Source organism: Streptomyces lateritius, from assembly GCF_014649715.1.
In the GTDB taxonomy this organism is placed as follows: Bacteria; Actinomycetota; Actinomycetes; order Streptomycetales; family Streptomycetaceae; genus Streptomyces; species Streptomyces lateritius.
Genome location: NZ_BMTO01000003.1, coordinates 93,396 through 207,992 on the forward strand (window position 1 = coordinate 93,396; position 114,597 = coordinate 207,992).

The 114,597-nt window shown below is 71.6% G+C and carries 104 protein-coding genes and 5 pseudogenes (1 of these 109 cut by a window edge); 57 read left to right on the forward strand and 52 right to left on the reverse strand.

Translation table 11 applies throughout. The annotated features are described in order from the left end of the window. The 4 genes and pseudogenes from IE136_RS06840 to IE136_RS06855 all read right to left on the reverse strand — a co-directional run. Positions 1-796 (reverse strand): annotated as a pseudogene (locus tag IE136_RS06840) (NHLP bacteriocin export ABC transporter permease/ATPase subunit); the annotation flags it as partial. 100 nt (positions 797-896) lie between these two features. Next, a complete protein-coding gene (locus IE136_RS06845; protein ID WP_373309017.1) occupies positions 897-3,233 on the reverse strand; it encodes an NHLP family bacteriocin export ABC transporter peptidase/permease/ATPase subunit in 2,337 nt (778 codons plus the stop codon). Beyond that, positions 3,230-4,033 (reverse strand): biotin/lipoyl-containing protein, encoded by an 804-nt coding sequence (locus tag IE136_RS06850; RefSeq protein ID WP_158992391.1) that lies wholly within the window; start codon positions 4,031-4,033, stop codon positions 3,230-3,232. Before IE136_RS06850 ends, IE136_RS06845 begins: the two co-directional genes overlap by 4 nt. A 149-nt stretch (positions 4,034-4,182) precedes the next feature. Next, entirely contained in the window at positions 4,183-4,434 is a 252-nt protein-coding gene (locus IE136_RS06855) for a hypothetical protein (protein WP_158992393.1), read from the reverse strand. A 609-nt stretch (positions 4,435-5,043) separates the two neighbouring features. On the opposite strand from IE136_RS06855, the gene IE136_RS06860 reads away from it, so the two are divergent. Beyond that, the gene (locus tag IE136_RS06860) at positions 5,044-6,168 is read left to right on the forward strand and encodes a baeRF2 domain-containing protein (RefSeq protein WP_189599814.1); all 1,125 of its coding nucleotides are present in this window, start codon (positions 5,044-5,046) and stop codon (positions 6,166-6,168) included. Between the two features lie 82 nt (positions 6,169-6,250). Here IE136_RS06860 and IE136_RS06865 read toward each other — a convergent pair whose 3' ends face one another. After that, positions 6,251-6,667: a CBS domain-containing protein gene (locus IE136_RS06865; RefSeq protein ID WP_158992395.1), complete on the reverse strand. Its 417-nt coding sequence runs from the start codon at positions 6,665-6,667 to the stop codon at positions 6,251-6,253. A gap of 195 nt (positions 6,668-6,862) precedes the next feature. Here IE136_RS06865 and IE136_RS06870 point away from each other — a divergent pair, with 195 nt between their 5' ends. Beyond that, entirely contained in the window at positions 6,863-7,435 is a 573-nt protein-coding gene (locus tag IE136_RS06870; RefSeq protein ID WP_158992396.1) for an antibiotic biosynthesis monooxygenase, read from the forward strand. Positions 7,436-7,946: 511 nt separating this feature from the next. On the opposite strand, the gene IE136_RS06875 is transcribed toward IE136_RS06870, so the two are convergent. Both IE136_RS06875 and IE136_RS06880 read right to left on the reverse strand, forming a co-directional pair. Then, positions 7,947-8,894: a ketopantoate reductase family protein gene (locus IE136_RS06875; protein WP_189599815.1), complete on the reverse strand. Its 948-nt coding sequence runs from the start codon at positions 8,892-8,894 to the stop codon at positions 7,947-7,949. Beyond that, positions 8,891-9,454 carry a winged helix-turn-helix transcriptional regulator gene (locus IE136_RS06880; protein WP_158992398.1) on the reverse strand — a complete coding sequence of 188 codons (564 nt, stop codon included), beginning with the start codon at positions 9,452-9,454 and terminating at the stop codon, positions 8,891-8,893. The genes IE136_RS06875 and IE136_RS06880 overlap by 4 nt, the downstream gene beginning before the upstream one ends. A gap of 76 nt (positions 9,455-9,530) precedes the next feature. Here IE136_RS06880 and IE136_RS06885 point away from each other — a divergent pair, with 76 nt between their 5' ends. Beyond that, positions 9,531-10,793: an ROK family transcriptional regulator gene (locus IE136_RS06885; RefSeq protein ID WP_189599816.1), complete on the forward strand. Its 1,263-nt coding sequence runs from the start codon at positions 9,531-9,533 to the stop codon at positions 10,791-10,793. Between the two features lie 364 nt (positions 10,794-11,157). Further along, on the forward strand, positions 11,158-11,880 hold the full coding sequence (locus IE136_RS06890; RefSeq protein WP_158992399.1) for a CDP-alcohol phosphatidyltransferase family protein: 723 nt from the start codon (positions 11,158-11,160) through the stop codon (positions 11,878-11,880). On the opposite strand, the gene IE136_RS06895 is transcribed toward IE136_RS06890, so the two are convergent. Further along, a complete protein-coding gene (locus IE136_RS06895; protein ID WP_189599817.1) occupies positions 11,861-12,340 on the reverse strand; it encodes an FAD synthase family protein in 480 nt (159 codons plus the stop codon). The two genes, IE136_RS06890 and IE136_RS06895, sit on opposite strands and share 20 nt — an antisense overlap. Positions 12,341-12,538: 198 nt before the next feature. On the opposite strand from IE136_RS06895, the gene IE136_RS06900 reads away from it, so the two are divergent. Genes IE136_RS06900 through IE136_RS06910 form a run of 3 tightly spaced genes read left to right on the forward strand, consistent with a single transcriptional unit; the run spans position 12,539 to position 16,727 of the window. Continuing rightward, positions 12,539-13,744 (forward strand): glycosyltransferase family 4 protein, encoded by a 1,206-nt coding sequence (locus tag IE136_RS06900; RefSeq protein ID WP_189599818.1) that lies wholly within the window; start codon positions 12,539-12,541, stop codon positions 13,742-13,744. After that, a complete protein-coding gene (locus tag IE136_RS06905; protein ID WP_189599819.1) occupies positions 13,741-15,486 on the forward strand; it encodes a lipopolysaccharide biosynthesis protein in 1,746 nt (581 codons plus the stop codon). Before IE136_RS06900 ends, IE136_RS06905 begins: the two co-directional genes overlap by 4 nt. Beyond that, positions 15,483-16,727 carry an MATE family efflux transporter gene (locus IE136_RS06910; RefSeq protein ID WP_189599820.1) on the forward strand — a complete coding sequence of 415 codons (1,245 nt, stop codon included), beginning with the start codon at positions 15,483-15,485 and terminating at the stop codon, positions 16,725-16,727. Before IE136_RS06905 ends, IE136_RS06910 begins: the two co-directional genes overlap by 4 nt. On the opposite strand, the gene IE136_RS06915 is transcribed toward IE136_RS06910, so the two are convergent. Then, complete coding sequence (locus IE136_RS06915; protein ID WP_229818680.1) at positions 16,700-18,211, reverse strand: hypothetical protein; 1,512 nt, start codon at positions 18,209-18,211, stop codon at positions 16,700-16,702. The genes IE136_RS06910 and IE136_RS06915 overlap by 28 nt on opposite strands. Before the next feature lie 161 nt (positions 18,212-18,372). Here IE136_RS06915 and IE136_RS06920 point away from each other — a divergent pair, with 161 nt between their 5' ends. Together IE136_RS06920 and IE136_RS06925 are read left to right on the forward strand one after the other, a co-directional pair. Next, positions 18,373-18,909 (forward strand): WcaF family extracellular polysaccharide biosynthesis acetyltransferase, encoded by a 537-nt coding sequence (locus IE136_RS06920; protein WP_158992404.1) that lies wholly within the window; start codon positions 18,373-18,375, stop codon positions 18,907-18,909. 5 nt (positions 18,910-18,914) lie between these two features. Then, positions 18,915-20,051, forward strand: coding sequence for a glycosyltransferase (locus IE136_RS06925; protein ID WP_189600010.1), 1,137 nt, complete (start codon positions 18,915-18,917; stop codon positions 20,049-20,051). On the opposite strand, the gene IE136_RS06930 is transcribed toward IE136_RS06925, so the two are convergent. The 3 genes from IE136_RS06930 to gmd form a co-directional block, all read right to left on the reverse strand. Then, positions 20,030-20,740, reverse strand: coding sequence for a hypothetical protein (locus tag IE136_RS06930; RefSeq protein ID WP_229818681.1), 711 nt, complete (start codon positions 20,738-20,740; stop codon positions 20,030-20,032). The two genes, IE136_RS06925 and IE136_RS06930, sit on opposite strands and share 22 nt — an antisense overlap. A gap of 81 nt (positions 20,741-20,821) precedes the next feature. Then, positions 20,822-23,545, reverse strand: coding sequence for a CBM96 family carbohydrate-binding protein (locus IE136_RS06935; RefSeq protein WP_189599821.1), 2,724 nt, complete (start codon positions 23,543-23,545; stop codon positions 20,822-20,824). Positions 23,546-23,679: 134 nt separating this feature from the next. Continuing rightward, complete coding sequence (gene gmd / locus IE136_RS06940) at positions 23,680-24,693, reverse strand: GDP-mannose 4,6-dehydratase (protein WP_158992405.1); 1,014 nt, start codon at positions 24,691-24,693, stop codon at positions 23,680-23,682. Between the two features lie 146 nt (positions 24,694-24,839). Here gmd and IE136_RS06945 point away from each other — a divergent pair, with 146 nt between their 5' ends. Beyond that, the gene (locus tag IE136_RS06945; protein WP_229818682.1) at positions 24,840-25,805 is read left to right on the forward strand and encodes a GDP-L-fucose synthase family protein; all 966 of its coding nucleotides are present in this window, start codon (positions 24,840-24,842) and stop codon (positions 25,803-25,805) included. Positions 25,806-25,822: 17 nt separating this feature from the next. On the opposite strand, the gene IE136_RS06950 is transcribed toward IE136_RS06945, so the two are convergent. Beyond that, positions 25,823-27,298, reverse strand: coding sequence for a sugar transferase (locus IE136_RS06950; protein ID WP_189599822.1), 1,476 nt, complete (start codon positions 27,296-27,298; stop codon positions 25,823-25,825). Positions 27,299-27,754: 456 nt separating this feature from the next. Here IE136_RS06950 and IE136_RS06955 point away from each other — a divergent pair, with 456 nt between their 5' ends. From IE136_RS06955 to IE136_RS06965, 3 genes are read left to right on the forward strand one after another with little or no spacing between them, the layout of a single operon-like run. Beyond that, positions 27,755-29,317: a glycoside hydrolase family 71 protein gene (locus IE136_RS06955; protein ID WP_189599823.1), complete on the forward strand. Its 1,563-nt coding sequence runs from the start codon at positions 27,755-27,757 to the stop codon at positions 29,315-29,317. A gap of 43 nt (positions 29,318-29,360) precedes the next feature. Beyond that, a complete protein-coding gene (locus IE136_RS06960) occupies positions 29,361-30,797 on the forward strand; it encodes a WGR domain-containing protein (protein WP_189599824.1) in 1,437 nt (478 codons plus the stop codon). Next, positions 30,794-31,258, forward strand: a complete 465-nt coding sequence (locus tag IE136_RS06965) for a hypothetical protein (RefSeq protein WP_189599825.1) — start codon at positions 30,794-30,796, stop codon at positions 31,256-31,258. Before IE136_RS06960 ends, IE136_RS06965 begins: the two co-directional genes overlap by 4 nt. A gap of 36 nt (positions 31,259-31,294) precedes the next feature. Here the strand turns inward: IE136_RS06965 and IE136_RS06970 are convergent, their stop codons facing one another. Continuing rightward, on the reverse strand, positions 31,295-31,717 hold the full coding sequence (locus IE136_RS06970) for a DUF350 domain-containing protein (RefSeq protein ID WP_158992415.1): 423 nt from the start codon (positions 31,715-31,717) through the stop codon (positions 31,295-31,297). A 589-nt stretch (positions 31,718-32,306) separates the two neighbouring features. Between IE136_RS06970 and IE136_RS06975 the strand changes: the two genes are divergently transcribed. Beyond that, positions 32,307-32,879, forward strand: coding sequence for a DoxX family membrane protein (locus IE136_RS06975; RefSeq protein WP_158992419.1), 573 nt, complete (start codon positions 32,307-32,309; stop codon positions 32,877-32,879). A 102-nt stretch (positions 32,880-32,981) separates the two neighbouring features. On the opposite strand, the gene IE136_RS06980 is transcribed toward IE136_RS06975, so the two are convergent. Next, positions 32,982-33,767 (reverse strand): class I SAM-dependent methyltransferase, encoded by a 786-nt coding sequence (locus tag IE136_RS06980; protein WP_189599826.1) that lies wholly within the window; start codon positions 33,765-33,767, stop codon positions 32,982-32,984. Positions 33,768-33,773: 6 nt separating this feature from the next. After that, entirely contained in the window at positions 33,774-35,000 is a 1,227-nt protein-coding gene (locus IE136_RS06985; RefSeq protein ID WP_158992423.1) for a cytochrome P450 family protein, read from the reverse strand. 202 nt (positions 35,001-35,202) lie between these two features. Between IE136_RS06985 and IE136_RS06990 the strand changes: the two genes are divergently transcribed. The 3 genes from IE136_RS06990 (at position 35,203) to IE136_RS07000 (ending at position 39,307) form a co-directional block, all read left to right on the forward strand. Then, positions 35,203-36,390 carry a cytochrome P450 gene (locus tag IE136_RS06990; RefSeq protein WP_189599827.1) on the forward strand — a complete coding sequence of 396 codons (1,188 nt, stop codon included), beginning with the start codon at positions 35,203-35,205 and terminating at the stop codon, positions 36,388-36,390. A gap of 193 nt (positions 36,391-36,583) precedes the next feature. Continuing rightward, positions 36,584-38,074: a hypothetical protein gene (locus IE136_RS06995; protein WP_189599828.1), complete on the forward strand. Its 1,491-nt coding sequence runs from the start codon at positions 36,584-36,586 to the stop codon at positions 38,072-38,074. A 99-nt stretch (positions 38,075-38,173) separates the two neighbouring features. After that, the gene (locus tag IE136_RS07000) at positions 38,174-39,307 is read left to right on the forward strand and encodes an AI-2E family transporter (RefSeq protein WP_189599829.1); all 1,134 of its coding nucleotides are present in this window, start codon (positions 38,174-38,176) and stop codon (positions 39,305-39,307) included. Between the two features lie 53 nt (positions 39,308-39,360). Here IE136_RS07000 and IE136_RS07005 read toward each other — a convergent pair whose 3' ends face one another. Both IE136_RS07005 and IE136_RS07010 read right to left on the reverse strand, forming a co-directional pair. Beyond that, entirely contained in the window at positions 39,361-39,933 is a 573-nt protein-coding gene (locus IE136_RS07005) for a GNAT family N-acetyltransferase (RefSeq protein WP_158992431.1), read from the reverse strand. Between the two features lie 151 nt (positions 39,934-40,084). Beyond that, the gene (locus IE136_RS07010) at positions 40,085-41,359 is read right to left on the reverse strand and encodes a glycosyltransferase (protein WP_229818731.1); all 1,275 of its coding nucleotides are present in this window, start codon (positions 41,357-41,359) and stop codon (positions 40,085-40,087) included. A gap of 179 nt (positions 41,360-41,538) precedes the next feature. On the opposite strand from IE136_RS07010, the gene IE136_RS07015 reads away from it, so the two are divergent. The 9 genes from IE136_RS07015 (at position 41,539) to IE136_RS07055 (ending at position 48,001) form a co-directional block, all read left to right on the forward strand. Further along, positions 41,539-41,958: a hypothetical protein gene (locus tag IE136_RS07015; protein WP_189599831.1), complete on the forward strand. Its 420-nt coding sequence runs from the start codon at positions 41,539-41,541 to the stop codon at positions 41,956-41,958. Between the two features lie 224 nt (positions 41,959-42,182). Beyond that, a complete protein-coding gene (locus IE136_RS07020) occupies positions 42,183-43,055 on the forward strand; it encodes a Rieske (2Fe-2S) protein (protein WP_229818684.1) in 873 nt (290 codons plus the stop codon). Between the two features lie 51 nt (positions 43,056-43,106). Then, the gene (locus IE136_RS07025) at positions 43,107-43,355 is read left to right on the forward strand and encodes a hypothetical protein (RefSeq protein ID WP_189599833.1); all 249 of its coding nucleotides are present in this window, start codon (positions 43,107-43,109) and stop codon (positions 43,353-43,355) included. 154 nt (positions 43,356-43,509) lie between these two features. Beyond that, positions 43,510-45,249, forward strand: a complete 1,740-nt coding sequence (gene ctaD, locus IE136_RS07030; protein ID WP_158992441.1) for an aa3-type cytochrome oxidase subunit I — start codon at positions 43,510-43,512, stop codon at positions 45,247-45,249. Positions 45,250-45,262: 13 nt separating this feature from the next. After that, complete coding sequence (locus IE136_RS07035; RefSeq protein ID WP_158992443.1) at positions 45,263-45,598, forward strand: hypothetical protein; 336 nt, start codon at positions 45,263-45,265, stop codon at positions 45,596-45,598. A gap of 64 nt (positions 45,599-45,662) precedes the next feature. Then, positions 45,663-46,121 (forward strand): SPW repeat domain-containing protein, encoded by a 459-nt coding sequence (locus IE136_RS07040; RefSeq protein WP_189599834.1) that lies wholly within the window; start codon positions 45,663-45,665, stop codon positions 46,119-46,121. Between the two features lie 47 nt (positions 46,122-46,168). After that, positions 46,169-46,546 (forward strand): hypothetical protein, encoded by a 378-nt coding sequence (locus IE136_RS07045; protein ID WP_158992446.1) that lies wholly within the window; start codon positions 46,169-46,171, stop codon positions 46,544-46,546. Continuing rightward, on the forward strand, positions 46,547-46,753 hold the full coding sequence (locus tag IE136_RS36685; RefSeq protein ID WP_158994905.1) for a ClpB D2-like domain containing protein: 207 nt from the start codon (positions 46,547-46,549) through the stop codon (positions 46,751-46,753). Positions 46,754-46,777: 24 nt separating this feature from the next. After that, positions 46,778-48,001, forward strand: coding sequence for a PP2C family protein-serine/threonine phosphatase (locus IE136_RS07055; protein ID WP_229818685.1), 1,224 nt, complete (start codon positions 46,778-46,780; stop codon positions 47,999-48,001). 136 nt (positions 48,002-48,137) lie between these two features. Here IE136_RS07055 and IE136_RS07060 read toward each other — a convergent pair whose 3' ends face one another. The 10 genes and pseudogenes from IE136_RS07060 to IE136_RS07105 form a co-directional block, all read right to left on the reverse strand. Continuing rightward, positions 48,138-48,695 (reverse strand): hemerythrin domain-containing protein, encoded by a 558-nt coding sequence (locus tag IE136_RS07060; RefSeq protein ID WP_189599835.1) that lies wholly within the window; start codon positions 48,693-48,695, stop codon positions 48,138-48,140. 679 nt (positions 48,696-49,374) lie between these two features. Further along, on the reverse strand, positions 49,375-49,908 hold the full coding sequence (locus tag IE136_RS07065) for an SMI1/KNR4 family protein (RefSeq protein ID WP_189599836.1): 534 nt from the start codon (positions 49,906-49,908) through the stop codon (positions 49,375-49,377). Between the two features lie 29 nt (positions 49,909-49,937). Beyond that, a pseudogene (locus IE136_RS07070) lies at positions 49,938-50,641 on the reverse strand (transposase). Between the two features lie 44 nt (positions 50,642-50,685). Continuing rightward, positions 50,686-51,256, reverse strand: a pseudogene (locus IE136_RS07075) (DinB family protein). A 158-nt stretch (positions 51,257-51,414) separates the two neighbouring features. After that, on the reverse strand, positions 51,415-52,857 hold the full coding sequence (locus tag IE136_RS07080) for an NF041680 family putative transposase (protein ID WP_308432400.1): 1,443 nt from the start codon (positions 52,855-52,857) through the stop codon (positions 51,415-51,417). 1,149 nt (positions 52,858-54,006) lie between these two features. Continuing rightward, on the reverse strand, positions 54,007-54,597 hold the full coding sequence (locus tag IE136_RS07085; RefSeq protein ID WP_189599838.1) for a class I SAM-dependent DNA methyltransferase: 591 nt from the start codon (positions 54,595-54,597) through the stop codon (positions 54,007-54,009). Then, on the reverse strand, positions 54,594-55,910 hold the full coding sequence (locus IE136_RS07090) for an MFS transporter (protein WP_189599839.1): 1,317 nt from the start codon (positions 55,908-55,910) through the stop codon (positions 54,594-54,596). Before IE136_RS07090 ends, IE136_RS07085 begins: the two co-directional genes overlap by 4 nt. A gap of 244 nt (positions 55,911-56,154) precedes the next feature. Further along, positions 56,155-57,045, reverse strand: coding sequence for an NUDIX hydrolase (locus IE136_RS07095; protein WP_189599840.1), 891 nt, complete (start codon positions 57,043-57,045; stop codon positions 56,155-56,157). Between the two features lie 33 nt (positions 57,046-57,078). After that, a complete protein-coding gene (locus IE136_RS07100; protein ID WP_373309031.1) occupies positions 57,079-58,803 on the reverse strand; it encodes an ATP-binding cassette domain-containing protein in 1,725 nt (574 codons plus the stop codon). Between the two features lie 431 nt (positions 58,804-59,234). Beyond that, the gene (locus IE136_RS07105) at positions 59,235-59,858 is read right to left on the reverse strand and encodes a cytidylyltransferase domain-containing protein (protein ID WP_229818686.1); all 624 of its coding nucleotides are present in this window, start codon (positions 59,856-59,858) and stop codon (positions 59,235-59,237) included. A 70-nt stretch (positions 59,859-59,928) separates the two neighbouring features. On the opposite strand from IE136_RS07105, the gene IE136_RS07110 reads away from it, so the two are divergent. Further along, the gene (locus IE136_RS07110) at positions 59,929-60,210 is read left to right on the forward strand and encodes a PaaX family transcriptional regulator C-terminal domain-containing protein (RefSeq protein WP_189599842.1); all 282 of its coding nucleotides are present in this window, start codon (positions 59,929-59,931) and stop codon (positions 60,208-60,210) included. A gap of 125 nt (positions 60,211-60,335) precedes the next feature. Here the strand turns inward: IE136_RS07110 and IE136_RS07115 are convergent, their stop codons facing one another. After that, the gene (locus IE136_RS07115; protein ID WP_189599843.1) at positions 60,336-61,034 is read right to left on the reverse strand and encodes a hypothetical protein; all 699 of its coding nucleotides are present in this window, start codon (positions 61,032-61,034) and stop codon (positions 60,336-60,338) included. Between the two features lie 113 nt (positions 61,035-61,147). Here IE136_RS07115 and IE136_RS07120 point away from each other — a divergent pair, with 113 nt between their 5' ends. The 5 genes from IE136_RS07120 (at position 61,148) to IE136_RS07140 (ending at position 64,939) form a co-directional block, all read left to right on the forward strand. Continuing rightward, a complete protein-coding gene (locus IE136_RS07120; protein WP_162467815.1) occupies positions 61,148-61,372 on the forward strand; it encodes a hypothetical protein in 225 nt (74 codons plus the stop codon). A 13-nt stretch (positions 61,373-61,385) separates the two neighbouring features. Next, entirely contained in the window at positions 61,386-61,799 is a 414-nt protein-coding gene (locus IE136_RS07125; protein WP_189599844.1) for a hypothetical protein, read from the forward strand. A gap of 331 nt (positions 61,800-62,130) precedes the next feature. Continuing rightward, positions 62,131-63,378, forward strand: a complete 1,248-nt coding sequence (locus IE136_RS07130; RefSeq protein ID WP_158992460.1) for a hypothetical protein — start codon at positions 62,131-62,133, stop codon at positions 63,376-63,378. Positions 63,379-63,411: 33 nt separating this feature from the next. Further along, positions 63,412-64,638 (forward strand): neprosin family prolyl endopeptidase, encoded by a 1,227-nt coding sequence (locus IE136_RS07135; protein WP_158992462.1) that lies wholly within the window; start codon positions 63,412-63,414, stop codon positions 64,636-64,638. After that, positions 64,625-64,939: a hypothetical protein gene (locus IE136_RS07140; RefSeq protein WP_158992464.1), complete on the forward strand. Its 315-nt coding sequence runs from the start codon at positions 64,625-64,627 to the stop codon at positions 64,937-64,939. The genes IE136_RS07135 and IE136_RS07140 overlap by 14 nt, the downstream gene beginning before the upstream one ends. Here IE136_RS07140 and IE136_RS07145 read toward each other — a convergent pair. The 4 genes and pseudogenes from IE136_RS07145 to IE136_RS07160 all read right to left on the reverse strand — a co-directional run bounded on the left by IE136_RS07145 (position 64,906) and on the right by IE136_RS07160 (position 69,196). Next, positions 64,906-65,520, reverse strand: coding sequence for an Ig-like domain repeat protein (locus tag IE136_RS07145; protein WP_189600039.1), 615 nt, complete (start codon positions 65,518-65,520; stop codon positions 64,906-64,908). The genes IE136_RS07140 and IE136_RS07145 overlap by 34 nt on opposite strands. Before the next feature lie 336 nt (positions 65,521-65,856). Beyond that, positions 65,857-66,917: pseudogene (locus IE136_RS36560) on the reverse strand (DUF6603 domain-containing protein); the annotation flags it as partial. A 414-nt stretch (positions 66,918-67,331) separates the two neighbouring features. Next, a complete protein-coding gene (locus IE136_RS07155; RefSeq protein ID WP_158992468.1) occupies positions 67,332-68,399 on the reverse strand; it encodes a ferritin-like domain-containing protein in 1,068 nt (355 codons plus the stop codon). Positions 68,400-68,473: 74 nt separating this feature from the next. Next, positions 68,474-69,196, reverse strand: coding sequence for an AfsR/SARP family transcriptional regulator (locus tag IE136_RS07160; RefSeq protein ID WP_189599845.1), 723 nt, complete (start codon positions 69,194-69,196; stop codon positions 68,474-68,476). 311 nt (positions 69,197-69,507) lie between these two features. On the opposite strand from IE136_RS07160, the gene IE136_RS35400 reads away from it, so the two are divergent. Both IE136_RS35400 and IE136_RS07170 read left to right on the forward strand, forming a co-directional pair. Beyond that, complete coding sequence (locus IE136_RS35400) at positions 69,508-72,405, forward strand: hypothetical protein (RefSeq protein WP_229818689.1); 2,898 nt, start codon at positions 69,508-69,510, stop codon at positions 72,403-72,405. Beyond that, positions 72,402-76,388: a hypothetical protein gene (locus tag IE136_RS07170; protein WP_189599846.1), complete on the forward strand. Its 3,987-nt coding sequence runs from the start codon at positions 72,402-72,404 to the stop codon at positions 76,386-76,388. Before IE136_RS35400 ends, IE136_RS07170 begins: the two co-directional genes overlap by 4 nt. 1 nt (position 76,389) lies before the next feature. Here IE136_RS07170 and IE136_RS07175 read toward each other — a convergent pair whose 3' ends face one another. The 3 genes from IE136_RS07175 to IE136_RS07185 form a co-directional block, all read right to left on the reverse strand. After that, positions 76,390-76,716, reverse strand: a complete 327-nt coding sequence (locus IE136_RS07175; protein ID WP_189599847.1) for a hypothetical protein — start codon at positions 76,714-76,716, stop codon at positions 76,390-76,392. 28 nt (positions 76,717-76,744) lie between these two features. Continuing rightward, positions 76,745-77,626, reverse strand: a complete 882-nt coding sequence (locus IE136_RS07180; RefSeq protein ID WP_158992473.1) for a cyanobactin maturation protease PatG family protein — start codon at positions 77,624-77,626, stop codon at positions 76,745-76,747. Positions 77,627-77,816: 190 nt separating this feature from the next. After that, entirely contained in the window at positions 77,817-78,707 is an 891-nt protein-coding gene (locus IE136_RS07185; RefSeq protein ID WP_158992475.1) for a hypothetical protein, read from the reverse strand. Between the two features lie 222 nt (positions 78,708-78,929). On the opposite strand from IE136_RS07185, the gene IE136_RS07190 reads away from it, so the two are divergent. Further along, entirely contained in the window at positions 78,930-79,664 is a 735-nt protein-coding gene (locus IE136_RS07190) for an AfsR/SARP family transcriptional regulator (protein ID WP_308432392.1), read from the forward strand. Here IE136_RS07190 and IE136_RS07195 read toward each other — a convergent pair. Then, positions 79,618-79,758: a hypothetical protein gene (locus tag IE136_RS07195; RefSeq protein WP_158992477.1), complete on the reverse strand. Its 141-nt coding sequence runs from the start codon at positions 79,756-79,758 to the stop codon at positions 79,618-79,620. The two genes, IE136_RS07190 and IE136_RS07195, sit on opposite strands and share 47 nt — an antisense overlap. Positions 79,759-80,110: 352 nt before the next feature. Between IE136_RS07195 and IE136_RS35405 the strand changes: the two are divergent. Beyond that, positions 80,111-80,546: pseudogene (locus IE136_RS35405) on the forward strand (MFS transporter); the annotation flags it as partial. Here the strand turns inward: IE136_RS35405 and IE136_RS07200 are convergent. Then, the gene (locus tag IE136_RS07200) at positions 80,539-80,964 is read right to left on the reverse strand and encodes a hypothetical protein (protein ID WP_189599848.1); all 426 of its coding nucleotides are present in this window, start codon (positions 80,962-80,964) and stop codon (positions 80,539-80,541) included. The pseudogene IE136_RS35405 and the gene IE136_RS07200 sit on opposite strands and share 8 nt — an antisense overlap. Positions 80,965-81,043: 79 nt before the next feature. After that, positions 81,044-81,226: a hypothetical protein gene (locus tag IE136_RS07205; protein WP_189599849.1), complete on the reverse strand. Its 183-nt coding sequence runs from the start codon at positions 81,224-81,226 to the stop codon at positions 81,044-81,046. A gap of 589 nt (positions 81,227-81,815) precedes the next feature. On the opposite strand from IE136_RS07205, the gene panD reads away from it, so the two are divergent. The 3 genes from panD to IE136_RS07220 all read left to right on the forward strand — a co-directional run bounded on the left by panD (position 81,816) and on the right by IE136_RS07220 (position 84,367). Further along, positions 81,816-82,241, forward strand: a complete 426-nt coding sequence (panD, locus tag IE136_RS07210) for an aspartate 1-decarboxylase (protein ID WP_158992481.1) — start codon at positions 81,816-81,818, stop codon at positions 82,239-82,241. Between the two features lie 25 nt (positions 82,242-82,266). Continuing rightward, entirely contained in the window at positions 82,267-82,626 is a 360-nt protein-coding gene (locus tag IE136_RS07215; protein WP_189599850.1) for a GNAT family N-acetyltransferase, read from the forward strand. Positions 82,627-83,059: 433 nt separating this feature from the next. Then, a complete protein-coding gene (locus IE136_RS07220; RefSeq protein ID WP_158992483.1) occupies positions 83,060-84,367 on the forward strand; it encodes a transglycosylase family protein in 1,308 nt (435 codons plus the stop codon). On the opposite strand, the gene IE136_RS07225 is transcribed toward IE136_RS07220, so the two are convergent. Further along, complete coding sequence (locus IE136_RS07225; RefSeq protein ID WP_189599851.1) at positions 84,248-85,219, reverse strand: DMT family transporter; 972 nt, start codon at positions 85,217-85,219, stop codon at positions 84,248-84,250. The genes IE136_RS07220 and IE136_RS07225 overlap by 120 nt on opposite strands. Positions 85,220-85,336: 117 nt before the next feature. Beyond that, entirely contained in the window at positions 85,337-85,987 is a 651-nt protein-coding gene (locus IE136_RS07230; protein WP_229818690.1) for a carbonic anhydrase, read from the reverse strand. A 243-nt stretch (positions 85,988-86,230) separates the two neighbouring features. Here IE136_RS07230 and IE136_RS07235 point away from each other — a divergent pair, with 243 nt between their 5' ends. From IE136_RS07235 to IE136_RS07245, 3 genes are all read left to right on the forward strand, one after another. Then, positions 86,231-86,944, forward strand: coding sequence for a (2Fe-2S)-binding protein (locus IE136_RS07235; protein WP_189600014.1), 714 nt, complete (start codon positions 86,231-86,233; stop codon positions 86,942-86,944). Positions 86,945-87,004: 60 nt separating this feature from the next. Further along, entirely contained in the window at positions 87,005-88,480 is a 1,476-nt protein-coding gene (locus IE136_RS07240) for an SDR family NAD(P)-dependent oxidoreductase (RefSeq protein WP_158992490.1), read from the forward strand. Between the two features lie 235 nt (positions 88,481-88,715). Then, entirely contained in the window at positions 88,716-88,886 is a 171-nt protein-coding gene (locus tag IE136_RS07245; protein ID WP_189599853.1) for a hypothetical protein, read from the forward strand. Positions 88,887-88,967: 81 nt separating this feature from the next. Here the strand turns inward: IE136_RS07245 and IE136_RS07250 are convergent, their stop codons facing one another. The 4 genes from IE136_RS07250 to IE136_RS07265 all read right to left on the reverse strand — a co-directional run bounded on the left by IE136_RS07250 (position 88,968) and on the right by IE136_RS07265 (position 92,141). Continuing rightward, positions 88,968-90,395, reverse strand: a complete 1,428-nt coding sequence (locus IE136_RS07250; RefSeq protein WP_158992492.1) for a lipase maturation factor family protein — start codon at positions 90,393-90,395, stop codon at positions 88,968-88,970. Between the two features lie 42 nt (positions 90,396-90,437). Further along, positions 90,438-90,602, reverse strand: a complete 165-nt coding sequence (locus tag IE136_RS07255) for a hypothetical protein (protein ID WP_189599854.1) — start codon at positions 90,600-90,602, stop codon at positions 90,438-90,440. A gap of 61 nt (positions 90,603-90,663) precedes the next feature. Further along, positions 90,664-91,227, reverse strand: a complete 564-nt coding sequence (locus IE136_RS07260; RefSeq protein WP_158992494.1) for a DUF1990 domain-containing protein — start codon at positions 91,225-91,227, stop codon at positions 90,664-90,666. Then, positions 91,224-92,141, reverse strand: coding sequence for a YndJ family protein (locus IE136_RS07265; RefSeq protein ID WP_158992496.1), 918 nt, complete (start codon positions 92,139-92,141; stop codon positions 91,224-91,226). The genes IE136_RS07260 and IE136_RS07265 overlap by 4 nt, the downstream gene beginning before the upstream one ends. Positions 92,142-92,334: 193 nt before the next feature. On the opposite strand from IE136_RS07265, the gene IE136_RS07270 reads away from it, so the two are divergent. The 9 genes from IE136_RS07270 to IE136_RS07310 all read left to right on the forward strand — a co-directional run bounded on the left by IE136_RS07270 (position 92,335) and on the right by IE136_RS07310 (position 104,187). Then, entirely contained in the window at positions 92,335-93,468 is a 1,134-nt protein-coding gene (locus tag IE136_RS07270) for a DUF6777 domain-containing protein (RefSeq protein WP_189599855.1), read from the forward strand. Positions 93,469-93,532: 64 nt separating this feature from the next. Then, positions 93,533-95,635 carry a SpoIIE family protein phosphatase gene (locus IE136_RS07275; protein ID WP_189599856.1) on the forward strand — a complete coding sequence of 701 codons (2,103 nt, stop codon included), beginning with the start codon at positions 93,533-93,535 and terminating at the stop codon, positions 95,633-95,635. A 75-nt stretch (positions 95,636-95,710) separates the two neighbouring features. After that, on the forward strand, positions 95,711-97,102 hold the full coding sequence (locus tag IE136_RS07280; RefSeq protein ID WP_189599857.1) for a wax ester/triacylglycerol synthase family O-acyltransferase: 1,392 nt from the start codon (positions 95,711-95,713) through the stop codon (positions 97,100-97,102). Positions 97,103-97,153: 51 nt separating this feature from the next. Continuing rightward, on the forward strand, positions 97,154-98,029 hold the full coding sequence (locus IE136_RS07285; RefSeq protein WP_189599858.1) for an Fpg/Nei family DNA glycosylase: 876 nt from the start codon (positions 97,154-97,156) through the stop codon (positions 98,027-98,029). Positions 98,030-98,138: 109 nt separating this feature from the next. After that, a complete protein-coding gene (locus IE136_RS07290; protein ID WP_158992507.1) occupies positions 98,139-98,894 on the forward strand; it encodes a LytR/AlgR family response regulator transcription factor in 756 nt (251 codons plus the stop codon). Positions 98,895-98,998: 104 nt separating this feature from the next. After that, entirely contained in the window at positions 98,999-99,424 is a 426-nt protein-coding gene (locus tag IE136_RS07295) for a hypothetical protein (RefSeq protein WP_229818691.1), read from the forward strand. Between the two features lie 15 nt (positions 99,425-99,439). Next, positions 99,440-101,179, forward strand: coding sequence for a sodium/solute symporter (locus IE136_RS07300; protein WP_158992509.1), 1,740 nt, complete (start codon positions 99,440-99,442; stop codon positions 101,177-101,179). Next, the gene (locus IE136_RS07305) at positions 101,176-102,384 is read left to right on the forward strand and encodes a sensor histidine kinase (RefSeq protein WP_189599859.1); all 1,209 of its coding nucleotides are present in this window, start codon (positions 101,176-101,178) and stop codon (positions 102,382-102,384) included. Before IE136_RS07300 ends, IE136_RS07305 begins: the two co-directional genes overlap by 4 nt. A 168-nt stretch (positions 102,385-102,552) precedes the next feature. Next, entirely contained in the window at positions 102,553-104,187 is a 1,635-nt protein-coding gene (locus IE136_RS07310) for an FAD-dependent monooxygenase (RefSeq protein ID WP_189599860.1), read from the forward strand. Between the two features lie 3 nt (positions 104,188-104,190). On the opposite strand, the gene IE136_RS07315 is transcribed toward IE136_RS07310, so the two are convergent. From IE136_RS07315 to IE136_RS07325, 3 genes are all read right to left on the reverse strand, one after another. Then, on the reverse strand, positions 104,191-104,685 hold the full coding sequence (locus IE136_RS07315) for a hypothetical protein (RefSeq protein WP_158992515.1): 495 nt from the start codon (positions 104,683-104,685) through the stop codon (positions 104,191-104,193). A 193-nt stretch (positions 104,686-104,878) separates the two neighbouring features. Then, positions 104,879-105,292: a PaaI family thioesterase gene (locus IE136_RS07320; protein WP_158992517.1), complete on the reverse strand. Its 414-nt coding sequence runs from the start codon at positions 105,290-105,292 to the stop codon at positions 104,879-104,881. Between the two features lie 4 nt (positions 105,293-105,296). Further along, the gene (locus tag IE136_RS07325) at positions 105,297-105,863 is read right to left on the reverse strand and encodes a sigma-70 family RNA polymerase sigma factor (protein WP_158992519.1); all 567 of its coding nucleotides are present in this window, start codon (positions 105,861-105,863) and stop codon (positions 105,297-105,299) included. A gap of 268 nt (positions 105,864-106,131) precedes the next feature. Here IE136_RS07325 and IE136_RS07330 point away from each other — a divergent pair, with 268 nt between their 5' ends. After that, entirely contained in the window at positions 106,132-107,328 is a 1,197-nt protein-coding gene (locus IE136_RS07330; protein WP_158992521.1) for a CapA family protein, read from the forward strand. Positions 107,329-107,436: 108 nt separating this feature from the next. Beyond that, a complete protein-coding gene (locus tag IE136_RS07335) occupies positions 107,437-108,291 on the forward strand; it encodes a polysaccharide deacetylase family protein (protein ID WP_189599861.1) in 855 nt (284 codons plus the stop codon). Between the two features lie 66 nt (positions 108,292-108,357). Here IE136_RS07335 and IE136_RS07340 read toward each other — a convergent pair whose 3' ends face one another. Next, complete coding sequence (locus IE136_RS07340; RefSeq protein WP_158992525.1) at positions 108,358-109,014, reverse strand: class F sortase; 657 nt, start codon at positions 109,012-109,014, stop codon at positions 108,358-108,360. A gap of 379 nt (positions 109,015-109,393) precedes the next feature. Between IE136_RS07340 and IE136_RS07345 the strand changes: the two genes are divergently transcribed. Continuing rightward, complete coding sequence (locus tag IE136_RS07345) at positions 109,394-109,927, forward strand: hypothetical protein (protein WP_158992527.1); 534 nt, start codon at positions 109,394-109,396, stop codon at positions 109,925-109,927. Positions 109,928-110,108: 181 nt separating this feature from the next. Here the strand turns inward: IE136_RS07345 and IE136_RS07350 are convergent, their stop codons facing one another. The 3 genes from IE136_RS07350 to IE136_RS07360 form a co-directional block, all read right to left on the reverse strand. Then, positions 110,109-110,687, reverse strand: a complete 579-nt coding sequence (locus tag IE136_RS07350; protein WP_158992529.1) for a hypothetical protein — start codon at positions 110,685-110,687, stop codon at positions 110,109-110,111. Positions 110,688-110,887: 200 nt separating this feature from the next. After that, positions 110,888-111,652 (reverse strand): bestrophin-like domain, encoded by a 765-nt coding sequence (locus IE136_RS07355; protein WP_189599862.1) that lies wholly within the window; start codon positions 111,650-111,652, stop codon positions 110,888-110,890. 19 nt (positions 111,653-111,671) lie between these two features. Next, a complete protein-coding gene (locus tag IE136_RS07360; RefSeq protein ID WP_189600040.1) occupies positions 111,672-112,241 on the reverse strand; it encodes a hypothetical protein in 570 nt (189 codons plus the stop codon). Between the two features lie 205 nt (positions 112,242-112,446). Between IE136_RS07360 and IE136_RS07365 the strand changes: the two genes are divergently transcribed. From IE136_RS07365 to IE136_RS07375, 3 genes are all read left to right on the forward strand, one after another. Beyond that, positions 112,447-113,466, forward strand: a complete 1,020-nt coding sequence (locus IE136_RS07365; RefSeq protein ID WP_189599863.1) for an SCO0930 family lipoprotein — start codon at positions 112,447-112,449, stop codon at positions 113,464-113,466. A gap of 267 nt (positions 113,467-113,733) precedes the next feature. Then, the gene (locus tag IE136_RS07370) at positions 113,734-114,546 is read left to right on the forward strand and encodes an SAM-dependent methyltransferase (RefSeq protein ID WP_189599864.1); all 813 of its coding nucleotides are present in this window, start codon (positions 113,734-113,736) and stop codon (positions 114,544-114,546) included. Then, positions 114,543-114,597, forward strand: partial view of a putative bifunctional diguanylate cyclase/phosphodiesterase gene (locus tag IE136_RS07375; protein ID WP_158992539.1) — the 5' end (the start) only. Its footprint extends 2,111 nt past the window's final position; the window shows 55 of its 2,166 coding nt (coding positions 1-55); its start codon is at positions 114,543-114,545; its stop codon lies off the right edge, out of view. The genes IE136_RS07370 and IE136_RS07375 overlap by 4 nt, the downstream gene beginning before the upstream one ends.

Consider the following 114,597-nt stretch of genomic DNA (forward strand, 5'->3'; position numbering starts at 1 on the left):
CCGCGCCGGTGCGGCCGATGGAGGCCAGCAGGGCCTGGTCCGCTTCGGTACGAGCGGTCCGGCCGGCCTCGGCACCGGCCGCCGCGCGGTCCTCGTGAGCGCGTTCGCGTTGCTCGACCCAGCGGCCCAGGGCGTCCAGCAGCCGGTACTGCTGCTCCACCATGGTCTGCCACATCGCCGGGTCCACGAGCAGGGTCCCGGCCGCCTCCGTCGCGTAGGCGGCGCCGTAGCGCACGCTGCCGGGGGCGACCTGGAGCCAGACGATGTCCTCGTCGGACCCGGCCTGCCCCGCGCCGGCGGCGCCGTGGCCTCCGTCGCCTCCGTCGAGGGGGGCCTCGTACAGCACGCGCAGGCCGCGGCCGATGCCGCGCGCGAAGGCGGCCTCCAAGGGGCTCACGTTCCCCTGGGCGGCACCGTACGTGCCCTCGTCGGCGTACCACTGGCCCTCGTACCACCGGCCGTCGTACCACTGCCCCTCGTGCCACTGTCCGGCGGAGCCCTGACCGTCGTACCACTGGCCGTGCTGTCCCTGAGGGACCAGTTCCCGCAGTTCGATGCGGCGCAGCAGGCAGCCCCGCGCCGGACGGCCGACGAGGGTGTGCCCGGCGCCCTCGACGGGGCCGAGGAGCAGGGCGCCCGCCTCCAGCCGGCCCAGGAAGTGCCAGTTCCCGAGCTGTGCGGCGTCGACGGCGAACAGGTCCAGCTCGCCGTGCACGACGAGCCACAGCACGGACGGGCCCTCCAGAGAGAGGCTGGACAGGCCCGTGCAGTCCACCGGCGATCCCAGTCCGCCCAAGGCCGCGACGACCGAGTCCGCGACGGCCGGGTCCTGGGGCGCGACGGCGGGGCCGGTGGCCGCGTGGACCGGGTACGAGGGCGTCGTCTCGGCGCTCACCTCAGTGCTCCTTGACCAGTTGGGCGTACGGGCCCCCCGCGGCCACCAGATACTCGTGCCGCCCGCGTTCGACGACCGCGCCCCTGTCGAGGACGAGGATCTCGTCGCTGTCCCGCACGGTGCTGAGCCGGTGGGCGATGACCACGCAGGCGCAGCCGCGACGTCGCAGGTTGTCGATGACGACCCGCTCGGTCACCGCGTCCAGGGCGCTGGTCACCTCGTCGAGCACCATGACGCTGGGGTCCCGCACGAGGGCCCGGGCGATCTCCAGACGCTGGCGCTGCCCGCCGGAGAAGTTCCGGCCGTCCTGCTCGACGCGGCTGTGGATGCCGCCGGGGCGGCGGGAGACCACATCGAGCACGGCCGCGTCCTCGAGCGCGGCGACGACGGCCTCGTCCGTGATGGACGGGTCCCACAGCGCCACGTTGTCGCGGACGGTGCCCTCGAAGAGGAAGACGTCCTGGTCGACGAAGGAGACGGAGGCGGCCAGCGCGCTGCGGGGGATGTCGTCGAGACGCATCCCGTCGATGCGGATGGTGCCCTCCCACGGGGCGTAGAGCCCGGCGATGAGCCGGGACACGGTGGACTTGCCGCTCCCGGAGCCACCCACGAGCGCGACCTGCTGCCCGGGGCCGACCGACAGCGAGAAGTCCTTGAGCAGCGGGGCGTCCAGCGGGCTGTAGCCGAAGGTGATGTGGTCCAGCTCCACATGGCCGGAGAGCCTGCGGGTGCCGGCGGCGGGCTCGCGGCGCGCATGGACCGGGTCGACGGGGAAGTTCTCCACGTCCTTGAGCCGTGCGACGTCGGCCGCGAAGTCCTGGATCCGTCCGGCGACGCCGTTGAGCCGGGTGATCGGCGCGGTGAAACTGGTCACCAGGGCCTGGAACGCGACGAGCAGACCGACGGTGAGATGCCCCTCCACGGCCCGCAGGCCGCCGATCATCAGGATCAGCGCGCTGTTGAGCGCGGCGAGGGTGGGGGCGACGATCGCCAGCCACGCGCTGGGCACGCCGAGCCGCTGCTGTACGTCGAGGGTGACCGCGTGCTGCCCGGCCCAGCGCCGGAAGAAGCCGTTCTCGCCACCGGTGGCCTTCATCGTCTCGATGAGCTGGAGACCGCTGTACGAGGTGTTCGTCAGCCGAGCGCTCTCCGCCCGCAGTTTCCGGGTGTCGGTGGCCCTCACCTGGATCACGATCCGCATCGCCACCACGTTGAGCAGTGCGACCAGTACGCCGAGGACGGCGAGCTGCGGGTCGTACGTCCATAGCAGCACGGCGTAGAGCACGACCACGACGGCGTCCACACCGGCGGCGGACAGGTCGCGGGCGAGGGTCTCGGCGACCGCGTCGTTGGACCGCAGCCGCTGGACCAGATCGGCCGGATTGCGCTGGGCGTAGAAGGTGACGGGAAGTCTGAGGAGGTGCCGGAGGAACCGGGCGCTGCCCAGGGTGGAGGAGATGACGCGCCCGCGCAGCAGATTGGTCTGCTGCAACGCCGTGAGCGTGGCGGTGAGCACCAGTGTCGTCGCCATGGCGGTGAAGAGCACGCCGAGCAGGGACGTCTGCCCGCCGATGAGGAACATGTCGATGTACGTGCGGCTCAGCGCCGGCACCGTCGCGCCGACGGCCACCAGGAGGAGGCTGGAGATCACGGCGGCGGCCATGGTGCCCGAAGTGCCGCGCAGGCGGGCGGGCATGGCGCCCAGGACGCTGGGTTTACGGCCGCTGCGCCGGAAGTCCGCGCCGGGCTCGAAGGTGAGCACGATGCCGGTGAAGCTGGTGTCGAACTCGTCCATGGGGACGAACCGGCGGCCCTTGCCCGGGTCGTTGACGTACACGCCCCGGCGGCCGAACCGGCGCCCCATGCCGTCGTAGACGACGTAGTGGTTGAACTCCCAGAACAGGATGGCCGGGGCGCTGACCTCGGCGAGCGCCGCCAGGTCCATCTGCATGCCCTTGGCCTGGAGGCCGTAACCACGGGCCGCCTTCAGGAGGTTGCTGGCCCTGGAGCCGTCGCGGGAGACGCCGCAGGCGATGCGCAGTTCTTCCAGGGGGACGAAGCGGCCGTAGTGGCCGAGCACCATGGCGAGCGCGGCGGCGCCGCACTCCACCGCCTCCATCTGGAGCACGGTGGGGGTGCGGACGGTACGGGGCCTGCGGCCTGGTGGAACGGGGCGGCGGGCCCGGGGCGCGGGGCGGCGGCGCCGGCTGCCGGCGGGCGGGACGCGGCGGGCCGCCGCCCGGGAGGGGGCGGGGGCGTCGGGCTGGGCGGGCTCCGCGGAAGGGGCAGGGGCCGGGAGGGGGGCGTGGGTCCGGGCGGGTTCGTGGGGGGCGGTCACGGGAGCAGCCAGTCGACGGGGCGTTGTGCGGAGAGGTGGACGGCGCCGGTGACCGGCGTACCGGAGTCGACGGCGTGCGGGGGTCCGTCCGCGGAGGACCACGCGTAGCCGGACTTCGTGGTGGAGCGCTCCAGGGTCACGAGCACCGCGACCGGATTGCCCTGCCGGGAGAACTGTGCGGCGAGCCCGCTGTCGCCGAGGAAGCCGGCGATCTGTGCCTCCGTCTGGTACGCGCGGCCCACGGCCTTCACCCGGCCGCGCAGCACACCGAACCGGTTCCGGGGCACGGACTGGACGGTCAGGTCGACCGCGGCGCCGACCGGTACGGTCGACGCGCTGCCGCCCGGCACGTACAACACGGCCATCAGGGGGGCGTCGGGGCGCGTCACGCGCTCGACGGTGGCCACGTCCGCGCCGGTTCTGACGACCGCGCCCATCCTGGCGAACAGGGTGGTCACCCGGCCGCCCGCCACCGCGCGCACGGGCCGGTCGCCCTGCTCGGTGCGGACCGTGAGGAGAGGCGCACCGGCGGCCACGTGCCGGCCCTCCTCGACGAGGACGTCGGTCACCTGTCCGGCGACCGGGCTCTGCAACAGATAGCTTCCTTCGGCGTGGGTCAGGACGCCGGGGGTGCTCAGCTTGGAGGACACCGTGCCGGTGAAGCCCCAGTAACTCGCCGCGACCATGACGACGATCGTGACGGCCAGCACGAGACGGCCCTGCGGGCGCGCGAAGCGCACGGGCACGTCGAGTTCTTCGGGAGACTGCAGCTTGGAAAGTGCCTTTTGGCGGAACTGCACGGACTATTCCTTCTGCTGCGTCAGCTGCGTGAGCCGCGTGAGCTGATCAACTGCATGAGCCGCATGAGTCGCATTCACTGAGTTCGGGCACGGGCGTGACCATGAACCCCGGAGCTGGGAATGCTCCGGGGTTCATGGTCGTATTCCACTCAGAGACCGGCGATACCGGCGACGGCGGAGGTGTTCACCGAAACGCCGGTGATGCCCGAGGCCAGGCCGGGGACGCCGGCGGCGAGGCCCTCGACGCCCTGGACGGTCTGGAGGGAGCCGACGGCGCCCAGGACGGTGGTGACATCGCTGGTCGCGGCGCCGGCGAGACCGCCGGAGACGCTGACGAGACCGCCGGAAACGGCGTCCAGCTCGGCGTCGGCGATCTCACGGGTCTCGAGGTTGTCACGCATGATGCGCACCCTTCATGTGTTTGGGGGGAGGGGGAATCCATTCCTGCGACGGTCCGGCGGCCGTCGGGCCCGAAATCGGCCGCTGTTCTCTCGACCGTCGCAGTGCGCAAGATCAAAGCATGCGAACGGGTGACCCGGCTAATTCGGTTGACGCGTCTTCGCGGGCGAATGTGTGCCTCGGATGACCGGTCGACGGTTAATTTCACCGGATGGTGACAGCTTCTCCTCAAGACCGAGTAACACTTACGACGAGTCGGTCGCGTGCGGGGTGGATAACCGGACGTACCGGTACGGGAGGGGCGGGGTCGACGGCCGGAGTCGAGGAAAGGCGGAGGAGGGCGGTCCGCGTTGCCCGCACAATGTGCAGGTTTTCGGCAGATGCGGTGCCGTGACGGGGAGTGGTCGTGGGGGCGCGGGGTGCGCGGTGGGCTGCCGTGTCAGGGGAGGGGCGCACGGGTAGCCGCCCTCTGCGAGGGCCGGCTCACGCATGGGCACCCCGCCCTACGGTCCCCGCCCACGAGCCCCACCCCGGGCACCTGGGACGGGGCCGGCCCCGCGAAACCGGCACCCGGCGCGCACGGGCGGACACTCCTTCTCCTGGAGGAAGCCGTGAAGCTGCAGTTCCTCGCCCCGCTCTACGAGCACCCGGGACCCGTCGCCTCCGTCTACCTCGACACCTCCCAGGATCCGGGTGACCCGGCCAGGGCCATCGACCTGCGTCGGCACCGGCTGCGGCGCGGTCTGCTCGCGCACGACGCCGACGAGCCGACCGTCGAGGCCGTCGACGAGGCGATGGACATGGACAGCGAGGTCGCCGGACGCCACGGCCGGGCGATCTTCGCCGCCGAAGGGCGCGTCCTGCTGTCCGAGCGCCTGCCCGAACCGCCCGCCCGGGACAGCGCTCGGTACGGAATGCTGCCCGACGCGCTGCCCCTCGCCCTTCAGCACGCACCGGACATCCCGTACGTGGCCGTCGTCCTCCGCCGGACGCACGGGCATCGGGAACACGTCCCCGGCGGGGAGTCGGGCGGGACCGAGGATGAACTGGAACTGACGTACGAGCCCGGCAGGTGGCCGGCGAGTCGCGTCGTCTCCGGGCACCGGTCACACCGCCGTATGCCGGTGCACGAGTGGCCGAAGGAGGCGGGCCGGCTCCTCACCCGGCTGACGGACGGTGTGAGCGCCGAGCGCCCCGAGACGATCGTGCTCTGCGGTGACCCCTGGGCGGTCAACACCCTGATGGCGTATGCCCCGCACCACCCGTTCGTTCACTTCGTCAAGCTCAGGGACGGTCACGGGCGGCGTCATCCGGAGCCCGGCCGCGCGCTGCTGGAGGAGGAGCTCGGCGTCCTGTTCGCCGACCGGCTGTCCGAGCACGACAGGACGCAGGTCGAGGCCTATCTCGGCCGCCGCGCTCGTGACGTCGACGATGCCGAAGGGCTCGCGGCCACGGTCTCCGCCCTCCAGCGTGGACAGGCCCGCACGCTGATCCTCAACGCGCCGGTGGACCTCTCCCACCCGCTGTGGGTCGGCACCGCGCCCACCCATCTCGCGCTCTCCGGCGCGGACCTGAACGCGTTCGGACTGGCCGACTACTGGGAGGAACGGGCCGCCGGCGCCGCCTTGATCCGTGCGGCCGTGGGCACGCACGCCGAATTGATCGTCGTACGCCGGGACCAGCTGGAACTGGAGGACGGCCTGGCGGTCCTGGTGCGGTACACGGCCACGGCGTAGCTCCCCGGCATACGGCGTCGGGCCCGCGGCGCTCCTCGCCGCAGGCCCGACCAGAGATCGGCCCTCGCTCGCCGGCGCCCGGTCAGTCGGAGGACAGCGACTCGAGCAGATCGCCGACCTGGGGATCGGGCACAGCCCGTGCCACGTCGGCCTGGGCGACGATCCCGACCAGGGTGTGGCCGTCGATGACGGGCAGCCGGCGGACCTTGTGCTCGCTCATGGTGCGCAGGACCTCGGTGACGTCGTCGTCCGCGCCGATCGTGACGACCTCGCCCTGGGCGAGATCGCCGACCTGACAGTCGGCAGGGTCCTTGCCCTCGCCGAGAACCTTCACGACGATGTCGCGGTCGGTCAGCATGCCCTTGAGCTTCTCGTCCGGGCCGCAGATCGGCAGCGCTCCGACGCCCAGCTCGGTCATCTTCTTCGCGGCGTCGAGGACGGTCTCGTTCCAGCGGACGCACGTGGCGTCCGGCGTCATGATGTCGCGTGCGGTGGTCATGAGATCTCCCTGCTCCTTCTCGGCATGGCTCGTTCTCGGCATGTGGGGGTCGCCCTGACGGGCGCGTGCCCGGTCTTGCGCCGGACAATCCACCGCGAACGGAGCATGTCCGAGACGGGGGCGCAGAAGGCGCGGCGCGGAGGCGGCCGCGTACAGTGGGCTGCGGCGCGGCGTGATCATGAGGAGAACGAGTTCGTGACTGCGGTGAGCCTTGAGCATGCCACCGTCCCCGCCGATTCCGGTGAGGTGACGCTGCTGATCGCCCGTCGGGTGGAGCCAGGCCATGAAGCCGCCTTCGAGCGGTGGGCGAAGGGCATCCTCGACAGCGCGGCGAGATTCCCGGGCCATCTCGGCTACGGGCTCTTCCGCTCCTCCGGCGGTGACGCCCCCTGGTTCCTCGTCCATCGCTTCCGCGACGCGGCGGCCTGCCGGGCCTGGCAGGAGTCGCCGGAGCGGGCCGCGTGGTTCGCCGACTGCGAGGGGCATCACCACACCGAGATCGCGCGGCGTGAACTGACCGGAATGGAGACCTGGTTCGCCGAGCCGGGCTCGACACGACCGGCGCCCCCGCGCTGGAAGATGGCGATCAGCGCGACCCTGGCGATCTATCCCATCTCGCTCCTCGGCGGCTACGTCCTGGTGCCGCGGCTGACCGCGCTGCCGCTGGTGCTCAGCAGCGCGGTCATGGCGTGCGTCTTCAACGTCCTGATGACGTACGTGGCGATGCCGGCTGTCAGCAGGGTGCTGAGGGGATGGCTCCGCGGCTGACCAAGACGCCATCTCATGTGGCTGGTCTGCGGGTGCGGGCGATGCTGGTGCAGGCGAGGAAGTGGTCGGCCCTGCGTTCGTAGCGGCTCAGATGTCCAACGACGTCGCCTATCCCGTCTTCCGTACCCCCGACCCCGTACTCGCCCTGCGCACCGCGCGCCGTCTCATGGAGTTCGGCCGCTGCGAGTATTCCGCCGTCTCGGCTTTCGCAGAGCTTTCCTCCGTCGCCGAGGTCCGGCGGGCAACACCCATACCCGCGAGCTCGACGAGCCCGCCGACGACCACACCGTCCTCGTCCACGTCCGCAGCGTCAACATCGACGCCCGCCAGAGAAGAGAGCCGTACGCCCACTGGCTCGCCGCACAGGTGGGACTCACGGTCATCGGACCCGCACAACGGTGCTGAAGGCCGCCCGCCGGCCCTCGGCCGCACAGCCGACGGCGCAGCCGCTGGAACGACGACGTCGTCCGCTGGAGGCCGGACCTCCCAACGGCTGGGACGACGCCGACGTCTAAGGGCGCCCGGACGGGGCGGCGGACGCGACCCTGATCCGCTCCTCGTGGACACGCAGGTGCAGGGTGGCCAGGTCCAGGAGGGGTGTGGCCACCGACAGGGCCCGCGCACGGTTCACCAGGTCTCCGAAGAGGTGCTCGACCTCGGTGGGCCGCCCGGCCACGAGGTCGCGGTAGAGGGAGGGGACCATCGAGGAGCCGGCCGCGGTCACGATGCCGAGCGTCGCGGCCCGTTCGGACTCCGGTAGGGGACGGCCCGCCGCGGCGGCGACCGCCGCCGCCTCCGCCAGGACCGCGGGGCCCAGCTCTGTACCGCCCGGAACGGCGTTGACCTCGCCCACCGTTCCGCGCATCAGGCTGGTCACCGCGCCGAAGGTCGTGATGAAGACCCACTTGTGCCACATCGCGGTGATCACGTCGGCGGGGACCAGGACGTCGATCCCAGCCCCGGCCAGGACGTCCCGGATCTTCTCCACCCGGGGGGAGGAGGATCCGTCCTGTTCGCCGATCGTGAGATGGGCGAGCGGCGCGAGGCGGACGATGTCGCCCTCGTCGCTGAGGGTGGTGACCACCTTGGCGACCCCGCCGAGGACCCGGGCGGCGCCGAAGCGGGCGTTGAGGGCGTCCATGTGGGCGAGGCCGTTGAGCAGCGGCACGATCGCCGTGTCGGGACCGACGGCCGGGGCGATGTCCTCGATCGCCTGCTCCAGCGCGGTGGACTTCACCGAGAGGAGGACGAGGTCGTACGGCGTGGTCAGCGCGTCGGCCGTGACCAGCCCGGGCTCCAGGGACCACTCCTCTCCCCGGCCGGTGAGGCGCAGGCCGCGTTCCCGCAGCACGGCGGCGCGGTGCGGACGGACCAGGAAGGTGACGTCCTGTCCGGAGCGGGCGAGCAGAGCACCGAAGTAGCCTCCGGTGGCTCCGGCGCCGACGACCAGGATCTTCATGGGTGCGAACCTCTCTCGGAGCGTGGGGTGCGGGACGGGTCGAGCAGGGGCTGGAGCAGGCGGTGCGGGCGGGCGAGCGCCCGCGTCACCGGGTCGTCGTCCTCGGCCGCCGCGGCGAGCCCGGGGCCGGGGGTGACCAGGATGTCGCCGACGACGACCGGTGCTCCGCAGCCGGTACACCGGCCGTCGTCGGCGAGCGGGGCGTCGTCGGTGGCGTGGCGGAAGACCCGGCGCGGGCCGCTCCCCACGCCGTAGAACGCGTCGCCCCAGGCGGTGAGCGCGCGGACGGCCGGCCAGAGCGCGATCCCCTTCGGCGTCAGGACGTAGACGTCACGGCGCCCGGTGTCCGGTTTGCGCTCCAGGACTCCGGCCTCGGTCAGGGTGGTGAGCCGGTCGGTGAGGACGGCCCGCGGGAGGCGGAGATGCGCGGCGAACTCGCCGAAGCGCCGCACCCCGCAGAAGGCGTCCCGCACGATCAGCAGCGTCCAGCGCTCGCCGATGATCTCCATCGAGCGGGCGAGGGCACAGGTCTGGCCGCTGTAGTCGCGCGGAAGTGGCATGGCCCAGACAATAGCCCAGAGAGTTCGGTGATTGAACTGTCGGCTGGGGAGGCAGGGGGATTAGGCTCGGCGCACGATGAAGAAGACTCCGCGGACCGGGGGAGCGCACCCCGTGGAACCCAAGGCCGACAAGGCGAGCGTGCGGCAGCACAACCTCAGCCTCGTCCTGCGGACGGTCCACGAGGCCGGTGAGACGACACGGGCGTCGGTCGCGGCGCGCGTCGGGCTGACCCGGGCCGCCGTCTCCTCGCTCGTCGAACAGCTCCTGGAGCGCGGCCTCCTGGTCGAGTCGGGCAAGACCTTCAGCGGGCAGGCGGGCCGGCCGGGAACGGTGCTCAAGGCGGCCGACACGGGTCCGGCCGGCCTCGGGGTCGAGATCAACGTCGACTACGTCTCCGTGTGCGTCGTCGATCTGGCGGGCGCCGACCGCGTCCGCGTCACCGAGCCGCTCGACAACCGCACGGCCGGGGCGGCGAAGGTCCTGGAACGGGCCGCCCGGGTCGCGGCGCGCGTCCTCGGGAGCGCGGCCGCCCGTGATCTGCACCCCGCGGGCGTACGGCTCGCCCTGCCCGGCCTGGTCTCCGCCGGGACCGTCCACCAGGCCCCCAACCTCGGCTGGAACCGGGTCGAGGCCGACCGGCTGTTCGCCGCGGCGCTCGGGGGGTTGTGGCCGGGGCGGCCGGGGACGCCGGAGCTGCCGGTCGCCTCGGACAACGAGGCGAACGTGGCGGCGCTCGCGGAGCTGTGGTTCGGCGGGCTGGGGGAGGTGCGGAGCTTCCTCCACCTCACGGGCGAGATCGGCGTCGGCGGCGCGATCGTCGTGAACGGACAACTCCTGCGCGGCGCCCACGGGTTCGCTGGAGAGATCGGTCACCTGGCCGTCGACGGGAACGGGCCCCTGTGCCGCTGCGGCTCGCACGGCTGCCTGGAGCAGTACGCGGGACAGTCGGCGCTCCTTCGGGCGGCGGGGCTCGAGGACGGCGCGGGGGCGACCACCGGGGCGTCCGGGGTCGAGGAGCTGGCGCGCCGCGCGGACGCGGGGGAGGCGCGGGCGGTGGCGGCGGTGGAGGAGGCCGGGCGCAGACTCGGGCTCGCGCTCTCGGGAGCGGTGAACCTGCTCGATCCGGAGGTCGTCGTCCTGGGCGGCATCTACCCTCGCCTGATGCCCCGTCTGGGCCCGGCGGTGGACATGGAACTGGCCCGCCGCGTCGTCTCCGGCCTCTGGACCCCCGCTGCCGGCCGCCTCCGCTCCGCCTCCGCCTCCGCGGACGCGGCCCGCGGCGCGGCAGCCGTCGTCATCCGCGAGGTCCTCGCGGACCCCCTCGCGTACACCGGCTGACGGACCCGCCCGGCGCCGCCCGCGCCCGGCCCGCCCCCCTCCACTCTCATCCCACCCCTCCACTCTCGCTCTCGCTCTCACGGGGGCCTTGTCCGGCCATCACCGCCCGCGCCTTGCTTTGCGCCCAGGTTCCTCACCTACCTCCGGCGCGAGCTGCGCCTTCGCAGAAAGACGGCGCCCGTCGTCGCCTCGGGGCTCACGCTCGGGATCGCGTCGGTCATCGTCATCAACTCCGCCCGGTCGACGCCGTCGAGGCGTAGACCGCCCATCGCGCCCCTGGTGCTGGAATGATGTCCGCCATCACGTACGGCGGTACGGCGACGTGACGACCGGATGGCGTACGCATCATGACCCGGGGGGGTTCGTGGAAACGATCGGGACCGCGCTGAACGAGCTGAGATCCGCACAGAAGTCCGCGAAGGGAGTCTCGCTCTACACGCGCCACGTCAACCGACCGGTGGGCAGGTACCTCGCTGCCGGATCGTTCACACTGGGCCTGACACCCAATCAAGTCACACTCACCAGCGCCGTTTTCAGCTTCGCCGGAGTCGCCGCCATGGCGCTCGGGACCCCGTCCTGGACGCTGGGACTCCTCGTCTGGCTCGGCCTCGCGGTCGGTTACGCCTTCGACTCCGCAGACGGGCAGCTCGCCCGTCTGCGGGGCGGCGGCAGCCCGGCCGGAGAGTGGCTCGACCATGTCGTGGACTGCGCCAAGATCACCGCCCTCCACCTCGCCGTGCTGATCGCCTTCTACCGGCACCCGGAACACTTCGGCACCGCCACGGACACCTGGCTGCTCGTCCCCCTCGGCTTCCAAATCGCCGCCGTCGTCACCTTCTTCGGCGGACTGCTGACCGAGAAGCTCAAGCCCCGCCCGGCCCCCGGCATGCCTGCCCCCGCGCCCTCCGCCCTGCGCGCGGTGGCCCTGCTCCCCGTCGACCACGGGGGCTTCTGCCTGGTGTTCCTGCTGCTGGGCGGCGGCGCCGTCTTCCGCTGGGCCTACACGGTGCTCGGCGCCGTCGCCGTCGTCTTCCTCGTCGCCTTTCTCGCCAAATGGTTCCGTGAACTCAAGCCGGCCCGTCGCTGAGGCCGCCCACACCGGCCGCCGGGGCGTCCTGCGACAGAATGTCGAGGACGCGCCCGAGCTGCGTGCTGGATGTGCGAACGGTGTACGGGAAGTAGACGATCTCCACACCCACCTCGGAGAGATCCCGCTCCAGCTTGTCCCCCTTGGGCGTACCACGCCAGTCGTCGCCCTTGAACAGCACGTCGAAACGGACCTGCCTCCAGGTCTCCACCCGGTCCGGGATGGTCTCCACGAACGCCGCGTCGACGTACTTCACGTTGCGCACGATCTCCAGACGCTCGACCAGCGGGAACACCGGCCGGCGTCCCGTGGCGAGCTCTGCCGTCTCGTCCGACACCACACCCGCCACGAGGCAGTCGCACTGACTGCGCGCGTGCCGAAGGATGTTGAGGTGCCCTATGTGGAACAGGTCGTAGGTCCCCGGTGCGTAGCCGACGCGGTACGGCCTTCCTGCGGTCATGTGCCAAACCCCCCAGGTGCGTTCGCGCTCCCCAGCGCGAAGGAGTTTCGACGATAGCGTGCACGTTCCGTCGAGAGAGGGTGAACGACTAGGGTGAAGGACGGTTCACGTACGGGGGAGAGGGGCGCTCGCGTGGGGGAAGTGGCGGCAGGCGGGGAAAGCGGCGAAGACACGCCGGTCACACGGCGGCGCTTACTGATGGTGTCCACCAACTACGCGCCGGAACACGCCGGAATCGGCCCGTACGCCACCCAGATCGCGGAACACTGGGCGAGCCGGGGACACGAGACCCATGTCCTCGCCGGCATGCCCCACTACCCCTCCTGGTCCCTCGACCCCGCCTACGCGGGAGTCTGGCGCCGCACCGAGGAGCGCAACGGTGTCGTCGTCCACCGCAGACGCCACACCGTCCCGCCCCGCCAAACCGCCCTGAGACGAGCCACGTTCGAGGCGAGTGTGCTCGCCCACGGGCTGCTCGCCCCGCCCGCCATGGCCCGGCCGCACGCCGTCCTCGCCCAGATGCCCAGCCTGGCCGGCGGCATCATCGGCGCCCGGCTCGCCGCCCGTTGGCGCGTCCCGTACGTGCCCGTCGTCCAGGACCTGATGGGCGCCGCCGCCGCGCAGAGCGGTATCCGCGGCGGCGACCGGGCCGCGGCGCTCGCCGCCCGGGCCGAGTCCCACGCCCTGCGCGGGGCCACACTCGTCGGCGTCATCCACGAGACCTTCGTCGACAAGGTCGCCGCCCTGGGCGTCGACCCCGGCCGCATACGCCTCGTCCCCAACTGGTCGCACGTCTCCGGCCCTTCGGCCTCTCGGGCCGCCACCCGCGAGCGGCTCGGCTGGGGCGAGGACGAGACCGTCGTCCTCCACTCCGGCAACATGGGCCTCAAGCAGGGGCTCGAGGTCCTGGTCGAGGCCGCCCGACGGGACCCGAAGACCCGGATCGTGCTCCTCGGCGACGGCAACCAGCGCGCCCACCTCGCCGAACTCGGCGCGGGCATCGCCAACCTGCACTTCATGGAGCCGGTCGGCGACGACGAGTTCCCGGACGTCCTCGCCGCGGCGGACGTCCTCGCCGTCACCCAGCGCGCCTCGGTCCTCGACATGAGCGTCCCGTCCAAACTGACCTCGTACTTCGCCGCCGGACGGCCCGTGGTCGCCTCCGTGGCCGCCGAGGGAGGGACCGCCCTCGAAGTGCTCCGCTCCGGCGCCGGCGTCCTCGTTCCGCCGGAAGACCCCGACGCCCTGCTCGCCCAGGTCCGTAGACTCGGAGACGATCCGGGCGCCGCCGCCGCGCTCGGCGCCCAGGGGCCCCGGCACGTCGAGGCCCACCTGACCCGGGCGGCCGGACTCGCCCGGATCGACGCACTGATCGACGAGGCTCTGGGGGGTCCGGGCACGTGACGCACACGCACGTCAACGCGGTGGAGGACGACGAACCGGAGCTCCTGCGGGACCAGTTCCGTCAGCTCCTGCGCTACCGCACGATCATCGGCGCCGGCATCGGGATCGGCCTGCTCGGCGGTGTCTGGTTCGGGGTGTCCAACGCCGACACGTACGTCGCCACCAGCCAGGTCGTGCTCCGTGCCCCCGTCAACGACCCCTTCAACCCGAGCATTTCGCAGGACAAGACCCTCAACATGGGGTCCGAACGGCAGACCGCGCTCAGCAGCAGCGTCGCCGAGCGGGCCGCGCAGAAGCTCGGCTGGACCGGCACCCTCGGCAAGCTGCAGAAGGACCTGCAGGTCACCAACCCGCCCCAGAGCCAGGTCCTCCAGTTCACCTACACCGCCGACACGCCCCAGGCGGCCGCCGACCGGGCCAACGCGGTCACGCGGGCCTACCTCGACCTGCGCCAGAAGCAGTGGACCGACCTGCGCGCCACCATGCTCGCGGGACAGCAGAAGCAGCTCGACGAGGTCGCCAAGAAGCACGACGAGAAGACCAAGGAACTCGACCGGATGCCCGACGGGGCGGCCCGCGACGCCGAGTACGGCGTCAAGACCAACCTGCTCAACCGGATCAACGAACTCGACGCCCGGATCAGCCAGCTCAAGGCGCTCGACATGTCACCGGGCACGATCATCCGCACCGCGAGCGCCCCCGGCTACTCCGACGGCCCCGGTCTGCCCATGAGCCTCGGCCTCGGGGCGCTCGTCGGCGTGGCGCTCGGCCTGCTCGCCGCCTGGGTCCGGCTCGTGTTCGACCCCGCGCCGCGCTCCGCGGGCGACGTCGCCCGCGCGGTGCGCGCCCCTGTCCTCGGCACCCTGCCGCGCGGAGCCACCGACGTGCTGCTCGCGGACGAGCACACGGACGCCCGGATCGCCGAGGAGTACCGCTCCGTCGCCTTCCGGCTCGCCTACGACCAGCGGTTCGCCGACCGCCGACGGCTCCTCGTCGTCGCCCCGCGCGGCTCCAACGACGCCGCCGTCGCCGTCGCCTCCCACCTCGCCGCCTCCTTCGCCGAGACCGGCAAGGACGTGCTGCTCGTCGAGGCCGACCTGCGGGACCCCACGCTCGCCGGCCGGCTGCGCGCCCACGCCGCCGCCGCGCCCCGGTGGAGCAGTCCGGCGGAGACGGAGGAGGGCGGCTGGCCCACCCGGCGCCGGCTCACCGTCGACGCGGGCGAATCCGGCTCCTTCGGCCTGGTGCCGGGCGAGCGGGTACGGAACGTGGCGCGCGCCCTGACCGCCCCCAGGGTCACCCGGATGATCGCGGAGGCCGACTCGCCCAACTCCACCGTCGTCGTCCTCGCCCCGCCGGTCCTCAACTACGCGGACGCCCTCGCGCTCGTCGACCGGGTCGACGGCGTGCTGATCGTCTGCGACCCGCGCGGTGTCCACCGCACCGACCTCCAACGCATCCGGGAACTCATCGCGGGCGCCGGCGGCACGGTCCTCGGCGCCGTCGTGCACACCCCGGGCGGGCGCCGCGCCGCCAAGCGGTCCGCCGCCACACGCTCCATCGGCCGGCGCGGATCGGGTGACGGCCGAAGCCGCCTGCCCGCCCAAGCGGACGCCGACTCCGAGGAGTTCGCCGCCGAGCCGGAGCAGATCATCCTGGGCGACGGCTCCGACACCGTCGCACTGCGCTCGCTGCGCGCCGAAAACCTCCGCACCGGTGACATCCGCGCGGGCGATCGGTGAGACGTGCCGTCACGGTCGCCGCCTCGGTCCTCGACCAGGCGGCGGCCAGCCTCACCAACATCGCCGTCCTGGTGATCGCGGCGAGGACGTCCAGCGCGGAAGGCTTCGCCGCCTTCTCGATGGTGTACATCACCTTCACCGTGCTCCTCGGCCTCAACATGGCCTTCGTCGGGCAGGCCGTCGTCCTGGAGAGGGGCGAGGACGACCGGGTCGGGGCCGCAGCCCGATCCGCCGTCACGTTCACCGCCGCGGCCTCGGCGCTCGCCGCGCTCCCCCTGCTCGTGGCGGGCGCCCTCGTCGATGGCGCCGGCGGCCCCGCCTTCCTCGCCCTCGGCGCGGTCCTGCCGGTCGTCCTCGTCCAGGACGGACTGCGCTACAGCTTCTCCGCGCTGCGGCAGCCGCACCGGGCCCTGGCCGCCGACACGCTCCGCCTCGTCTGCGCCGTACCCGCCCTCCTGCTCCAGCCGTACGGCACCTCACCGGCCCGCCTCGTCCTCGTCTGGGGCCTGTCCGCGCTGCCCGCAGTCCTCCTCGGGCTCGCCCTGCTGCGGCCCTTCGTCAGAAACCGGCCCGGCGAGCCCCGCCGCCACCTGCGCAAGGGCCATCTGGGCCGCCGCTTCGTCGTCGAGTATGCCGTCGGCAGCGCCTCCAGCCAGCTCGCCGTCCTCGGGATCGGACTCTTCGCCAGCCCGCTCGCCGTCGGCGCGCTGCGCGGGGCCTCCACCCTCTTCGGGCCGCTGGGCGTCCTGCTCACCTCCGTCAACGCCTTCGCCCCACCGCTGTTCGGCCGGTCCGGCTCCCGCCGCGCGACCGTACGCGCCGCCGCCGCGCTCGGCGCCGTCCTCGCCCTCCTGGCACTCGCCTGGGGCACCCTGCTCTTCGCTCTTCCCGAGCGCGTCGGCCGCCAACTCCTCGGCGACACCTGGCAGTCCGCCGCCGACCTGCTGCCGGCCACCGGCAGCCAGTACGCGGTGATGGCGCTCGGCACCTGCGCTCTGGTCACGCTGCGGGTCCTCAGCCCCCGCGCCACCCTCTCCGTGCAGGTCGTCTTCTCCCTGCTCGCGGTCGCCCTGATGATCGGCGGATACCTCCTCGCAGGCACCGCCGGCGCGGCCTGGGGCCTCGCGGCCGGTTCGGCGCTGAAGGCCGTCGCGGCCTGGACACGCGTCGCGCGGACCCGCCCGGAGCCCGCCGCCGGGCAGGAGGACGGCCGTCAGCGCAGTGCCGCGCCCTTGTCCTGACGCCAGGTGGTGACGAGCGCGACGCAGATCAGCGCGATCGCCACCCGGCCCGACGCCTGCAGCAGCGGGCCGCGCAGCAGGATGAAGGAGTAGCCCGCCACCAGCGGCACCACCAGCGAGATGAGACTGCCCGGCGGCGCCCTGCGGGTGCCCCGCCGGGCGAACCTCCGGTCCACGCGCGCGGCGGCGTACCCCATGCCCGTCATCCCGGCGGCCATCCCCACCGCGCCGAAGTCGATCCACAGCTCGGCCCAGATCGGCGAGGACAGATTGGTGTTGACCGTCCCCATCCACTGGCCGACCATCACCCCCGTGTCACGCGGCTTGCCCGGCCACACCGAACGGGGCACCGCGAAGAGCACGGACCCGGCCAGCTGTCGGCCGTACCGGTGGCGGCTGCCCGAGTCCACGAGCGTGATCGTGTTCGCGAACATGCCGACCTGGTCGTAGTCCTTGAGCGCCAGCGGCTCCAGCACCGACGTCGTCTCGACCGGGCGGTAGTTCTTCTCGTCGTACCGGAAGCGGTCGGAGAACGGGAAGACGATCAGCGCCATCACCACCCCCAGGCTCAACGCCGACCGGTACATCGCGGCGCTCACCGGGAAGACGGTGAACAGCAGCGAGAACATCACCGTCAGGAACCAGTACCGCGGGTTCGAGATCGGGTTGTTGACCACGCAGTTGAGCAGCACCAGACCCAGGAACACCGCGATCACCATCGGGCGGCGCCGGGCGCGCCGCGAGGTGACCAGCCAGCGGCAGTACACGAGCAGCGCGAAGAGCGCGGGGACCGTGCCGAAGCCGCGCAGGAACGCCTGCCCGGCCTGCGAGTCGGCCTTCGAGAGGCCCGCCTCCTCGATCCCGGCGATGATCTCCTGACGGCTGGAGAAGAAGACCGCGGGCCCGCCCAGCTTGACGACGAACAGACCGCTGCACGCGAAGGCGAGCAGGACCAGTAGATAGAGTCTGCGCCGGTGGACCAGCGCCGGGCGTTCCTCGGCACGGTCAGAGCCGCCCGGCCGGCCCCGGGCCAGCAGCGACCCCAGGTCGAACGCGGCGCAGCCCACGAGGACCAGTGCCACCGCCGCCGTCAGATCGGAACGTGGCCCCACCACCGGCGTCGGCACCCGCCCCAGGACGGCCTGGGCGAGCGGCGCCACACCCATCGCCATGTAGCAGAACAGCCAGAACGAGCCCTGGAGCAGCTTGCGGCGGCTGGTGAGGATCATCGCCGAGAGCCGGGCTCCGGCGTACATGGTGAGCGCGATCTGGAGGTAGTACGCGGCGTCCCGCACGCCCGCGCCCGGCTGGGCCGCGACCACGAGCGGCAGGAACACGGTGAAGCCCAGGACCAGCGGGATCGACAGGGCGCGTGAGAGCAGGGTGCGCGGGGATACGGGAGGCGCGAGCAGCAGGGGCGCGGGAGCGGCGGGACCCGGTCGCGGCTCCGGCCGCGTCGCCGTACCGCGTACATCGGTCGTCATCGCGCCCCCTGGAATCCGCGGAGTCCCGGCCCCCTGGAGGTCACGGCCCCCGCCCCCGGAACGTCACTTCGCGGCAGTCTACCGACGCCCTCCTGTCGCTTCGCGTCAACCGCTAGTCTGAACGCCTCGGCGCCAGGGGAGGCGCCGATGGGGGTGAACTCATGCGGAATCTCCCGGCCTTCACGCTGGCCGGCTACGACAAGGGCCGCGGCAAGATCGTGCAGGCCCTCTGGTTCGCGGTGATGAACACGGTCTTCATGGCCTGGTTCTGCCCGGCCCGGCTGCGGGTCGCACTGCTGCGGGCCTTCGGCGCGACGATAGGCGACGGCGTGCTCGTACGGCACCGGGTCAGGATCCTGTGGCCGTGGAAACTGACCGTCGGCGACCACACCTGGATCGGCGAGGGCGCCTGGCTGCTCAACCTGGAGCCCATCACGCTCGGCGCCCATGTCTGCGTCTCCCAGGAGGCGTTGCTCTGCACCGGCAGCCACGACCACCGGGCCGCCGACTTCCGCTACCGCAACGCGCCGATCACCGTCGAGGACGGCGCCTGGATCGCCACCCGCGCCACCGTCCTCGCCGGCGTCACCGTCGGCCGTCACGCGGTCCTCGCCGCCGGCACCACCCTTCACAAGGACCTGCCCGAACTGACCCTGCACACGGCCGACGGCCGCCGACCGGTCCCGGTGCCCGCGTGAGCGGCCTGCGCGTCCTGCACGCGGTGACCCTGCACAGCCCCACCCACGCCTTCGGCGGACCGGTCAGGGTCGCGCTCAACCTCTGCCGGGGACTGGCCGAACGAGGCCACCGGGCGCGCCTGGTCGCCCTCGGCGACGGCTTCGGCGCCCAAGGGCTGCCCACCGAGGTCGACGGCGTGCCCGCCCGCCTCTACCAGGCGCGCTCGATCCTGCCGCTGGGCTTCAGCGGTATCACCTCACCCACGCTCCTCGCGCGGGCCAGCGCCCTGGTCAAGGACGCCGACGTGGTCCACGTCCACCTCGCCCGCGACCTGGTGACGCTGCCCCTCGCGCTCGCCGCGCTGCGGGCCGGCCGGCCGCTCGTGCTCCAGACGCACGGCATGGTCGACCCGAGCGAGAAGGCGCTCGCCCGGGTCCTGGACGCCGTCGCCGTACGCCGCGTCCTGAGGGGTGCCTCCGCCGTGCTGTATCTGACGGGCCGCGAACGCAGGGACCTGGACGCGGTGCTGGGCACCGAGCTGTCCCACGCGGTACGGCTGGTCAACGGCGTGCCCGCGCAGGAACCGCGGCCCGCGCCCTCCGGCCCGCCCCGCATCCTCTACGCGGCCCGCCTCCAGGCCCGCAAACGGCCCACCGACTTCGTCGCGGCCGTCCCGGAGATCCTTCGCCACCATCCCGAGGCCCGGTTCGTGCTCGCCGGCCCCGACGAGGGCGAGCGGGCCGCCGTGGAGGCGCTCGTCGCCGCACTCGGCGTCGGCGACAGGGTGAGCCTGCCGGGGCCGCTGTCCTCCGAGCGGATGCTGGAGGAGCTGCGCCGGGCGCACGTGTACGTGCTGCCGTCGGTCGACGAGCCGTTCCCCATGTCCGTCCTGGAGTCGCTGTCGGTCGGCACCCCGGCCGTCGTCACCACCTCCAACGGGCTGGCCCAGGACATCGAGCGGGCCGGCGCGGGACGGGTGGTCACGGACGCCGTGGGCATCGCCCCGGCCGTGTCCGCCCTCCTGGACCCGGGGGCGAACGGCAGCGCCTCCGCGGCGGCCCGAAAGCTGGCCACGGAGGCGTTCTCGATGGAGGCCGTCCTCGACACCCTGCTGAGGGTGTACGCGGACGCGCGTGAGGGTCAGGCCGGCAGCCAGGCGTAGCAGGACGTCGAGACGAACTCCACCGTCCCTGCCGGGACGGTGGCCTTCACCGGCCCCTGGGCGCCGGTCGACGGTCCCGAGGCGAGCAGCTTTCCGCCGCTGCCCAGCGCCCGCCAGGTGCACGACGGGTCGGTGGTGAGCGCGCGGTACGTGCCCGGCGCAGGCCGTGCGGTCGTACCGTCGGGGTGGCCCGTACGCGCTGTCGCGAGCAGCGGCTTCTGCGCGGGGCAGAGATGGTTCACGGCGGCCTCGGCGTCCGGGATGTCCCCGGCGACGAGGGCGCCGACGGCCGCGTCCCTGTCCCGCTTCGCGGTGCGTTCGAGACGCTGGCAGGACTCCTGGCCGTTCTGCAGCACGGCGGCCGGGTCCATGCTCTTCGGGACGCGCCCGCTCAGATATGCCTTCTGGTCCTTGGTGAACGAGCCGGTGACCGGCTTGAGTTCGGCGTCCGGCACCACTGGCCCTCTTGACGCCGACGCGGACGGGGCCGGGCCGGTGGGCGCCACCTCGGTCTGGCGGTCGGGCACGACCGCCGAACGCGAGGGACCGGCCGCGTTCGACCGGTCGGCGGCGCTGTCACCGTCGCCGTCGCCGTTCGAGGAACAGGCGGAGAGGGTGAGCAGTGCGGCGAGCGCGGCCGCCGCCGTGGCCACGGCGGCCGGGCGACGCCGGTGAAGGGGACGACGCATGAGGAGACTCCCGTGGTACGTCGGAGGCGGGGCCCGGATGCCGGGCCCCGCCTCCTGTCATGGAGGGTTCGACGCGCCCGGTTACGGAGCGCCGAAGGTCAGCACCAGCTGCGGGGTGCCCTCCGCGGCCGCCGCCTCGGAGGACCAGAGCCACAGCGGGTCCGTACCGGTACTCGTCAGCGCGAGGCTGTAGGAGCCGCCGAGCGCCGCCGAGATCGCCGAGGTGTTCAGCGCCGCGGAGTAGATCGCCGAGCCGTCCGTGGCACCGGTCAGCGTCCCGATCGGCGTCGGGCCGAGCGCCGGACGGTTGGTGTACGTCAGCCCGTCCTCGGTCCAGGAACCGGTGACCGGGACGACGGACTGGCTGTCCGCCGAGCCCGCGCCCGCCAGCGTGGTCGTCTTCACCGCGAGCCGGGCGCTCTTGAGGACGGTGCCGGCCGGCGCCGGCGGCAGCGTGAACCGCAGGTACGACTCGTACGCCGACGTCCCCCGCACGGCCAGCGAGCCGGACTCTCCGTAATTGGTACTCGGGGCACCGGCGTTGGCGTACGTGTCCTCCGTCGCGGTGACCGTGGCGACCGAGTCGGCGGGTGCGGAGGCCAGGCTGTAGTGCTTGGCGACCTGCGCCGCGGTGAGCGCCGACGGATAGACGGCGGCCTCGTCGATCCGGCCGGCGAAGAAGTTGCTCGTGGGGCGCAGCGGCCAGCCGGCGAGGTTGTCCGCCCCGACGTGCCAGTAGCCCGCGTACTGCTGGTTGGTGGAGACGCCGTTGGAGCCGACCAGCTTGCCGTCGACGTACAGCCGCATGCCCTCCGGTCCCTGCGTCCCGACCGCGTGGTGCCAGGCGCCGTTGTTGTACGAGCCAAGGGAAGTCAGCGTGCGGGCGGAGCCGGTGCTCACGCCGAACACCACGTTCCCGGTGTTGGTCATGTACAGATGCTTGTCGTAACTACCGCTGTTCCGGGTGGTGTTGTTGCCAAAGCCGATCAGCTTGCCGCCCCGGTTCGTGGTCGTCCTGAACCACGTCTCCACGGTGAAGGCGCCCGTCACGGTCTGCCGCCGGTCGCTGTGGATCTGCTCGTCGGTGCCGTTGAGCGCGACGGCCGTGGAGGCGCCGCCGACGGCTCCGGGGGTCTGACGCAGGGCGGGAGCGTTGATGTACAGACCGCTGTTGTCCCCGTTGGAGGAGTCGGCGGCGTAGGGGGTCGTCGACTCGTCGAAGCGCCAGTAGAGACCGGCGCCGTCCGCGATCACCTGGGAGGCGTACGGCTCGGGCGAGGTCGGCACCGTCACGGTCGCCGTCGCGGACAGGGAACTGGTGTTGCCGGCCGCGTCACTCGCGGTCACCCGGTAGGTGTAGGTCTGTCCGGGGGTCACGTTCGTGTCCTTGAACGAGACCTGAGGGCGCGACCAGTGCAGCGAGTCGCCCTGGACGGTCGCGACGGGGGCGGCCCCGCCGTTGCGGTAGACCTTGTACGTCAGTTTCGAGTCGTCCAGGTCGAGGCTGGAGCGCCACCGGACGTGCACCGCGTTCGGGGAGACGGCGGCGGCGCTCGCCACGGGCACGGTCGGCGCGCCGGTGTCCGGGCCGGAGGCGAAGCGGGTCAGCCCCTGTGCCGGGGCGCTGTTGACCGTGGTGAACTCGCCGCCCACCCAGAGGTACTTGGTGGTGCCGGTGCCCGAGACGGTCATCACGCGCGGGCCGATGCCCTCGACCTCGGGCGGACCGTCGTTGGTGTCCGGGAGCCAGCCCAGCTTGCCCGTCGACGTGGTCGGCTGGGCGAGCAGGTGGTAGCGGCGCCCGTCGGGGAACTCGCCGACGCTGGCGCAGTCGTGGGCGTGGGAGGCGCTGTAGAGCACACCCTGGTAGGAGCGGACCGCCTGGGTCGCGCCGAGGCAGGTGTCGCGCCAGCGCTGCTCGAAGTCGAGGTTCAGGGCGATGCGGCCGTCGAACACGCCGCCGCCGGTGCCCTCGTTGGCGGTGTAGAAGCCGGTGGCGTCGGTCTCGATGTCCTTGACGACGGAGTTCTGGGGGATCCAGCCGTTGGGGTAGGCCTTGGCCACGGCACCGGTGGTGGCGTTCACGACGGCGAGGGCGTGCGAGTTGGCGCCGTTGACGGTGAAGAAGTCGCCGCCGAGCACGACGTGCTGTCCGTCGGGCGTCACCTCGATGGCCCGGCCCGGCTCGTCCGCGTTGGCGGTGAACGGCAGCAGGTCGCCCGCTGTGGTGATGGCGGCGAACCGCTGGCGGGTCTGGCCCTCGACGGTGCCGAAGTCGCCGGCCGCGTAGATCGTGGTGTCGGTGACGGCGAGCGCCCGCACGGTGGCGGGGAAGCTCGGGGTGAAGTTCGCCCTCGGGGCGCAGGTGGCGATGTCGATCGCGGCGAGGCTGGAGACCGGGGTGCCGTTGACGGCGCCGAAGTAACCCCCTGCGTACAGCGTCTTCTTGTCCGGCGAGACCACCAGGGTCCGCACGGTCGCGGTGCCGCTGCCGACGGTGAAGGAGAGGGTGCAGTCGGTGGGCGCACCCGTCGCCGCGTTCAGCGCGGCGAAGTTGACGGCGCTCTTGGGAGTGCCGCTGCCGCCCTCGGGCGGGCGGATCGCCGAGAAGGTGCCCCCCACGAAGACGGTGTCGTTCGCCTCGGCCAGTGCCCAGACGACGCCGTTGGTCTGCCAGGTCGGCAGATCGTCCGCGGTGAAGGCCACCGGCGGCGTGAGCGCCGCGGCCGTCGGAGCCAGCGAGCCTCCGGCTCCGGCCGCGACGGTCAGGACGAGGGCAGCCGTGAGCCCCCAGGATCTACGCATGTTCCCCCCAGGCGTGATAGCCCAGTCAATTGTGGCGTGAAGTGGTGCAAGTGCCATTGATGGTTGCGAACTTTACGACGAAGCCGCCTGCGGAGTAGGGCACTTGACCAATCCGGTACCTGTCGTACGGTTCTTCAGCGGTCGATGCGCACCATGGCGCCGGCCAGCTGCTCCTCGACGAGGCGGACATCGGCGTCCACCATGATCCGCGCCAGCTCCTCCACCTGCACGGACGGTTTCCAGCCCAGAAGCTCGCGGGCCTTGCTCGCGTCACCGATCAGGGCGTCGACCTCGCTGGGACGCTCGTACTTGGGGTCGTAGCGCACGTACCGCGACCAGTCGAGACCCGCGTGGGCGAAGGCCGTCTCCAGGAACTGCCGTACGGTCGCCGGAACTCCGGTCGCCACCACGTAGTCCGTCGCCTCGTCCTGCTGGAGCATCCGCCACATGGCGTCGACGTATTCGGGGGCGTAGCCCCAGTCGCGGACGGCGTCGAGATTGCCCATGTAGAGCCGGTCCTGCAGCCCCGCCTTGATCCGGGCGACGGCCCGGGTCACCTTGCGGGTCACGAAGGTCTCGCCGCGGCGCGGCGACTCATGGTTGAACAGGATCCCGTTGACGGCGAACATGCCGTACGCCTCGCGGTAGTTGACCGTCGTCCAGTACGCGAAGACCTTGGCGGCCCCGTACGGGCTGCGGGGGTGGAACGGGGTCCGCTCGTTCTGCGGCGGCGGGGTCGCGCCGAACATCTCGGAGGACGAGGCCTGATAGATCCGGGTGTCGATGCCGCTCGCCCGGATCGCCTCCAGGAGGCGCAGGGCGCCGAGGCCCGTCACGTCGCCGGTGTACAGCGGCGCGTCGAAGGAGACCCGCACGTGGGACTGCGCGCCGAGGTTGTAGACCTCGTCGGGGCGTATGTCCCGGAGCAGGTTCACCAGCGCCACCCCGTCCGAGAGGTCCGCGTGGTGCAGCACGAACGACCGGTTCGCCTGCTGCGGATCCTGGTAGATGTGGTCGATCCGCTCGGTGTTGAAGCTGGACGAGCGGCGGACGAGGCCGTGGACCGTGTAGCCCTTGGACATCAGCAGTTCGGCCAGGTACGAGCCGTCCTGTCCCGTGACGCCGGTGATGAGTGCGGTCTTGCTCATGCGTGGTGCCCCTCCCTCACGGCCCGGCCCCCAGCCGGTCCGTCATTTCTTGCGGATATTCCGAAACCTGATGTTCTGAGCCGATCCGGGAGAGAAAACCGGATCTGGGGCGCTGTGCTCCCCGAGGGCCTGGCATGATCCGGGCCATGACTGAATCCACGACCGACGTGACGCGAGCGCCGTCGTATCTGCCCGACCGGGCCCGGATATTCGTCGCGGGGCATCGGGGTCTCGTCGGCTCCGCGATCGCCCGCCGGCTGGCCGGGGAGGGGCACGAGGTGATCACCCGGACCCGCGCCGAGCTCGACCTGAGGGACGCGGCGCGGACCGCCGCGTTCCTGGCCGAGACCCGTCCCGACGCCGTGGTGCTCGCCGCCGCCAAGGTCGGCGGGATCATGGCCAACAGCACCTACCCCGTGCAGTTCCTGGAGGAGAACCTCCAGATCCAGCTCAGCGTCGTCGCCGGAGCGCACGCGGCGGGCGTCGGGCGGCTGCTCTTCCTCGGCTCGTCCTGCATCTACCCCCGGCTCGCGCCCCAGCCCATCTCCGAGGACGCGCTCCTGACCGGGCCGCTCGAACCGACCAACGAGGCCTACGCGCTGGCCAAGATCGCCGGCATCGTGCAGGTCCGGTCGTACCGGAAGCAGTACGGCGCGGCCTACATCTCCGCGATGCCGACCAATCTCTACGGCCCCGGCGACAACTTCGACCTGGAGACCTCGCACGTCCTCCCGGCGCTGATCCGCCGCTTCCACGAGGCCCGCGAGGAGGGGCGCGAGGAACTCACCCTGTGGGGCTCGGGCACCCCGCGCAGGGAGTTCCTGCACGTGGATGACCTGGCCGCCGCCTGCGCCGTGCTGCTGCGGAGCTACGACGGCGACGAGCCGGTCAACATCGGCTGCGGCGAGGACCTCAGCATCCGCGAACTCGCCGAGACAATCGCGGAGGTGACGGGTTACCAGGGACGGCTCGGCTGGGACACGAGCAAGCCCGACGGCACTCCGCGCAAGCTCCTCGACGTGTCCCGGCTGACCGGCCTCGGCTGGAAGCCCGCCGTCCCGCTGAGGGACGGCATCGCCTCGACCTACGCCTGGTGGCGGACACAGGGCTGACGTCATGCGGCGGCCCGTCAGTACGCTCCGCGACCGTCGACGACGGCGCGGAACGTACGGGCCATGACATCGACGTCGCTGGTGAACGACCAGTTGTCGACGTAGTGCAGATCCAGCTCCACCGTCTCGTCCCACGACAGGTCCGAGCGGCCGCTGATCTGCCACAGACCGGTCATCCCGGGACGCACGGAGAGCCGGCGCAGCTCCACGTCCCCGTACCGTGCCACCTCCTCCGGAAGCGGCGGTCGCGGTCCGACCAGGGACATGGACCCCAGCAACACGTTGATGAGCTGGGGCAGTTCGTCCAGTGAGGTGCGCCGCAGCAGGCGTCCCACCCGGGTCACGCGCGGATCGCGCCGCATCTTGAACATCAGCCCGTCGTGCTCGTTCGCCTGGGTCAGCTCCGCCTTGCGGGCGTCCGCGTCCAGGAACATCGTGCGGAACTTCCACATCACGAACGGGGTGCGGCTCTGTCCGATCCGCACCTGCCGGTAGAACACCGGCCCCGGTGAGGTCAGCCGTACCGCGACGCCGATCGCCAGGAAGAGCGGACCGAGGAGGACCAGGCCGACGGCCGCGCCCGCCCGGTCCATCACGGACTTCAGCAGCTGCTGCACCCCGTCACGGACCGGCGGAGCGACCCGGAGCAGAGCCATGCCGGCGGCCGAGATGGTCTCCAGTCGCTTCACGGCGCACTCCACCAGACCCGGAGCGAGGGCGAGTTCGGTACCGGCGTCGTGCAGGCCCCAGGAGAGCCGGCGCAGCCGCTCGCCGGCCATCAGGGCGCCGGCCGCGACCAGGACGACATCCGCCTCCAGTTCGCGGGCGGCGGCCAGGACGGGAACGGTGTCCCCGTCGGCGGCGTCCGGCATCGAGGCACCGAGCCGGGTGGCCACCGGAGCACCGGTACGGACCGGCCCGTCCCCGATCGCGACGACGCCCACCACGACGTACGGGTGCTCGGTGCGCCGGGCGAGATGCTCGGCGACGTCCCCTGCCGCCGTGGGTTCACCGAGCACCAGGACGCGGGTGACCACCTGGGCCTCCCGACGGGCGGCCACGAGGTGATGCCACGTCAACTTGGTGCAGGTCAAGGTCAGTACCGGCGCCGACAGCAGTGCGGCCAGGCAGAGCAGGGGAGGATGGTGCAGATCGGCGGCCGCTCGCAGCACGGCGAGCACGCCGAGCAGGATGAGCCAGTCGTGCAGGACGGGCAGACTTCCCCGCGACTCCCCGAGTTCGCGGCGCGTGTACCGACGGCGCAGCGCCCGTACGCCGGCCCAGGAGAGGGCGGCGACGACAGCGCCGGTGAAGGCGTACGGCTGGCGCTCGGTATGCAGGACGAGCGCCGTGGGCAGCCCCACGCCGAGCAGATCGACCGTCAGCGCGAGGACCGGGTACCAGCCGGCCTTGGCGCGCGGATGAGGAGGAGCCGGTGGTGAACCGGGCCTCGTTCCAGCGGACTTGGTCTCAGTTGTGCGGACATGCCACATGTACCCCCCAGGCACGTGTCGACGTTCGCCACCCCGTCATCGAGCCCCTAGTTCGATGAACAAGCGTCGCAACGCGGAACAGTACGACAAACACACGCACCTCCGCTGCTGTTCACGCGAAGGACTCCAGAAGGCGTTGGCGTGTTCATCTCGTGACATCGCGGTCGACGCGGGCACGGCCGATCGGATGACACGCCCCCGGAGAGGGAGTCGACGCACGTGAGGCCACCGGGAGAAGATCCCGTGAAGTGTGCCGGAGGGTACCGGCACCGGTGGTGACATCGGCCCCCACTGTGGCGCAAAGCACAACGGTGCTCGGAGAACGGAGACCGCACGCATGTACGGGTTGTTGTCCCGCCGTCCCGGATCGGCTGTACTACTGGCAGCCCGCAGGCCCACGCGGAGGTCCGCCGTGGGCACCTCGGCACACCTCCACGACCGGCCGGAAGGACGCCCATGGGGGACATCCCCGCACCACCGCCGCAGCCGTCCGGGCGGCCAGGGCGCGCGCGGTTACACCGGGCGCCCGGACGCCGTCGACTGGTCCCGGCACTAGCGCTGGGAGTCCTGCTCCTCGGCGCCTGGGCCGGCATCGGCACCGCGGACGCCCTGCGCGGCGGAGCCCCCGCACAGCCGGCCGCGGCGCCCCCGGAGGCGTACAGCACGGCCCTGCCCTTCGATCTGCCGGCCACCGCCGAGCTACGACGCTCCCCGAAACTCGTCTTCGCCCACTACTTCACGCCGTACCCACTCTCCCTGGACAACGAGCCGGCGGCTCAGGACTATTACAGTCGCAACTACCTGACCCCGGACGGCGAGAAGGGCAGGCACCGCGCCTACGGCGGTCTTCTGCGCGACCGCCCGCTGCCCACCGGGCCCGGGACCGGCAACTGGGAACTGGCCCATCTGCGTCAGGAGATCCGCACGGCACGCGACGCAGGCCTGGACGGATTCACCCTCGACCTGCTCTCCCTCGCCGGACGCAACTGGGACCGCGCCGAGCTGCTGATGCGCGCCGCGCAGGAGGAGGACCCGGACTTCCGGATCCAGCTCATGCCCGACATGACCTCACTGACCACCACGCCGGCCGCCCTGGCCGATTCACTCGCGCAACTGGCCCGGCACCCTTCGGCCCACCGGCTGCCGGACGGCCGCCTCGTCGTCTCGCCGTTCAAGGCCGAGGAGAAGGAGCCCGCCTGGTGGCAGCGGATGATGGGGGACCTGGAGACCCGGCACGGCATCCGCACCGCGCTCGTCCCCCTCTTCCTCGACTTCACCCCGGAGCGGGAGCGGTACGCGGCGATCAGTCACGGACTCTCCGAGTGGGGCGCCCGCAGCGCCAACCGTCAGGACGGCGCGACGGCCGACGCCGCCACGGCCCACCGGCTCGGCAAGATCTGGATGCAACCGGTCTCCGTCCAGGACGCCCGCCCCAATCAGGGAATCTTCGACGAGGCAGGCAACACCGAGACCCTGAGGGCCGCCTGGGAGGCGGCCATCGGCTCCGGTGCCGACTGGGTCCAGCTCACCACTTGGAACGACTACTCCGAAGGCACCCACTTCGCACCCTCGCTCCACAACGGGTACGCCTACCTGGACCTCTCCTCCTACTACCTGACCCGGTTCAAGACCGGCGCCTGGCCCAGGATCGTGCGCGACACGCTGTACCTGACCTCCCGCGTCCAGTTCGTCGACGACACAGCGCCCACCACGCTCCAACCCCGCGTGACAGAGCCCCGCCCGGGAACGGCCACCCCCCGGGACACGGTGGAGGTACTCAGCTTCCTCACGGCGCCGGCGAGCGTCCGCACCACGACCGGCGGCACGGAGAGCGGCTACCGGGCTCCGGCCGGTGTGCACGCGCGCCTGCTGCCGCTGCGCACCGGCCACAGCTCGGCGACGGTGGTACGGGGCGGGGAGAGCACCACCACGGTCACGAGCCGCTACCCGGTGCGCCGGCCGGTCGAGAAGCAGGACCTGCAGTACTACGCGGTGACGAGCGGCCGCGCGCAGCGTTAGCTCCGGACGCCCGTTGTCAGTGGTCGGCCCTACCGTTCTCCACATGACGACGAAGACCTATCTGGAGCTGTCGCAGGACGGCGAGGGCGCGCACAAGTTCTACGAAGTGACGGTCGACGACCTGGTGGTGTCGGTCCGTTACGGGCGGATCGGCGCCGCCGGGCAGACCCAGACCTCCACGTTCGCCACGGCGGACAAGGCGCGCGCCGCCGCGGCGAAGAAGATAGGCGAGAAGGTCCGCAAGGGGTACGCCCCGGCGGTTCAGGGGCAGCGCGCGGCCCGCTCCGTCACCCGCCGGGCGGTCGCCTCCGCGCCGTCGACGGCCGGTGCGGTCGCGCCCGTCCTGTGGCGGTTCCGGACCGGCTCCTCCGCCTTCGGCATCCATGTCGACGAGGACCGCTGCTGGGTCGGCAACCAGGCCGGCGACGTGTACACCCTGAGCCACGCCGGCGAGGTCCAGGCCCGCTTCTCCCTCCCCGACGGGGTGAAGTGCCTGGTCGCCGACGACTTCTGGATCTACGCGGGCTGCGACGACGGCCGGGTGTACGACCTGTCGTCGAAGCTGCCCTTCGCCGCCTACGACATCGCCGCCGATGTCGACATCTTCTGGCTGGACATCCACGAGGGCGTCCTGAACGTGGCCGACCGGTCGGGCCGGCTGACCGTCATCGACCACGAGGACGAACACCAGTGGTCCCGCGGAGGCCGGGGCGAGCACGCCTGGATGGTCCGCGCCGACGGCGACGCCGTCTACCACGGCGACACCAAGGGGGTGACGGCGTACGCCCCCGGCGGCGGCGGCGAACTGTGGCACACCGCCAGCGCCGGCGCGGTGCTCTTCGGCTGGCAGGAGGACACCGCCGTCTACGCCGGCACGGCGCGCTGGAAGGTCCAGCGCCTCGCGAAGAAGGACGGCCGCGTCGAGGCGGTCTACGCGTGCGACAACACGGTCTACTCCTGTGCGACCTCTCCCGGCGGCCGCTTCGTCTTCGCCGCCGACGCCTCCTCCTCGGTGTACTGCTTCGCGGAGGACGGCACGCGACTGTGGAAGCTGGGCACCGGCGCGGGTTCGGCGCTCTCCATGCAGTACCGGGACGAGCGGCTCTACCTGGTGACCTCGGACGGCTCCCTGGTGTGCGTGGACGCGAGCGAGGCCGCGATCACCGCCGCTCAGCGCGGCACGGTCCCGGTCGCCAGGGACGTCAAACTCGCCGCGGCGCTGCCGACGTACGAGCCGGCGACGACGGTGGCGGCCGTGACGGCGGTGAGCGCCGCGCCGGCAGGCTCGGTCGTCGTGGAGTGCGTCCAGGAGGGCGGCCGGACCCGGGTCCATGTGGTGTCGGACGGCTACGAACGGTCCTGGAACGTGCAGTTCCCCCGGGCCATCCGGGAGCCGGGCGCGCGGTACGTGGTCGACGCCCTGCACGCCGCGTCGGGCGGCTTCTACCGGGTCCGCGGCGACATCCGGCGGCTGCTGTGACAGGCGGGGCGTTCGAGGCGGCCACGGGGGACGGGCCGCCGCTCCCCGCAGGTGAGGCCGAGCAACGCTCCCGGGAGGTCCGGGCCGCGTTCGAAGGACTGCTGCAGATCCGCCGGTTGACCGCCCGGCCGGGCGGCGACCCGACCGAGGTGCCCGCCGAGTGGGAGCGCAGGCAGCCGGTCCGGGCGGTGGCCCTCGCCCTGGAGGCGGCGAAGATCACTCCCTCGGCGGTGGACGCCTCCGGCGTCCGGGTGGCGGCGGGCTACCGCGTCACGGCGGGCGAACGGCCGGGCACCGCCGTCGTCGAGTGGCTGGGCCCGCCGGGCGCTGGCGCCGCCCAGGAGGAGGAGTCCGCCCTCGGCGCGTGCGTCCCCCTCCTCGTACGGCTCGGCTGGGAGGCGCTGCTGTACCGGGGCCCGCGCCGCAGACGGTTCCTGGAGGTGGAGCCGATGCGCCGGTGATTTCTCGGGCGGGCCGGAGCGCGGTGGCCGGTGGGCTCAGGCGATGGACGCGGAGAGGATCGCGGAGACGGCGAGGTTGCACGAGGCCGTCACCCAGACCGCCGGGTGCGGCTCGGGGTCGACGAGGGTGGCGCCCAGCTTGCCGGGCGTTACCAGATCCAGGACGAGGAAGGCGACGGCCATCATCACCAGACCGAGCAGCCCGAACGCCGCCGTGGAGGCGAGGCCCTTGCCGAAGTTGTCGTAGGTCGTCCAGATCGAGGTGAAGACGATCCCGCCGATCCCAAGCAGGGCGGAGCTGAGCAGGACGGCCGCGTTGCGGTTGCGCTCCTCCCAGATCTGCCGGCCGAGCTTCCCGGGCGTCAGCGCGTCCACGAGGACGATGCCGAGGATCAGCAGCACCACACCGAGTGCGCCGTAGGCGGTGGCTCGGCCGAGGCCGTTGACGATGTCGCTCATGGGATGCCGGCTCCGAGGAGAAGTGATCGTGAATGATCGCGGTCAAGGACCGGCAAAATGTAGCGCATGGGTCAGGACCCCCGGCCGGGCGGCCGGGGCCCCGAGGGCTTCACCGCCAGACGCCCGGTGGCACCTTCTCCGCCCGCGAGCGCACCCGCGGGGCGGTGGCCGTCTCCACCGCACCCACGACGAGCTGCCAGACGCCGCCGACACGGTGAGGACCGCGGCCGATTCGAGCGGCGACACGATCAGCACCGCACCCGCGAGCGTGCTCACCTTCCCGAGGAACACGTGCCGGCCACGGCCCCGCGGGATCACGCAGACCGTGGCCGCGGCCTCCGACCCGGCGACGGCGCCCGGCCCGACCAGCACCAGGACACCCAGGACGAGCACGGCGAAGCCGACGAGGAGCAGTGCCCGCCCCATGTACTCCCGGCCGGCGCACCCACTCAAGCAGTACCGGACAAAGGCCGTAAGACATGACTCGCATGGAGCAGTAACGCTGCGGCCTCGGCCCCGAGGGCGGCGACAGTGGAAGACGTACGCCCCCTCCGCGCACCGACGTGCCGCACGCACCGGGAGACCTCTCATGACCTCGCTCAACCGACGCGACCTCGGGCTTCTCGTCCTCCGGGTCGGCACCGGCGCCGTCCTCGCCGCGCACGGCACGCAGAAGCTCTTCGGCTGGTTCGGGGGAGGCGGCCTGACGGGCACCACCCACGCGATGGAGGCCATGGGCTTCTCCCCGCCCCGCGAGAGCGCGATCGCCGCCGGCCTCGGCGAGGCGGGCGGCGGCGCCCTGCTGGCCCTGGGCCTGGCCACCCCGGCCGCCGGAGCCGCCGCGGCCGGCGCCATGGCGGGCGCGGTCGCGGTGCACGCCCCGGCCGGCTTCTTCGCCCAGGCGGGCGGCTACGAGTACCCCGCCTTCCTCGGCTTCACGGCGGCCGCCATCGGCGTCGCCGGTGCGGGCCGCTACTCTCTCGACCACGCCACGGGCCATGTGCTCGACCGCGCTTGGGTCGTCGCCACCGCCTTCCTCGTCAGCGCCCTCGCCGCCGCCGCGGTCGTCGGCCGCCGGGCCCAGGCCCAGAGCGACGCCGAAGGCCCGGAGGATGAGGCCGCGCCCCGGACAGCGGACGGCCGGTCCGACGACGCGGGGTAGGGGCGGACCGAGTCAGCCGCCCCCGGGCGGCGGATCAGGCGGTACCTCGGTCGGGTCGCCGCCCGGCCGGCCGTTCCCCGGGCGGTGCACCGTGTCCTTCCCTCACGCGGCGCGGCTGAACACCATCACGAAGTCCGTCATCTCCCGGACCCGGGGCCGGTCGGGCTCCGGCAGGGCCAGCAGCCGCTCACGGGCCTCGTCCACGAACCGCGCGTCGTCGTGGCCGACCGGCCAGGCGCCGGTGAACAGCCCGCCGGACAGCGACCGCGCCATGTGCCGGGGCGACACCTCGAAGGTCGTCCTGCGTTCGGACGCGGTCCCCTCGTACACCAGGCCGTGCGCGGCGGCGACCGGTGCCAGCGCCTCCGGACCGTCCTGGCGTGCCCCCGCCGGATCGAGGCGGTCCTCCAACGCGTTGACGACGCGCCCGATGTCGTCCACGGGACGCCTGCCCCGCACCGGAATCACCAGGTAGCGACCGCCCGGACGCAGCACCCTGGCCACCTCGCGGAAGACGGCCGTCCGGTCGGGCCCCGCATGTAACAGCCAGGTGGACACGGCCTGGGGCACCGACGCCGTACGGACGGGCAGCCGGCCCGCGTCACCCACCGCCACGCGCGGCCCCAGACGGCCCCGGGCGAGGGCGAGCATGCCGGGGGAGAGGTCGACACCGAACACCGTACGGCCGTCCCGGCGCGTCAACGCGGCGGCCACGATGCCGGTCCCGACGCCGATGTCGAGGACGGGCAGGGCCGGGTCGAGGAGCGGACTCAACTGCTCGGCGAAACCGTCCGCACGGGCCGCGCCGCCGCGCGACTCGTCGTACCCCGGCGCGATGCCGTCGAACTCCGCCGGGCCGGTACGGTACGGCCGGATCGCTTCAGTCACCCGCCGTCACCCCTGCGGAGCGAAGGTCACGGGCAGCGTGGCCATCCCGCGCAGGATGCCCTCGCGCCGGGTCAGCACCTCGTCCGGCGCGGCCAGCCGCAGGTCGGGGAAGCGGCGCAGCAGGGAGCCGATGGCGATCCTGGCCTCGGCCCGGGCCAGCGGCGCGCCGAGGCAGAAGTGCACACCGTGGCCGAAAGCGAGCTGTTGCGGCATCTCGCGGCGGGCGATGTCGAGGATGTCGGGCCGGTCGTACCGGGCCGGATCACGGTTGGCCGCCGCCAGCCCGATGATGAGCATCTCGCCCGCCGGGACGGTCACGCCGGCGATCTCGAAGTCCTCGACGGTGAAACGGGCGACACCGCGGCTGACCGGGCCCTCGTAGCGCAGCAGCTCCTCGATCGCGCCGGGCAGGAGCGAGGGGTCGTCCCGGAGCGCGGCGAACTGGTCCGGGTGACGAAGGAGCGCGTGAACGCCGTTGGCGATCAGGCTCGCGGTCGTCTCGTGCCCGGCGAGCGTGAGCAGAATGGCCATGGCGGTCAGTTCGCGGTCGCTGATCCGCTCCTCGGCCTGCGCCGCGCACAGCGCGCTGAGCAGGTCGTCACGCGGCTCCGCCTTACGCGCGGCGATCAGCGGCTCGAAGAACTCGGTCAGTTCGGCCCGGGCTCGGGCTCCCTTGGCGAGCCGTTCCGGGGTGTTGGGCGGCATGATGAGTCCGACCGCCAGCCGGGCGAACTCCGGCTGTCCCTCGGCGGGGATCCCGATGAGCTCGCTGAGCACGGCCATGGGCAGCGGGAGGGCGAACTCGGCGACGAGATCGGCGCTCCCTCTGGGGGCGATCGCGTCGAGGAACGCGTCGGTGTGCTCCTGGACCCTGGGCGCCAGTTCCTCGACGCGGCGCGCGGTGAAGGCCTTGGACACCAGGTTGCGCAGCCGCGTGTGGTCCGCGCCGTCGGCCACGAGCATGCTGGCCATCAGGACGTTGGTGCGCTCCTGGCGCGCCATCTCCTCGGCGAGGCCGTTGACCCGGACCGGGCTGGAGCTGAGTCTCGGGTCGGTGAGCGCCGACACCGCCTCGTCGTAGCCGGTGACCATCCAGACCTCGAGGGCCGGATTCAGCCGTACGCGCTGCACGGCCCCGTGCTCACGGATCCGCTCGAACAGCGGGTAGGGATCGGGCTGTTGAGCGACGTTCAGCGGGACATCGTGGACGATCGTCTGGCCTTGGTCCGGCATCCGCAGCTCCCCGCAGCGAGGTGGAAGATCTGTGGCAAGTAGTCATACCAGCCGACCGAGTTGCGTGGTAGCGTCGCCGACGATCAGCTCGGAGATGTACCCGTGAGAAGCCACGCCCACCGGCGAATCGGCGCTCTCGCACCGCTCTACCGGAAGCATTTGCGGCCTCAACCAGGCCTTCTGTGCAAGGGGAGACGTTTTCGTGGATCAAGCGGCTGTTGTGGACCCGATCCTGGACCTGGCCCGCCCGTCGGTCCTCCGGAACCCGTACCCCGCCTATGCGCGGCTGCGCGAGAACTCCCCCGTCTTCTGGCACGAACTGCTCGGCTCCTGGGTCTTGACGCGCCACGCCGACTGTCTCTCCGTCCTCACTGACAGCGCTCGTTTCGCCTCCGACTGGCGCCGGGCGGGCGAGGACATCCCGGCGCCGCTGCTGAGCGTGCAGACCCTCGATCCGCCCGAACACACCGCCATCAGGCACCTGTTGCTCGACGGTTTCCGCGCCCAGGATCGACAGGCGCTGTACGACGCGATGGAGCGCCAGGCCCGCGAGCTGCTGGCCGAGCTGGCGCGGCGGCCGTCGTTCGACGTCGTCGGCGAGCTGGCCGAACCGCTCGCGCTCCGGTTCGTCACCACCTTCCTCGGCGTACCCGCCCCCGACCTCGCCTGGTTCGTGCCGATGTCCCGTACCGTCGTGGACGGCATGGACGCCGGCCTCTGGCCCGAGAAGCACGAGCCCGCCGTCGCGGCGCGGGCCGAACTCGCCGACTACGCCGGCGGCTGGCTGGCCGGCCCGCCCAAGGGCGGCCTGATCGGCTACGTCGCCGAGCACGCCGAAGGCAGTGGCGTCGACCCGTCGGTGCTGCGTAACAGTCTGCGCGTCGTGCTCCACGCGGGCTACGAATCCGCCTCCCGTCTCCTCGGCAACGCCGTCGCGGCCCTGCTCACCTCTCCCGGCGCGCTCGCCACCTTCCGGGCGTCCCCGGCGACCGCCGTGGACGAGCTGATCCGGTACGACGCCCCCGTGCAGGCGGACGCCCGCGTCTGCGTGACCGACACCGAACTGGGCGGCGTCACCGTCCGGGCGGGAGATCCGGTCACGCTCCTGCTCGGCGCGGCCAACCACGACCCACTCCGCTTCACCCGACCCTCCGAGCTGCGACTGGACCGCGCGCCCAACCCCCACCTGGGGTTCGGCCGCGGTGCGCACGCCTGTCTGGGCGCGTCCATGGCGATCCGGCTGACCGGATCGGTCCTCACGACCCTGGCCACGGACCACCCCGACGCCAGGCCGGTCGCGGAACCAGAACACCGGCGCAACCTGACCCTCCGCGGCCTCGACCGCTTCGAGATCACGGTGCGCCCTCGAGCGCGGGGGAGGAGGAACTGACATGAAGTACTGGCACTGAACCCGAGGTCGAGACCGGTCCCGAGCATGGACGCGCGCACGAACGTGCGCGTGGACATGCTCGTGAACCCGCGCATGTTCGAGCGCGGTGCCCACGAGCCGGGCACCGCGCTCGACCAGGGGAAGGACCAGGGGCGACCGGTCCGTCCCGTCGACGGCACGGCAGGATGCCTCCGTGAATCATCTGCTGTGCGGACTCGCCGCCAACGCGGCGCTGCCCTCCGAGCTGGTAGACCGGCTGATCGCGCGCGCCGACGACGACATCGCGGGGGACCTCGCGCGGCGCACCGACCTCACCCACGCGCAGGCGGTCGAACTGGCGTCCCGCGTCGCGGAGTCGGCGCCGCAACTCGCGTACGGGGGCCGGCTGACCGCCGACGACATCGATCCCCTGACACATCCGCGTGCCGCGCTCGCCCTCCTCGAAGAAGGCAACGGCCGTGAGGAGTGGACACGCCTCTTCGCGGCGGACCCCGTCGTCGAGCGGCGGGAGAGGCTGGCCGCCTGCCCCGGCCTCCCGGCCGATGTCGCGGAGACGCTCGCGGCGGACCCGGACGTACGAGTGGTGGCGGAGCTGGCGCGATGGACGACGACGTCCGGCCTGGCCGCCCGGCTGGCGACGCATCCGCACACCGAGGTCCGCCGGGGCGTCGCGGCCAACGAGGCGACACCTCCCTCGGTGCTCGCGCGGCTGATCGACGGTGCGGAGCTGCCCCCGGCGCGGTGGTGCCCGGCCTGCGACGGAAGCGACGTCCCCTTCGGCCTGCCGCCCGGCGCCTCCTGCGACGACGGTTCGCACGAAGACGCCGTGACCGAGCTGTGGCGGACGGCGGTCCAGAACCCCACCACCCCCGCCGAGGCCGTCGCCGGCTTCGCCGACCACCCCTCGCTGCTGCTGCGTCTCCTGCTCGCCGCCCGTCCCGACCTGCCGTCGGCCGTCCGCCGACGCCTCGCCGCCGATCCTTGCCCGGCCGTCCGCGCGGACCTCGCCCGGAACCCCGCCGTGGACGAGGCGCTGATCCGCCGGCTGGCCGCCGACGAAGCGCCCGACGTTCTGCGCGGACTGGCGCACCACCCCCGCGTGCCGCTCGACGTTCTCGCCCGCCTGACCGCCGCCACCAGGATCGGCCCGACCCTGCTGCCCCGGATCGCCGACGCCTCCGCCGCCGAGGTGGAGAGCCTGGCCAGGTCACCGCACCCCGAGTTGCGGATGCTGCTGGCGGAACGGCGCGATCTGCCGCCCGCCGTCCGCGACGCTCTGGCCGCCGACACCGACGCGAAAGTGGTCAGGTCCCTCGCACCGCACCCCGGCCTCTCCGAGGCCCAGCTCGGTGCCATCCTCGACCGCCATGGAGGCCAGGTCGCCGCCCGGGTGGCGGCCAACCCGGACGCGACGCCGGCGCTGCTGGAGCGCCTGTCCCGCGCGGAGCCGCCCGTACGGAAGGCGCTCCGCGAGATCGCCGGACACCGCCACGCGACGGCTCCGGCGCTGCTCGCCTGTCTGGCGGACGCCCGGGCCAGGCCGACAGCCGCCGGCCGTCCCGCCCTTCCGCCGCCGGTCGTGGTCGAGCTGCTGTCCGACCCCGACTGGCAGGTCGTCGAAGCGGCGGCGGCCAATCCCTCGCTGCCGCTCGCCGTGATGACGGCTCTGGTACGAGACGTATGACCCCCGCCTGAACCGGGGCGGCGAGCCGTCGCCCCGCAGCCGCTGCCCTGGAGCGGGAGCGGTTCTTCGGCACGAGGGGGGTGTCAATAGGGTGACCCCATGTCTGCCACGTTGAGTTCCACGAAAACCGCCGCCGCGCTGCGCACGGCAGCACGTGCCTCCGGCCAGTCGCTGCTCGTCCTGGTGATGACTGCGGTGACCCTGTGGGTCCTGGGCCGGATGTGGTCGGTCGTCTGGCCGCTCATAGTGGCCCTGTTCCTCACCACCATGACCTGGCCCCTGACCCGCTTCCTGCGCCGCCGTGGGTGGGCGCCCGCCCTGGCCGCGGCCGTCGTCACCGTGCTGTTCCTCCTGGTTGTCGCCGGCATCGTCGCACTGATCGCGGTGCCCGTTTCCTCCCAGTCCGGGGAGCTGGCCGACGGGGTGGTCGAGGGCATCCAGAAGCTGCGCGAGTGGGCCGCCGGGCCGCCGCTGAACATCGGCGACGACCAGATCTCCGGCGCCTTCGACGCCGCCGTCGCCCGCGTCCAGGACAGCGTCGGAAACATGGTCACCACCATCGCCTCCGGCGTGAGCACCGTGTTCAACGGTCTCGTCACCGCCGTCCTGGCGCTCTTCCTGATGTTCTTCTTCCTCAAGGACGGTCCCCGCTTCCTGCCGTGGCTCACCCGCCAGCTCCCCGGCCGGCTCGCCACCGACGTCCCCGTCGTGGCCGCGCGCGGCTGGGACACCCTGGGCGCCTTCGTACGCTCCCAGGCCTTCGTCGGTTTCCTCGACGCCGTGTTCATCGGCCTCGGCCTGTGGATCCTCGACGTGCCCCTGGTGCTCCCGCTGGCCGTGCTGACCTTCGTCTCCGCGTTCGTGCCGATCGTCGGAGCCCTGTTCGCCGGCCTGGTCGCGGTCCTCATCGCGCTCGTGTCGAACGGCCTGACCGACGCGCTGATCGTGCTGGCGATCATCGTCGTGGTGCAGCAGCTCGAGGGCAACGTGTTCCAGCCCATGATCCAGAGCCGCGGCCTCGGCCTGCACGCGGCGGTCGTCCTGCTGGCGGTGACGCTGGGCGGCAACCTGGCCGGCATCGTGGGCAGTCTCCTCGCCGTCCCCGCGGCCGCGCTGATCGCCGTGGTCTGGAACTACCTGCGCGAGCAACTCAACGGCCCCGCACAGGAACCGGAGACCGGCGAGCCCCCCGCCCCGACCGCGACCACCGTCCCCGGCGCCGTGGGTGGGTGACGCGGAGGACGCACCGGTCTGCCGGCGCCGGCCCGGCGGACCGGCCCGCGGGGTCAGCGCAGATCGAGCCGCATCAGGACACGGGGGTGACCGGCCAGCACCGACGTGGTATCGGCGGCGTACGTGAACCCGGCACGCTCGAAGTTCTTCCTGATCCCGGCGTACGCCATCGTCATGTCGACGCGGGCCGCGCCGTTGTCCAGCGGGTACGCCTCGATCGCCGGCGCTCCCTGGGAGCGGGCGAACTCGACCGCGCCGGCGATGAGCGCGTGCGAGATGCCCTTCTTGCGATGACCCGGCCGCACGCGGACGCACCACAGGGACCAGACCGGCAGATCGTCGACATGCGGGATCCGGCGGCTGCGCGCGAAGGCGGTGTCGGAGCGGGGGGCCACGGCCGCCCAGCCGACCGGCTCGTCACCGTCGTAGGCGAGCACCCCCGGCGGGGGCCGCCCGCGGCACAGCTCGGCGACGTACGCGCCCCGGGCCGGCCCGCGAAGCTCCCCGTTCAGCTTCGACGGGATCCGGTAACTCAGACACCAGCAGACGTTGGCGTCGGGCGACTTCGGCCCGAGCAACGCCTGTACGTCCTCGAAGACCGAAGCCGGCCGAACCTCGATGCTCATGCGCCCCACGATGCCACGGAGCCCTGGGGAAGGCCCCTCGGGCCGCGTCGCGGAGAGGCGGTGGGCCCCGAGGACGGTCGGGTAGCGGTCCCGCGCGAGTTCCAGACGGTCGAGGGCGCGTCGGCGCGCCCCCGACATCACACCCCCGGCCTCACCGCGCGGACGACGTCACACCGCGCTGGGCGTCGCTGCCCGCGGACACCGACGGCGCGTCTCCGCCGGCCGCGTCGAGCAGCAGCTGCGCCGCCACCGTCGCCCCGTCGGCGCGGACCGTGCGGGCCACCGCCTTCGCTCGTACGCCGGTCTCCGGGGCCAAGGCCGTGCCGAGCGCGGCCGTCAGGGACTCGACGGTCGGAGCCGGACCGTCATGCGCCGCGCCGATCCCCAGGTCGGCCACCCGGCCGGCCCAGTACGGATGGTCCGCCCCCTGCGGTACGACCACCTGAGGCGCGCCTGCACCCGTGGCGGTCGCCGTCGTGCCGGCGCTGCCGTGGTGCACGACAGCGGCCACCCGGCGGAACAGAGCCTGGTGATTGATCTCGCCGACGACGAAACAGTCGTCCCGGTCGTCGACGGGGGCCAGGCCGGCCCAGCCGCGGGAGAGGATCACGCGACGGCCCTGCGCGCGGATCGCCTCGACGGCCACCCGGGTGACATCCTTCGGGGCGCTCATGGGCGTGCTGCCGAAACCCACGTAAACCGGCGGCTCGCCGGCGTCCAGGAACGCCGACAGCCCGACGGGCAGCGGGCGTTCGTCGGTCAGGGTCCACGCTCCGGTCTGCACCACATCGAGGTCCGGCGTCTGCCGCCACGGGTCCAGGACGGGGTCGGTGGCCAGCCACGGCCGGTCGGTGAAGGCGTAGTCGCGGACGTTGTCCACCGGCGGCAGGCCGATCGACGACCGTTGGTTGTCGAGCATCTCGCCGAACATCGTCTGCGCGATCCGGGCGTCCAGGTCCCACAGCGCCCGGTTGTCGGTCTCGTCCGTCGGCAACGGCCGGCCCCGCCGCGCGGGCGGCCGACGGTACGGCGAGGGCAGGACGACCGGCTGGTGGCTCACGTGCACGTAACGGATGCCCAGTTTCTCGGCCACCGACCGCGCGCCGGCCGTGACCGGCAGCGGCCCGGTCGCCACCAGCGCGTCACATCCCTCGGCCGCCGCGGCGACCGTGTCGAACTGCGCGGCCATCAACTCGGCCGCGCGCTGCGCCAGTCCGACCGCCGACCCCGGCGTCACCGAGGTCACCACCGGCCGCACCGGCCGACCGGTCGGCACCAGCGGCACTCCGATCTCGGCCAGCCGCTCCGCGAACTCCTCGTCCGGCGGCGCGCACATCCGCACCTCCGCGCCGAGTTCCCGCAACCGCACCGCGAGTCCCGCCACCGGTTCGACGCTTCCGCGCGCCCCGTACGTCGACAACACCACACGCACTTCGTGACTCCCAAGTTCCGCCTGTTCCGGGCCAGTCCGGAGATTCTGCGCCATGATCGGGGCCTTGCCGCAAGCCCCCTCCTGCGCTATACGTTGAGAGTGGAAATGGAGTGGCTACTCCCCTTTCCCCCGTACGGAGCCCGTTCGCTTCCGCCGGACGCGGAGGGGGAGTCGTGGCCTGGAGTCCGCTCATCTTCACGTTCGTCGACGGCGGTGGGGCGCCCGTGCCACCGGCCATGGCGGTGGAGCGTGCGGTTCTGGAACCGCACGAGGTCGGAGACCCACGGCTCACGGTGGGTGAGGATGGGACTTCGGGGTTCTGGATCCGGGCCTCGGACGGCGGTGAGGCCGAGATGTCCGCCGACCGGTACGGCATCCTGATCTCGCGCCCGCACGCCGGAGCCGTGCACGGGATCGTCGCGGAGCTCGTCTCCCGTCTCGGCGCGGTCGTCATCGACCCGAGCAGGGCCGGGGTCGTGCGCCGGGCGGAAGAGCGCGCGCATCTGCCGGCGGACACGCGAGACGATGCCGTCGTCATCGAGATGACAGGCGAGGCCCTCGAGGCCGCTCTCACCGGACCGCGCCGGCCCTGACGACCGCCCCTCCACCCGTGCCGCGCACGGCGGCGGCCCCTGCCGCGCCCGCCGGGCCCACGCGGTCGGCGGCACCGTCGTTTCCGCGAGCGCCGAGCGGTTAGCCGCCCCCCATGAACACATCACCGAAATCCGACGGCCGGGCCCCTGTCGTCAGCGCCGGCACGCGAGCCGCGAGGCGCGTGCTGCCGTCGTCGGAGGGCCCCGGATGGATCTTGCGGGGGATGGACCGTGTGGAGGGCGCCGCAGCGCTGGACGGGCTGGTCGACCGTGTCAGGGGCGCGGTGCGGGCGCTCCCGCTCGGGGACGGGCGGGACGCACTGCACGGGCGCTGGCTCGGCCACCCCCTGCACCCCCTGCTGGTGCAGGTGCCCATCGGCACATGGGTGTCCGCCGCGGTGCTCGACCTGCTCCCCGGACAACGGCGCGCGGCGCACGCCCTCGTCGGCGTGGGTCTCGCGGCCGTCGCCCCGGCGGCGATCGCCGGCTGGGTGGACTGGGCGGAGTTGCAGCGCCGCCAGATGAGGGTGGGGCTGATGCACGCGGCGGTGAACATCACCGCGGTCGGCCTGTACGCGGGATCGTTCACCGCGCGCATGCGCGGCCGCCCCGTGCTCGGCAAGGCGCTGGGCTTCGCCGGGCTGCTCACGGTGAGTGTCGGCGGCGCCATCGGCGGCCACCTGGCCTACCGGCAGGCATCCGGCGCCAACCACGCCGAAGCGGTGCCGCAGCTCGTGGAGCCGGGGTGGCACCCCATCGGCGCCGTCGCGGACTTCCCCGTCGGCGAGGCGGTACGGCGCCACGTCGACGACGTCCCCGTTCTCGTCGTGCGGGAGAGCGGCGAGCAGGTGCACGTCCTCGCCGAATCGTGCAGTCACATGGGCGGCCCCCTGTCCGAGGGGACCGTCGTCGACGGCTGCGTGCGCTGCCCCTGGCACGGCAGCGTCTTCCGTCTGGCCGACGGCTGGAACGTACGCGGCCCCGCGACCGCCCCGCAGCCCGTCTTCGACACCCGTGTCACGAACGGCCGCGTCGAGGCGCGGCTCGCCACCCCGGCGCCGGAGCACCCGGTAGAGGCCTCACGCCACGCCGCGTGACGATACTGCGGTGCGGTGTGACGCGGTGCGGCGAGGAAGGCAGGTGAGGACGTGGTCATCGACGAGGCTCTCGTACGGGAGCTCCTGGACGCGACGGAGGACGGCGCCGCGATCGTGCTGCTGGAGGGCCGAGCCGAGGTCGTCGCGCAGGCCGCCCTCGACAGCGACGACTTCCGCGGAGCGGCCGTACTCGTCTCGCGCGGGGAGCTCCGCGACCGGATGAGCGGGTCCCCCACCGACGAGGAGGTGACGCGCCTGGCAGCGTCCCTGAGCGACGCCGTCGACAAGCTCGGCGCCTGAGCCCTCGCCGCCCGGCAGCCGCCTTCGTGTGTTTTCACCCGTCCGCGCCCGCGCTGCACAGAGATCGGCAGGGCCGACAGGAGTAGAAAGGCCGGGGTCGAGATAACGGCAGCACCGCCGCGCCCGGACGCGGCCCACTTCTGCGAGAGGTCTCATGGCGACGTCGACAGAACCGGTCACCCCCATTCCCGTACCGGGCCGGAGCCTCGGGACCGTCGTCGTGTCCTGGGTGACCACGACCGATCACAAGAAGATCGGCCATCTTTATCTGATCACGTCGTTCGTGTTCTTCCTGCTGGGTGGCCTCCTCGCGCTGTTCATCCGGGCCGAATTGGCGCGGCCCGGGATTCAGATCCTGTCGCCCGAGCAGTACAACCAGGCGTTCACCCTGCACGGCACGGTGATGCTGCTGCTTTTCGCGACGCCGACCTTCGCGGGGTTCGCCAACGCGATCATGCCGCTGCAGATCGGCTCTCCGGACGTCGCCTTTCCCCGCCTGAACATGCTTTCCTACTGGCTTTTCCTCTTCGGTGGCCTCATCGCCTTCGGGGGCATTTTCACGACGCAGGGGACGGCGGACTTCGGCTGGACCGCCTACACGCCGCTCAGCGGCGGGGAACGCACTCCCTACGTGGGAGGCGACATGTGGGTCATGGGGCTGGCGCTCAGCGGATTCGGGACGATTCTGGGTGCCGTCAACTTCATCACGACCATCATCTGCATGCGGGCCCCGGGCATGACGATGTTCCGGATGCCGATCTTCACCTGGAACGTCCTGCTCACGTCGGTCCTGGTCCTGCTGGCGTTCCCGGTCCTGGCGGCGGCGTTGCTGGTCCTGGAGTCCGACCGGCAGTTCGGCTCGCACGTCTTCGACGCGGAGAACGGCGGTGCCCTGCTGTGGCAGCACCTGTTCTGGTTCTTCGGTCACCCCGAGGTGTACATCATCGCGCTGCCGTTCTTCGGCATCGTCAGCGAGATCCTGCCGGTGTTCTCCCGTAAACCGATCTTCGGCTACATCGGTCTGATCGCGGCTACGATCGCGATCGCCGGCCTCTCGGCCACCGTCTGGGCGCATCACATGTTCGCCACCGGCGCGGTGCTGCTGCCGTTCTTCTCCTTCCTGACGTTCCTCATCGCCGTGCCGACGGGGGTGAAGTTCTTCAACTGGATCGGCACCATGTGGAAGGGGTCGCTGTCCTTCGAGACACCGATGCTGTGGTCGATCGGATTCCTGGTGACCTTCCTGTTCGGCGGCCTGACCGGCATCGTCCTGGCCTCGCCCCCCATGGACTTCCACGTCACCGACACCTACTTCGTCGTGGCCCATTTCCATTACGTCGTCTTCGGCACCGTCGTTTTCGCCATGTTCGCCGGCTTCTACTTCTGGTGGCCGAAGATGACCGGCACGATGCTCGACGAACGTCTCGGAAAGATCCATTTCTGGACCCTTTTCATCGGGTTCCACAGCACGTTTCTCGTGCAGCACTGGCTCGGCGCCGAGGGCATGCCCCGCCGCTACGCCGACTACCTCGATGCCGACGGCTTCACCGCTCTGAACACGGTGTCGAGCATCGGCGCCTTCCTGTTGGGGATGTCCACCCTGCCGTTCTTCTACAACGTCTGGAAGACGGCGAAGGTCGCCTCGCGGGTCACCGTCGACGACCCCTGGGGCTTCGGACGCTCCCTGGAGTGGGTGACCTCCTGCCCGCCCCCGCGGCACAACTTCGTCACCCTGCCGAAGATCCGTTCCGAATCCCCGGCCTTCGACCTGCACTACCCGGAGATGGCCGCCCTGGACGTCGGCAAGTCGGGCAAGCGCGACGTGATCGACGATTCCTCCGCGGCGACGCACCAGGGGCCGGACGCCGGCGAGCACGGCCCAGCGCCCCGCTGAGGGCAGGTCCCCGATGGACCGCGATGAGACGGCCGCCGGCCTGGCCCGCCTCGAGGGCTACCTCATGAGCCAGGCGGTGCTGAGCGAAGCGAGGAGGGCGGGGGAGGACTTCGCCCGCGCTCTGTCCTGGCTCGGTCCCCTGGAGCGGGAGGAGATCGCCCGCCGCTTCGCCGACGAGCACCTCGCGCTCCGCCGGCAGATGCTGCACGCCGTCGTCGAGCGTGCGGCCGAACTCCGCGGGGAGTACAGCGACCGTTACGACCTGCTGCGCCGTCGCACCCTTGCCCTGGCCGTGACCGCGATGGCCCTGTTCGGCACGGCCGCCTTCCTGATCGCCTTTCTCGGCTGAGAAGCCCCGAGGACGAATGCCGACGGGTGAGGTGGGCACTGGCCCGAGGTGAGAGGAGGCCCCCATGGGCGCATACGGCCACAGCGCATACGGCCACAACCACGTACCCCGGGATCGTGCCGCCAGGCGGGAATTCCGGAGCGCCGTTCACGACCAGCTCCTGAGCCTGCCGATGCTCCTGGCGGCCGTCGCTCTGGTCCTGGGCCCGATGGTCTCGCAGGCGGGCCCCAAGGACGCCCAGATGAACGAGCTGATCGTCGGGATCGCTCTGCTCTTCGTCGTGGGGCGGCGGCTCTACCGCGGCAGCAGCGCTCGTTCCGATCTGGTGGTCGGAGGGCTGGGCGCGTGGATGATCGCCGCACCGTTCCTGCTCGGCCTGCAGAACACCGCGATCGCCGAGGGCAACAAGATCCTGGATGTGACCGCCGGCATCGTGCTCGTACTCGCCGCGGCGGCGTCTCTCATGACGATCAGAGGGAACCGGGACCAGCAGCGTCCCGAACACGCACGCACGACGCGGTGAGCCGGACCCCGACCCACGCCCGCGAGGTACGGAGGGGGTGATGGCCCATGGCCCGCCTGCTGGTTCACAACAAAGACGTGGTCGTACGGCTGTCGTGGCGAGAGGCGCTCGTCGCCCGGCGGAAAGAGGTACGGGTGCCCCTCGCCGACGTGCAGGGGGCGAGGGTCGAGGCGGACTGGTGGCGCACCCTGCGGGGCACCACCGCGCGCGGGCGTTGGCGACCGGGGCGCTTCTGCTTGGGCACGTGGCGGCATGCGGGCGGCGTCGACTTCGTCGCCGTACGTACCCCCGGCCCGGTGGCCGTCGTCGATCTGCTCCCGGGCCGCCGATTCGCCCGCCTCTCCGTCTCCACCGCCGACCCGGAAGGCGCCGTGCAGGCCGTGCGCCTCGCCGCGCAGTGGGCGTCCACCGGGCGCGCGTCGTAGATCGAGGAAGCGGCCAGCCCTCACGTCGCCGCCGAGGGGTTCGATCCGGTGTACGGAACCCGGCCCCTGCGCCGCATCCTCCGGCGGGGGCCGGGACCCGCATCGCACGCGCCCTCCTCTCGCCCGGCGGGCGCGTCAGCCGGCCTTCGTGCCCCCGCCGCCCCCGACGCCACGGCGGCCATCCCGACGCTCTGTGTGGTGGAGTGAGCGCCTTCGCTGAAGGATGAGTACATGGCCGCTGCCGCCGATCACGCGCGAATGCTCACCGGGCTGCTCAGAGCCAGCCATACGGCCGCCTTCGAGCAGCTCCCGGCCCTGGTGAGGCGGTACGCCTCTGCCGGGGGCTTCGATCAGGCGCGCATCTATGTGGTGGACCTGCGGGAGGACACCCTGCGGGAGATCACCGGAGAGGGCCTCGACGCCGGCCGGGGCGGGCAGGAGCTGAAGGTCGACGGCACGCTGGCGGGACGGGTCTTCCAGAGCACCGCCGTCCGCTCCTCACCCGGCGGATCGGGCACGCGGTACTGGATCCCGCTCCTGGACGGCACGGAGCGCCTGGGCGTACTCGGCCTGACAGTCCTGGGGGAGCCGGACGCGGCGGCCCGGCAGGCCATGGAGGACCTGGCCAGCGTCGTGGGGCTGATGCTGGTGTCCCAGCGGCCGTGCAGCGACTCCTACGCCCGGCTGACCCGCCTGGAGCCCATGTCGGTGTCGGCGGAGATGCAGTGGACGCTGATGCCGCCGCGTACCTACAGCGGACATCACGTCACCATCGCCGCCGCCATGGAACCGGCGTACACCACCGCCGGCGACGCCTTCGACTACGCGCTGGCGGGCCACGTCGCCCATCTCGCGATCTTCGACGCCATGGGACACGACACGGCCGCCGGTCTCACCGCCAACCTGGCGATGGCCACCTGCCGCAACCAGCGCCGCCAGGGTTCCGGCCTCCAGCAGGTGCGCGACGGCATCGAGGGAACGCTGATCGAGCAGTTCAGTCACGACCGCTACGCCACCGCCGTCCTCGCCGATCTCGACCTGGCCACGGGCGTCCTCACCTGGATCAACTGCGGTCACCTACCGCCCATCCTCATTCGCGAGGGGCGCTGGATCACCGCGCTCGACCGCCCGCCCACCCACCCGCTGGGAACCGACCTCGCGCTTCCCGCCCACGTGCACCACGAGCAGCTTCAGGCGGGCGACCGGGTGATCTTCTACACGGACGGCATCACCGAGGCCCGCGACCGCCACGGCGGCCAGTTCGGACTCGACCGCTTCGTCGACTTCATCGTCCGCCAGCAGGCAGCCGCACTGCCCGTCCCGGAGACCCTGCGCCGCCTCGTCCACGCCGTCCTCGACCACCACGACGGTCAGCTCAACGACGACGCCACGGTCCTCCTCGCCGAATGGCACGGCCCGGAGAAGGAGCCGGCCCGACCGGATGCCCTCCGTTAGACGCCCCCGCCGCCGGGAGGACAGGGCGGCGAGGGCGGCCCCCGCATCGGATCGACCCGGCGTCTACCCGCCGGGCACCGGCCTACACACACCGTCGGGGCCGACCCGGGGCCGTCGCGGGCGCCCGCCCCGGCAGCTACTTGCCGCGGCCGCTGAGCGCGTCGCGGAGGCGGTCGACGAACCCGGCGCCGGGCGCGAGGATCTTGTTCAGCGGAGGCTTGTCCGGGGCGGCGGGATGGGGACGGGTCGGGGCGGTCTCCTTGGACCTGCGCACCTTCTCGCCCAGCTCGTCGAGGAGTGCGGGCGGGCACGACTCGGCCAGCAGGGGGAAGAGGCGCTCCTCCTCGTCCCGGACATGCGCGGTGACGTTCTCCCTGACCTGAGCGACGAGCGTGCCGAAGGCCGCGTCACCGGGCTCGCGCCCCTCCAGATCCTTCAGCAGCCGCTCGACCTCGCCGTGGTCGGCGATCTCCTTGTCGGCGAGGTCGTCCCCGTCGTCCACGTACCGGCGGACCGCCGGGTAGAGATGCTGCTCCTCCGCCACCGCGTGCCGTACCAGCTCCATGGTCAGCCGGTCGGCCAGTTCCCGTCGCTCGGCGTCACCGGCGGCGGCCGTGTCGAGCTGAGCGAACATCGCGTCGACCTCACGGTGGTCGGCGGTCAGTTCTTCGATGACGTTTCCTCCGTGCCCCATTCCGGACGCTCCTCTCCAATGGCGGCACAGCCGTCATCACACCGGTGAACGCGAACGGACGCATGAGACAGCGCCCAGCACTCATCCCTGCCACCGGCGCGTCCACTCCTCACGCGCCGGAACGACCCCTCACCCCAGCGGGCGACAGGACCCCGGCCCCTCGCCCCCGCGGCCACACCCGGCCCGCACCTCGACCCCGGTCGACCCGCACTCGTCCGGGAGGTGGGGACGACGGGTTCGATCAGACATGGGATCGAGCTCCGTTCTGGCCGGGAATCCAGGTATCAGGGAGTGTTCGCCACGTACCCCCGCCAAGCGTCACCGGCAGGCGAGAACAATGGTCACGAGAAACGCCGGGTCGGCTGACCGGTGATCTGGCGCCATGTTGCCTCGCCGGCTGACTCGGTCGATTCGGCTCGTCCGCCCCGCGGCGCGGCCGCACCCGCGGTGACTTCCCGTCGACGGCCAGCCCACCCGGCCCGTTGCCCGGGGCTGCCGGTCGGCGAGCCCCCCGGATCGCGCGGGGTCGGGGACCTGCGCGCGACGTTCCAGCAGGCTCGGGATCTCGCTGTCAGCGGCCTCCGGATGCGGGCCGAGCTCGTCACGAGCCAGGGGCGATCAGGGATGATGCGTCGGCAGGCACGGGCTAAGCGCCAGGGGCCGACAGCGCGTCGCGTCGTCATACCGCACCGAGTTGGCGGAATTCATGTGTAGCGCGGGGGAACAAGGATGAGAGGATGTTCGACTGTAACTCTCCGTCAAGGGCAGACGCGAGGAATTGCGTGCAGGATACGGAGAAATGCTCCCACCGGTCGCCGCGCGCCTCGTTCACCATGACGGTCCATTGATCCGGCTCGAGGCCGGGGTGAACAAGCCAGTAGACGCATTCTCCGTTGTCCGTGGTCGCCCATGGGATGACTCGGGACCCCTCGACCTCCAACTCCGCCGGCTTTTTCTCGAATTCCCACAGGTCTTCCAGGTCTTCGGCCTGGTTCTCTGCCCATTCGGTGAGGTCGTAGTTCTCGTTGGGGCAGCCGGGCTCGAGGACGTACAGATAGTCGTCCCAGTTGCTTCCTCCATAGACGTGGATGAGCTCCTTGTAGTCGGCGGGAAGCTCAACCCCAAGCCTGCGCTCGACCTCGCCCCAGTCTTTCTGGCGGGGCTCGCTCGGCGCTGGGGCGATTTCAAGAAGACGCGTAAGGGCGTGGGTCATGCCGGGAGTCCTGTTTCTATGAGGGCGTCTCACGTGGCAAGTTTCGCGAGCTTCTTGTAGCAGGTCAGGGCAGCGGCCAGGCCGAGGAAGGCGAGGAAGTGCGAGCCCTTTCGTTCGTATCGGAGGGGCAGGCGGCGGTAGCCGAAGAGCCAAGCGATCGACCGCGCGATCTTCCAGCGGTGCCGACCGAGGCGTTCGCCGGACTCGATGCCTGGCCGCGCGATACGCGCGACGAACCCACGCTCGCGCAGTCAGCTGAGGTGGTCGGCGGAGTAGTACGCCTTATCGGCACGGAGTTTGACGGGCCGGCGCCGCCGTGGTCCCCGGCGGCCCTTCTTGCCGCGATCGACCGGGTTCGGCCCCGTCAGCGATCCCCCCTTTCTGGCGCGAACGCAGGCCGCGTCGACGATCGTCGAGGTCCAGTCCACCTCGCCCCGACCCCGAGTTCGTCCAGCACCGCTCGATGCAGCCGACGCCACAGGCCTGCCTCGGTCCATACCGTGAAGCGGCGATGCGCGGTGGCGGAGGACGTGCCGAACGTCGGCGACAGATGCCGCCAGGCACAGCCGCTGGTCAGCACGTACACCACTGCGGTGAACACGGCCCGCTCGTCACGCGGAGCGGTCCCGCCACCTTGCGGTCGAGCCGCGCACGACGGCAGTAACGGGGCGACCAGCTCCCAGAGCTCATCAGGAACCAGACGCTTCGACAGACCAGCACTCACGGCCGGCATGATGCCGCTCGAACATCAAGCATCAAGTCACGTAAGACCGCCTTCTATGCCTTGACTGATGCGGCCGATCTGGCGGCCTGCTCGATCTTCGCGCAGTAGGCGATGCGAGCGTCCTCATCGATCTGCATCTCGTGTTCGGGGCGCATCCCGGTTCGGCCGTCCACGCCTTCGCGCAGGATGTCGGCGTGCCCGGCATGCCGGTTGGTCTCGCCGAGGACGTGGACCAAGATGGCGAACAGGTTCGTGTTGGGACAAGGCTCCGGCCACCACGGCACGTGGCCGGGGGCATCGAGGGCAAGCTCGTCGATCGTCGCGTCCGAGTGTTCCCACGTGCGCCGGTAGGACTCGATGATCTGATCGCGCGCCTCGTCCTCAGTCGCCCACAGATCGCTGCCGTCCTGGTCCTGCCACCGGGGCAACGGTTCCGGGGACGGCCGGCCGAAGACCTCGCCCGACGCTGGCCACGTGTTTGACCAGGCCGAGGAGGTTGGTCCCGGTCGCTGTCAAAGGTCGGCGGGCGTCGTATTCGGACAAGCCGTCGAGTTTCCAGAGCAGCGCCTTGCGGTCCCGCCGCAGTCTCCCGTGCAGGGTGCCCTTCGCGAATTCATCGATCATGCGGCACGAGCCTGCCATGGACTACTCGTGGTCTCAAGATCCCGTACGTGGACCGCAACGACCGGCAGAGCCGAAGCCTGGCCATGGCCACCACCCCGAGCTACTGAAGAAGCTCGTGGAACTTGCGACGTGAGACAGCCTCTAAGCTTGTTCTTTATCTACCAAGATCTTCCGGGCTTGCCGATGGCCTTGAGGGTCTCGGGGCGTTTGACGGTTTTGCCGACGTCGTAGCGGGGTGCCCGGTGTTTGTTCTTGGTGCCGGGTGGCCGTCCGGGGCCGGTGCCTCGGGGTTTGGGAACACGGGTCGGGCAGGCGAGGTGGGCGCGGATGTTCCTGAACCCTCGGCGGACCCGGGCCGGGGTGAGCCGGCTGGGAATGGTGGGTTGCTCCCAGGGGCGGCGGAGGTCCGCGGCGAGGGGCCGGGCGAGCCGGAGCTGGGTGTAAGCGACGATCAGGATCCAGGTCCAGCGGTCCGCTGCCTCGGGAGTGCGGAGTTTCGGGGTGGTCCATCCGAGGGTCTGCTTCGCGAAGCGGAAGGTGTGCTCCAGGTCGAAGCGGCGGAGAAATGCCTGCCAGAAGCGGTCCACATCGTCGGGGGTGGCTCCGGTCTTGGAGGACCATAACCACACCGGCGGGGCGTCCCGGTCCATCGATAGATGCTCGACCTTCAACCGCATCAACGTACCTTCGACCAACGGAAGTTCACCATCGTGGTCAAGCCAGGAAGAGCGGTGAGTGAGTCTTGGGTGGACCCGGTCCCATGCCTGGGTTTCGGCCTTTCCGTAGTTGGTGGTGTCAGTGACGGTGGTGATGGCGGGCTCGGGCCAGGTCTCCGGCTTGGTGAAGCGGAATTCCGGGCCGTGCTTGGGCGGCCGGCCGTTGACGCCGTGCATCCTCGGTGGTTTCGGCAGACGCATGACGCGGTCGGAGCGGACCCGGCCGACCAGCTCAACGGGGAGGTCGCGCAGGACCCAGGCCAGGCGGGTGACGTCGTAGCCGGCATCGCTGACGATCACGATATGCGGGTCCCCGGCCTGCCACTGGCCCGCGGCGATGAGCCGCTCAATGACACCCCTCAACTGGGCGGCGGTGACCGCGGTCGCGTCGTCCGCCGGTCCGAGGCGGACCACGTCCAGGATCGCGGTCCAGGAGGTGGCGCCCGGCTCCAGTACGGCGACGAAGGAGTAGGGCCAGCCCGGAATGAACTGCGACGCCGTTCTCGCACGGCCATAGACGTGGCAGAACAGCCGCTCCGCCGAGCACGGCGCGTCCGAACGCAGCCACGGCGACACATCGACCGCCAGGACCAGGCGCCCGCCGTCGAAACGCGGCAGCGGCAGCCCGGCCAGCACCGTCCGCAGCCGGCCAACGTCGATGCGGCCGCGGTTCAAGCCGCCGTACATCGCTCCGTGCCCGCGACGATGCTCGGGCAACAGCGTCAAGTCCACCGGGGACTTCACCGCACCGTCCGCACACAGCACCGCGTCCGCCAGCTCGAACAACTCGTCGCGCCGAGCGGTCAGGCACTCGTAGAAGTCTCCCCGGAAACGTGACGCTTCCGCGAACGCTTCCCGCCGGACATTGTGCTGCAGCAGACTCACCCTCGCGGCCTTCGTCGTGGTCACGTGTACTCCTTGGTCGGAGCACATGATCAGACGAAGGCCGCCCCCACGTCCGGCGAATCCCCAGGCGAGCGAACTCGTTCGAGACACCGTTCGACCTTGTGGCACCATGTGCGGCATGACGACCAACCGAAAGGTCCATGCCGCGTAGACGGCCAGGACGCATCCGGGCCGGGAGCCCGGACCGGCGGCAGTCACAGCGCTCAAGGCCGGCCATTGACCGCCTCTCCTCGCGAGCGCTGTCCGAGATCGTGCGCCTTGAACACAGCCGGAACTACCTCCAACCGGGCGACATCAGTGCGGCATTGCGCCTGTGGAAGGACTACGTTCACAGGCCCGCGCGCGAGCTCTGGCACGACGACGAGTTCGGCAACGTGCACTGGTACTGCTGCGGCAACCCTCTCGAAGGCCGTGCCCTACTCGACGGCGTGATCCGAGCAATGTCGCCTCGCGGAGCCCGCGAGCTCCGCAAGATCATCGAAGAGCTCGACGCCTTTATGGGCCCGCCCGATCCAGCCGCAGACCGCCGAAGATAAAGAACAAGCTAAGTGTCTATGAGTCCGGACGGCAGCGAGGTTGGCTTCACTTGACTGCTCTCGTCAACCACCTCTCTTCTGGTTGGGTATGAATGCAGTATTTCCGAGCCGCTGGCGCGTGCTGACTGCCAACGCATCCTCGATGTGCTCCTCCCGCCGACGGAAGCTGTGCAGCGGATGATGCGGCCCCGCGCTGAGCAGAACAACTGAGTCAGCACCTCGTCCGGGCCACAGCCATTCGGCCGCTCCCTCGCGGTGGGGTCGTACCCGAGTCGGCGGAGGGTTCGTTCAGGGCCTGGTGGCGATGATCGCTTCGGTGCGGATCAATCAACACCGGTGCCAGGCACGCCCGGCGCTGCTGTAGGGCTGGAATGAGGCGGCGGGGTGATCGAGCGGAAGAGTGGGGGTCCTGGCTGTCAGCCACTGGCTGCTGGGCACGAACAGGGGTTGCGGAAGCGCGTCCAAGGGCCAGAACCGCCAGGCGCCGATGGCCTTCTCCCGCTCGTGAGGGACGCCGCTCCAGGTGGTGACCAGGACGGGGACCGTCAGCCGGACGACGTCGCCCCGGTTGCGCCGGCAGCAGAGGGGGTGGTCAGGGGCGCAGGGCGTAGCAGCGCAGGACGTCGAGGTCGGCGGTGCGTACGACGGACCATCCGGCTGTGAGGGTCTCGGCTTCCGCAGGGGTGATCCCAAGCCCCAGGAGAGCGGGATCGGTGGTGGTCCGGCGGCCGGTGATTTCATTGACGATCCAGAACACGCCACCCGGGGCGAGGAGTTGGCGGACTCGGATGAGGAACGCCGCCTTGTCGTCCATCCACCGGTAGACCAGGCGACAGGTGATGACCGCGTACGCCGGTTCCGGTAGGGCGGTGAGGTCGTCGGTGGTGATGTCCAGGCACTTCCAGACCGGCCCGGGGCATGGGCCGGTGTCCTGGGCGGCTGCGAGCGCGATGGCGCTGGGGGAGCAGTCGACGCCGGTCGTGCGGTACCCGAGCTCGTGATGGAGGTGCCGGGCCATGGCGCCGTCGCCGCTGCCGATGTCGAGGGCCGGGCGGGCGCGGCCGGGGCCGATGTGCTCGTCCAGCAGCCGCCTCTCTGCGTCGTCGAGCTGCCGGTAGCGGCGGCCCTGGGCCCACAGCGGCTCCCAGTAGGAGGCGCTCGCGGTGGACGCGGTGGTGGTCATGATGCTCCTTCACGGGCGGGCGGCACGGCCGGGGAGTCGGGTGGGGCGGGCATGTCCCGCAGGGCTCGGACGGGGGAGGCCACCAGCAGGACCACGGGCACGACCTGGAGGAGCGCGCCTACGGCGAGGACGGCCCGTACGTCGAGGAGGAGCGTCAGGGCGCCGGCGGTCGCGGCGGCCAGGGGACGGCTTCCGGCGGTCACCGTGGTGCTGACCGCCTGCATCCGTCCCTGAAAGCGCGGGTCGCACAGGATCTGGCGGAGCGATCTCTGGCTGACCCCTGACGCCGTCGCCCAGAACAGCTGCACGGCGAGCGTCGCGGCCAGAGCGATCTGCCAGCCACGGCCGGGTCCGGCGAGCAGCAGCGGTACCTGGGCGACGGGGCTGACCGCGAACCCGATGATGATCGCGGCCGGTGCGGGCTCGGCCGGTGTCGGGCCGACGCCGATCCGGACCGAAATCCTCGCTGCGAGCAGCGCACCGGCCAGGCTCCCCGCGCCGCCGACACCCATGATCACCTCGAACGCGGTCGGGGACGCCCCGAGCGTTGTCAGCAGGTGATACGCCCAGTACGTGTTCGTGATCGCCAGGCCGAAGGAAAGCGTGGACAGGGCGGCGATCACCGTGCGGATCGTGGGCTGCCCGATCACGTACCGCACACCCTCGGCGATATCCCGCCCGAGGCTGCGGTGCTTCGTGGACGAGTGGGCGAGCGGTTCGGGCGTACGGATGTACCAGACGAGTACGGCTGAGACCAGGAAGGAAGCGACGTCGGCGAGGACCGACCGCGCCGGGCCGACGGTGCCGACGAGCGCCGCGCCCGCGTTGCTGCCGACGCTGTCAGCCACCGAGGACGCCGCCCCGAGCCGGGAGTTCGCGCCCTGCAACTGGTGGGGCTCGACGATGCCCGGCAGGAGAGAGATGGCCGCGGCGTCGTGCTGCACCTTGGCCGCGCCGAGCACGAGCGACACCACATACAGCTGGCCGATGGTGAGCACGCCGGCCAGGGCGGCGGCCGGGACCGTGGCGAGAGCCGCAGCCGCCGCCAGGTCCGAGACGATCAGCTGGGGGCGCTTCGCGTACCGGTCGGACAGAGCACCGGCCCACAGCGCGAGCGTGCTCGGGAGCTGACCGAGGAAGGCCAGCACGGCCGCCTCCCCGGTGCTGGCATGGAGTTCGAGGACGGCGAGCGCAGGCAGGGCGATGGCGCTCACCGCCGACCCGGACAGGCTCGCGGACTCACTGCCGAGCAGGTACCTGAAGGTCGGGATCGCCCACGCGGTGGTCCGTGGTCCCCGGGTGGAGACCGTCACGCGGCTTCACCTCCGTCCGGAGCGTCCGGGGCGGTGACGCCGACGTTCCGGCGGCCGACGACGTGGCGCAGTGCCTCGTGGGCGACGGCGTGGCACGAGTCGGGCGGGCAGGAGGTATCGGCCCAGATCGCCTCGCTTCGTGTGCCCGGCTCGCGGTCGGTGGCTCGCCCGCCCGGTCCCGGCCGAGGAGAAGGAGCGCTGGGATGCCGCTGGGCATGTGAGCGCGAGTGGTTGGCACGGCGGTTCAGGCCCAGCCGAGTTCGCTGTAGAGGCGGCCGGCCCGAATGCCGTCGATCGCGGCCCGGGTGTAGGGCACGATCGGAGAGGGAAGCGTGTCGACCGGCCACCAATCCCAGCTGACGCACCGGTCCGGCTCACGCACCACCGGCTTGCCCTCCCAGCGGTGCGCGCGGAAGACCATTCCGATCCGGGGCCGGCCGCCCGGCTCGTCCACCATGTGTACGACGTGAGCCAGCTCAACATGCGCGGGGTCGATGACCAGCCCGGCCTCTTCCTCCGCCTCACGGACCAGACATCCGACGGCGGACTCCTGCTCGCAGTGTCCGGCGAGGAAGTGGTGGGTGGAGGCCGCAAACGCGGCGTCGGGGTGGCGCAGGCCGAGCAGCACCTTGCCGTCCTGTTCCAGGTAGAGGTGCACGCCAACGATGTTCAGGCGTGCTCGGCTGCCCGGGCGTACTTGTGCCGGCACAGGGGGCGGGACGGGGTTGCGGGCCTGGTGGAGGTCGATGACCTCCTGCGTCCAGGGGCACATCGTCAGATACGGCAGGGTCGCGGCGTCGAAGTGCCGGAACATGATTCCCTCGGGGCACGGCAGTTCGTCGGCCTCGCCGTCCCAGGCGCCGAGGTATACCCGGATGCGGCCCTTGGTCCCGTCCGGGCCCACACTGTCCACGACGGTGAACTCCTCCAGCGGCACGGTCAGGCCGGTCTCCTCCCGCAGCTCCCGCTCGACCGCCTCGCGGCAGGTCTCCGCTCCTTCGCGGTCGCCTCCCGGGATGCTCCACGTGCCGGGGTCGCAAATGGGTTTGTTCGCGTCGCGCAGGTGCAGCAGGTACCGGCCGCGGGAGTCGACCAGCAGTGCGGCAGTCCCACGGGGTTCCTCGGTGGTGATCACGAGCAGCTCCTCGGTCGGGGTCGGAAGGGGCGGTCAGCGGTCCTGGGAGAGTTCCAAGAGCTCGGCGAAGGTTCCGCCCGCGTGGACGAGGTCGTCGTAGCGGCCCTGTTCGGTGATCCGGCCGTGCTCCATCACGATGATGTGGTCGGCGACCTTGGTGTTCTCCAGGCGGTGGGTGACCACGATGGTGATGCGGTCGGCGGCGATGGCCTTGATCTGTTCGAAGATCTGATGCTCGCCGCGCGGGTCCATCTGGGAGGTGGGCTCGTCCAGGATCAGCAGGGACGGGCGGCGGTACAGGGCTCGTGAGCAGGCGAGGCGCTGCCACTGTCCGCCGGACAGTTCCGCGCCGCCGAAGATCTCGCGGGCGAGGAGGGTGTCGAGGCCGGCGGGGAGGTCCTCGACGGCCTCGCGCATGCCGACGGCGTCGACGGCGTCCCACACGGGGCCGTCGTCGTGGGTGCGGGGCTGTCCGAGGGTCACGTTCTCGCGGACGCGCAGGGGCCATTGGGCGAAGATCTGGGGGACCAGGCCGGTCTGCCGCCAGACGGTGGCCGGGTCGGTCTCGGCGAGGTCGCTGCCGTTCCAGGTGACGCGGCCCTTGTCGGCGAGGTAGATCCCGGTGATGAGGCGGGTGAGGGTCGACTTGCCGGAGCCGTTGACGCCGACGATCGCCAGAATCTCACCGCGGCGCAAGGTGAGGGAAACGCCGTCGACGGCCGGCGCGTCCTTCCCCGGGTACTGGTAGACGGCCTCCTCCAGGCAGATCTCCTCCGCGGGGGTGACCCCGAGGTTCCCGCGCTTGGGGGCCCGGGCATCGGCATCGTCCAGGAATGCCTGCATGTCGGACAGATAGAGGCTGGTGTGGAACAGGGCGGCGCCGTTGATGATCACCTGGGAGAGGGCGGCGAGTGTGGTCTGTACGGCGACGACGGCCGTCGCGGCGAGCGCGAGCGCGATACGGCCGGTGGCGGCGAGCCAGGCGAGTCCTCCCCAGGTCGCGACAAGGAAGACGCCGGCGACGAGGGAGGAGAGCAGCTGGATCCGTAGCGTGCGCGGAGCCGCGGCCAGGGTCCGTCGGTCGCACCGGTCGGACAGGGAGCGGTACCAGAACAGCAGGTAGTCCGTCATCGAGTTCGCGCGCACCTCGTCGCCGTACTTGGGCGATGTGGACCACCAGCGCATCATGCCGCGGACGTTGCGGTCCGCGATGTTCGCGTAGTGGATCTCGTAGTCGACGCGCGCGGTGAGCACCGCGCCGACGCCGGCCGGGAGCACGGCGAGCAAGAGCAGTGGAAGCATCAGCGGGTTGAGCACGCTGAGCACTCCCGCGGCCGTGACCATCCTGACGAGCGCCGAGAGGAACCGCTGGGCATCGGCGACCATCACATGGGTGCGGATCACGCCCATCTCCGCGGCCTCCTGCCGGTCGGAGAAGCCGTCGACCGCGTACGCCGACGCCTCGACCCGGCACACCGCCGCCACCAGGGCGGTGTCCGTCTCGGTGGTGAGCCGGGGCGTGATGCGGCGCTCGGCGTACGTGGCCACGGTGGCCGCCACGCGGGTCAGCGCGGCAGCGCCGCCGGCGACGGCCAGAGCCGGCAGGGCCTCGTGCAGCCTGTCGGCGACGGTTCCCGTACCGAAGAGCGGGCGCATCGCGCGGGCGGTCGCCGCGAGTAGCACCGCCGCCGCGGCACCGGTGACCACGGGACAGGCCAAGAGGAACAGCACCGCCCGTCGGTCGATACGCCACGACATGACGATGATGCGGTGCAGCACCTTCGGGACCTGCGCGCAGAGCGTGCGGAGGGAGGCTTCACCGAGGGGGTTGACGGAGTATTCCCCCGTGTACTGGATCTCCGCCGGCGGCGGAGGTGGAACCGTGTCGTTCTGCTTGAACTCGCGTGTGCCCGCTGTGCTCAACTGCGTCCTCCCTCACTGATCTGCCTGCCTTGCGTGACGACACCAAGGTCAACGACGTGGACCCCGATATCGAACACGCGTGTTTGAGCCGATGCCGGAACCCCGAGATGGCGGGCTCGGCGTCGCATGTAGAGCCCATGGATCCTTGTTCGGCCCGGACGCCCATCCATCCACCAGTGGCCGACACGCCGAGGTTCGATACGCCTGTGACGCTTGGGTTTTCGGGCCCCGGGCCCGTCGCGCCGACGCCGTTCTCGCGATCGGTTTCACGGAGCTGCGGGGGCCTGGATCGTCATCGGAGAGGGCTCAGAACGACGGAGCATGCCGGCTCTCGCCAGGTCCTCCGGTGTATCGACCGCCGTCCCTTCATCCACGACGCCGAGCTGACGCAGGTAACTCGGCCGGTCCCCGCGCGGGTAGGGGATCGGCTGCCTGGAGAACATCAGGGCGTTGGGCTCGATATCGACGACGACCTCGACGACGTTGTGGTCCAGGACGGCACCGACGTCGTCCAGCTCCGTGTACGCGTTCACTGCGAGCGTTCCGTGCGCCAGTTGCTCCAGAGCCTCGGAAACGGCGTCGATCGCGGCGGGCGAGATGAACGGCTCGTCGCCCTGGACGTTGATGTACGCATCGGCGGGAAGGTGCTCCGCGCACTCCGCGACCCGGTCGGTGCCGGTGAGGTGTTCTCCGGTGCGCACGCACTGGATGCCTAGTTCGTGGCACGCATGCTCGATGCGCTCGTCATCGGTGGCGACGACCACGCCGTCGAGGCGCTTCGTCTCCAGGCAGCGCTGGTGGACGTGCCACGGCAGCGGCTTGCCCCCGAGCTGCGCCAGGGGCTTCCCCGGAAACCGGGAGGCCCCGCCAGCGGCAGGGGATGACGGCAATGTGGCGGCGGGGCGTGGTGTTCGGCGGTGCGGCTGTGGTGGCGGCCACGGCGAACTCCCGTCGGTGAATATGCCAGAGTACGCGGCCTTCAGCGACCTGCCGGGCACGGTGAGCTTGTGGTGGGACTTCCCGGCGATCCAGAAGCAGTACGCGGAGTTCATCGACGCCTACGCACCGGTGGCCGCCCGCCTGGCGGCGACCGAGACGGAGCCCGAACCCGCCGAGGCCTTCCGCCACTACGTCCCACTGCTCACCCAATGGCGTCGACTTACTTACCTGGATCCGGGCCTGCCCACCGAACTACTGCCACCGGACTGCAACGCGGTGACGACACGTCAGGTCTTCCAGTAGCTGCACGAAGTCCTCCTCACCCCGAGCCTGCGCCACGTAGGCGAAGTCACCGGCCTGCGAGCCTGAGCACCCAACTCACCCGCGAGCCACTGCCGACACCCGAGCACGCACCGGCAGCCGCACACCTACGTCGTGCCCGCTGGGTTCGCGGGGCGGGCCTCGTCTGTAACCTCCTTACTCTTGGCGGAATCGCCCAGGACAAGGGCGGCCAGGTGCGCCGGCAGAGAGACCGTTCCGTCGTCGTGGTGGCGAACCACAGCGCTTTCGGGATACGGCGTCGCCGTGGCTGAGGCCGAGCTCTCCGCCGTCGCGGGAGGAATCAGAGCCTCCTTCACCACAACCACGTCTTGAAGACTGCCTTCCACCCCGGGTGCCGTGACGAGTCCACTGAACCGCCGCGCACTGGGGAAGCCCATCACGGTCATGACGGCGACGAAGTCGCTGTCAAGGGTGCGCATCACAGGCTTCACCTCCAGCCAGCTCATGTGCCCGGGTGAGATGGTCACCTCAAGGGAACCGCTGAACTTCGTCTCGCTGTTCCATGTCTGCGAGAATCCGGACCCCACGGACGCTTTGACCACGTTGAAGAACGAGGCTTCGAGCGTCGAAGAAATTGACCACGTGGATGACGTGCCCGCTGTTACCTCGCCGCCGATTGTCCGCTTGATCGGATCTGACGTGTTGTTGTACACGGCGCGTCCGAGGCCCAACGGTGTCCCGAAGTCGTACCGCATCACCTTGTGACGCCTGATGACCTCACCGCGGACATCGGGCCAGTAGTTCATTCCCGCCCACCAGTCGGAACCGATGTCGTTGGGGTCCACGACCGGCAGGCCGTAAAGGGCCGCCGGGTCTACGTCGACTCGAGATCAGGGACAGTCGTTTCGCATCCGAGCCCGACTCCTACATGCTGTCGGCTCCGGCCACACGGCTCTACTTGGAACTCGACGAACGTCCTTGCAACATCCACCGGGCGGTCCGCGCTCTGGCAGCAGAGGGGGCTCTGCTGCCCGAACAGGCCGAGCCGGCGCTGGACGAGCTGACTCGACGCCGCCTGCTGTGGCAGGAGGGAGACCTCGCCTTCGGCCTTGCTGTCGAGGCCTCACTCGTGAACGCCCACCGCGAAGGCTGGACACAGCAGTGGGCGGGCGTCTGGTGCTGATGACCCACTCCGGGTGCTGATCGGCTGCTTCGAGGCCATCGGCACCGCGTACCAGATCAGCGTCGACGCCGCCGACCTGACCGCCACCGCCGGCATCCGCAACGTCGGCAACCGCCTGGCCAAGATGCCGACGGACCAGCAAGGTCTCAGCCACTCCGTCGCCTCGCCACCGCTCCTGCTTGACCGCACCGACCGCAACCGTCTGCGTGAGGCCGTCCACGAGCGCTCCACGCCTGGTCGCGACCAGAGTGGCCGCCTTCTCATGAGCAGCGGCGCCGTGGAGGCCTGCCTGGGAGAACCTGTGCGCCCAGAAGCCGGCGGGCCGTGGCCGGCTCGGCCGGGAGGAGTCGAGCTGCGCCGACTCCCGTGTGGGGGCAGGATGGAGATACCGGGGCGGTGCGGCCGCGACATCGTCGCCCGCATCTGACGTCAAGAGGTTTCTCATGACTGGTGACGCGTACGAACCCTCTGTGTCCGAACACCCTGAATCCGAATCAGCCGGGTATGAACCCGTGTCCGAACACCCGCAGCCCGGTCCCGCCATCCCGGTCGTGAGCCCGCAGGAGGCCGCGAAGCTGCCGCGGGAGCTGCCCCCTCGCGGACGGGAGATCGCACGGCGCGAACGCGCCAGGCTCGCCCGGCACCAAGCGAAGCAAGCCCCCACACGCCCTCGCCACGCCGACGTCCCGCCCACGGACGTCGCCCCCGCCCCCCGGGAAGCCGACCGGGGCGACTAGCGCGAAACGAGGTGGCGCCGCATGCCATCCGTGAACCTGGTCCGGAACATCGGGCTGAACGACGCCGCGACGGGCCCCATCACGACGCTGGACGACGAACCGACCGCCGCTCGGGTCCTGAACCATGCCTTCGTGACGGGGAACGTCTACGCCAGCCGTTCGCAGGACGGTGGCTCGACGTGGACGCATGTCGATCCGTACACGACGTTCCCCTTCGCAGCCGGCGGCCTGTGCTGTGACCAGATGACGCTGCACGAGCGCTCACGGAACCTGTGGATCTGGCTCCTGCAGTACAGGACGAGCCCGCTCAACGGATCGAACGTCTTCCGGCTGGCCGTCTCCACCGACGGGACACCCGCCCCCGGGTCGTGGTTCTCCTGGGAGTTCAGCCCCGGCCTCTTCGACGCCGCATGGGCCACGAACACCGAGTTCGACCGCCCCGACATGGCGACCACCGACAACCATCTCTACATCACGTACAACGTCTTTCACGCCGGTACGGCGGTCGCCGCGATCGTCTTCAAGATCTCGCTGGCCCACCTGGCGCAGCATCAACTGTCCTACGTCTACTACAAGATCACGACGGACAGCTCTTTCTGCCTCACGCGCGGTGCGACCACGGACATGTACTTCATGTCGGAGGCCGTGCAGAATCCGGTACGGATCTTCCGGTGGCCGGACGCCGTCGGGAGCTCCCTGGGCAAGGCCGTCGTCAGCACGCCCGGAGCCTGGACGGGGAGTACGGTGCCGGGCACCTATGTCTCGAACTGTCCGAGCGGCACCAATTGGCTGGGGAAGGTGCACGCCAGGGCCACCGCCGGATGGGTCACGGGAGGCAAGGTCGGTTTCCTCTGGCACGCCCTCCCCACGAGCAGTCGCCCACAACCCTGGATCAAGGGCCTCGTGGTCGACGGGGCCACATCGGCGGTCGTGGCGGAGCCGGACATCTGGAACCCCGGCTGGGCCTGGGCGTACCCCGCGACCTGCCCCAACGCCAACGGCGTGGTCGGGATCTCCCTCTTCTACGGCGGTGGCGGAGTGTTCAACCCTCGTCACGTCGTGGGCTATCTGGACCCACCCGGCTGGGTGTTGCAGGGGACGCGCGACAGCACCCACGGTCCGGCCGGCGGTATCTGGGGTGACTACCTCAGTTGTGCGACCAGCCATCCGAACAACACGGAGTGGGTCGCCACGGGCTTCACCCTTCAGGGCGGAACGACTTTCGACTTCATCGAGCCCCAGTACGTCGAGTTCAGCGTCGGCCCCTGACGGGTCGGTCCTGAAGCCATGAAGGAGGGAACCGTGGAATCAGGCAGGATCGAACGCAACCCGGAGGCGCCGAAGTCAGCGCCGCCACCGCGAGGGGGCCGGGAACTGGACCGCGAGGCCGCGGAGCGGCTCGACGAGATCCGGCAGTACTTCAAGGACCTGTACGCGCGACGTGACGTCGTCGCCCGCACCACCACCCCGTACGGCGAGGACCTCGACTGGGTCCCCAGCGAGGCCGATGCCGAGCCACCCGATCTCGAGTACCCGGAAAGCTCCGGCAGCACCGACCGTCCCGCGTCCCCCCAGCCCTTCGAGGCGGGCGCCGGCAGCGCCCAGACGGGCCCTCCCGGCACGGTTCCCATGGTGCGCAAGCAGCTGGACAGCATCACCGCCGCCGGCACGCTCCAGGACTACCTCGCCAAGGGGACACGGGCGAGGGTCGTGACACCGCCCGACGATCCCGGTTTCGCGCCCCCGGGTGCCTCCCCGCACAAGTACGCGCACGCCATCCAGCAGGTCACGAACTTCGGGACGGAAGGCGTCATCAACACCTGGCGGCCCTACGTTCAGTGGTCGGACGAGTTCTCCCTCGGGCAGGAGTGGGTGGTGCGGGGCAGCTTTGCGCAGGGCACGGCCGACGGGCAGACGGTCGAAGTGGGCGCGCAGACCTACAAGGACCTCTACGGGGACTGGTATCCGCACCTGTTCATCTTCTACACGACCAACAACTACACGGCCAGCGGCCCGAAGAAGGGCGGCTACAACACCGACGTGCTCGGCTGGAAGCAGGCGTCGACCACGGTCTACCCGACCGTACGCCTCGCGGAGAGCGTGTACGGGGGAAACCAGTACGAACTCGCCATCAAAGTCACGCTCTTCAGCGGCAACTGGTGGATCCGGATAGGCAGCGAATGGATGGGGTACTACCCAGCCGGCGGCCCTGATGGCCTGTTCAACGCCGCGGGGCTGCTCAACCAGGCGCAGTCCATCGACTGGGGCGGTGAGGTCGTCGACGAGGTCGGCCACCCCGGGCCGACGGGCACCTGGATGGGCAGCGGCCACTTCCCGTACGAGGGCTGGAGCCGTGCGGCCTACATGCGCAACCTGGCCTACCAGTCCGACACCTCCGGAACGATGGTCAACATGCAGGGCTTCACCCACGAGACCAACCCGAACGCCTACAGGATCGCGACCGACTTCTCCGGGACGACGACCTGGGGCTCGAACTTCTACTGGGGAGGCCCGGGTGGAGTCGAGTGACCTTCCGGCCGAGGACGACCGGCCCGAGGTGATCCCTTCCGAGGTCGATCCGGACGTCGAGTGCGTCCGGATCGACGAGGCGGGCAGGGCGGCGGAGCCGCCGCCCTACTCGCCCGCGGCGCAGGACCAGCACCCCCCGCCGGTGCGGGGCGTGCGGCTCTGCCCTGAGGGGTATGTGCCCCGGCGCCGCCGCCGCGACTACACGCTGGACGGCAAACGGGTCGTCACCGACTCCCCGGCGACCCGCAACCCCGAGGAGCCGCCGGCTCATGGGGCGGCATCGCCGCCCGAGTCCCCCTGAGACGCTGAGGGAACGGTCACGCCGCACGGACTGTGGTCGTCGCCGCCCTCGTACGAGACGATGATCCCGGCCACGTCCGCCGGCAGTTCCGCCGTCCGCAGCGTCGCCATGCCCACCTCGTCCAGGAGGACCGTGCCGAGCACCCGGTCGGCCGTGCTGAAGGTGACGGGGCCGCTCGGCGGGGGACCGCCGGTGACCGTCGTCGTGACCCGTACCGTCAGCGTCGTGAGCGACCCCGTGGCCAGGGCCGGCCGGGTGGCGAAAGAGCGGGCGGTCGACGGATCGAGGGCGAAGGCGCCGTTGCGGGCGATTCCGAAGGCGCTGCACAGGCCGTGCGCGGTCCGCGCGAGGTAGCCCGTCGCCGGGGCGAGGACGGCCGTCAGCTCGCGGGGGGTCTGGGGCAGGGAGACCAGGGCCGTGACACCGAGGAGGTCGCTGTCCGACCGGGCCGTCGAAAGCACCACCGGAAACCCACCCACGACCAGCGTGTCCGTGCCGCGTCCTGTCAAAAACAGGTCGCAGGACTCCTCGTAGTCGACGGTGCCGTGGGACCGGACGGTGTACGCGAGGTCGGCGGTCACCCCGGGGCCCGCCTGGAGGAGGTACCCGGAGGCCGGGAGCGCGTGATCCGGTGCGTCGAGGTGCGGGGCGGGAAGCCCGTGCCGGCGGCGGGCGCGCCGACGGGCAGCAGGCCGTGGGAGAGCGCGCGGCCGTCGACGGTGATCGTGTGCCCGTGGACTGTCAGGGTGTTTTCGGAGGCGTCGGTGAAGCCGGCCGCCTCCGGGCCGAGCCGGACCCGGCCGTCCCGCGAGACGGAGAAGCCGAGGCCGCCGTCGGCGGTGCCGGCCGCGACCCGGGGCGGGCAGCGCGATCCGCAGCCTGCCGAGGATGCCCACCACCCCGCTGGGCAGTTCGAGCACCACGCCGACGTCGGCCGTGACGAACGAGACCGGACGGCCCCAGCCGACCCGGAACATCGGCCCGACAACCGTGCTCCCGGCCCGCGCGGGAAAGACCGTCCCCATCGTGGTCAGGATGCGCGGCGCCGCCGCGGCGGCGCCGCGGGGAAGAGCAGGTCGTCCAGGTGACCGGACTGCACGACCACAGCCAGGCCCGCCCCGTCGAGAACGCGGCCGACGCCGATCAGACCGCCGACGGCGTTGAGCGTGAAGGCGAGGCCCAGTTCGATGGCCGGCGTGAACTCGGCGCTCAGCGCCACGAGCACCGACGGCGGGCGGGGCTGCAGGATCCCGAACGCCTTGACCTCGACGAGGCCCAGGCTCAGCGAGAGCGCGCCGCGGTACTGCCCGTCCTGCTCGCCGAGGAACCCGCCGCCCTTCGCCGGGCCGACGGCCAGGGTGAGCCCGAGCCCCCTCGGCGGCACCACCGACGGCGTGTACCCGCCGGCCGACGGTCGGACGTCGAGGCCCGCCCCGTCGACCGCCGCGTCCGCGACGCCGAGTAGCGAGGCGCGGAAGGAGGAGGTGAGCTGAAGCCCGCCGTCGCGCGAGGACACGTACAGCGACGGCGCGCGCAGCCCGCCGGGGCCCGGTCCAGGGGCAGGGCGATGCCCTTGCCGTTGCCGCCGCCCTCGAGTCGCAGTCCCGTCTTGTCGAGGCGAGCCCCCAGACTCCCCTTGAGGGTGAGACCGTCGGGGGTGAGGAGCTTCAGCAGCTCGTGGTCCGCGAGCGCGAGCTCCAAGCCGTCGGCCCGGAAGACGAGGGTGGAGTCGTCGGGTACGGCCGTCGGCAGGGAGATTACGAGGCTGATCCCGTCCCGTACGGCCAGCCCCGGCACGAGCGTGAGCGAGTCGCTCAACCTGAACGTGAGGTCGATCACCGGGGGCAGGGTGGTCCCGAGCGGCTGCACCTGCGTGGGCCCGGCGAGGAGTACGTCCTCGATCAGCAGCGACCAGTTCGGCATCGCCCGCGTCGCACCCAGCACCGCCGTCCGCAGCAGGTCGACGAGGACCGGCCACAGATCCCCGGGCGGCGCCGCGCTCGGCAGTGCGAACCGCGCGAGCAGCGCCTCCGGGGTGAGCGCCTCGGAAGGCAGTCCGAGCGCCTGCGCCAGGCGCTTGCGGCGCTGGGCTTCGGGAAGCCCTTGGAGATCCGGGAGCAGGGGGACGAGCCCGTCGCGGACATCGGCCGCCAGTTGTGGCAGTGGGGTGGCTGCCATCAGCGGGTCCGCGCGGGGTGGGGGACGTTCATCGGATCGTCGCCGTTCTCCGCCCGTGGACGCGCAAGGGAGGGTACGCCGCCGGGCGGATGGGGATCGGAACGCGGACGCTAACCCCGGTCACGACGCGGAGCGCGGTCCCGAACCACCCGGGACGCCGAACCGGTGCCCTTTCACTCGCGCGGCAGGGGCGCGAACGGGAGGCTCGAACCCGTCATGGAGTCACGTAGAGGAACTCCGGCCCGTAGTTCTTACCGCCGCCGGGCAGCGGGCGCGCCATCAGCTGTTGTGCGGGGTCCTGCAGGGCAGACATCTGTGCGATCGCCTCGAACAGCAGCCCCTCCGCCTCGCCCTCGTCGTCCCGCCGCCACGCATCCTGCAGCAGACGCAGCAGCTTGCTGTACGCCTGGTTGAACTCGTCGAGGAGCTGTGTCGTCCCGGCGTCCGGTGCGGAAGGTCCCGTCCGGGGCCAGCCCCCGGCGGGAACGATCCCCATCGGCAGGGCGTCCGGAATCGGGATCTCCGCTCCCGTGAACTCGAACTTCCCGGTGTCGGGGTTCTTCCTGAGCCTGCGCTTGTGGAAGATCTCCCGGAAGGCGTAGTAGTGGGCCAGCTCTCCCGCCGCCCCAGGGTGCGGGTTCTCGGGTGAAGCGGTCGTGCCCTCGCCCTGTTCCTTGATCACGCCGATGGCCTTCTCCACGGCGGCGAGCGTGGCGAGGGGCACGACGGGGTTCCCCGCGCCGTGACCGAAGTGCAGGGTCAGCTGCCGGGTGCCGGTGATCCGCTCCGGATGCGCACGGAACGCCTCCAGGAGGGCGGTGTAGAAGGCCCCGATCGACGGGTGCGGCGCGGCGTCCCTCGCGAGCGGCTGGTCCGGCTGCTCGATGAGGGAGTACATCTCCGCCGCGTCCGTCGTCAGCCCGCTGAGGAAAACTTTGAGTTCGGGCCGCACGCCTCCCGGCAAGGGCCCCGGATACGTCGGCACCACCGAAGCGTCGTCGAGCACGGGAATCCCGCCGAGTGTGGTGAGCAGGTTGCACGCCAGACCGAAGTGCGACATCTCGTCGAAGACGATCTCGCGCAGCGTCCGGTGGACGGAGCCGTCCCCGGTCGACGTGTCGATCGACCACATGCCGCACAGATACGGGGGGAGCGTGGCGAGTTCCAGCAGGATCGCCTGCTGCGCCGCGTCCCTCATCCAGTCGGCGTCACGCCGCTCCGCGGGCTGCTCCATCAGTTCGACGATGCGGTTCTTGCTCCGGGCATACGGAAGCGTGTTCACCACCGGTCTCCTTCCGGTCGGATCCTCAGAGGGTGGCAGCGGTCCGTCACCCCGCCGTCATCGCTCTTGTCCTGTCACTGCTGTGGCTGGGGAATCATCCGCGCGAACCGCACGGACGGTTCGACACCGAGCTCGGCGCGCAGCAGATGCCGGAAGGCGTCATAGTGCCGGAGGGCCTCGTTCAGATTGCCCTCGGCCAGATGCGCGGAGACCACCGCCCGGTGGGCGCTCTCGCGGAGCGGCTCGATGCGGATACTCGCCAGCGCCGCCTCCAGGGCGAGGGCGGGCAGGCCCTGCCCCGCCAGCCGTTCCGAGAGTGTGTCGAGGGCGTTCAGGCGCAGTTGGCGCAGCCACTCCCGCTCGAGGACGACCCAGTCGTCGTCCCAGTCGGGCAGGAGGTCCCCGCGGTTCAGCAGGCCGAGGAGCGACTGGTCGTCGTCGAGGGGCCCGCGCCCGTACAGGACGTCCCGCGCGGAATCCGAGAGCGCGTGTGCGTCCACGCTCACATCGTCGGCGAGGGCGATCGTCCCCGGGGTGCACTGGATCAGCGCGGAGTCGTACCGCGCGAGTTTCCACAGAGCCGTACGCAGACTCCCGCGTGCCTGCGCCTCGGTCGCGTCCGGCCAGAGGCTTCCCGCGACCACGGAACGTCCGGCCCGTCGCCGGAGGCCGACGAAGGCCAGGAGCCGTTGCGCGTTTCCGCAGACCTCGACGGGCTCACGGTCGAACTCCAGCCGGAACTGACCGAGCAGCCGCAGGTGGGCGGGGCGAGACGGGAGGGAGGAAGAGGGGTTCATCTGCCGTCCTGCAGGGTGTTCCCGACACCGGGCCTTTGCTCTTCACCACCACCATCCATGGTAGGACGACGGATGGCTGACGGCGCGCCGCGGCGGCCCGGGGGCCCGCCGCGGTCGATCCCGTACAGGAGGCCGGGGACGTTTGGCTGATCACCGCGCGCCCATCGAGGCTCCTGGCTGCCCAGTGACGGCCGGCAGTCCCGCGAGCCGACCGCCCTGCCGCCGGCCGGCCTCTCGCTGTTGACGCGCGGATGACGCCCCGCTCGTAACGTGCCAAAGGTTCCGATGGGTGCGTCGAAGGAAGCAGCGAGATGACCGGCCAGGAATACGCTGATCAACCGGACCGGGACCGGGAGGCCGTCGGTCTGGCCGCCTCCGGGTTCGATACGGTCGAGGAACTCGACCTCGACGCTCTCTCGGACCCGGACATGACCCAGCGGGTCGTGACCCTGCTGCGGCGCGAGGACATGCTCGTGCTCGAGTTCCGCTTCTCGGGCATCATTCGGCTCGGGAACGGTGCGGGGCAGCGGCTGACGACGGCGAGCCCCACGCAGCCGGGCTCCCTCCTCATCCGCGTTCCCCCGCAGGCCATGCTGGAAGAGGCCACCACGCTGGGGGGCGCCTCCACCGGCGTGAAGAAGGCGTGGCTGTCCGACATCAGTCAGATCGAGCTGCGCGTGCCGGCCGGGTCGTCGATCCCGTTCAGCGCCGCCGGGCTGCTGGGCTGGACCGGACTGTCGACGGCCTCGGCGCACCTGGAGTGTGTGTGGGGGCTGCCCCTCGCGCCGGTGGAGGCGAACCGGGTCGTCTGGCTGCACAGTACGGAGCCGGTGACCGGGCCGACGGGAGCGACGGGGATCTGGCACACGCGACTGGCTCTTCCGCCGAATCCAGGCCCGCTCGCGGCTCCGTCGCGGCTGCCCGTGCCGGTCAAGTCGGCCGGAGAGATTTCGTCCGCCGAAGAGTTCACCAGTTCCCTGTCGGCGACGGCGCGACGTCAGATCGCCGCCGCCATGGACCGGCGCCCCGTCCTGGCCAGGGACACGGCGTTCAGCGCGCTCGGCGCGACCGTCGACCTCACGGGCAACTGGATGGGCGTGCCCGGCGTGGGGGTGGTCCTGTACCGGCACAGGTCCGTCATCGGCCGTGACATCACGGTCAACGTGGTGCAGCGCGGCTACCTGTGGCCCTTCGGCATCCCGGTGCACATCGCGACGCAGACCGAACGGCGGCTCGACCACGGCCTGGTGCGGACGAGCATCCTGACCGTGATGCTGCCCGAGGTCACGTACGACGGTGTCGCCGCACTGCCGAACGGGGGACGGGCGTTTCCCTTCGAGCGGGTCCGACTGGACGGTCCACTGGCCGTCGACGTCAGCGACAAGACCGACAAGCTGACGCCGAACGTCGGGTTCTGGGTGCGCGGGCCGGGCGCGGCCGACGGGCGATTGCGGTTCGCCCTGACCGCCATGGACAAGCGCCGTCACGCGGTCTCGTTCACCGCGCCGCTCGTGTTCATCGAGGGCGACCGCGCACACGGGAACCTCGGCCAGGCCGTCGAGGAGTTCAACAAGCAGGCCAAGGACATCGCGCTGCCCGCCTCCGGACGCCTTGAGCTGGCTCCGGCGACCGGCGCGGACCAGGAGTCGACCACCGTGGAGGTGGCGGCGCTGCGCATCGGCGCGGAGGCGTCGAGCGCCTCCCAGCCGGACCTGGAGGCGGCCGGTCGCCTCGGTGCCCTGCCCAGACTCATCGGCGTCGAGGCGCGGCTGCCCGCCCTGGACGCCCTCGCCTCGCGCTCGGCGGCAGCCCCGGGGGCCTCGGACGCCGACGGTGCCCGAGCGACCGCCCGTATGCTGCGGCTCGACGAGAAATACGTGAAGCAGGGCCTGGCCGCCACCCACCAGGTCTACGCTCGCCTGGACCCCCCCGTGGGCTTCGCGCCGCCCGCGACGAGCTCCGGCGGTCTCGCGAAGCTCGACCTCCCGGTCTCCGGTCTGTCGAGCGCGGCGGGCCTGGTCGGCGGGGACCTCGAAAAGTTCAAGTCGGGGACGTTCGATCCGCGGAGCTTCTTCACCCGCCCGCCCTTGAAAGGCGGATTCCCGACTCGGCTCCTCGGTGTCATCGACCTGACCGCACTCGTCGAGTCGGTGCCGAACATGGGCACGGGAGACGGTGAGAAGGTGCCGCGTATGGTGACCGAGGTCAAGCACCCTCCAGGCAGGCCCCCGGAGGAGGTTCGGACCACGCTCACCTGGCGTCCCGACGTGAAGACCACCACCTCCGGCTCGCTCACGACGACCGCCGACACGACCCTCGACATCCGTAGCACCACGGTGCTGCGCCTCGACGGAACCGCACCCCGCTCCGAAGTGCGCGGCGAACTCCACTCCTTCGACCTGACGTTCGCCGAGGTGCTGAAGATCCACGTCAAGAGCCTCGCCTTCACCAGCAAACCGGGAACCACGCCGACCCTCGACGTCAAGGTCGGGCAGGTGAGGTTCGACGGCAGCCTCCGATTCCTCGACCGACTGCGGGAGTACCTGCCGTCGCCGGCGAACGGGCCACGGATCGCCGTCGACTCCACCGGGATCGCGGTCGGCTACGGTCTGGCTATACCCGGCGTGGGCGTCGGTGTCTTCATGCTCCAGAACCTCGCCCTGTCCACCGAGGTCGTGCTGCCGTTCAACGGCTCCGCGGTGCGCGCCTCCTTCGCTGTGTCCTCGCGGGAGCACCCCTTCCTGCTCACGGTCTCCCTCTTCGGCGGCGGCGGATTCCTGAAGCTCACCGTCGAGACCGGTGAGGTCGTCGCACTCGAAGGCCAAGTGGAGTTCGGCGCCGCGGCCTCCCTCAACGTCGGCGTGGCCAGCGGCTCGGTGTGCGTGACGGCGGGCGTCTACATCAAGCTCAAGGACAAGAAGTCCGCCGTCACGGGCTTCTTCCGGGCCGTGGGCGAGCTCGACATCCTCGGCATCGTCAACATCTCCGTCGAGTTCTATCTCGGGCTGACGTACGAGTCTCCCAAAACGCTCCGCGGGACGGCCACGGTGACCGTCCGGGTGCGGGTCGCCTTCTTCTCCAAGTCGGTGTCGATGTCGCTGGAGCGATCCTTCAGCGGCGGTGACGATCCGGACTTCGCCAAGGCGTTCCCGACCGCGCGACCCTGGCAGGAAAGGTGCGCCGCCTTCGCGGCGATGGTGGACGCATGACCTCCGACGTGACGGTGGTATGGACGCTGCTCCCGGACCCGGCGGCGCCGCGGGCCGACGACGGAACCGCCCGTCTGTCCCTGGTGTTCGGGTTCCAGCTCACCCGCACCGCGGCCGACAGGGCGGACACCGAGGCCCTCACCCTCAAGGACTTCCCGCGGATCCGCACCTGGCCCGATCTCGCCTTCACCCTGGACGTCACCTTCCGCGAGGAGGCGACCGGGAAGACGACGTCGCGCACGGGCGTCGTCGAGCCGATTCCCCGGCCCGCGCTCTGGGGCGCGCTGTTCCCGTCGTCCACCCCGGTCACGCCGTACCTCTTCGACGAGGCCGTGACCACCGACCCGGTCCAGTCCTACCCCGTCCAGGCGGTGTCCGGTTCGCTGCGCGAGGAGTACGGGCGCCTGTTCACCGCCGTGGACGGCTTCACCGCCGTGGACGGCGTCCCCGGCGCGCCGGCGCCCGTGGATCCCGGCTCGCGGCCGGTACGGCGCGAGGACTGGCAGGCCGTCGACGCGCTCGTACGGACCGTCGGCGCACAGGACGGCGGCAGGGCCGCACGCTCCGCGGACGCCGACCCCTTCGCCTCGCTGCTGCGGCACGGGGTGCTGGCCGACGAAGCCCGAGAGGACCCCCTCGGCTGGCTGCGGGTCGCCGACTTCCACGAGCCGTTCGCGGCTCCGCTCGCACTGGGCGGAACGGCGGCCCCGTCCGGTGTCGTGCCCCCGGACCGTGACTTTCACGGCATTCTCGCGGCACTCGCCGAACATCCCGGCCTGATGTCCCTGATCGGTCTGATACGGCGGGTGAAGGTCCCGCTCCCAGAGGAACTCGACGGCGCGGTGGCCATCCAGGCCCACCCGGAGACCCTCACGCTCCTGCACAACGACCTCCCGTTCACCCGGTGCGTCATCCGCGGGGGCCGGCTGTTCCTCGCGGGCCGGGACGGTACGCAGGCCGCCCTGCACCTTCCGCTCGACGATGCCGACAGGTACGCGGCGCACACGGTCGACGTCGACGCGGCAGCCCTCGCGCTCCGGTCGTACGGCGACATGCTCGCCGGTCTCCCCCGGACCGAGCAGCCACCGGTGCTGCTCGCGCCGGCGCTGCGCTCCGACGGCATCTTCGTCGCCGAGAAGAACCGTCAGGTCGCCTTCCGTACGGTCCTGAAGGAATCCAAGGCCCTGAACGACGACCTTCACACGGCCACCGAGCCGGGCAAGGCCATCACCCTGCACGCGGGCAGGGTGCTTCAGGGGTACCGGGTGGACGTGTTCGATGAGAAGTCGGGCCGGTGGTACCCGCTGTGCCGGCGCACGGGCCACTACACCGTGCGGGGAGTCGCGGAGCAGGTGCCCGTCGACGACGAGGGTTCGGTGGCCGACGCCCTCACCCGGGGCAAGGACGCTCAGGACAACCGCGTCTCGCGCCTGCACCAGTCGCTGTTCCGCTGGAACGGCTGGAGCCTGGTCGCGGAACCCCCGGGCAAGATGCTGGACGTGTCGGAACAGCTCACCGACCCGGGTCCCGCGACCGACGCCGGCCTGCCGTTCTCGTCGACGCTGCGGCCGGCCGACGGCACGCTGCCGTCGCTGCGGTACGGCCGCTCCTACCGCTTCCGGGCGCGCCTCGTCGACCTCGCAGGCCGCAGTCTGCCCTTCACCGACCGGCCGACGGCCGGCGAGCCGGCGACCGCGCCGCTCCTCTACACACGCTACGAACCCGTCCCCGCTCCCGTGCTCGTGCCCCGGCGTCCCGTGGCGCCCGGCGAGTCGCTCACGGTGCTGGTCGTACGGACGGACAACAAGGACCCGGCCGCGCCCGTCCTCGGCGCCACGTGTGAACGGCATCTGCTGGCGCCGAAGGCCGCCGTGCAGATGCTGGAACGGCATGGCGTGCTCGACGTGGTGGGGCAGCACCGGCTGGACCCCGCCGTCCACGCGCTGCTCAGCCGGCTGGACGGCGGTGTCGTGACGGGACCCAGGGACCCGGGTGCCGGGGGCGCCCCGTACGCCGACGTCGATGCCATGAGCCTGCCGTGGCTGCCCGACCCGCTGTCCCGAGGTGTCGCGCTCGTGGGGCTGCCGCAGACCTCGGAGCTCCTGGCCGCGTGGCCGCACGGCAACGGCTGGCACGAGCGGCTGCCGGTGCGGTTCGTCGTGGCCCCGGGCGGTTCCGGCGCCACCCCGGCACCGGTCTTCAACCCCGCGGGGCGGCTGATCCGGGTGACGCTGCCGCCCGCCGCGGACGTCACGTCGCGGCTGAGCAGCATGCTGACACGCGGAGACGAGGAGCTGCTCGGCCTGTGGCACTGGTTCGCCGAGGGGGAGGGCCGGTCGGCCGAGGAGCTCGACGACGCCCGTGCCCAAGCCGTCGCGGGACACGTCGCACAGCTCACGCCGACGACGACGTTGCGGCTCATCCACGCGGTGCGCTGCCCCGTCGATCCCCCGGCGTTCGGCCGGCCGAGCGTCGAGCGCGGGCCGAAGGAGACCGCGTACGTCCTGGACGACCCGGCCCTGACCGTCCACGGTCCCTCGACCCTCTCGGTACACGTCGAGGCGATGTGGAACGAGATCGCCGACGACCCGGCGCAGAGCACGCCCTCCTACTCCGTCGGCCGTGCCGTCCTGCACCAGGGCGAGGACGGAATCCGTTCGGCGGCCGACGGGCCCGGGAGCGCCGCTCCCGTCGCCGTCAGCCCGTTCCGCTCGCGCCACGACGTGCACGACACCCGGCATCGTGCCGTGCGGTTCACCCCCGTCGGCACCTCGTCCTTCATCCCCTACTTCACCGACCGCCGCACGATCCGGCTCACCGCGCTCAACGAGGCACAGGTGGCGGCCTCCTTCGTCCCGGGCACGGTGGTCGTCCGGGCCGCCGTCGACCCCGTGACGGCCGCGGGGACACCCGCCGAGCCCGGCCGCGCCTACACCCTTGACCAGGACTACACCGTGAACCACGAGGCCGGCCGCGTCGCCCGCAAGGCGGGCGGTGCGATCGCCGACGGAGCCGATGTCGAGGTCTCGTTCGTCGTGCCGCCGGTCACGCGCGCCGGTTCACCGGTCACCCTGCACGTCCCGGCGACCGTCCGGCCGCCCGCGCCGGCGGTCCACTCCGTGGTGCCCGCCTTCCAGTGGAAGGACGAGTCGAGCGGCGGAACGCGGGCGAGCGTCCGGCAGGGCGGCGTCGTGCGGGTCTACCTACAGCGCCCCTGGTACGTGTCCGGTGAGGGCGAACTGCTCGCCGTACGAGTCCTCGGGCAGAACGCCCAGCCGGACGCGGCGTCCCAGCAGTGGGCCACCATGTGGGGGCGTGACCCCGTCCGCCAGGCGGGCGAAGCGCCGCCGATCGGCTTCCCGCGCCCCTCCGATCTGCTCGACGCCGTGGACGTGCAGATGTCAGCCGGACACGCCATGGGGTATCCGGTCGCCTACGACGAGCAGCGGCAACTCTGGTACGCGGACGTCCGGTTCAAGGCCCAGCGCGTCTACCAGCCGTTCGTGCGGCTCTGCGTCGCACGCCTCCAGCCGGACGCGCTGCGCACCCCGGAGGACCTGCGGCTGTCACCAGGGGTGGACGCCGGGTTCGTTCAGATCCCCGTCCACCGGCGGGCGTCGGTCACGCTGTCCGCCGGCGGTACGGAGGCCTCGGTGACGGTGACCGGTCCGCTGCCGCCGACGGCTCCGGGAAACTTCAGGACCACGATCATCGTCGGCAGGCAGCTGCTCGGCAGCACGTCGGTCGACGACCCGGCCCAGTGGCGGACCGTGGGGACGCCCGGGACGACTTTCCCGACGGGGGTCGCCCTGCCCCTCGTGGAGGTGACGGGCCCGCTGGCGCGGTGGACGGGCACGGTACCGCTGGCGTCGGCCTCGCCCGGGCCGGGACGCCAGCGGTTGCTGGTCATGGAAGTCGACGAGGTCGAGAGTCCGCGTGGGTTGTCCCGCCGTATCTCGTACCTCGACACCTTCACGATCTGAATCACTGCCTGCAGAATTCTCCGGTCGACACCCACTCGGTCTTCTCGGGGGAGTCGTCGCGGCTCGACTCCCAATCGTGGTAGCAGTCGGCCCTGATCTCGACGACGCCCTTCTCGCACCGCTGGAACCTGTTGCAGCACGGCACGAAGTAGCACGTGTTGAGACACTCCTCGCTGCACCGCTTGCACCGCGCACTGTTCCTGTGGGGGGGCTTGCACTCCTCCTTACAGAGGTGGTCGCATTCGAAGGGGCAGGCCAGTTCCTGCCAGAAATTGGGTAGTGCGCCGGCGCATTCGGGCGCGGTATCGGCGAATCCCAGAAAGCCCATGGCGCTTCTCCTTCTTCCGGGCACGAGGTCAGCGGTGGTCGTAGTAGTCGGAGATGCCGTGCCTGTGGAACGGATACTCGTCCGTGACATCGACCGGCACGAACTTCTTCTCCGTGACGTCGGTGCTCCGGCTGGTGTACGAGAACACGACGTCCACGACCCGGCGCGCACCGTCGACGCTGGACGGGCGGACGTCGATGGAGGACAGGGAGTAGCCGTCCATCGACCGTTCGAAGGTGGTCTGGTAGATGGCGGAGTAGCGGACCAGCAGATAGGTCAGGGCACGCTGGCCGTCGGTGGCGCCCGTGTTGCCGGACGCCCGGAGAACCGTCCTGAGCAGGTCCTCCGCCGCGCGGTCGAAGGTCTCTCCCGCCATCCTCTCGGGCTTCTCGATGGCGTCGAGGAGGTCGGTGACGGCGAAGGAGTACACCTGGTCCACCGACACCGTGGGCAAGGACAGACCCACGCAGGGCCCCGGATCCGCGAGTGGGTCGCGCACCCCGATGACACAGTCGAGGGCGGTCACCTGCTGGTCGGGGCGTATGGCCTCGGCCAGCAGACCGTAGTCGGCGGGATCGCGCGGTACAAGGAGGTAGGCTTCCACGCCCTGGACGGTGAACACGTAGCACACCTGCCGTGCCAGATAGCGGTTCTCCGGCAGGTTCAGAACCGTGCTCAAAGCCTGTCGGTCCGTGAGACCCGCCGTGTCGGCGCGGCTGATGCTCTGGGCGAGCTCCTTCTCCACGCCCTGGTTCGGGAAGTGGAGTTCGATCTGACCGAGTGCGTAGACGTACGACCGTGGCGACGCCGCGCGGGAGTGGTGCGCCTCGCAGGTCCGGCACGTTCCTGCCGTCGCGGTCTCGCCGGGGGCGGTGTGCGCCGATTCGTCTCTGACGTCTTCTACGCTCATGAGGACTCCTTGTCGCGGTGCCACGGCGAGAACGTGAGCCATCGGTTCATCCTGCGGGCGCGTTCCGTGCAGCCACCGCACGGCCTGATGCCGAGCGACTGCGTCGCGTGCTTGACGGCATCACCGAGCCCGACGTCGTCGTCCTTCACGAAGCCGGGGAGGCGCACGCGGTGCGCCGGGTGCCGTTCCTTCACCACTGGTACATGTACTGGCGCCACGTGCCGTGCCAGCCCGTGCCGTAGTACGTCCACGAGTCGGAGTCGAAGAGCGCCACGTGACCGCCCCAGTACACGTTCTCGTCGAGCTGGAAGACAGCCCACCATCCTGTGTACGGCGTCGGCGTGTAGCTCGTGCGAACCGCCTTCGACGCGAACCATGACCACATGTCCCGTGCTCTGATGGGCCGGCGGGCATTGGTGTAGCAACGGGCATTGATGTGCGGGTTGGGAGAGGAGAGCTCCGTGTACCCGGCGCGGATGAACGCGTCCGAGAGGAAGTGGGCGCAGTTGTTCGCGAAGACGTCGCCGGCGATGCAGCTGTTCGTCCAGTAGCTTCCGACGGTGGAGAGGGGCGGGGCGAGCACCCGGGGCTGGGCCTCCTGTGCCTGTCCTGCCTGTGCCTGTCCCGTGCCCGCTGCCGCGTAGCGCGGCGCGCCCGGCATGTCCACGGCCGGTGGAGGAGCCGTGTGCTCCATCGCTTCGGCGTTCCCGAGCCCGCCCAGCCCGCTTGCCGGCCTCGGCTCTCCCGGCACTCGGGGGCTCGTCGGCGGGGCTATGTCCTCCATGGCGACCATGAAGCCGGCCTGCGGTTCACCGGTGCGCAGCCGGCCCAGGCGGAATGCGGTGGCTCCCTCCCGCACGTACACCCTGATCCGGTCCGCGCCGATCGTCTCCCGGTCCATGATGTCGGACTTGGCGAAGGAATATACGCAGTCGCCGGATTCGACGATCAGGATGTTGCCCGGAATGTTTCCGTCATCGCGGCTATAGCCTTCGAAGGGGACGGTGGAGTCACGTTTCGACGCCCGCTCCATGAGCGAACTGAGGTCGTTCTGTTGACTTTTCATGATGTTGTCGGCCATTGCGTTCGCCTCCTGTGCGCGCGTGCGGCCGTCTGTATCCCCTCTTTCAGCGTGCACCCAGGAGCCCCGCTTGCGCCACCCGTGGAGGTGGTCCCAGCGCGCCAAATGTGGTTGCGAGACGTACTATTGAGGGCGACTGTGGCCTTCGAGGCCGCACACGCACGTATTCCGCGGGAGCCGCAGATGATGTCGTCTCCGCCCCCTTCCGCCTCCCTCTCGTCAGTGGGTGCCCGCTTGCGGCTGCTCGGACAATTCCGTCTCGAGTACGACGCCGCACCGGTCGAACTGTGCGGAAACGCGCAACGCCTGCTGGCCTTCGTCGGCCTGCACGGGCGCGTCAGCCGTTCCGCCCTCGCCGGCGCCCTCTGGCCCGACGTGCCGGAGGAGCGGGCCCGGGGGAGCCTGCGTACGGCGCTGTGGAAGCTGCCGCGCGGTGACCGGCCGCTCCTGTGCTGCACCCGGGAGACGATGGACATCGCCGATGGCGTCCACGTGGACGCCCATGTCCTGGCCGACACCGCGCTGAGGGTCCTGCACTCCCGCGACCCGCTCCCGGACCCCCGCGGGTTGCTGGACCTGCTCGTCGGCGCGGACCTGCTTCCCGGCTGGGACGACGAGTGGATCGTCCTTGAGCGCGAATGGCTGCGCCAGATGCGCCTCCTCGCCCTGGATGTCCTCTCAGAGCGCCTGGCCCGACAGGGTCGGTCGGCGCTCGCCCTGGAGGCCGCGCTGGCGAGCGTGGGGATGGAGCCGCTCAGGGAGAGCGCCCACAGGGCGGTGGTGTCCGCGCACCTCGCTGAGGGGAATCTGACCGAGGCCGTCCGGCGCTACGACACGTTCCGCGGCCTGCTGCGCAGGGAGCTCGGCGTCGAGCCCTCCCTGCGCTTCACCCGGATGATCCCGCTGACGGTCAGTTCTTCCGCATCACCGAGGGGGCGTTCCCGGCCGGGTCGGTGAACCAGGCGATTGCGTGGCGATCGAACTCGGGGTAGCGCTCCAGGGCCACGCCACGCATGGCCAGTTCGTCGACTTCGATGTCGATGCCATCCACGGGAAGTTCAGGATGGGCGCACGCACCGATGGGGCGCATTGGGACGTGCTGGGGCGTGCGCCCGTGCGCCCCGCGCGCGCACTCGGTTCGGGGCGTTGCATCGCGGGTCCTACACGCGGGCAGGGACACCGGTCGTGACCGTCCTCAACTCCATGGCGCACTGGGTGCGATGGGGGCGCGAGCCGAGGGCTCTGGCCCTCGGGAGGGCCTTCCGATTGCTCGTTCGAAACGTCCTAAGAGGGTGTCTCACGTGGCAAGTTTCGCGAGCTTCTTGTAGAAGGTGAGTGCATCGGCCATGCCAGTCCTCGGCTCGGCCGGTCGTTGCGGACCACGTACCGGATCTTGAGACCACGCCGCCGTCACCATCCCCGCCCACGCCCTGGCCCTGCGCGCACCCTGGCCTGACGCGGCAACCAGCCCTGCACACAAGGCCGAAGGCGCTGAAGGCGTCGGGCGTAGCCGGCCGGTCCTGCTGCTCGCCGCCGCCTTCACCCTGTCCGGCTTCGCGATGTACGCCGTCGTCGTCGCCCTCGTCCCCCTTCTCCTGGAACGCGGGTACACCACAAGTCAGGCCGCCTGGGCCCTCGGCCTCGGTGGCGCCGGACAGACCCTCGGCCGCACCCTGTACGCCGCCCTTGCCCGCCGAACCGAAGCGGCGACGCGGACGACGGTCCTCATCGCGCTCGGTGGCCTCACCAACGCCGCCGTCGCCGCAGTGCCCGGCCCTTACGCCCCTGCTCATCGCCGTATCAGTCGCGGTCGGCATGGTCCGCGGCAACCTCACCCTATGCTGGCATACTCGTGCACGAGCTGGTGTTTGTCGTCGATCGACTCCAGTGCGGACACGAGGCTTCGCCACCGTTCTAGGTCCCCCTTGGCATACGGATACTTCAGTCCGCGAACCTGTTCGAGGGTTGTCGTCGCCGTGAGGTTCGCCTGCACCAGGCGCAGGGCATCCCCGGGCACGAGGTGCGGAACGCCAAGGCTGTCTTCGATGAACGCCAGTCCATCCCTCATCTCATCTAGGCGAGCGTGCAGATATTGGACGAGGGCACTGCGCACCTGGGGCAGGTCGAGTCCCACTTCGCGGCGGAGCTGCGCGGCGATCCTCTGCGGAAGGTCCTGTCTCACGAGCCCGAGCGGACCATCGGCGCTGGCGTACTTCTTGAGCTCCGGGCCGAGTTCAGAGGGGGAGCCGTACGCCATGTACAGCTGACGGTAGGAGTCCAACGCGGTGCAAGCGGAGTCGAAGTAGATCAGGGCGGCGGGTTTGATGACTTCGGGCCTACATCTCGTTGCGGTACTTGTGCAGCTTTTCCAGGACGGGGCCGAGTGCAGCGTCCAAGGTTCCACGCTCGACGAGAAAAGCCACCTTGGCGTCGAAGTTGCGCTCGATCTTGTTCAGCTCGGACTGGCGCCTGCGCGCCGAGTTGATATTGGTGCGGGTCTCGTCGGAGTGCGATTCCACGGGCAAGATGGCTCCTCGAGGCTGGCCTGAGCCTGATCGCGACATTGGGCCGTGCGCTGCTCGGACCGGATTCGAAACACTGGTGGCACCCGCCCTGTGCCACCGCCAAGAGTCACCGGACGAGCTACAGCTATGGTCATGAGAATCGCCGGTTTGGGTAACCGGCGATCCGCTGCTACGTTGCCGCGCCGCTTCGGTCCCCAGATTCATCGTTGCACCAGAGGGCCTCCTTCCTCCTTTGAGACGGAAGAGGGGGACTGCCCCTCTGACCTATGGTGCTGCGCAGGCCGGCTTCCCGTCGACCGGCCCTCGCTCCCGACCGCCGTCCAGGCCGCCAGAGTGACGGTGATCACGGACGCCGTTCGCAGGGTGCTGCGTACGCTTGTGTAGTCGTCGCGGTGGGGTCGCGAGAGCGGGCGAAGCCCTCCCTCAGTCACCTGATGATGCGTCAGGAAAGTCAGCAAGTGGTCAGCATGAGTCCTGGAAAACCTGGGGAATGCCGGCCGAACGCGCGACTCGTTGTAGGGTAAGGAAACCGCCCTTGACCTGCAAAAACGCAGGCAGGGAGCCTAGATCCAGGAGTACCTCGATGCTTCGCACCATGTTCAAGTCCAAGATCCACCGGGCCACTGTGACCCAGGCCGATCTCCACTACGTCGGCTCCGTCACCGTCGACGCCGCGCTCATGGAGGCGGCCGATCTGCTGCCCGGGGAGCTCGTGCACATCGTCGACATCGACAACGGTGCCCGGCTCGAGACCTACGTCATCGAGGGGGAGCGGGGGTCCGGGGTGATCGGGATCAACGGGGCCGCCGCCCATCTCGTGCACCCCGGTGACCTGGTGATTCTCATCAGTTACGCGCAGGTCGAGGACGCCGAGGCGCGGGCGCTCGTGCCGCGGGTGGTGCATGTGGACGCGGACAACCGGATCGTCGAGCTCGGCTCCGACGCCTCCGCGCCGGTGCCCGGCAGCGACACCCTGCGCAGCCCGCACGCCGTACCCGCCCAGGTCTGATCGAACTCCGAGGGAGACGCACTGCATGGCAGCAGCGCTGGAGATCCGCGACGACCGGGAGAAGGGGCGCCTGGAGGCGTTCGAGGGGGACACCCGCGTGGGTGTCGTCGTCTACTTCGTCCTGGACGCCGAGCCGCGCGCCCTCGTCGCCGTGCACACCCTCGTCGAGGAGGGTCACGAGGGCAAGGGCATCGCCGGGTCTCTGGTGCGCGAGTTCTACGCCCTCGCGGCCCGTGAGAGCGTCCCGGTCGTGCCGCTCTGCCCGTACGCCGCCAAGTGGGCCGAGAAGCACCCCGACGAGGCCCCGGAGCCGCCGGCCGAGGTCGTCCACGCGGCCAAGGCGCAGCTCAAGGCGACCCCCCGAGCTGTGGTGACCGGCCGCTGAACGCGTCCCCGGCGGGCTCCTCCACCCGCCGGGCGGCGACCCGGATGAATGCGCCCGGCGGGCGCGGGCACACGCTCCGGGAGACCCTGGAGCCGTACGGCCCCCACCCGATCGAGAGGCCCGTCATGACCCACCCGTACCCCGACCCGGTGCCCCCTTCGCCGGTGCCGCCGCCGGGTCCCGTCCCGCCTCCGACGCCGGGCCCCGTTCCCGTGCCGCCGCCCAACCCGGTCCCCGAGCCGCCGCCGGGGCCCACCCCCGTACCGGAACCGGAGCCTCAGCCTCAACCGGGTCCCGCGGGACTCTGACTCGCCCGTGACGCAAGGGACTTGAAGGGCCCGGGCTTCGGCCCGGGCCCTTGTCACGGCCTGTGACTCTCCCTTACCTTGGGCGACTGCTGATTACGTTCAGCAGACGCGTTCAAGGGGGGCCCATGGCCGTACGCGGACGACACCGCAGACACCAGCCGAGCCGGATCAACCGCGCCTCGCTCACCGTCACGGCGGGCGGTGCCGGCATGGCGCTGCCGCTGATCGGGGCGGGGACGGCCCAGGCGGCCTCGCTCGACGTCTGGGAGAAGGTCGCGGCCTGCGAGTCCTCCTCCAACTGGCGGATCAACACGGGCAACGGCTATTTCGGCGGGCTGCAGTTCAGTCAGTCGACGTGGGAACGGTACGGCGGCACCCACTACGCCCCGCGCGCCGACCTCGCCTCCAAGGACCAGCAGATCGCCGTCGCGGAGAAGGTCCTCAAGGGGCAGGGTCCCGACGCCTGGCCGACCTGCGCGCCCCGGGCGGGCCTCGCCGAGCAGCAGCGGGAGAGCGGTAGCGGGGTCAGGCACGCCTCCTTACCGGGGCAGCGCACCGCCTCGTCGGCGGGTGCGACGAAGGCACCGGCGGGCACGACGCCGACCGCCGTGCCCGCCCTCCGCGAGATGTACACGGTCGCCCGCGGGGACTCGCTCTCCCGGATCGCTCGCGAGGAGCGGGTGAAGGGCGGCTGGCGGGGCCTCTACGAGGCGAATCGCACCGTGGTCGGCAGCGACCCCGATCTCATCCATCCCGGGCAGAGGCTCACCCTCCGGATCTCCGCGCCGCCCGCCAGGCCGGCGCCCGGAGACGCCCCCCGGACCACCCCACCGAAGACCACGCCGAAGGCGCAGGCGCCCGCGACGAAGGCACCCGCAGCCAAGGCCCCGGTCACCAAGGCCCCGGTCACCAAGGCCCCCATCACCAAGGCCCCCGCTCCCAAGCCTCCCGCCACCCAGGCGGAAGCCAAGCCGGCCCCCAAGCCCGCCTCGAAGCCTGCCCCCAAGCCCGCCGCCGCGCCGCGGGCCGATCACTTCCACGCCCCCGTCTCCGCCTCCCTCGGCACCCGCTACCGCGTGTCCGGTTCCTCCTGGTCCAGCGGGTATCACACCGGCGTCGACTTCCCGGTGCCCACGGGCACCTCCGTGAGGGCCGTCGCCACCGGCCGGGTCGTCTCGGCCGGCTGGGGCGGCGCGTACGGCTACGAGGTCGTCATCCGCCACGACGACGGCCGCTACAGCCAGTACGCGCACCTCTCCGCGCTCACCGTCCGCGAGGGCCAGCGGGTCAGTGGCGGCCAGCGCATCGCGCGGTCAGGATCGACCGGCAACAGTTCGGGACCGCATCTCCACTTCGAGGTGCGGACGGGTCCCGGGTACGGCTCCGACATCGACCCCTTGGCCTACCTGCGGGCGCGGGGCGTCTCGATCTGACACCGCGGGCGAGTCCTCGGAGGCCGCCAGCCGGTCCGTCGTGAGCTGGATCAGCCCGCCCGCCGCCACCGCGCCGCAGATCAGCGCGGCGACGGTGCCCGCCGCGCCGTAGCGGAAGGTCTCACCGAACAGCGTGAGACCCACCGCCGCGGCGACGACCGGGTTGACGACGGTGACCGTGGCCAGCGGAGCCGCGAGGCCCGCGCCCCGGTAGGAGGCCTGCGAGAGCAGCAGGCCGGTCACCGCGAGCGCCGAGAGGACCAGCAGGCTGGTCCACTGGGCGAGCGGCGCCCCCGGCGTCCACTCCACCGCCACCGTCTTGGTGAAGACCGAGGCGATGCCGAAGGACACCCCGGCCGCGGCGGCCAGGATCACACTGCGCAGTACCGAGCGCCCCACCACATGCGCGGCGGCGAACAGGATGCCGACCACCGCCCCGGTACCGGCGCACAGCAGCCATCGTTCGGTCCCGGGCAGGGGCAGGGGCTGGGACTCGGCGCTGCCCGTGAGGCTGAGCAGTCCGGCCAGGCCGACCGTGGCCATGACCGCGCCCCGCCAGGCGGTGCGCCCGGCCCGCCGACCGGCGAACAGTGCCGCCATGGGCAGGGCGAAGACGATCGTGAGCGCGCCCAGCGGCTGCACCAGGCTGAGCGGACCGTAGGCGAGCGCGGCCACGTGCAGAGCCGCACCGAGACCGTTGAGCAGGACCGCGCCCCACCAGACCGGGTTGCGCACCGGCGCGTACGTGCGGCCTCCGGCGGCGGCCGCGACCCGCTCCTGCACGATCGCCGCGGCCGCGTAGGCGACCGCCGAGACCAGCGACAGGATCACGGACACGAGGAGGGGGCTCATACATACAACGATCTCTCTTCCGGGCGTTCACGTCGTCGTACCTGGGAACGCGTTCCGTCGTACTGCCGCCGCAGTACGAGTCGGTGACGTACGCCTGGAGATGTACGCCCGCGCTGGTCAGGAGGGGTCGAACGCGACCTTTCCGGTATCCAGGTCGAAGCGGGCGCCGGCGATCCGGGCCTTGCCGAAAGCCTCATCCCGAGCCAGCCGCCCCCGTATTCGGGCCACATTGGCCCGCACCGTGTTCTCGACCCAGTCGCCGGGCAGGCCCCGGGTCGCGCGGGCGGCCGGGGCGATCTCCTCCACGACGCGGGCCAGGTGCCCCTCGACCGGCTTTCCGGTGCGGACGTACTCCACGGCGGCTGTCGCCGCCCCGCACCGCTCGTGCCCGAGCACCACGACCAAGGGGACCCCCAGCTCCTCGACGCCGAACTGGATCGAGCCGAGCACCGCCTCGTCGAGCGCCTGACCGGCCGACCGGATCGCCAGCAGATCCCCGAGGCCCTGGTCGAACACCAGCTCCGGCGGGACCCGCGAGTCCACACAGCCGAGCACGAGGGCGAAGGGGTGCTGGGAGACGGCGACGGCCGCGCGCCGAGCGGCGTCCTCGTGCGGGTGGATCTCCCGCAGGGCGGCGAACCGGGCGTTCCCGGCGCGCAGTTCGGCCAGCGCCCGGGCCGCGGTCGACGGCTTCCCGGTACGCACGGTGGCGGCCCGGGCGGCGGGAGCGGCCGCCGCCACCGTGGCGGCGGCCGTCAGAGCCAGCACCGCGCTCCGCCGCGAAAGAGGCCGCGAGAGAGAAGGGGAGGGGAAGGGCGAAGGGGAAGGTGAAGTGGTCATGCGCCTGAGCGTTACGGTGAGCGGCGGGTGCGGGGACCCGCTTGGTCCGGTCATGACCTGATCATGGTCAAGGGTGACCCGCACTTGACCGTCTCCATGCCGGGCGACCGTTCCAGGAGGCATTCGGACGGCGCGTCGGCCAGGCGGCAACGAGAGAGCGAGGCAGTGACGGTGGATCTCGACGAGAGCGCGTCGGTCGGCGGCTTCTTCGCCCTGCGCGCAGGCCCGCCCGGTGGCGACGGCTCCCATCGGCCGCTGGCGCGCCTTTACGCGGGCGAGACCGGCCCGCTGACCGCCCGTGTCGACACCGTCGCCGCCCGCCTCCGCACGCCCGAGCGCCGGGTCGCCGCCTCGATCGCCCACCTCGGGCTCGCCGCCCGGCTCTGGTCGACCGCGCTCGGTCCGGCCGCGCTGTACGGGAGGTTCCCCCGGCTCGACCCGGCGGAGCTGTACTGGGACGGGGCACTGACCTCGCCCGACGACCTGTGGTGGACGGGCAGCACCTCCCTCCCCGCCACGGTGGACCAGCTCCGCGCGACGGTCGTGGACGGTCATCTCGTACCGCTGTCCCGGGCGTTCCGCCAGGACGGACGGATCTCGCCCCGGCTCCTTCGGGGCAACGCCGGCTCCGCGCTGGCCGGGGCGCTGCGCGAGCTGATCCGCTGGTCCCACGCGCGGGACCGGCCCGAGGTCGCAGTCCGGGCCGCCGGACTCGTCTCGGGGCTCCTCGCCCACCCCGACCTGGCCGGCACCGTCCGCGGACCCGCCCTGCGCCGCGCCACCTGCTGCCTCTACTACCGCTGCCCGGCGGGTGGTCTCTGCGGCGACTGTGTGTTCGAACACGCTCCCGGTTCAGGTTTGGAGACACGGCCTCCCGCTCCGTAAGGTTTTCCTTTTGGGACATGGGCGCGCGCGAGCGTACGAGCGATCGAGGAACGACAGGCCATGACGGTGACCGAAGAATCCCAGGAGTACGGGCCGGGTATCGACCCCGAGCGCCTGGCCGTCTGCCTGAGCGTGCTCGACGAGCTCGACAAGCTGGACGTCGACCACCCGGACGCGATCGCCGTCCGGCGGGCCACCGCCGGGATCTACCGGACCGTGAAGCAGCGCCGCCGCCAGGAGCGCCGGGCCGCCAAGACCGCCCACGACAAGGCCGTCACCGAGTCCACCGCCACCGGCTCCGCCCAGCGCATCGACGACGAGACCGAGGGCCTCCTGCCCTCCTCCGTGACCGAGGCCGGCCGGATCGCCGGGATACTCCAGCGGCCCCGCTCCTGCTACATCTGCAAGACGCGGTACGTCGAGGTCGACTACTTCTACCACCAGCTCTGCCAGGCCTGCGCCGCCGAGAACCGGGCCCGGCGTGACGCCCGCACGGACCTCTCCGGCAAGCGCGCGCTGCTCACCGGCGGCCGCGCCAAGATCGGCATGTACATCGCGCTGCGGCTGCTGCGCGACGGTGCGCACACCACCGTCACGACCCGCTTCCCCAAGGACGCCATCCGCCGCTTCAAGGCCATGGAGGACTCGGCGGAGTGGCTGCACCGCCTGGAGGTCGTCGGCATCGACCTGCGCGACCCGGCCCAGGCCGTGGCCCTCGCCGACCAGGTCGCCGAGGCCGGACCGCTGGACATCCTCATCAACAACGCGACGCAGACCGTGCGCCGCCTGCCTTCCGCCTACGCCGCCCTGGTCGAGGGCGAGAGCGCCCCCCTGCCCGCCGGGGAGCTTCCCGCCCATCACGTCATCGGCGCCTTCAACTCCGGCGCGGTGGACGGCCTCGCCGCGCTGCCCGTCGGTGTGAGCGGGCTCGACGCGCAGAAGGTCGCGGACCTCGCCCTGGTGGCGGGCAACGCCAGCGTGGCCCGTCACCTGGACGGGACCGCCATCGACGCCGGCGGCCTGGTGCCTGACGTCGTCGACACCAACACCTGGGTGCAGACCATCGAGCAGATCTCCCCGGTGGAGCTGCTCGAGACCCAGCTGTGCAACTACACGGCGCCGTTCATCCTGATCAGCAAGTTGCGCCCGGTGATGGCGGAGGCCGCCGCGAAGGCGTCCAGCGGTCGCTCGTACGTCGTCAACGTCTCGGCGATGGAGGGCGTCTTCGGCCGCGGGTACAAGGGCGCGGGGCACCCGAACACCAATGCCGCGAAGGCCGCGATGAACATGGTCACGCGGACCAGCGCCCAGGAGATGTTCCAGACCGACGGCATCCTCATGACCTCCGTCGACACCGGATGGATCACCGACGAGCGCCCGCACTTCGACAAGCTGCGCCTGGCCGACGAGGGCTTCCACGCCCCCCTCGATCTCGTCGACGGCGCGGCCCGCGTCTACGACCCGGTCGTGCGCGGCGAGGCGGGCGAGGACCTGTACGGCTGCTTCCTCAAGGACTACGCGCCCGCCAACTGGTAAATCGTTCACCCGCGCGGCATTCACCCGATCGCGTCACACTTCCGAGCCCCATAGAGCGCGAGCGCGCTCATTTGGTTACTCTGATGTCCACGGTCGTCCACCGGGGTTTCACCAAACCCTCACGGTCGGCCTGGGGACTGGCCTGCCACCAAGGCCGCGGTCCCGCCCCCGAGAACGGCGCCACCGCGACCGAACGGCCATGTCCTCATTGGTACGCGACACAAGGGAGTGCGCGGTGACACCAGAACTGACGAAGCAGGAAAAGCGACCGGCCGAAAGTCCGGAGCGGCCCCGGCGGTCCGGCGAGCTGGGCAGCCTGGAAGTGTGGGCCCGTTCGGCCCCCATCCGGCTGGCGGGCTACGAGGAGGACCTCGCGGAGCCGCACATTCTGCCCGGTATCGACTGAGTCGAACCTGTCGTTTCGTCCTGTGCCCCCGGCCGGATCCCGGGGGCACCGGCATGTTCGGCTCTTGGGAGTGTCTCGCCCCTATCCGCGCTCCGGTGTCGGTGTCCGCAGCCGGGCCGGCGGCATGTACTCCCGTACGAGGGTGCGGTGCCACCAGGCTCCGGTCTCCCGCAGCTCCCGCCAGGTCGTGAACCGGTAGCGGTAGAGCCGGGCCCTGACGTGGGTCGGGGGCCTGTCCGGGAACGGGTTGTGGCGCAGCAGCCGGAGCGTGTCCCGGTCGCCTTCGAGAAGCCGCTCGACGAAGGGGCCGAACCAGTCACGGGCGTACGCGGGCGAGAGGGCCGCGAACCACATCAGCCAGTCGAGACGCAGGTGGTACGGGGCGTACTGACGGGGCAGCCGGCGCGGATCGCCCGGCTTGCCCTTGAAGCCGTACTCCCGCCACACCGTCCCGGGGTGCGGCGCCGGGTCGTCCGTGCCCTCGATGACGATCTCGTCACGCACCCGCCCGATCGATCCGAAGGCGCCGTACGTGTTGACCAGGTGGAACGCGTCGTACGAGCGGTTCATCGCCTGGTGGCGGGAGAGCAGGTTCCGCGCCGGGTGGTAGCTGAGGACCAGGATCACGGCGGTCGCCGCGATGACCACGACCACGTACCAGAGCGGCGGATCGGGCCGCGGGTGGGCACCGACGAGCGGCGAGCCGTCGATCACCGAGAGCGCGATGACGATGGTGAGCCAGTTCAGCCACGCGAAGTTGCCCGAGAGGACCAGCCAGAGCTGGGTCGCCACCATCAGACAGGCGGCGACCGTCGCCACCGGCTGCGGGGTGAAGAGCAGCACGGGGACCACGAGCTGCACGAAGTGGTTGGCGGCCACCTCCACGCGGTGCAGCGGCTTCGGCAGGTGGTGGAAGAACCAGCTGAGCGGGCCGGGCATCGGCTGCGTCTCGTGGTGGTAGTGGAGGCAGGTCAGATCGCGCCAGCAGGGGTCCCCGCGGAGCTTGATGAGACCGGCGCCGAACTCGACCCGGAAGAGCAGCCAGCGCAGCAGCCACAGGACGAGGACGGGCGGCGCCGTGTCCTCGTTGCCGAGGAGGATCGCGAGGACGCCGGCCTCCAGGAGCAGCGACTCCCAGCCGAAGGAGTACCAGGTCTGGCCGACGTTCACGATGGAGAGGTACAGCCCCCAGAGCACCGCCCACAGCAGCATCGAGACGGCGAGCGGCACCGCGTCCCCGGCGCCGGCCACCAGGGCGAGTGCCAGGGCCGCACCGGACCAGGCCACCACCGCGAAGAAGCGGTCCGAGTAGTGCCAGTGGAACAGGGTGGGCGTCCTGCGCGGCTCGACCCGGCGCAGATACTCCGGCACGGGCAGCATGCCGCGCGCGCCGATCAGGGCCCGGAACTGGAGAGCGGCCGAGAGGAAGGCCACCAGGTACAGCCCGGCGAGCCCTCGCTGGAAGAGGATCCGGCTCAGCCAGTGATCGGGTGCGGTGAACCACTCCATCCCTTCCAGTATCGACCCGGGGGCGTCGGCCAGGAGGCGGAGTCAGGCCTTGTCCTCGTCGTCCGCGCCGCGCTCGCCCTCCGCCTGGGAGGGGGTGGTACGGGTGGTCTGCGGATGGCGCTGCCTCCGCTCCTGGGGGTCCATGTCCTCGTCGAGCCGCTCGCCCTCGGCCTGCGAGGGGCTCGTGTATTCGTCGTACTGGCTCATCGCGGGCTCCTCGGCTGGAACGTATGGGTACAAAGGGAGCGTAACGCCCGAGTGGTGTCGCTCACCCCTCGACGATGCGCCGCAGAGTACGGCCGAGGTGGCGGGCGTAGGCGTGCTGGAGGTGCGGCACGAGGGGGCCCGCGAGGCGGGTGTACCAGGCGGCGGGGCGGCTGAAGGCGGTGACGGTGAACCAGACCGATCCGTCGGGGTGGAGGTCGACGACGAAGGACTCCTCGCCGCTCTCCGGGTGTCCGGCGAGGGTGCCGTACGCGAATCCGGTGCGGCCCCCCTCGTACGCCGTCCAGATCACCTCGCAGGGTGCGGTGAAGCGGAGGGGGCCGAGGCCGAGCGAGACCTCCACGAGAACGCCGGGGTCGGCGCGGACGTTCCGGCTGCGGACTCGTGCGCCGGAGGCGCGGTGCAGCCGCCAGGTGGTGACGGCGGCGCCGGCCGTCTCGAAGGCGTCTTCGCCCCTCCCGATCCGGACGGTGTGGTGGAGATGCTGGTAGCCGGACGGCAGCCGGTCCGCGGCGGTGGCGCCGACGTCGGGGTAGTTGAGGCCCGCGCCGGGCGTGCGTGGGGGAGCGGTGGGGGTGGTGGTGAGGGAGCGGACCAGGCGGGTCATGACGCGGTCTCCTTGGGTGCGGATGGTGCGGATGGTGTGGGCGTGGTGGACGCCTGGATGCGGCGCCAGGCGAGCAGCGAGCAGAGGGCGAAACCGAGGGCGTTGCCGAGACCGTGGGTGGCGGCCATCCAGGTCAGGCTGGGGTGGGGCAGTCCGGTGGCCTCGCCGAGCGCCCAGCTCAGGGCGAGGAGCATGGTCGCCACGAGGACGACGGCCGAGACGGCGAGGAGGCCGCGGGTGACCGGGTCGCCGGTGCCGGTCCGGATCTCCCGCCAGGTCGGCAGGGCGACGGCCCACATGCCGGCGGTGAGGACGAGCGCCCCGGCGAGTTCGGCCCAGTCGTCGACGAAGTAGCCGAGCAGGACGAGCAGCGTGCCGAGCGGGACGCTGAGGGCGGCGAACCGCGTGGCGGGTCCCTCGGACGTACGGCAGACCAGGCCGGCCACCAGGGCGGCGGCGAACCCCGCGAAGTGGAAGTGGGGCACGGTCAGGGCCAGGATGCCGAGGTCGAAGCCGAGGAGTTCGTGTCCGGCGCGTTCGGTGACCAGGGCGAGCCCCGCCACGGAGGGAGTCACCAGAGCGGTGAGCACGGCGATTTCCGAGGGCGCGAGGACGCGTGGCCGGTCCGGGCCGCCGCCGGCCGAGGGTCGGCGGAGCCGTGCGGCGAGGCGGGCCGGGGCGTACAGCGCCAGTGTCAGCGTGGCCAGCGCGTAGACGGTGGCGAGCGCCGCCGCCGTGGGGGAGCGCGGCAGCCAGAGGGCGACCGCGCCCGGCAGGGCGAGCAGCGGCCAGGCGCGGGCGAGGGTGCGCAGTCCGCGGGGCGTCGGCCCGGTCGGCCCGTCGATCAGCCGCAGGCCGACCGGGACCACGACGAACATGCCGAGCATCACGATGAGACCGACCAACACGGACATCCGCGCACCACCCCCCCGATTGAACGTGTTCAACTCGATGAGATGAGCCTAGGGGTTTCCTTGAACGTGTTCAAGTCTGTCGCTCGACCGGCCCTGCCCCGCTTGCGACCGACGGGCCGGTGCGACAGACATGAGGGAATGTCCCGGCCGGACACGAAGGAGCGGCCCGGGGTGGAAGAGGCGGGAGATCCAGGTGCGCTCACCCACACGCCGGTCACGAAGGCCCCACGTCGGCGCGCGGGCCGCGCTCACCGCGCTCGCCGCGGCGCTGCTGGTCGCGGGCTGCTCGTCCGACGACGGCGGCGGAGACGGGGGGACGACAGCCGCCTCCCAGGAGGTCTTCCTCCAGCCCGTCGCCGCCCAGGGACCCGACCCCTTCACCGAGTCCACGGCGAAGGCCGGCGCCCCGCCGGCCACGACACCGCCGAGCGGGACGGCGACGGCCGCCACGAACCATGAGGTCACCGGCTCCACCCCCGGCCTCTACGGCGGCACCCACTCCGCAACCAGTTGCGACGTCGAGCGGCAGGTCGCCCTCCTCACCGCCGACGCGCCGAAGGCCCGCGCGTTCGCCGACGGCGCCGGCATCCCCGAGGCCGACCTCGCGGACTGGCTGCGCGGCCTCACCCCCGTCGTCCTGCGCGCCGACACCCGCGTCACCAACCACGGCTATTCCGGCGGCCGCGCCACCGCGTACCAGTCCGTCCTTCAGGCCGGTACGGCGGTACTCGTCGACCGGTACGGCGCGCCGCGCGTCCGCTGCGCCTGCGGAAATCCGCTGCGCTCGCCGAGCGCCGGGCGGGGGGCCGCGCAGAGCGGGAAGCCCTGGAGCGGATACCACCCCGACCGGGTCGTGGTCATCAGGCCGACGGCGACGGTCGTGAACAGCCTGGTCATCGTCGACGTCGTCGACCACACGTGGATCGAGCGGCGGACCGGGACCGACGGCGACCAGGACAGGAAGCCCGCGGTGGATCCGCCCTGCGACCCCGACCGGTGCCACCGCCTGCTGCCGCCGACGCCCGCCCCCGACCCCACGACGCTGGACCCGGAAGTCTCGGATCCCATGTCCTCGGATCCCATGTCCCCGGATCCCATGTCGCCGGACCCCACGTCCCCGGACCCGTCGTCTACCACCGAGTGCCCCTCGCCGGTGCCGTACGAAAGCCCGTCCGTCCCGCCCGGCTGCCCGGCCCCGACCTGGTCCGAACCGGCCTCCCCGCCGCCTTCCGAGCAGCCCGTCGAACCCGATTCCCAGCCGCCCTCCTGGGAGGACCTCTTCCCCGGCGACACCGCCCCGCGGCAGCCGGAGACCTTCGAAGGCTGAGGGCTCCCATGTCCGCCGCCGTCTCCGCCGTGCGCCGGACCGGCCCTCCGCCTAGCGTGGCCCCATGAGCGCGGGCAGAGGGGGCGGCGAGGCGGTGGAGTGCCGCTGCGGATCGGGACCAGGGAGCCCGGCCTGTTGCTTTCTCCGGGACTACGGCCGGGCGTTCCGGATGGGCAGCTTCGACTGGGACCTGATGACCGGCCTGATGGCCATGGACGAGGGCGCCCTGGCCGTCTTCGACATGCGCCCCGAGGAGTACGACGGCGATCCGGTCACCCTCGGCTCCCGCGTGACGCCCGACGAGGCGCGCCGGCTCGACACACTGGTCACCCACGCGCTCAAGGACGGCAGCGGCCACTACGGCGCGTACTTCCGCGTCCGGCTGCGGGACGGCGCCTCCCGCTGGACCCACACCGAGGGGATCATCCAGCGCGACGAGACCGGCCGCCCCCGCCGGATCGTCGGCATCGTCCGGGACGCCTCGGAGGAGGTGACCGAGCAGGCCGCGCGGCTCGGCCTGGACGAAGGGCGGCGCAAACGCACCAGCGTCGTGGAGGGCACCACCGCGGCCCTGGCCCACGCCAGGACCGTGCAGGACGTCATCGACCTGCTCAACGACTCGCACGGGCTCGAGTACTTCGGCGCCACCAGCCTCGTCGTGGGCCTCCTGGAGGCGGGCCGGATCCATCTGGTCGCCGAGGGGCCGGACGGCGCCTTCGTCCCCGGCACGCGCTTCACCCGGGTGGACGAGCCGTACCCGATGAGTGAGGTGATCCGCACCCTCCGGCCCCGGTTCATCGACTCCCCGCAGGACTTCGCCGACTCGTACCCGGTCCTCTGGCCGCACATCAGCGGGCTCGGCATCACCTCGGCGGTGTATCTGCCGCTGATCGCCCAGGCCCGGCCGATCGGCGCGCTCGGACTGCTCTACAGCGACAAGTCCGGTTTCAGCGCCGACGAGCGCAACCTGCTGGTCGCGCTCGGCAGCAGCATCGCGCAGAGCCTGCAGCGCGCCATGCTCTACGAGCAGGAGCACGACCTGGCCCAAGGGCTCCAGCAGGCGATGCTGCCGCGCCGCATCCCCGAGGTGCCCGGCGCGCAGATAGCCGTCCGCTACCGCTCGGCCCGTCTCGGCCGGGACATCGGCGGCGACTGGTACGACATCATCCCGCTGCCCGGCGGCCGGGTCGGCGCCGTCATCGGGGACGTACAGGGCCATGACACCCACGCCGCCGCCGTCATGGGCCAGCTGCGGATCGTGCTGCGCGCCTACGCGGCCGAGGGGCACACGCCGGCGACCGTGATGGCCCGGGCGTCCGTCTTCCTCCACGAGCTGGACACCGACCGTTTCGCCACCTGCACCTACGCCGAGGCGGACCTCGCCACCGGCGTGATCCAGGTGGTGCGGGCGGGACACGTCGAGCCGCTGCTCCAGGACCCTGACGGCGGCAGTCGGCGGCTGACGGTGGACGGCGGGCTGCCGCTCGGCCTCTCGGCCGAGTTCGGCCGTCTCGACTACCCGGTGACCACGCTGGAACTGGACCCGGGCCAGACGCTCCTGCTTTACACCGACGGCCTGGTGGAGAAGCCGGGATCCGACCTCGACGAGGGCATGCGATGGCTCTCCTCGCTGGTACGGGGCGGGCCGCGCGACCTCCAGCAGCTCGCCGACCACCTGTGCGAGGTCGTGGACGAGCGGGGCGGCGAGGACGACGTGGCGATCCTGCTGCTGCGTCGGCAGGGCGCGTACTTCCCGCGCTCGGGCGGCCGGCTTCAGCAGCACGTGGGGCAGGGCGACCCGGAGGCGCTGAGCTCCGCCCGGCACATGATCCGGGCCGCCGTCCGCGCCTGGGGCGCGGGGGAGCGCTCCGACGAGATCGAACTCGTCTCCGACGAGCTGACGACCAACGCGCTGATGCACACCGACGGCGGGGCGATCGTGACGCTGCGGATGCTCGCGGGGCCGGACCGGCGGGTGCGCGTGGAGGTGGAGGACCGCTCCAGCGCGCTGCCGAGACGCAGGGAGGCGGGGGAGTCGGGCGTCTCCGGCCGGGGCCTGCTCCTGGTGGACCGGCTCTCCGACGTCTGGGGCGTCGAACCGCGCGGAGGAGGCAAATGTGTCTGGTGCGAATTTATTGTTAACGCTGCGTACATCGATCGTACTTGACCGTCACCGACCGTAGGCGGTTGACTTCGGTTCCCGGCCACTCCGATCGGGCCACCTCCAGGACATGGGGATCCTTTGAGCAGTGAGCTTCTGGCACCTCTCGATCTGGCCTTCTGGCACCTCGAATCCAGCGACCACCCCATGCACCTGGGCGCCCTCGCCCACTTCGGCCCGCCGCCCCGGGGCGACGAGCACGGGGAGCGCCGTGTGCCAGACCTTCCCGATCTTCCCGGTCTTCCCGGCCTTCTCGGACTCCTCGCCCGCCGCGCCGAGGCGATCCCCCGGCTGAGGATGCGCGTCCGCGACGTGCTGCTGCCGGTCGGCGGCGCCGTCTGGGCCACGGACAAGGACTTCGACGTGCGACGGCACGTGCGGGAGATCGCCCTGCCCGGCGCCGACTTCCCCGCCGAGGCCGCCAGGCTGGCGGGCGAGCTGATGGAGCGCCCGGTCGAACGCGGACTGCCGCCCTGGGAGATGTACCTGCTCACCGGCGCCCCCGACGGGTCGTTCGGCGTCCTCGTCAAGCTCCACCACGCCCTCGCCGACGGCATGCGGGCCGTCGCCATCGGGGCCGGCATCTTCGACGAGATCGCCGCCGTCACCCGCAGGCCCGGCCACCGCCGAGCCCGCCCCGTACCCCCGCGCTCCTGGCTCCCGGGGCCCGGCCGGCTCGTCGGCGCCGCACGGGACCGCATCGGGGACCTGGGCCGGGCCGTCGAGGTCGGCGCCTCCGTCGTCCGCGCCAGCCGGCTCGACCCCCGCGCCACCGCGGCCCTCGCCGCCCACTCCAGCGGAACGCGCCGGGTGGCCACCGCTGTCCTCGACCTGGAGCGGATCCACCGCGTACGCCGCCTCTCGGGAGGCACCGCCAACGACGTCCTGCTCGCCGTCGTCGCCGGAGCCCTGCGCCGCTGGCTCGACGGGCGCGGCGAACCGCTCCCCGGAGCGGACCCGCGCGCCCTGGTGCCCGTCTCCCGCCGCCGGCCCGGCTCCCCGGCGGGCTCCGGCAACAGCTTCTCCGCCTACCTCCTCACCCTCCCGGTCACCGAGCCCGACCCGGCGGCCCGGCTGACCGCCGTACGGCGGGCGATGGACCGCAACAAGGCCGACGGCCCGCTGCGCGGCGCCGGAGCCCTCACTGTCCTCGCCGACCAACTGCCGCCGCTCGCCCACCGCTTCGGTGCCCCGCTGGCCTCCGGAGCCGCCCGGCTGCTGTTCGACGTCCTGGTCACCAACGTGCCGCTGCCGCGCTCCGCGCTCTCCCTGGGCGGGGCCCCGCTGCGCGCCCTCTACCCGATGGCGCCGCTCGCCCGCGGCCAGTCACTGGCCGTGGCGATGTCTCCGTACGGCGGACAGGTACACGTCGGCCTGGTCGCCGACGGCAAGGCGGTCCCCGACCTCGACGCGCTGGCAGCCGCGTTCGCCGACGAACTGGACCTGCTCGACGAGTTCGGCGGGGGCCGCTGAACGTGAGGCGCTGAGCGCGCGGCGCGACGGCGGTCCTGGCAGGGTGGAGCCATGCCCGAACTGCCCGAGGTCGAAGCGCTGCGAGAATTCCTCGACGAGCATCTCGTGGGCAAGGAGATCGCCCGCGTGCTGCCCGTCGCGGTCAGCGTGCTCAAGACGTACGACCCACCCCTGAGCGCCCTCGAGGGTGCCGAGGTCGTCGGTGTCGCCCGGCACGGCAAGTTCCTCGACATCGAGAGCGCGGGCACCACGGGCGAGCTGCTCCATCTCCTGATCCACCTGGCCCGCGCCGGCTGGCTCCACTGGAAAGATCCCCTGCCCTCGGGGGCACCGCGCCCGGGCAAGGGACCGCTGGCCCTGCGGACCGCGCTCACCGGGGGCGACGGCTTCGACCTCACCGAGGCCGGGACCACGAAGCGGCTCGCCGTCCACCTGGTCCGCGATCCGCAGGACGTGCCGGGGGTGGCCCGACTGGGCCCCGACCCGCTCGCCGACGAGTTCGACCTCACCGCCTTCGCCGCCCTGTTGCACGGGGAACGGCGTCAGATCAAGGGAGCCCTGCGCGACCAGAGCCTGATCGCCGGCATCGGGAACGCCTACAGCGACGAGATCCTGCACGCGGCGAAGATGTCCCCGTTCAAACCGACCCAGAACCTGACGGACGACGAGACCGCCGTTCTCTACGAGGCCACGCGTACCACCCTCCGGGAGGCCGTCGAGCGTGCGCACGGGCTCGCCGCGGGCAAGCTCAAGGCCGAGAAGAAGAGCGGACTGCGCGTCCACGGGCGGGCCGGCGAACCCTGCCCGGTCTGCGGTGACACCATCCGTGAGGTGTCGTTCAGCGACTCCTCCCTCCAGTACTGCCCCACCTGCCAGACCGGCGGCAAACCGCTCGCGGACCGACGCCTGTCGAAACTGCTCAAGTAACCGCTCGACCACCCCTCCACCGGCCGACCACCCGCTCCACCGGCCGATGGCTCCCTCAGCCGGTCGACCACCCCCTCCACCGGCCGACCGCTCGCCTAGACTCCGCCGCATGCTGCGCGTACTGGCCGTCGACGACGAAGAGCCGGCCCTCGGGGAACTGCTCTACCTCCTGCGGGCCGATCCACGGGTGCGCAGCGCCGAGGGCGCCACCGACGCCACCGGGGCGCTGCGCAGGATCGGGCGGGCCCTCGAAGCGGGGCCCGACGGCGAGGACGCGGTCGATGTCGTCTTCCTCGACATCCACATGGCCGGGCTGACCGGACTCGACGTCGCCCGGCTGCTCGCCGGCTTCGCCCGGCCGCCCCTGATCGTCTTCGTCACGGCCCATGAGGGCTTCGCCGTCCAGGCCTTCGACCTCAAGGCCGTGGACTACGTCCTCAAACCGGTGCGGCGCGAGCGGCTCGCCGAAGCGGTCCGCCGGGTCCACGAGCTGGTCCACGCCTCCGCCGCCCCCACCGCGCCCCTCGGGACGCCCGAGCACATACCGGTCGAACTCGGCGGCGTGACCCGCTTCGTGGCCGTCGACGACATCGCCTACGTCGAGGCCCAGGGCGACTACGCCCGCCTGCACACCGACGAGGGCAGCCACCTCGTGCGCGTCCCCCTCTCCACCCTGGAGGAGCGGTGGGCCGCCCGCGGCTTCGTCCGCATCCACCGCAGTCATCTCGTCGCCCTCGGCCGGATCGACGAACTCCGCCTCGACGGCGGTGCCACCTCCGTCCGGGTCGGCACCACCGAGCTGGCCGTCAGCCGCCGCCACGCCCGCCAGCTCCGGGACCTGCTCATGCGTCGCGCGAGCGGCTGACCGGCCCTGGAGCCGTCGGCCCAGGCCGTACCCGCAGCCCCTACCCCCGCGCCCGTACCGGTGCGTACACTCCGTTGACTCCACAGCCCCTGCGAGGTCGACCGATGACGGAGCGGACACCGACGTCCGAGGAACCACCGCCGCGCCGGCCCCGGCGCGAGACCGTCACGCGCGCCTCCGCGCTCCGCGAGAACACCACCGGCCTGCCGCCGGCGCCCCGCGCGGGAACGCCGCGAAGGCCCGGCCATCCGCCCGCCCGCTCCGAGATCAGCGAACAGACCACCCTCGGTCACACCTACGTCCGCTCCCTCATGCGCAGCCAGCTCCGGGCCGCCCTCACGGCGCTCGGCGCGCTCGCCCTGCTCGTCGGGCCGCTGCCCCTGCTGCTCGCGCTGCCCGCGCCCGAGGGCGTCGTCTGGGCGGCACTCGGCGTCGGCGTGTACCCAGTGATCTGGGCCGTCGCCCGCTGGTACGTCCGCCGCGCCGAACGCAACGAGAGCGACTTCACCGGCCTCGTCGAGGGCCGCTGACCGCGGGGACCGGACGTGAACCACACCTACGCGGTGGCCGCCGTCACCGCCGTCGTCCTGGCCACGGTGCTCATCGGCGCCCTCGGCCTGCGCATATCCCGCACCACCTCCGACTTCTACGTCGCCTCCCGCACGGCCGGGCCCGGCCTCAACGCCGCCGCCATCAGCGGCGAGTACCTCTCGGCGGCCTCGTTCCTCGGCATCGCCGGACTCGTCCTCGTCCAGGGCCCCGACATGCTCTGGTACCCCGTCGGCTACACCGCCGGGTATCTGGTCCTGCTCGTCCTGGTCGCGGCCCCACTGCGCCGCTCGGGGGCGTACACCCTCTCCGACTTCGCCGAGGCCCGGCTCGAATCGCCGCCCGCCCGCCGGCTCGCCAGCCTCTTCGTCGTCGGGATCGGCTGGCTGTACCTCCTCCCGCAGCTCCAAGGCGCGGGACTCACCCTGCAGATCCTCACCGGAGCCCCCGACTGGGTCGGCGGGCTGCTCGTCGCCGTCGTCGTCACCGGCATCGTCGCCGCGGGCGGCATGCGCAGCATCACCTTCGTCCAGGCGTTCCAGTACTGGCTGAAACTCACCGCCCTGCTGGTGCCCGCGCTCTTCCTGGCCGCCGCGTGGTCCGGCGACGGCGCGCCCCGGGTCCGCTTCGACGCCCCGGCCGTCTTCCGCGAGCACACCGTCGTCCGCGTCGCCGACACCGTACGGATCGAGGTCGACGCCCCGCTCACGCTCACCGTCACCGGCCGGGTCGACACCGTCCCGTACGAGGAGCGGACCGTCACCCTCGACCGGGGCACGCACCGCGTCGAGGGCGGCAGCACGCTCGCCTTCCCCGAGGGAGCCGCCGTCCCCGCGCGGGCCTCCACCGGGGCAGATCCCCTCGGCTGGTCGCAGCCGCTGGCCGGCGGGCGTGACGGCCACCAGCTGTACGCGACGTACGGACTGATCCTCGCCACCTTCCTCGGCACCATGGGGCTGCCGCACGTGGCCGTCCGCTTCTACACCAGCCCGCACGGCCGCGCCGCCCGCCGTACGACGCTCGTCGTGCTCGGCCTCGTCGGCGCGTTCTACCTGCTGCCGCCGGTGTACGGAGCGCTCGGCCGGATCTACGCTCCCGAACTGGCCCTCACCGGAGCCGCCGACGCCGCCGTGCTCGTCCTGCCGGACCGGATGCTCGGCGGCGTGCTCGGCGATCTGCTGGGCGCGCTCCTCGCGGGCGGGGCGTTCGCCGCCTTCCTCTCCACCGCCTCCGGACTGACCATGTCGGTCGCCGGTGTGCTCACCCAGGACGTGCTTCCCTCCCGGGGCGTACGGCACTTCCGCCTCGCCACCCTGCTGTCCACAGCCGTCCCGCTGACCGCGGGGATCGTCGCCTCGAAGGTGCCCGTCGCGGACGCCGTCGGTCTCGCCTTCGCCGTCTCCGCCTCCTCGTTCTGCCCGCTGCTCGTCCTCGGCATCTGGTGGCGGCGGCTCACCCCTCCCGGCGCCATGGCCGGGCTGCTGCTCGGGGGCGGCTGCGCCCTCACGGCGGTGATGGTGACGCGGGCCGGGCTGCCGGCCGAGGGATGGCCGCACACGCTGCTGGCCTGGCCCGCGGTCTGGTCGGTTCCGCTGGGCTTCCTGGCCATGATCCTCGTCTCGCTGGCCACGCCCCGGCACATCCCGGCCGGAACACCCGCCCTGTTGGCCCGGCTGCACCTGCCGGAGGAGCTCAGCGGCCGGCCCCCCGCCCCGCGGGAAGGGGCGGACCGATGAGTGGGATCGCGCTCGCGGCCGCGACCGCGGTGGGGGCCGTGCTGCTGGTGGCGGGATTCGCCCTGGGGCGGCTCGCGGCCCGCCGCGGGGCCCGCACCGCCGACCTCGACCTCGGCACCCCGGTCGAGCGGGCCACCTTCCACACCTTGCACACCGCCTCGCTCGCGGCCCCGCCGCTGCGCGCCGGCCTCACCGAGGAGACCGCGCGCAAGGCCGCCCGGCGGCTGCGCCCGCTGCTGGGGACGGAGGCGCTCTGTCTCACCGACCGCTCCGCCGTCCTCGCCTGGGACGGGCCGGGTGAAGGGCACCACCGGGACCACGTCATGGAACAGGTCGCCGAGATCCTCGACTCGGGCCGCAGCCGCTCCACGCACAGCGGGTGCGCCGACGTGGACTGCCCGCTGCGCTGGGCGGTGATCGCCCCGCTCACCGGCGAGGACGGTGTCCTCGGCGCGCTGGTGGCCTACGGCTCGCGGGAATCGGCGGTTCTGGTGCGGGCCGCGACCGAAGTCGCCCGTTGGGTCTCCGTACAGCTGGAACTGGCCGAGCTCGACCGCTCGCGGACCCGGATCGTCGAGGCGGAGATCCGCGCCCTGCGCGCCCAGATCTCGCCGCACTTCATCTTCAACTCCCTCGCCGCCATCGCCTCCTTCGTCCGTACCGACCCCGAACGGGCGCGGGAACTCCTGCTGGAGTTCGCCGACTTCACCCGCTACTCCTTCCGCAGGCACGGCGAGTTCGCGCAGCTCGCCGACGAACTGCGCGCGATCGAGCAGTACCTGGCGCTCGCCGGCGCCCGCTTCGGCGACCGGCTCAAGGTCACCCTGCAGATCGCGCCCGAGGTGCTGCCGGTGACCCTCCCCTTCCTCTGCCTCCAGCCGCTGGTGGAGAACGCCGTGAAGCACGGTCTGGAGGACAGCGTGAACGCCTGCCGGGTCACGATCGCGGCCCGGGACGCGGGGGCGGAGGCGGTCGTGACCATCGAGGACGACGGCGTGGGCATGGACCCGGCCGAGCTGCGCGCGATCCTCGCCGGGGAACGCCCCACCGGCTCCGGTATCGGCCTGTCCAACGTCGACGAACGGCTGCGCCAGGTGTACGGGGCGGAGCACGGCCTCGTCATCGAGACCGGCCTCAGCGCGGGCATGAAGGTGACGGTCCGGATCCCCAAGTACCGGGCGGGCGTCCACCGGGGGACCCCCTAGGTGTATTGATCACGAGCGTTGTCAACAGTGCTTGCCCTGCGGGCAGACGGCGCTACCTTCCGGACACGGCCTAGGAGGCCTGGCGCACGCCGCTCCGTTCGACGCCCGCGCGCCGCCGGGTGACGATGGGATGGGACCGGTCCGGGGGCCGGGCACTGGGAGGCACCCGTGGCGCACACCCACAGCACCGACGTACTGATCGCGGGGGCCGGGCCCGTCGGGCTGAGCGCGGCCGCGGAGCTCCGTCGGCAGGGGGTGGGCTGCCGCCTTGTTGACCGGCTGCCCGCCCGCCTCCCGTACGCCAAGGCGGTCGGCGTCCAGCCGCGCACCCTGGAGATCTGGGACCGGATGGGCCTCGCCCGTACGGTCCTGGAGGCCGCCACTCCGCTGCTCGGCCAGCTGATCTACGTCAACGGCCGGGAGCAGGCGCCGCTCGACATGGCGCTGCCGCCCGATGTGCCCTACACGTTCGCGGCTCTGCCGCAGTACGAGACCGAGCGCCTCCTCGAGGAGTACGTCGCCGGCCTGGGAACGGTGATCGAGCGGGGCACGGAGCTGCTGTCGTTCAGCCAGGACGCGGAGGGGGTCACCGCCCGGCTGCGCACCGCGTCCGGCGTCGAGGAGGAGCTGCGCACCCGCTACCTGGTCGGCTGCGACGGAGCGCACAGTACCGTCCGCAAGGGCCTCGGCCTCTCCTACGAAGGCGGGGCCTTCCCCAAGGAGTACATGCTGGGCGATGTCGAGACCGACTGGGAACTGCCGCACGGGTACGGCGTACGGTCCAGCCATCGCGCCGAGGACGGCTCCGCCGACGAGGTGCTGGTCTGCGTCCCGCTGCCCGGTCCGAACCGCTACCGCATGTCGATGACGGTCCCGCCCGAGCTCTCCACGGCGGCGAACGGCCAGGGGCCCGCCCGGGGCGACCGGGTGGCGCACGGCCCGGAGGGAGGTCACGGACCGGAGCTGGCCCACCTCCAGGCCGTGGTCGACCGCCTGGCGCCGGTGCCCACGCGTCTCTCCGGGCTGCGGTGGTCCTCCGTCTTCCGCATCAGCCACCGCATCGTCGACCGCTACGCCGACGGGCGCGTCTTCGTCGCGGGTGACGCCGCCCACATCCACCCGCCCACGGGCGCCCAGGGCATGAACACCGGCATTCAGGACGCCTGCAACCTGGCCTGGAAGCTCGCCCTCGTCCTCCGGGGCGAGACGGGGCCCGCTCTGCTGGCCAGTTACGACGCCGAACGCCGCCCGGTCGGTGAGGAGGTCGTCGGACGGACCGTCCGGCACGCCACCCAGGGCATCGCGGCCGACCCCGACGACCCGCGGACCCTCGTGCTCCGCGAGGCCCAGCTGCTGGTCGGCTACCGGGGCGGCCCGCTGGCCGGCGCCCCGTACGGGCCGGTCGACGCGCCCCAGCCAGGTGACCGGGCACCGGACTGCGCCGGGCTGACCGTACCCATGGCGACCTATCCGTGGCGCCTGCTCGACATCCTGCGGGGCCGGGCCGGACATGTGGTGCTGTTGTACGCGGCAGACAGCGGCGCCCTGGCCGAGGCCGCCCGGACGACCGGACTGCCGACGGTCGCCGTCCGCGCGCGCGAGGCGCCGGCCACCGGCGCCGGCACTCCGGGCGTTCCGGAATACCGCGACTCCGCGGGGGAGTTCGCCCGGCTCTACCGTCCCGACGGCTCGACCGGCTTCGTCGTACGGCCGGACGGGCAGCTCGGTGCCCGCTTCCCTCTGGACCGCACGGCGCCCGCCCTGTCCGACTACCGCACGGCTCTGTCGGCGCCCCCGGTCTGAACGTCAGTACAGATGCAGGGCCAGATGGCCGAGGGGGAGGCCCAACCGCCAGGCCGGCAGCCACACTTGCGCCGACTCGTCCACGGGGAGGCCGGTCGCGGCCGACGGGATCCCGCCGAGGTCGGCGGCCCGCAGCTGCGTCGAACGGAGCCGGCGCCAGGTCTCTTGTGCCATGGCCAGGTCGGGGCTCTCCTCGCCCGCGTGGACCCGCTCGTCGAGCCGCTCGCGGACCCAGCGCGGCCACGGGCGGTCGTGGGCGGTGCGGGAGATCCACTCGTCGAGCCGGCCCGTGGCGCGTGTGCCGGAGGAGGCGTCCGCGCCCTCGCAGAGATGGATGGTGAGCGCCAGCGTCTGCCGGCCGGCCCGGTACTCGAGCGAGCCGGGCGGGACCAGGCAGCTCGCGCGCAGCAGATCGTCCGCCGTGAACTCGGCACAGAGCCAGGCCATCGGGACGGCGAGCCCGCCTCCACTGGTGCCGTTCGTACTCTCGGGCAGCAACGCTCCCACCTTCTCCCGGACGTGTTGGTCGGCGACCCCGACCACGAGCCTCCACCGAGAAGGACGGGCGTGGGACGCTCTTTACTCAACTCGCCCGTGTGGTTTCGGATACGTTCCCCCGCCGGATCGGTGCTGGTGGGAGGTGTGGGATCCGTGGGAGAGGTGGGGGATCCGGGACCCGGGAGGGGCGGACTCAGCCGAGCAGCGCGTACACCGCCGTCGCGTGGGCGGCCGTCTCGTGCGTGCCGTCGGCCGCCATCGTGATGTCCGCGAAGGCCATCCGCTTCCCCGTCTTGGTCAGCCGCGCCCGGACGAGGACGTCCACACCGAGGACGGCGCGCTGGAAGCTGATCGACTGCTGGACCGTCGTCATCGGGACGAAGCCGCCGCGGGCCGCGGCGACAGCGATCACGGTGGCCGTGTCGGCGGCGGCCATCAGGGCCTGGCCGCTGAGCCCGCCGCCCTCGCGGGCCAGCCGTTCGGACCAGGGCAGACGCAGGACCGCCTCCGGCCCGTCGAGGGAGACCACCGAGAGCCCCAGGTCGAGCACCCACGGGGCGAAGTTGTCGGAGAGGACCTTTTCCGCGGCGGCGAGAGTCAGCGTCACGCGGTCATTGTGCGGCCACGGCCCGTGACCCGGCAACGCCCCCGTGCCGGGGCCGGTAGCCCGGCAGGCAGCGCCCGAGCTGCCGGAGCGCGTAGTGGGAGCGCGACTTGACGGTGCCGGCCGGTATGCCGAGGTCGGCGGCGGCCTCGTTGACGGTCAGTCCGTGGAAGTACAGCCGGACCAGGACCGCGCGGTGCTCGGGGCTCAGTTCCCGTACGGCCGCGCGAACATCGAGCGCGGCGACCGCGGACTCCGTGGCGTCGGCCGGGTCGGGGGTGGCGGCGAGCACTCCGTCGCCGATCTCGGTGGGCCGGGCGAGCCGGGAGCGGCGGGCGTCGATGGCGAGGCGGCGCGCCACCGTGAACAGCCAGGGCCGCATCGACTCGTAGGGGCCGTCGAACGCCTCCGGGTGGAGCCAGGCCCGTACGAGCGTCTCCTGGACCAGGTCCTCGGCACGCTGCTGGTCGCCGTAGGTCAGACCCAGCAGGAAGCCGAACAGCGCGGGGCCGTGGTCACGCTGCAGCTTCGCCAGGGCCCGTTCGTCGGTCGTCGTCGCTGTCGCCGTCGCCATGCTCCACACCTCTCCTGTCTCCTGCCGGCTCCTCGTCCCACGGGCGTATACGAACGCATGCGGGCGGCGAGGGACAGAGAACGCGCAACGGTGTGCGACGAGCGGTCGCACCGAGCGGCGAATGGTGCGGCGAACGGTCAGGCAGAGACCATGCGTCCGTTTCGGCGGGGTTTGTATCTCTTGCGGCTTTGTTTCTTGACTGCGGCTTATATCCGGCCATGAATTCTCTGGACAGATGTTCATCCGATGAATCACGCGGAGCCGGCTGATGATGCAGCGCACGAGACAGGGGGCGATGGCCTTCGCCGCCGCCCTGCTCACGGCGGCGACCGGCTGTGCCGGCGTCGTCGACACTCCCGAGGCCGCGCCGTCGCGGAAGGTTCCCGCCCGCCCCGCCGCCCCCTCGGCGGCCGGCGGCGGAGCCTCCGCCCTGACCGGCTTCACCCTCGTCGCCTCCGGCGACGTCCTGCCGCACGCCTCCATCATCCGTCGCGCCGCCGAGGAAGCGGGCGGTAGCGGATACGACTTCCGCCCCATGCTCTCCGGGGTCAAGAGCGTCGTCTCCCGCGCCGACCTGGCGATCTGCCACATGGAGACCGTCTACGGGCAGGAGGGCGGCCCCTACACGGGCTACCCCGCCTTCAAGTCACCCCCCGAGATCGCCACCGCGCTCAAGGAGACCGGGTACGACTCCTGCTCCACCGCCTCCAACCACACCCTGGACGACGGCGCCGCCGGCCTCGGCCGCACCCTCGACGCGCTCGACAAGGCGGGCGTCCGTCACGCCGGATCGGCCCGCACCGCCGAGGAGGCCGCCACCCCCACCCTGCTGAAGGCGGGCGGAGCGACGGTCGCCCAGCTCGCCTACACGTACGACACCAACGGCTATCCGTTGCCGGCCGGGCAGCCGTGGGCGGTCAACCTCCTCGACGAACAGAAGATCATCGCCGACGCCCGGGCCGCCCGGAAGGCCGGCGCCGACGTCGTCGTGGTCAGTGTCCACTGGGGCACGGAGTGGCAGACCGCCCCCGACGAACGTCAGCTCACCCTCGGCAGGTCCCTCACGGCCTCGCAGACCGACGGCCGGCCCGACATCGATCTGATCCTCGGCACCCACGCCCATGTCCCGCAGGCCTACGAGAAGGTCAACGGCACCTGGATCATCTACGGCATGGGCGACCAGATCGCCGGCGACATGATCAACCACGCGGGCGCGTTCGACCCGCGCGGCAACCAGGGCACCCTCGGCCGCTTCACCTTCGCCCCGCCCAAGGCTCCGGGCGCGCGCTGGGAGGTGACCGCGGCCGAGTTCCTCCCGCAGTGGTTCGACACCGGCCGCGGCCGGGTCGTCAACCTCAACGCCGCCATCAAGGCGGGCGAACCCCTCACCGCCGTACGCGACACGATCCGTGACGTCGTCCTGGCGCGCGGCGCGGCCGGGGACGGCCTGGTCATGGGGGAGTAGCCGGTAGCCCGGCTATCGGCTCATCGGGTGTTTTCGGACAGACGGCCGGTGTGGGTGAGGGGCTGAGGCCTTCGGCCATGCGAGCCATTAGTCATGAAAAATGATGAGATGCCCCCAGGGCGCCGAGCGGTGCTGCGCATCGCCGCCGCCCTGGGGGCCACAGCCACGGTCGGCGTCCTCACGGCCGACCGCTTCGGTACGACGGACAGGGCCGCTCCCACGGGCGGCGGGGGCGGCCCGGGCGGCGGCGAGAGCGGGGGTCCGGCATCGGGTCCGCAGGCCCGCGCCCGGCTCAAGCCCTCCTCGTACCGGCTCCAGCCCATGACGGCCTACGCGCCCCCCGCCTTCCGGAAGGCGCTCCCGCCGGTCCGGCAACGGCCCTTCCTGAAGATGTCGGGGGTCGGCCGCTCGATGGTGCTCACCTTCGACGACGGGCCCGACCCCCGCTACACCCCGGCGATCCTCGCGACCTTGCGCCGCCACGGCTGCCGGGCGATGTTCTTCGTCTGCGGCGAGATGGCGGTCGAGAACCAGGACCTTGTCCGGGAGATGGCCGCCGACGGGCACGTGGTCGGCAACCACTCCTGGTCCCATCCGCTGATCCCCAAGCTGCGCCCCTCACGCATCCGGGAGGAGCTCGGCTCGACCAGTGACCTCGTCGAGAAGATCCTCGGCTCCGCACCGCTCTGGTACCGCGCCCCGTTCGGAGCATGGAACCGGCACTCCTTCGAGATCGGCGCCGAGCTGGGCATGGAGCCGCTCGCCTGGACCGTCGACACCCTCGACTGGAAGGAGCCCGGCACCGACAGCATCGTCCGCAGGGTCCTGGACGGGGCCGCGCCCGGAGTCGTGGTGCTCTCGCACGACGCGGGCGGCAACCGCGCGCAGAGCGTGGCCGCGCTGGGGCGCTACCTGCCCGAACTCCTCGACGCCGGCTACAGCATCACCGTCCCACGGCGCTGAACGCGTTCACGTACGGCGAGGCCCCCGGCACTCGGCGCCGGGGGCCTCTCGCCCTGCGCGGTGTCCTCAGCGGGAGCCGACCATGCGCGCGTAGACGACGACGTTGCCGTCGTAGCCGTGCGCCCGTGAGTAGCCGCCGCCGCAGGTGATGACCCGGAGTTCGGGTTCTCCGGTGTCGCCGTAGACCTGGACGCCGGGGAAGTTGCTCTTGGAGTACACCTCGACGCCGTAGATCTCGAAGACGGCGACCCGGCCGTCGTACCGCTCCACCTCGATGTGCTGACCCTTGTCCAGCGAGCCGAGGCCGTAGAAGACCGCGGGGCCCGCCGCGTTGTCGACATGGCCGACGACGACGGCCGTGCCGCGCTGCCCGGGCGCGATGCCGTTCTGGTACCAGCCCGCCAGGTTGGGGTCCTCCGGCGGCGGCGCAGCGATCCAGCCGTTCTCGTCCAGACCCACGTCCATGATGGGGGCGGCGACCCTGATGGACGGGATCTTGATCCGCGAGGCGGGGGCGTGGGGCAGGGGCTCCAGGCCGGTGGGGACGGGCGGAGCCCCGGTCGGACGGGTGTCGGGAGCAGCGGCGGCCGCGGGCTGCGGCGGGCCCATCTCCACGTCGACTCCATTGCGCACCATCGCCAGGCCGGACAGCATGACGAGAGCCAGGACGCCCCACGGTTGGCGTCTTCTGGGCTCAAAGACGCTGAAGTCCTTGGGGCTCATGGTTCTCCCTTCGTGGCGTCGTCAGAACGGTAAGGGGGGCGGGCCGGACCGGCGATCAGGGAAAGGCGAACGGGTGGCGGGCGCGCCGAGGCCGTGCGAAGACCGTCCGGTGCGCACCGGGAGCTCAGTGGTACCTCAGGGCGGGCCGGGTGACGAGAACGATGACCCATACGAGTAATCATCAGATAAGCATCCTGACGGGCTGTGACCTGCGGCTCCGTCAGATTCACCGGTCCATTCCCCGGCGTGTCGCCTCACCGGGGTGGACCAGTGCCGAGGTGCGGAGGTTGCCCGCACTTGTGATGGTTCGTCATGGAAGGCGTACTCGTCGAATTTCCCGGGGCACCGCTTTGGGGCGTCTTCCACTGGAGGTTCAACCATGCGTGCTGCACGCACTCTGGCGGTGGCCGCCACCGCTATCGCGGCGGTCGGGCTCGCGGCCCCCCTCGCCGCCGCCACCAACGGTCCCAGCACTGTCACTGTCGGCTCCTCCGCGGTCCAGCGGGGAGGCGACGGCTCTCACAACGTCACCGTCACCCCTTCCGCGGTCCACCAGGGGTCGACCCTCACGATCACCGTCAAGGGCTGCGCCGGGGGCACCGTCTCATCCGCCGCCTTCCCGACCGTCTCCCTTTCGGCGCCCTTCGGCGGTGTCTCCAGCGCCGTCGCCCGCATCCACAACAACGCCACGCTCGGTGAGCACACCCTGACCGTCCACTGCACCAGCCCCAACCGGGTGTTCACCCAGCGCTTCCGGGTGCTGGCCGGCCAGGGCTCGGCGGGCGGCATCGGCGGTTCGCTCGCACCGAGCTCCACCGAGATGGCCGTCGGCGGCTCGCTCGTCGCCGCCGCCGCGCTGGGCGGCGGCATGTTCATCGTGCGCCGGCGCCGTATGAGCGGCGGAACGGCCTGACCGGCCGAACCTCCCGGTCGGCCGTACAAGCCCGTCGCCCCCGAATCCTGTGAGGTCAGGATTCGGGGGCGACGGGCTTGCCGTGGTGCTCGTGGGCTCGTGGGGCTTGGCGGTTCGTGGAGCTTGTCGGTTCGTGGGGCAGCTTGTCGGTTCGGTCGGGGGCGGGCGCCCGCCCCCGACGTCAGTGACGCCGGCCCCGGTCGAGGTTCGACCGGCGCCGCAGGACGAGGACGAGGCCGGTGGTGGCGGTGATGACGAGGCCGGTACCGGCCGCCAGCGTCCACGCCTCGACGCCGCCGACCGAGCCGCCCAGGCCGCCCTGTACGCCCCGCGGAGGGGTGAGGACGGTGGACGTGGCGGTCGGACTCGTCGGGCTCGCGGTGGTGCCGCTGATGGTCAGGTTGACGGTGTCCGTGACGCCGCCGGTGCAGTTGAAGTTGACCGTGTAGACGGCACCCCGCCTGGCGTCCCAGTCCACCACGGCGGTGGCCGAGGAGCCCGGGGCGATGGTGACGGTGTCGAAGACGCCCGACGACGCGGTCGCCGTACTGCGGCAGCCGGGGGCGCTGAGCGTCACCCGTCCGCCCGGTGCGACCAGCGAGGGTGAGACGACGAAGTCGCCCGGCGCCTTCGCCCGCGCGGCCTGGGGGCCTTGTGGGTGGGGTGCGGGGGCGCCGTCCGCCGCGCCGGCGACGGGAACGGCCAGGGCGAGGGCGGCCGCCCCCAGCAGGGCAGTGGACGCGGCACGTATCGCGCGCATGGAAACCTCCGGGTCCCCGAGGAGCAGCTGCGGAAGGGGTTTCCGCATAGGTCATGACATGCCCCTCGATGCCCGAAACGCTAGAAGCCCCCTATCACAGCCGCGATCCCAGGCGCGCGAATGGGGCACCGGTGTCCCCCGGGTGGCCCATACGCGCGCCGCGCACCCTGCCCTCACCCCTGCTCACCGCCGTCCCGGCCTCACTCCGTGAGCTGCGGGAAGAGGTCGGTGAACGGTGTGGCCGTCGCCGAGATCCCGCGCCCGAACGGCGCGTCGAAGTCCCAGATGAGGAAGAGCAGGAAGGCGATGAGCGCGCTGAACAGGCCCGCGAGCAGCAGTTCACGTCCGGTACGCCGGATCTGCAGGGTGAAGACGAGGCCGACGGTCACCAGCGCGCCGATGATCAGGCCGAACCACACCACGCCCGGCATCGTCGCCCCCGCGCTCTGGCCCCGGGCGTTCCGGGCGTCGTCCGCCGCCGCGACCTGGTCGACCAGGGGCTGGTAGGCCTGTCCCTCGTGGTCGTCGGCCGGCTGGTAGTCGGTCACCCCGCGGCGCACCCGCTGGAGGAGGTCGGTGCCCTGCTCGCTGAGCTCGCCCTTCTCCGACATGTGGCGCCACTCGTCGTCGACGACGTACGCCACGTACGCCTCGACGTCGGCGCGGATGCGGGCGCGGACGTCGGCCGGGTACACCTCGACCCGCTCCGAGATCTCGTGCAGCGCCTGGGCCTCCTGACGCACGGTCTCCTGGGCGGCGCTGCGAGCCTCCCAGACGCCGGCGATGGCGAGGCCGAGGACGATCGCGTACACCACACCGATCATCATCGTCATGTACTCCATGACATCGGGGGTCTCGCTGGGATCGTCGTCGTCGGGGATCCTCCGGTGGTTGATGACGACGATGGTGAGGACGACGGCGCACGCGGCGGCCATCGCGATGGTCAGGACAAGCCATTCCGACATGGTTTCCTCCGGCGGGGGCTCAGCGGGAGCGGGGGCGCAGAAGCGCGGTCGCGAGCACCGCGGGAGCGGTGACCAGCAGCGTCAGGGACACGAGCGAGGGGCCGCTCTCGGGTTCGGGCCGAGTGGCCCGGCGGTAGGCGGGCAGGGCGACGGGGGTGGCGGCCGGCGGTCGCGGGCGTACGGACGGTGTGGGCGGCGGGGCGGGCGGCGCCGGCCGGGGCGGTGCCGGTGCCGGTGCCGGTGCGGGTGGTGGCGGGGCGGGCTTCGCCGGGCGCGGCGGATCCGGACGTACGGGGGGCGGTTCGGGCGCGGGGGCGGGCGGCGGCACCGGCTTCGGCACCGGCTTGGGCACCGGCTTGGGTGTCGGCTTGGGTGTCGTCGGCCGCGGCGCGGGTTCCGGGGGTGGGGGAGGAGTCGGCGTGGGCGAGCACGCGCCCGGTCCGACGACCGCGACCGAGGTGTTCGAGCCGCCGGACCCGGTCGTGGCATAGGCGCAGGCGTCGGCGGCGGCGGGCGCCGGTGCGGCGAGCAGCCACAGCAGCGCGGCGGCCGCCAGTGGCCGCGCGAGGAGCGATCCGTACAGAGACACGCCGAAGAGCTTGATCACAATCCGGGCGCCCCACGCCGTGAACGGCCCGGATTCCCCGGATGGAGGGGTTCTTCGGGAGCGCTGGATTGACGTTCCTGCGGAAATTTCTCGGCGCTCGTTGAGCACGGCACCCCCACGCCCCGTATCCAATGCCGGGAAGGCGCCCGACGCCGCTCCAACAAGCCATGAAGCAAGAGGAGTCGACATGAAGACCTGGGGGAACGCGGCACTCGCGCTGACGGCCGCCGCCGTGCTCGCGCTGACGACGGCGTGCGGTCAGGAGAAGGGCGAGTCGTCGCTCGGCGGCCAGCCGGCGGGCGCGGCGAAGCCGGCCGGAGCGCCCGCGGAGAACGCCTACGGCTCCGACGGATACCCGTCCGGGGGCTACGGATCCGGCGGTGCCGGCGGTGCCGCCGAGCCCGCCGGGCAGCTCGTGGCCGCCGACACCAAGACGCTCGGGAAGGTGGTCACCGACAGCAAGGGTTTCACCCTCTACCGCTTCGACAAGGACTCCGCCGACCCGCCGCGCGCCACCTGCGAGGGCACGTGTGCCGACGCGTGGCCCGTCGTCAGCCCCTCGGGCGCCAAGCCGCCGGCCGGCGTCGACCCCGCGCTGCTCGGCGAGGTGACCCGGGCGGACGGCAGCAAGCAACTCACCCTCGACGGCTGGCCGATGTACCGGTACGCCAAGGACACCAAGCCCGGGGACATCAACGGCCAGGGCGTCGGCGGCACCTGGTTCGCCGCGGCCCCCGACGGGAAGAAGGCGGCACCGGCCTCCGGCGGCGCGGCGGAGGAGGGCGCCGAGGAGGAGGGCGCCGAGGGTGAAGGCGCCGGCGGTGGCGACGACTCCACCGAGGAGGCCGCCGGCCTCTCCGTGCGCAAGGACCCCGAACTCGGTGACATCGTGGTCGATTCGCGCGGAATGACGGTATACCGCTTCAAGAAGGATTCGGCCTGGCCGATGAAGACGGCCTGTGTCGGCCCCTGCCTGGAGAAGTGGCCGGTTGTCGCCCCTGTCGACAAGAACGACACCGAGGGCATCAGCACGAAGGGATACGTCACCTTCAGCCGGCCCGACGGCATCAAGCAGCAGACCATCGACTGCTGGCCGCTCTACACCTTCGCCGGCGACAAGGCGCCCGGTGACACCAACGGCCAAGGTGTGGGCGGTACCTGGTACGCCGTCTCCCCCGAGGGAAAGCTGGTCGGAGCGCCCAAGTAGTCCCCCGCGCCGCGCTTCCGGCCGGCCGGCCCGCCGTCACCTCCTCGCGTGACGGCGGGCCGGCGCACGTCCATATGCACGTGAATTTGCACGGGCTGAAGGCGTGATCTCGGCGTTCTCGGCGCACGTGCCAATGGCGTGTGACCAAGAACGGACCGCTAATTTCCGTTTCTACTCGCTCTCCCGGCGGGCGATCAGTAGCCTCGGCTCGAACACCGGCCGCGAACACATGGCCGCATCCCCCGTGGCGACTTGTTGGAGACATTGATGGAGCGTCCCGCCTGGGCTCCGCCGGGTATCGATATTTCGGTTCCGAGCGTGTCCCGTATGTACGACTTCTATCTGGGCGGCTCGCACAATTTCGAGGTGGACCGGGAAGCGGCCCGCAAGGCCATGGAGTTCATGCCGGGACTGCCCAAGATCATGCAGGCGAACCGTGCCTTCATGCGTCGCGCCGTACGTTTCGCCGTCGACAACGGCATCACCCAGTTCCTCGACATCGGCTCCGGGATACCGACGTTCGGCAATGTCCACGAGGTCGCCCAGGCCGCCTGTCCCGAGGCGCGCGTGGTGTACGTCGACCACGACCCGGTGGCCGTGGCCCACAGCCGCGCCGTCCTGGAGGGCAACGACCACGCCACCGTCCTCTCGGCCGACCTCCGCAAGCCGCAGCAGCTCCTCAGCAGCCCCGAGGTGACCTCCTTCCTCGACCTCGACCGGCCGGTGGCGCTGCTGCTCGTCGCGGTGCTGCACTTCCTGGAGGACGAGGACGAACCCCAAGCCGCCGTCGCCGAACTCCTCGATGCTCTCGCGCCCGGCAGCCTGGTCATCCTCACCCACGCCTCCTACGAGGGCATCCCGCTGACGGAGGAAGAGGCCGGCGGCACGGTCGCGGTCTACCGCAACATCCGCAACCCCCTCGTCATGCGCTCCCACACCGAGATCGCCCGCTTCTTCGACGGCTGCGAAATGGTCGAGCCGGGGCTCGTGTCCATGCCCCGCTGGCGTCCGGACGTTCCGCTCGAGGAGGAGGATCCGTACGCCTTCTCGGGCTTCGCAGGGGTGGGGCGCAAGGCGTGAAGGTGCCGTCGCAGTCGTCCGGTTCGGACGCGGAACCGGACGGCCTCGAGG

What these genes read in the sequence shown, in the direction of transcription:
- IE136_RS07330 (WP_158992521.1), top strand. Translation starts at nt 106,132, where the DNA reads ATGATGCAGCGCACGAGACAGGGGGCGATGGCCTTCGCCGCCGCCCTG.
- IE136_RS06985 (WP_158992423.1), bottom strand. Translation starts at nt 35,000, where the DNA reads ATGCCGGACCAAGGCCAGACGATCGTCCACGATGTCCCGCTGAACGTC.
- IE136_RS06920 (WP_158992404.1), top strand. Translation starts at nt 18,373, where the DNA reads ATGCGGAATCTCCCGGCCTTCACGCTGGCCGGCTACGACAAGGGCCGC.
- IE136_RS07005 (WP_158992431.1), bottom strand. Translation starts at nt 39,933, where the DNA reads ATGAGCATCGAGGTTCGGCCGGCTTCGGTCTTCGAGGACGTACAGGCG.
- IE136_RS07100 (WP_373309031.1), bottom strand. Translation starts at nt 58,803, where the DNA reads ATGTCGTGGCGTATCGACCGACGGGCGGTGCTGTTCCTCTTGGCCTGT.
- IE136_RS07370 (WP_189599864.1), top strand. Translation starts at nt 113,734, where the DNA reads ATGGAGCGTCCCGCCTGGGCTCCGCCGGGTATCGATATTTCGGTTCCG.
- IE136_RS06880 (WP_158992398.1), bottom strand. Translation starts at nt 9,454, where the DNA reads ATGCCACTTCCGCGCGACTACAGCGGCCAGACCTGTGCCCTCGCCCGC.
- IE136_RS07000 (WP_189599829.1), top strand. Translation starts at nt 38,174, where the DNA reads ATGTCTGCCACGTTGAGTTCCACGAAAACCGCCGCCGCGCTGCGCACG.
- IE136_RS07170 (WP_189599846.1), top strand. Translation starts at nt 72,402, where the DNA reads ATGACCTCCGACGTGACGGTGGTATGGACGCTGCTCCCGGACCCGGCG.
- IE136_RS06930 (WP_229818681.1), bottom strand. Translation starts at nt 20,740, where the DNA reads ATGCGTCGTCCCCTTCACCGGCGTCGCCCGGCCGCCGTGGCCACGGCG.
- IE136_RS07055 (WP_229818685.1), top strand. Translation starts at nt 46,778, where the DNA reads ATGGCCGCTGCCGCCGATCACGCGCGAATGCTCACCGGGCTGCTCAGA.
- IE136_RS07035 (WP_158992443.1), top strand. Translation starts at nt 45,263, where the DNA reads ATGGACCGCGATGAGACGGCCGCCGGCCTGGCCCGCCTCGAGGGCTAC.
- gmd (WP_158992405.1), bottom strand. Translation starts at nt 24,693, where the DNA reads ATGAGCAAGACCGCACTCATCACCGGCGTCACGGGACAGGACGGCTCG.
- IE136_RS07255 (WP_189599854.1), bottom strand. Translation starts at nt 90,602, where the DNA reads ATGAGCCAGTACGACGAATACACGAGCCCCTCGCAGGCCGAGGGCGAG.
- IE136_RS07305 (WP_189599859.1), top strand. Translation starts at nt 101,176, where the DNA reads ATGAGTGGGATCGCGCTCGCGGCCGCGACCGCGGTGGGGGCCGTGCTG.
- IE136_RS07185 (WP_158992475.1), bottom strand. Translation starts at nt 78,707, where the DNA reads ATGGCCGACAACATCATGAAAAGTCAACAGAACGACCTCAGTTCGCTC.
- IE136_RS06885 (WP_189599816.1), top strand. Translation starts at nt 9,531, where the DNA reads ATGAAGAAGACTCCGCGGACCGGGGGAGCGCACCCCGTGGAACCCAAG.
- IE136_RS07130 (WP_158992460.1), top strand. Translation starts at nt 62,131, where the DNA reads ATGCCATCCGTGAACCTGGTCCGGAACATCGGGCTGAACGACGCCGCG.
- IE136_RS07240 (WP_158992490.1), top strand. Translation starts at nt 87,005, where the DNA reads ATGACGGTGACCGAAGAATCCCAGGAGTACGGGCCGGGTATCGACCCC.
- IE136_RS35400 (WP_229818689.1), top strand. Translation starts at nt 69,508, where the DNA reads ATGACCGGCCAGGAATACGCTGATCAACCGGACCGGGACCGGGAGGCC.
- IE136_RS06875 (WP_189599815.1), bottom strand. Translation starts at nt 8,894, where the DNA reads ATGAAGATCCTGGTCGTCGGCGCCGGAGCCACCGGAGGCTACTTCGGT.
- IE136_RS07355 (WP_189599862.1), bottom strand. Translation starts at nt 111,652, where the DNA reads ATGTCGGAATGGCTTGTCCTGACCATCGCGATGGCCGCCGCGTGCGCC.
- IE136_RS07365 (WP_189599863.1), top strand. Translation starts at nt 112,447, where the DNA reads ATGAAGACCTGGGGGAACGCGGCACTCGCGCTGACGGCCGCCGCCGTG.
- IE136_RS07065 (WP_189599836.1), bottom strand. Translation starts at nt 49,908, where the DNA reads ATGACCCACGCCCTTACGCGTCTTCTTGAAATCGCCCCAGCGCCGAGC.
- IE136_RS07060 (WP_189599835.1), bottom strand. Translation starts at nt 48,695, where the DNA reads ATGGGGCACGGAGGAAACGTCATCGAAGAACTGACCGCCGACCACCGT.
- IE136_RS07220 (WP_158992483.1), top strand. Translation starts at nt 83,060, where the DNA reads ATGGCCGTACGCGGACGACACCGCAGACACCAGCCGAGCCGGATCAAC.
- IE136_RS06955 (WP_189599823.1), top strand. Translation starts at nt 27,755, where the DNA reads ATGGGGGACATCCCCGCACCACCGCCGCAGCCGTCCGGGCGGCCAGGG.
- IE136_RS07020 (WP_229818684.1), top strand. Translation starts at nt 42,183, where the DNA reads ATGGACCGTGTGGAGGGCGCCGCAGCGCTGGACGGGCTGGTCGACCGT.
- IE136_RS07175 (WP_189599847.1), bottom strand. Translation starts at nt 76,716, where the DNA reads ATGGGCTTTCTGGGATTCGCCGATACCGCGCCCGAATGCGCCGGCGCA.
- IE136_RS06975 (WP_158992419.1), top strand. Translation starts at nt 32,307, where the DNA reads ATGACCTCGCTCAACCGACGCGACCTCGGGCTTCTCGTCCTCCGGGTC.
- IE136_RS07215 (WP_189599850.1), top strand. Translation starts at nt 82,267, where the DNA reads ATGGCAGCAGCGCTGGAGATCCGCGACGACCGGGAGAAGGGGCGCCTG.
- IE136_RS06935 (WP_189599821.1), bottom strand. Translation starts at nt 23,545, where the DNA reads ATGCGTAGATCCTGGGGGCTCACGGCTGCCCTCGTCCTGACCGTCGCG.
- ctaD (WP_158992441.1), top strand. Translation starts at nt 43,510, where the DNA reads ATGGCGACGTCGACAGAACCGGTCACCCCCATTCCCGTACCGGGCCGG.
- IE136_RS06855 (WP_158992393.1), bottom strand. Translation starts at nt 4,434, where the DNA reads ATGCGTGACAACCTCGAGACCCGTGAGATCGCCGACGCCGAGCTGGAC.
- IE136_RS07045 (WP_158992446.1), top strand. Translation starts at nt 46,169, where the DNA reads ATGGCCCGCCTGCTGGTTCACAACAAAGACGTGGTCGTACGGCTGTCG.
- IE136_RS07110 (WP_189599842.1), top strand. Translation starts at nt 59,929, where the DNA reads ATGCCAGAGTACGCGGCCTTCAGCGACCTGCCGGGCACGGTGAGCTTG.
- IE136_RS06945 (WP_229818682.1), top strand. Translation starts at nt 24,840, where the DNA reads ATGACTGAATCCACGACCGACGTGACGCGAGCGCCGTCGTATCTGCCC.
- IE136_RS06865 (WP_158992395.1), bottom strand. Translation starts at nt 6,667, where the DNA reads ATGACCACCGCACGCGACATCATGACGCCGGACGCCACGTGCGTCCGC.
- IE136_RS07250 (WP_158992492.1), bottom strand. Translation starts at nt 90,395, where the DNA reads ATGGAGTGGTTCACCGCACCCGATCACTGGCTGAGCCGGATCCTCTTC.
- IE136_RS06960 (WP_189599824.1), top strand. Translation starts at nt 29,361, where the DNA reads ATGACGACGAAGACCTATCTGGAGCTGTCGCAGGACGGCGAGGGCGCG.
- IE136_RS07040 (WP_189599834.1), top strand. Translation starts at nt 45,663, where the DNA reads ATGGGCGCATACGGCCACAGCGCATACGGCCACAACCACGTACCCCGG.
- IE136_RS07200 (WP_189599848.1), bottom strand. Translation starts at nt 80,964, where the DNA reads ATGGCGTACGGCTCCCCCTCTGAACTCGGCCCGGAGCTCAAGAAGTAC.
- IE136_RS07325 (WP_158992519.1), bottom strand. Translation starts at nt 105,863, where the DNA reads ATGGCGACGGCGACAGCGACGACGACCGACGAACGGGCCCTGGCGAAG.
- IE136_RS07260 (WP_158992494.1), bottom strand. Translation starts at nt 91,227, where the DNA reads ATGACCCGCCTGGTCCGCTCCCTCACCACCACCCCCACCGCTCCCCCA.
- IE136_RS07275 (WP_189599856.1), top strand. Translation starts at nt 93,533, where the DNA reads ATGAGCGCGGGCAGAGGGGGCGGCGAGGCGGTGGAGTGCCGCTGCGGA.
- IE136_RS07265 (WP_158992496.1), bottom strand. Translation starts at nt 92,141, where the DNA reads ATGTCCGTGTTGGTCGGTCTCATCGTGATGCTCGGCATGTTCGTCGTG.
- IE136_RS07225 (WP_189599851.1), bottom strand. Translation starts at nt 85,219, where the DNA reads ATGAGCCCCCTCCTCGTGTCCGTGATCCTGTCGCTGGTCTCGGCGGTC.
- IE136_RS07290 (WP_158992507.1), top strand. Translation starts at nt 98,139, where the DNA reads ATGCTGCGCGTACTGGCCGTCGACGACGAAGAGCCGGCCCTCGGGGAA.
- IE136_RS06895 (WP_189599817.1), bottom strand. Translation starts at nt 12,340, where the DNA reads ATGACCGCAGGAAGGCCGTACCGCGTCGGCTACGCACCGGGGACCTAC.
- IE136_RS07335 (WP_189599861.1), top strand. Translation starts at nt 107,437, where the DNA reads ATGCCCCCAGGGCGCCGAGCGGTGCTGCGCATCGCCGCCGCCCTGGGG.
- IE136_RS07160 (WP_189599845.1), bottom strand. Translation starts at nt 69,196, where the DNA reads ATGAACCCCTCTTCCTCCCTCCCGTCTCGCCCCGCCCACCTGCGGCTG.
- IE136_RS06900 (WP_189599818.1), top strand. Translation starts at nt 12,539, where the DNA reads ATGGTGTCCACCAACTACGCGCCGGAACACGCCGGAATCGGCCCGTAC.
- IE136_RS07180 (WP_158992473.1), bottom strand. Translation starts at nt 77,626, where the DNA reads ATGAGCGTAGAAGACGTCAGAGACGAATCGGCGCACACCGCCCCCGGC.
- IE136_RS06970 (WP_158992415.1), bottom strand. Translation starts at nt 31,717, where the DNA reads ATGAGCGACATCGTCAACGGCCTCGGCCGAGCCACCGCCTACGGCGCA.
- IE136_RS07340 (WP_158992525.1), bottom strand. Translation starts at nt 109,014, where the DNA reads ATGAGCCCCAAGGACTTCAGCGTCTTTGAGCCCAGAAGACGCCAACCG.
- IE136_RS06915 (WP_229818680.1), bottom strand. Translation starts at nt 18,211, where the DNA reads ATGACGACCGATGTACGCGGTACGGCGACGCGGCCGGAGCCGCGACCG.
- IE136_RS07345 (WP_158992527.1), top strand. Translation starts at nt 109,394, where the DNA reads ATGCGTGCTGCACGCACTCTGGCGGTGGCCGCCACCGCTATCGCGGCG.
- panD (WP_158992481.1), top strand. Translation starts at nt 81,816, where the DNA reads ATGCTTCGCACCATGTTCAAGTCCAAGATCCACCGGGCCACTGTGACC.
- IE136_RS07285 (WP_189599858.1), top strand. Translation starts at nt 97,154, where the DNA reads ATGCCCGAACTGCCCGAGGTCGAAGCGCTGCGAGAATTCCTCGACGAG.
- IE136_RS07295 (WP_229818691.1), top strand. Translation starts at nt 98,999, where the DNA reads ATGACGGAGCGGACACCGACGTCCGAGGAACCACCGCCGCGCCGGCCC.
- IE136_RS07085 (WP_189599838.1), bottom strand. Translation starts at nt 54,597, where the DNA reads ATGACCACCACCGCGTCCACCGCGAGCGCCTCCTACTGGGAGCCGCTG.
- IE136_RS06950 (WP_189599822.1), bottom strand. Translation starts at nt 27,298, where the DNA reads ATGTGGCATGTCCGCACAACTGAGACCAAGTCCGCTGGAACGAGGCCC.
- IE136_RS07350 (WP_158992529.1), bottom strand. Translation starts at nt 110,687, where the DNA reads ATGCGCGCGATACGTGCCGCGTCCACTGCCCTGCTGGGGGCGGCCGCC.